The 87,359-nt window shown below is 67.9% G+C and carries 84 protein-coding genes (1 of these 84 only partly in view); 41 read left to right on the forward strand and 43 right to left on the reverse strand.

What is annotated here, in order from left to right:
• Window positions 1-1,421 carry the 5' portion of a bifunctional acetate--CoA ligase family protein/GNAT family N-acetyltransferase gene (locus NJ1_RS29150; RefSeq protein ID WP_067700542.1) on the reverse strand. The gene continues 1,258 nt to the left of window position 1, outside the view, so 1,421 of the gene's 2,679 nt are visible here — the first part of the coding sequence; its start codon is at window positions 1,419-1,421; its stop codon lies beyond the left edge, outside the window.
• Between the two features lie 34 nt (window positions 1,422-1,455).
• Complete coding sequence (locus NJ1_RS29155) at window positions 1,456-2,694, reverse strand: acetoin utilization protein AcuC (RefSeq protein WP_067700274.1); 1,239 nt, start codon at window positions 2,692-2,694, stop codon at window positions 1,456-1,458.
• A 205-nt stretch (window positions 2,695-2,899) separates the two neighbouring features.
• On the opposite strand from NJ1_RS29155, the gene NJ1_RS29160 reads away from it, so the two are divergent.
• Together NJ1_RS29160 and galE are read left to right on the forward strand one after the other, a co-directional pair.
• Window positions 2,900-3,586 (forward strand): iron-dependent transcriptional repressor DtxR, encoded by a 687-nt coding sequence (locus NJ1_RS29160; RefSeq protein ID WP_067700277.1) that lies wholly within the window; start codon window positions 2,900-2,902, stop codon window positions 3,584-3,586.
• 3 nt (window positions 3,587-3,589) lie between these two features.
• Entirely contained in the window at window positions 3,590-4,570 is a 981-nt protein-coding gene (galE, locus tag NJ1_RS29165) for a UDP-glucose 4-epimerase GalE (protein WP_067700279.1), read from the forward strand.
• A 217-nt stretch (window positions 4,571-4,787) separates the two neighbouring features.
• On the opposite strand, the gene NJ1_RS29170 is transcribed toward galE, so the two are convergent.
• Together NJ1_RS29170 and NJ1_RS29175 are read right to left on the reverse strand one after the other, a co-directional pair.
• Entirely contained in the window at window positions 4,788-6,182 is a 1,395-nt protein-coding gene (locus NJ1_RS29170; RefSeq protein ID WP_084478965.1) for a DUF4192 domain-containing protein, read from the reverse strand.
• A gap of 278 nt (window positions 6,183-6,460) precedes the next feature.
• The gene (locus NJ1_RS29175) at window positions 6,461-6,868 is read right to left on the reverse strand and encodes a VOC family protein (RefSeq protein ID WP_067700282.1); all 408 of its coding nucleotides are present in this window, start codon (window positions 6,866-6,868) and stop codon (window positions 6,461-6,463) included.
• 94 nt (window positions 6,869-6,962) lie between these two features.
• On the opposite strand from NJ1_RS29175, the gene NJ1_RS29180 reads away from it, so the two are divergent.
• Complete coding sequence (locus NJ1_RS29180) at window positions 6,963-7,904, forward strand: helix-turn-helix transcriptional regulator (protein ID WP_067700285.1); 942 nt, start codon at window positions 6,963-6,965, stop codon at window positions 7,902-7,904.
• A 153-nt stretch (window positions 7,905-8,057) separates the two neighbouring features.
• On the forward strand, window positions 8,058-8,564 hold the full coding sequence (locus NJ1_RS40025; RefSeq protein ID WP_067700288.1) for a hypothetical protein: 507 nt from the start codon (window positions 8,058-8,060) through the stop codon (window positions 8,562-8,564).
• 49 nt (window positions 8,565-8,613) lie between these two features.
• Here NJ1_RS40025 and NJ1_RS29190 read toward each other — a convergent pair whose 3' ends face one another.
• Window positions 8,614-9,279 (reverse strand): sensor domain-containing protein, encoded by a 666-nt coding sequence (locus tag NJ1_RS29190; RefSeq protein ID WP_067700291.1) that lies wholly within the window; start codon window positions 9,277-9,279, stop codon window positions 8,614-8,616.
• A gap of 268 nt (window positions 9,280-9,547) precedes the next feature.
• Here NJ1_RS29190 and NJ1_RS29195 point away from each other — a divergent pair, with 268 nt between their 5' ends.
• The 4 genes from NJ1_RS29195 (at window position 9,548) to speD (ending at window position 15,617) form a co-directional block, all read left to right on the forward strand.
• Entirely contained in the window at window positions 9,548-10,501 is a 954-nt protein-coding gene (locus NJ1_RS29195; RefSeq protein WP_067700294.1) for a proteasome assembly chaperone family protein, read from the forward strand.
• A 104-nt stretch (window positions 10,502-10,605) separates the two neighbouring features.
• Window positions 10,606-13,116, forward strand: a complete 2,511-nt coding sequence (locus tag NJ1_RS29200; RefSeq protein ID WP_067700297.1) for a DEAD/DEAH box helicase — start codon at window positions 10,606-10,608, stop codon at window positions 13,114-13,116.
• 174 nt (window positions 13,117-13,290) lie between these two features.
• A complete protein-coding gene (locus tag NJ1_RS29205) occupies window positions 13,291-14,391 on the forward strand; it encodes a type III PLP-dependent enzyme (RefSeq protein WP_067700547.1) in 1,101 nt (366 codons plus the stop codon).
• Window positions 14,392-14,399: 8 nt separating this feature from the next.
• The gene (gene speD, locus NJ1_RS29210) at window positions 14,400-15,617 is read left to right on the forward strand and encodes an adenosylmethionine decarboxylase (protein ID WP_067700300.1); all 1,218 of its coding nucleotides are present in this window, start codon (window positions 14,400-14,402) and stop codon (window positions 15,615-15,617) included.
• Between the two features lie 195 nt (window positions 15,618-15,812).
• Here speD and NJ1_RS29215 read toward each other — a convergent pair whose 3' ends face one another.
• The gene (locus tag NJ1_RS29215) at window positions 15,813-16,817 is read right to left on the reverse strand and encodes a PQQ-dependent sugar dehydrogenase (protein WP_422615794.1); all 1,005 of its coding nucleotides are present in this window, start codon (window positions 16,815-16,817) and stop codon (window positions 15,813-15,815) included.
• A gap of 493 nt (window positions 16,818-17,310) precedes the next feature.
• Here NJ1_RS29215 and NJ1_RS29220 point away from each other — a divergent pair, with 493 nt between their 5' ends.
• Both NJ1_RS29220 and NJ1_RS29225 read left to right on the forward strand, forming a co-directional pair.
• Window positions 17,311-17,598, forward strand: coding sequence for an ArsR/SmtB family transcription factor (locus NJ1_RS29220; RefSeq protein WP_067700303.1), 288 nt, complete (start codon window positions 17,311-17,313; stop codon window positions 17,596-17,598).
• Between the two features lie 3 nt (window positions 17,599-17,601).
• Window positions 17,602-17,991, forward strand: a complete 390-nt coding sequence (locus NJ1_RS29225; protein ID WP_067700306.1) for a VOC family protein — start codon at window positions 17,602-17,604, stop codon at window positions 17,989-17,991.
• A 65-nt stretch (window positions 17,992-18,056) separates the two neighbouring features.
• On the opposite strand, the gene NJ1_RS29230 is transcribed toward NJ1_RS29225, so the two are convergent.
• Window positions 18,057-18,698, reverse strand: a complete 642-nt coding sequence (locus tag NJ1_RS29230) for a hypothetical protein (RefSeq protein ID WP_157574311.1) — start codon at window positions 18,696-18,698, stop codon at window positions 18,057-18,059.
• 47 nt (window positions 18,699-18,745) lie between these two features.
• Window positions 18,746-19,585: a class I SAM-dependent methyltransferase gene (locus NJ1_RS29235; RefSeq protein ID WP_084478968.1), complete on the reverse strand. Its 840-nt coding sequence runs from the start codon at window positions 19,583-19,585 to the stop codon at window positions 18,746-18,748.
• An 86-nt stretch (window positions 19,586-19,671) separates the two neighbouring features.
• Between NJ1_RS29235 and NJ1_RS29240 the strand changes: the two genes are divergently transcribed.
• Window positions 19,672-21,081, forward strand: coding sequence for a TerD family protein (locus NJ1_RS29240; RefSeq protein WP_067700315.1), 1,410 nt, complete (start codon window positions 19,672-19,674; stop codon window positions 21,079-21,081).
• Window positions 21,082-21,098: 17 nt separating this feature from the next.
• On the opposite strand, the gene NJ1_RS29245 is transcribed toward NJ1_RS29240, so the two are convergent.
• Both NJ1_RS29245 and NJ1_RS29250 read right to left on the reverse strand, forming a co-directional pair.
• Window positions 21,099-22,013, reverse strand: a complete 915-nt coding sequence (locus tag NJ1_RS29245; protein WP_067700318.1) for a D-alanyl-D-alanine carboxypeptidase family protein — start codon at window positions 22,011-22,013, stop codon at window positions 21,099-21,101.
• A 55-nt stretch (window positions 22,014-22,068) separates the two neighbouring features.
• Window positions 22,069-22,689, reverse strand: coding sequence for a hypothetical protein (locus tag NJ1_RS29250; RefSeq protein WP_067700321.1), 621 nt, complete (start codon window positions 22,687-22,689; stop codon window positions 22,069-22,071).
• Window positions 22,690-22,737: 48 nt separating this feature from the next.
• On the opposite strand from NJ1_RS29250, the gene NJ1_RS39835 reads away from it, so the two are divergent.
• Complete coding sequence (locus NJ1_RS39835; RefSeq protein WP_169813219.1) at window positions 22,738-22,905, forward strand: hypothetical protein; 168 nt, start codon at window positions 22,738-22,740, stop codon at window positions 22,903-22,905.
• A 93-nt stretch (window positions 22,906-22,998) separates the two neighbouring features.
• Here the strand turns inward: NJ1_RS39835 and NJ1_RS29255 are convergent, their stop codons facing one another.
• Window positions 22,999-24,063: an FAD-dependent monooxygenase gene (locus tag NJ1_RS29255; protein ID WP_067700323.1), complete on the reverse strand. Its 1,065-nt coding sequence runs from the start codon at window positions 24,061-24,063 to the stop codon at window positions 22,999-23,001.
• A gap of 310 nt (window positions 24,064-24,373) precedes the next feature.
• Between NJ1_RS29255 and NJ1_RS29260 the strand changes: the two genes are divergently transcribed.
• Window positions 24,374-25,966 (forward strand): GMC family oxidoreductase, encoded by a 1,593-nt coding sequence (locus NJ1_RS29260; RefSeq protein WP_245717630.1) that lies wholly within the window; start codon window positions 24,374-24,376, stop codon window positions 25,964-25,966.
• 94 nt (window positions 25,967-26,060) lie between these two features.
• Here the strand turns inward: NJ1_RS29260 and NJ1_RS29265 are convergent, their stop codons facing one another.
• Window positions 26,061-27,293, reverse strand: a complete 1,233-nt coding sequence (locus tag NJ1_RS29265; RefSeq protein WP_245717631.1) for a serine hydrolase domain-containing protein — start codon at window positions 27,291-27,293, stop codon at window positions 26,061-26,063.
• Between the two features lie 231 nt (window positions 27,294-27,524).
• On the opposite strand from NJ1_RS29265, the gene NJ1_RS29270 reads away from it, so the two are divergent.
• The 3 genes from NJ1_RS29270 (at window position 27,525) to NJ1_RS29280 (ending at window position 30,567) form a co-directional block, all read left to right on the forward strand.
• Window positions 27,525-28,508 (forward strand): aldo/keto reductase, encoded by a 984-nt coding sequence (locus NJ1_RS29270; RefSeq protein ID WP_067700329.1) that lies wholly within the window; start codon window positions 27,525-27,527, stop codon window positions 28,506-28,508.
• 452 nt (window positions 28,509-28,960) lie between these two features.
• On the forward strand, window positions 28,961-29,932 hold the full coding sequence (locus tag NJ1_RS29275) for a hypothetical protein (protein WP_067700331.1): 972 nt from the start codon (window positions 28,961-28,963) through the stop codon (window positions 29,930-29,932).
• The gene (locus NJ1_RS29280) at window positions 29,929-30,567 is read left to right on the forward strand and encodes a class F sortase (RefSeq protein WP_067700334.1); all 639 of its coding nucleotides are present in this window, start codon (window positions 29,929-29,931) and stop codon (window positions 30,565-30,567) included. The genes NJ1_RS29275 and NJ1_RS29280 overlap by 4 nt, the downstream gene beginning before the upstream one ends.
• 56 nt (window positions 30,568-30,623) lie before the next feature.
• On the opposite strand, the gene NJ1_RS40890 is transcribed toward NJ1_RS29280, so the two are convergent.
• Both NJ1_RS40890 and NJ1_RS29285 read right to left on the reverse strand, forming a co-directional pair.
• Window positions 30,624-30,755, reverse strand: coding sequence for a hypothetical protein (locus NJ1_RS40890; protein WP_281202170.1), 132 nt, complete (start codon window positions 30,753-30,755; stop codon window positions 30,624-30,626).
• Window positions 30,752-31,717, reverse strand: coding sequence for an Lrp/AsnC family transcriptional regulator (locus NJ1_RS29285; protein ID WP_067700338.1), 966 nt, complete (start codon window positions 31,715-31,717; stop codon window positions 30,752-30,754). Before NJ1_RS29285 ends, NJ1_RS40890 begins: the two co-directional genes overlap by 4 nt.
• 87 nt (window positions 31,718-31,804) lie before the next feature.
• On the opposite strand from NJ1_RS29285, the gene NJ1_RS29290 reads away from it, so the two are divergent.
• On the forward strand, window positions 31,805-32,818 hold the full coding sequence (locus tag NJ1_RS29290; protein WP_067700341.1) for a hypothetical protein: 1,014 nt from the start codon (window positions 31,805-31,807) through the stop codon (window positions 32,816-32,818).
• A gap of 195 nt (window positions 32,819-33,013) precedes the next feature.
• On the opposite strand, the gene NJ1_RS29295 is transcribed toward NJ1_RS29290, so the two are convergent.
• The 3 genes from NJ1_RS29295 to NJ1_RS29305 form a co-directional block, all read right to left on the reverse strand.
• Window positions 33,014-33,493: a gamma-glutamylcyclotransferase family protein gene (locus tag NJ1_RS29295; RefSeq protein ID WP_218025283.1), complete on the reverse strand. Its 480-nt coding sequence runs from the start codon at window positions 33,491-33,493 to the stop codon at window positions 33,014-33,016.
• Complete coding sequence (locus NJ1_RS29300) at window positions 33,490-34,266, reverse strand: MBL fold metallo-hydrolase (RefSeq protein ID WP_067700344.1); 777 nt, start codon at window positions 34,264-34,266, stop codon at window positions 33,490-33,492. Before NJ1_RS29300 ends, NJ1_RS29295 begins: the two co-directional genes overlap by 4 nt.
• A 120-nt stretch (window positions 34,267-34,386) precedes the next feature.
• Entirely contained in the window at window positions 34,387-35,313 is a 927-nt protein-coding gene (locus NJ1_RS29305) for a hydrogen peroxide-inducible genes activator (RefSeq protein WP_067700347.1), read from the reverse strand.
• Window positions 35,314-35,421: 108 nt separating this feature from the next.
• On the opposite strand from NJ1_RS29305, the gene NJ1_RS29310 reads away from it, so the two are divergent.
• From NJ1_RS29310 to NJ1_RS29325, 4 genes are all read left to right on the forward strand, one after another.
• Window positions 35,422-36,009 carry a peroxiredoxin gene (locus tag NJ1_RS29310; protein ID WP_067700350.1) on the forward strand — a complete coding sequence of 196 codons (588 nt, stop codon included), beginning with the start codon at window positions 35,422-35,424 and terminating at the stop codon, window positions 36,007-36,009.
• 38 nt (window positions 36,010-36,047) lie between these two features.
• Window positions 36,048-36,587 (forward strand): alkylhydroperoxidase, AhpD family, encoded by a 540-nt coding sequence (ahpD, locus tag NJ1_RS29315; RefSeq protein ID WP_067700354.1) that lies wholly within the window; start codon window positions 36,048-36,050, stop codon window positions 36,585-36,587.
• A 177-nt stretch (window positions 36,588-36,764) separates the two neighbouring features.
• A complete protein-coding gene (locus NJ1_RS29320) occupies window positions 36,765-37,511 on the forward strand; it encodes an HNH endonuclease family protein (RefSeq protein ID WP_067700357.1) in 747 nt (248 codons plus the stop codon).
• A gap of 20 nt (window positions 37,512-37,531) precedes the next feature.
• Window positions 37,532-38,224, forward strand: a complete 693-nt coding sequence (locus NJ1_RS29325) for a PhzF family phenazine biosynthesis protein (RefSeq protein WP_067700360.1) — start codon at window positions 37,532-37,534, stop codon at window positions 38,222-38,224.
• Here the strand turns inward: NJ1_RS29325 and NJ1_RS29330 are convergent.
• The 4 genes from NJ1_RS29330 to NJ1_RS29345 form a co-directional block, all read right to left on the reverse strand.
• The gene (locus tag NJ1_RS29330) at window positions 38,221-39,234 is read right to left on the reverse strand and encodes a M48 family metalloprotease (protein ID WP_067700363.1); all 1,014 of its coding nucleotides are present in this window, start codon (window positions 39,232-39,234) and stop codon (window positions 38,221-38,223) included. The genes NJ1_RS29325 and NJ1_RS29330 overlap by 4 nt on opposite strands.
• A 179-nt stretch (window positions 39,235-39,413) precedes the next feature.
• Window positions 39,414-40,637, reverse strand: coding sequence for an aminotransferase family protein (locus tag NJ1_RS29335; protein WP_067700366.1), 1,224 nt, complete (start codon window positions 40,635-40,637; stop codon window positions 39,414-39,416).
• A 336-nt stretch (window positions 40,638-40,973) separates the two neighbouring features.
• Entirely contained in the window at window positions 40,974-41,840 is an 867-nt protein-coding gene (locus tag NJ1_RS29340; RefSeq protein WP_157574319.1) for a DUF5134 domain-containing protein, read from the reverse strand.
• A 584-nt stretch (window positions 41,841-42,424) separates the two neighbouring features.
• Complete coding sequence (locus NJ1_RS29345) at window positions 42,425-43,414, reverse strand: LacI family DNA-binding transcriptional regulator (protein WP_067700372.1); 990 nt, start codon at window positions 43,412-43,414, stop codon at window positions 42,425-42,427.
• Window positions 43,415-43,562: 148 nt separating this feature from the next.
• On the opposite strand from NJ1_RS29345, the gene NJ1_RS29350 reads away from it, so the two are divergent.
• The 4 genes from NJ1_RS29350 to NJ1_RS29365 all read left to right on the forward strand — a co-directional run bounded on the left by NJ1_RS29350 (window position 43,563) and on the right by NJ1_RS29365 (window position 47,597).
• Window positions 43,563-44,819 carry an MFS transporter gene (locus NJ1_RS29350; RefSeq protein ID WP_067700375.1) on the forward strand — a complete coding sequence of 419 codons (1,257 nt, stop codon included), beginning with the start codon at window positions 43,563-43,565 and terminating at the stop codon, window positions 44,817-44,819.
• Between the two features lie 24 nt (window positions 44,820-44,843).
• Window positions 44,844-45,692: an alpha/beta fold hydrolase gene (locus NJ1_RS29355; RefSeq protein WP_067700378.1), complete on the forward strand. Its 849-nt coding sequence runs from the start codon at window positions 44,844-44,846 to the stop codon at window positions 45,690-45,692.
• 70 nt (window positions 45,693-45,762) lie between these two features.
• Window positions 45,763-47,010, forward strand: coding sequence for a lipase family protein (locus NJ1_RS29360; RefSeq protein WP_067700381.1), 1,248 nt, complete (start codon window positions 45,763-45,765; stop codon window positions 47,008-47,010).
• 131 nt (window positions 47,011-47,141) lie between these two features.
• Complete coding sequence (locus NJ1_RS29365) at window positions 47,142-47,597, forward strand: GNAT family N-acetyltransferase (protein ID WP_067700384.1); 456 nt, start codon at window positions 47,142-47,144, stop codon at window positions 47,595-47,597.
• Between the two features lie 12 nt (window positions 47,598-47,609).
• On the opposite strand, the gene NJ1_RS29370 is transcribed toward NJ1_RS29365, so the two are convergent.
• Window positions 47,610-48,254 (reverse strand): Pr6Pr family membrane protein, encoded by a 645-nt coding sequence (locus NJ1_RS29370; protein ID WP_067700387.1) that lies wholly within the window; start codon window positions 48,252-48,254, stop codon window positions 47,610-47,612.
• Between the two features lie 137 nt (window positions 48,255-48,391).
• Here NJ1_RS29370 and hrpA point away from each other — a divergent pair, with 137 nt between their 5' ends.
• A complete protein-coding gene (gene hrpA, locus NJ1_RS29375) occupies window positions 48,392-52,648 on the forward strand; it encodes an ATP-dependent RNA helicase HrpA (protein ID WP_067700390.1) in 4,257 nt (1,418 codons plus the stop codon).
• 140 nt (window positions 52,649-52,788) lie between these two features.
• Here hrpA and nrdR read toward each other — a convergent pair whose 3' ends face one another.
• From nrdR to NJ1_RS29390, 3 genes are all read right to left on the reverse strand, one after another.
• Window positions 52,789-53,265 (reverse strand): transcriptional regulator NrdR, encoded by a 477-nt coding sequence (gene nrdR / locus NJ1_RS29380; RefSeq protein ID WP_067700394.1) that lies wholly within the window; start codon window positions 53,263-53,265, stop codon window positions 52,789-52,791.
• Window positions 53,266-53,361: 96 nt separating this feature from the next.
• Window positions 53,362-54,570 carry a hypothetical protein gene (locus NJ1_RS29385; RefSeq protein ID WP_245717632.1) on the reverse strand — a complete coding sequence of 403 codons (1,209 nt, stop codon included), beginning with the start codon at window positions 54,568-54,570 and terminating at the stop codon, window positions 53,362-53,364.
• 327 nt (window positions 54,571-54,897) lie between these two features.
• Entirely contained in the window at window positions 54,898-55,329 is a 432-nt protein-coding gene (locus NJ1_RS29390) for a hypothetical protein (protein ID WP_157574321.1), read from the reverse strand.
• Window positions 55,330-55,620: 291 nt separating this feature from the next.
• Between NJ1_RS29390 and lexA the strand changes: the two genes are divergently transcribed.
• A complete protein-coding gene (gene lexA / locus NJ1_RS29395) occupies window positions 55,621-56,310 on the forward strand; it encodes a transcriptional repressor LexA (RefSeq protein ID WP_067700561.1) in 690 nt (229 codons plus the stop codon).
• Between the two features lie 386 nt (window positions 56,311-56,696).
• Here lexA and NJ1_RS29400 read toward each other — a convergent pair whose 3' ends face one another.
• The 5 genes from NJ1_RS29400 to NJ1_RS29420 all read right to left on the reverse strand — a co-directional run bounded on the left by NJ1_RS29400 (window position 56,697) and on the right by NJ1_RS29420 (window position 61,509).
• Complete coding sequence (locus NJ1_RS29400) at window positions 56,697-57,317, reverse strand: hypothetical protein (protein ID WP_067700400.1); 621 nt, start codon at window positions 57,315-57,317, stop codon at window positions 56,697-56,699.
• A 237-nt stretch (window positions 57,318-57,554) separates the two neighbouring features.
• A complete protein-coding gene (locus tag NJ1_RS29405; protein ID WP_422615796.1) occupies window positions 57,555-58,502 on the reverse strand; it encodes an acyl-ACP desaturase in 948 nt (315 codons plus the stop codon).
• 135 nt (window positions 58,503-58,637) lie between these two features.
• Window positions 58,638-59,849, reverse strand: a complete 1,212-nt coding sequence (locus NJ1_RS29410; RefSeq protein WP_084478972.1) for a fatty acid desaturase family protein — start codon at window positions 59,847-59,849, stop codon at window positions 58,638-58,640.
• Between the two features lie 292 nt (window positions 59,850-60,141).
• Complete coding sequence (locus NJ1_RS29415) at window positions 60,142-60,396, reverse strand: hypothetical protein (RefSeq protein WP_157574323.1); 255 nt, start codon at window positions 60,394-60,396, stop codon at window positions 60,142-60,144.
• Between the two features lie 123 nt (window positions 60,397-60,519).
• Entirely contained in the window at window positions 60,520-61,509 is a 990-nt protein-coding gene (locus tag NJ1_RS29420) for an oxidoreductase (protein ID WP_084478973.1), read from the reverse strand.
• 119 nt (window positions 61,510-61,628) lie between these two features.
• Between NJ1_RS29420 and NJ1_RS29425 the strand changes: the two genes are divergently transcribed.
• Both NJ1_RS29425 and NJ1_RS29430 read left to right on the forward strand, forming a co-directional pair.
• Entirely contained in the window at window positions 61,629-62,123 is a 495-nt protein-coding gene (locus tag NJ1_RS29425; protein WP_067700409.1) for a phage holin family protein, read from the forward strand.
• 233 nt (window positions 62,124-62,356) lie between these two features.
• Window positions 62,357-63,616 carry a KasA/KasB family beta-ketoacyl-ACP synthase gene (locus tag NJ1_RS29430; protein ID WP_067700412.1) on the forward strand — a complete coding sequence of 420 codons (1,260 nt, stop codon included), beginning with the start codon at window positions 62,357-62,359 and terminating at the stop codon, window positions 63,614-63,616.
• A gap of 170 nt (window positions 63,617-63,786) precedes the next feature.
• On the opposite strand, the gene NJ1_RS29435 is transcribed toward NJ1_RS29430, so the two are convergent.
• The gene (locus tag NJ1_RS29435; RefSeq protein ID WP_067700415.1) at window positions 63,787-64,716 is read right to left on the reverse strand and encodes an SDR family NAD(P)-dependent oxidoreductase; all 930 of its coding nucleotides are present in this window, start codon (window positions 64,714-64,716) and stop codon (window positions 63,787-63,789) included.
• Between the two features lie 95 nt (window positions 64,717-64,811).
• Here NJ1_RS29435 and NJ1_RS29440 point away from each other — a divergent pair, with 95 nt between their 5' ends.
• Window positions 64,812-65,810, forward strand: coding sequence for an SDR family NAD(P)-dependent oxidoreductase (locus tag NJ1_RS29440; RefSeq protein ID WP_067700418.1), 999 nt, complete (start codon window positions 64,812-64,814; stop codon window positions 65,808-65,810).
• 132 nt (window positions 65,811-65,942) lie between these two features.
• On the opposite strand, the gene NJ1_RS29445 is transcribed toward NJ1_RS29440, so the two are convergent.
• Both NJ1_RS29445 and NJ1_RS29450 read right to left on the reverse strand, forming a co-directional pair.
• On the reverse strand, window positions 65,943-67,280 hold the full coding sequence (locus NJ1_RS29445; protein WP_067700570.1) for an ABC1 kinase family protein: 1,338 nt from the start codon (window positions 67,278-67,280) through the stop codon (window positions 65,943-65,945).
• Between the two features lie 216 nt (window positions 67,281-67,496).
• Window positions 67,497-68,273 (reverse strand): GntR family transcriptional regulator, encoded by a 777-nt coding sequence (locus NJ1_RS29450; RefSeq protein WP_067700421.1) that lies wholly within the window; start codon window positions 68,271-68,273, stop codon window positions 67,497-67,499.
• Between the two features lie 135 nt (window positions 68,274-68,408).
• Here NJ1_RS29450 and NJ1_RS29455 point away from each other — a divergent pair, with 135 nt between their 5' ends.
• Complete coding sequence (locus NJ1_RS29455; protein ID WP_084478974.1) at window positions 68,409-69,929, forward strand: ABC1 kinase family protein; 1,521 nt, start codon at window positions 68,409-68,411, stop codon at window positions 69,927-69,929.
• A gap of 93 nt (window positions 69,930-70,022) precedes the next feature.
• On the opposite strand, the gene thpD is transcribed toward NJ1_RS29455, so the two are convergent.
• The 5 genes from thpD to NJ1_RS29480 form a co-directional block, all read right to left on the reverse strand.
• Window positions 70,023-70,907, reverse strand: coding sequence for an ectoine hydroxylase (gene thpD, locus NJ1_RS29460; RefSeq protein ID WP_067700573.1), 885 nt, complete (start codon window positions 70,905-70,907; stop codon window positions 70,023-70,025).
• 23 nt (window positions 70,908-70,930) lie between these two features.
• Window positions 70,931-71,344, reverse strand: a complete 414-nt coding sequence (locus NJ1_RS29465; RefSeq protein WP_067700575.1) for an ectoine synthase — start codon at window positions 71,342-71,344, stop codon at window positions 70,931-70,933.
• Between the two features lie 2 nt (window positions 71,345-71,346).
• Entirely contained in the window at window positions 71,347-72,621 is a 1,275-nt protein-coding gene (gene ectB / locus NJ1_RS29470) for a diaminobutyrate--2-oxoglutarate transaminase (protein WP_067700578.1), read from the reverse strand.
• Entirely contained in the window at window positions 72,618-73,181 is a 564-nt protein-coding gene (ectA, locus tag NJ1_RS29475) for a diaminobutyrate acetyltransferase (protein WP_084478975.1), read from the reverse strand. Before ectA ends, ectB begins: the two co-directional genes overlap by 4 nt.
• A 107-nt stretch (window positions 73,182-73,288) precedes the next feature.
• Window positions 73,289-74,014, reverse strand: coding sequence for a response regulator transcription factor (locus tag NJ1_RS29480; RefSeq protein WP_067700428.1), 726 nt, complete (start codon window positions 74,012-74,014; stop codon window positions 73,289-73,291).
• Between the two features lie 343 nt (window positions 74,015-74,357).
• Between NJ1_RS29480 and NJ1_RS29485 the strand changes: the two genes are divergently transcribed.
• From NJ1_RS29485 to curA, 4 genes are all read left to right on the forward strand, one after another.
• Window positions 74,358-75,140, forward strand: a complete 783-nt coding sequence (locus NJ1_RS29485; RefSeq protein ID WP_067700431.1) for an RNA polymerase sigma factor SigF — start codon at window positions 74,358-74,360, stop codon at window positions 75,138-75,140.
• A gap of 118 nt (window positions 75,141-75,258) precedes the next feature.
• Window positions 75,259-76,413, forward strand: a complete 1,155-nt coding sequence (locus tag NJ1_RS29490; RefSeq protein WP_067700435.1) for a TDT family transporter — start codon at window positions 75,259-75,261, stop codon at window positions 76,411-76,413.
• A 328-nt stretch (window positions 76,414-76,741) separates the two neighbouring features.
• Complete coding sequence (locus NJ1_RS29495) at window positions 76,742-77,968, forward strand: L,D-transpeptidase (protein ID WP_067700438.1); 1,227 nt, start codon at window positions 76,742-76,744, stop codon at window positions 77,966-77,968.
• A 118-nt stretch (window positions 77,969-78,086) separates the two neighbouring features.
• Complete coding sequence (gene curA / locus NJ1_RS29500; RefSeq protein WP_245717633.1) at window positions 78,087-79,136, forward strand: NADPH-dependent curcumin/dihydrocurcumin reductase; 1,050 nt, start codon at window positions 78,087-78,089, stop codon at window positions 79,134-79,136.
• 10 nt (window positions 79,137-79,146) lie between these two features.
• Here the strand turns inward: curA and NJ1_RS29505 are convergent, their stop codons facing one another.
• Window positions 79,147-79,803: a hypothetical protein gene (locus NJ1_RS29505; protein ID WP_157574325.1), complete on the reverse strand. Its 657-nt coding sequence runs from the start codon at window positions 79,801-79,803 to the stop codon at window positions 79,147-79,149.
• 95 nt (window positions 79,804-79,898) lie between these two features.
• Here NJ1_RS29505 and NJ1_RS29510 point away from each other — a divergent pair, with 95 nt between their 5' ends.
• A complete protein-coding gene (locus NJ1_RS29510; RefSeq protein WP_067700448.1) occupies window positions 79,899-80,297 on the forward strand; it encodes a DoxX family protein in 399 nt (132 codons plus the stop codon).
• Window positions 80,298-80,393: 96 nt separating this feature from the next.
• Here NJ1_RS29510 and NJ1_RS29515 read toward each other — a convergent pair whose 3' ends face one another.
• Window positions 80,394-81,296 (reverse strand): LysR family transcriptional regulator, encoded by a 903-nt coding sequence (locus NJ1_RS29515; RefSeq protein WP_067700451.1) that lies wholly within the window; start codon window positions 81,294-81,296, stop codon window positions 80,394-80,396.
• Window positions 81,297-81,376: 80 nt separating this feature from the next.
• Between NJ1_RS29515 and NJ1_RS29520 the strand changes: the two genes are divergently transcribed.
• Window positions 81,377-82,027, forward strand: a complete 651-nt coding sequence (locus NJ1_RS29520) for an SDR family oxidoreductase (protein ID WP_067700454.1) — start codon at window positions 81,377-81,379, stop codon at window positions 82,025-82,027.
• Window positions 82,028-82,203: 176 nt separating this feature from the next.
• Here NJ1_RS29520 and NJ1_RS29525 read toward each other — a convergent pair whose 3' ends face one another.
• The gene (locus tag NJ1_RS29525) at window positions 82,204-82,692 is read right to left on the reverse strand and encodes a hypothetical protein (RefSeq protein ID WP_245717634.1); all 489 of its coding nucleotides are present in this window, start codon (window positions 82,690-82,692) and stop codon (window positions 82,204-82,206) included.
• 263 nt (window positions 82,693-82,955) lie between these two features.
• On the opposite strand from NJ1_RS29525, the gene NJ1_RS29530 reads away from it, so the two are divergent.
• Window positions 82,956-83,885, forward strand: coding sequence for a serine hydrolase (locus tag NJ1_RS29530; protein ID WP_218025284.1), 930 nt, complete (start codon window positions 82,956-82,958; stop codon window positions 83,883-83,885).
• A gap of 6 nt (window positions 83,886-83,891) precedes the next feature.
• Here the strand turns inward: NJ1_RS29530 and NJ1_RS29535 are convergent, their stop codons facing one another.
• Complete coding sequence (locus NJ1_RS29535; protein WP_084478978.1) at window positions 83,892-84,500, reverse strand: TetR/AcrR family transcriptional regulator; 609 nt, start codon at window positions 84,498-84,500, stop codon at window positions 83,892-83,894.
• A gap of 111 nt (window positions 84,501-84,611) precedes the next feature.
• Here NJ1_RS29535 and NJ1_RS29540 point away from each other — a divergent pair, with 111 nt between their 5' ends.
• Window positions 84,612-85,250 carry a VC0807 family protein gene (locus NJ1_RS29540; protein ID WP_067700474.1) on the forward strand — a complete coding sequence of 213 codons (639 nt, stop codon included), beginning with the start codon at window positions 84,612-84,614 and terminating at the stop codon, window positions 85,248-85,250.
• On the opposite strand, the gene NJ1_RS29545 is transcribed toward NJ1_RS29540, so the two are convergent.
• On the reverse strand, window positions 85,216-85,572 hold the full coding sequence (locus tag NJ1_RS29545) for a nitroreductase/quinone reductase family protein (RefSeq protein ID WP_067700477.1): 357 nt from the start codon (window positions 85,570-85,572) through the stop codon (window positions 85,216-85,218). The two genes, NJ1_RS29540 and NJ1_RS29545, sit on opposite strands and share 35 nt — an antisense overlap.
• 285 nt (window positions 85,573-85,857) lie before the next feature.
• On the opposite strand from NJ1_RS29545, the gene NJ1_RS29550 reads away from it, so the two are divergent.
• Window positions 85,858-86,058: a hypothetical protein gene (locus NJ1_RS29550; protein ID WP_067700480.1), complete on the forward strand. Its 201-nt coding sequence runs from the start codon at window positions 85,858-85,860 to the stop codon at window positions 86,056-86,058.
• A gap of 125 nt (window positions 86,059-86,183) precedes the next feature.
• On the forward strand, window positions 86,184-87,311 hold the full coding sequence (locus NJ1_RS29555) for a bifunctional lysylphosphatidylglycerol flippase/synthetase MprF (protein WP_067700483.1): 1,128 nt from the start codon (window positions 86,184-86,186) through the stop codon (window positions 87,309-87,311).
• The last annotated feature ends 48 nt before the right edge of the window (window positions 87,312-87,359 follow it).

Consider the following 87,359-nt stretch of genomic DNA (forward strand, 5'->3'; position numbering starts at 1 on the left):
TGGATGATGCCCGCCTGCGCGAACAGGTTGCGCACCAGCGAGCGGTCCAGATCCGGTTCGCCCTCCACGCGTGCGCTGTTGCGGCCGCTGTTCACGGCCACAATGGGTTTCGTGCGCGCCACCCGGCGGGCGATGCGGGAGAACTTGCGCGGATTGCCGAAGGTCTCCAGGTACAGCAGCACCACATCGGTGTCGGGATCGTTGTCCCAGTACTGCAGCAGATCGTTGCCCGACACGTCGGCGCGATTACCGGCCGACACGAAGGTGGACAGGCCCAGCTGGCGGGCGGCGGCCTCCCCGAGAATGGCCGCGCCCAAAGGTCCGGACTGACAGAAGAATCCGATCCGCCCGCGCCCCGGCAGCACCGGAGCGAGCGTGGCGTTCAACGCGACCGCCGGATCGGTGTTCGCGATACCCAGCGCGCTCGGCCCGACCACCCGCATACCGTGCGCGCGAGCGGCGTTCACCAGATCGCGTTCGGCGGCGTAGCCGCGCGGGCCGGTCTCGGAGAAGCCGGCCGTCAGCACGACCAGGCCCTTGACGCCCTTGGCCATGCAATCGTCGAGCACGGAGCCGATCTCGGCGGCGGGCACCGCGATCACCGCGAGATCCACCTCGTCCGGGATGTCGCGCACGGTCGGGTAGGCGCGCACGCCGCGCACGGCGGTGCGAGTGCGGTTCACCGGGAACACCGGCCCCTGGTACGCCCCGGACAGCAGATTGGCCAGCACCGCACCGCCGACCCGGCTGGTGGCCGGGGTCGCGCCGATGACGGCCACCGAGCGCGGCGCGAGCAGGTTCCCGACGCTGCGCGCCTCCGAGGCGCGCTCGCGGGAATCACGCACGGACTGCAGCGCTTCGGTCGGGTCGATGGCGAATTCCAGGTGCAGCACCGAGCCGTCACGGCTGCGCTGCACCTGATATCCGGCATCGCGGAACACGGTCACCATGCCGTTGTTCTCCGCCAGCACCTCGGCGACGAAGCTCTCGATGTCGTTCTCCGCCGCCGCGCCGTTGAGGTGCTCGAGCAGAATCGATCCGAGTCCGCGACCCTGATGCTCGTCGGCGACCACGAAGGCCACCTCGGCGGCGCGCGGACCAGGTCGATCGGCCAGGAACTCGTACCGCCCGACCGCGAGGATGTCCTCGCCCAGTTCGATGACCAGCCCGACCCGGTCGACGTAGTCCACGTGGGTGGTGCGGTACAGATCCTTGGGCGTCATGCGCGGGTACGGCCCGAAGTACCTCAGGTAGCGGGTGCGGTCGGAGAGGCGTTCGTGGAACCGCTCGAGTTGTTCGGCATCGTCGGGGGTGATCGGCCGCAGCCGCACCACCCGGCCGTCCGAGGCGAGCACGTCGGCGAACCAGTGTTGCGGTGGCGGAGGCGGATTCAGCGGCGTGCCCGGGGTGTCCGGAGGCAGCGGCGGTGGGGGTACCGGCACGGAATCGCTGGAGTCAGTCACGGGGATCCTCCGGATCCAGGCCGAGCAGGCCGAAAGAGGCCCGGCGGGTTGCCAATACGGATACATCGAGAGCGCGGCGCGCGCGATCGGTGCGGTCGTCACCGGTTTCGCGGCCACCGCCGGGGCCGTCCCACGGGTCGAAGGCGGTGTCCGCGCCGTCGCTCATGGTTTCGGGCACCGCGACCGTGGGCGCGTACGCGCCCACGAGCTCCCGCCAGGCCGCCGGGGTGGGCGTGCTCGGCTCGACGGTGCGGTCCAGCGCGGTGGCCAGCAGATGGGTCCAGGCGCGCGGCACCACCCGGATCAGGCCGTAGCCACCACCGCCGACGGCCAGCCAGCGGCCCTCGGCGTAGCGGTCGGCCAGGTCCCGCATGGCGATGAACGCCGCACGCTGACCGTCCACGCTCAGGTCCAGGTCCGCGAGCGGGTCCTCGCGATGAGTGTCGACGCCGCACTGGCTGATCACGATCTGCGGGCGGAACGCCGCGAGCGCACCAGGCACCACCGCGTGGAAACCGCGCAGCCACAGCGGGTCCCGGGTGCCGGGCATGATCGGCAGGTTGACCGCGGAGCCCTCGCCCGCTCCGGATCCGGTCTCCTCGGGCCACCCGGTGTTGGGCCACAGCGTCGCCGGATGCTGATGAAGCGAGATGGTCAATACCCGCGGGTCACCGTAGAACACCCGCTGCACGCCGTCCCCGTGATGCACGTCCACGTCGAGGTAGGCGATCCGATCGAATCCGTTCTCCAATAGCCACGAAATCGCCACCGCCACATCGTTGTACACGCAGAACCCGGCCGCTGCGGCGGGCATGGCGTGATGCATACCGCCGCCGATGCTGACCGCGCGACGGGTACGACCCGCCGCGATCTCCTGCGCCGCGGCGAGGGTGCCGCCGACGATCACCGACGCCGCCTCGTGCATGTGCGGGAACACCGGGTTGTCGGCGGAGCCCAGCCCGTACGGCGGTGCGTCCGGGGTCGGGCCGAGCGGCGGCCGGGCGTGCTTGACCGCCTCTATGTAGTCGTGGGTGTGCACCCGCAGCAGTTCGGAATCCCCGGCGGCTGCCGGGGTGAGCGATTCGACGCCCTCCAGCAGGCCCAATCCCCGCGCCAGGGCCATGGTGAACTGCAGCCGCACCGGCCGCATCGGGTGCTCGGGCGTCCAGGAGTAGTCCAGGAACCTGTCGGTCCAGACAACGGTTCCGTCTCCGTGCGCTCCGCCAGACATACCTGCCACGCTAGTGCGTCGCGGCGGTTCGTAGGCTGTGGGACACCGCGGGGCTGTCATACCGGTGCGGCTCGGCTGTGACCGGCGAAACTGCCTGGGAACACGCGCCCCGTCCTGGATGTTCCTCCAGCATTCGCGAAATAAGCTGGCGCCCGGTTCAGCCGCCGTGCATGGGTAGAATTCGTGCCGACGAAGGGGTTAACAGGTGAAGGATCTGGTCGACACCACGGAGATGTATCTCCGTACCATCTACGACCTCGAGGAGGAGGGTGTCACGCCCCTGCGTGCTCGCATCGCCGAGCGTCTCGAGCAGAGCGGGCCCACGGTCAGCCAGACGGTCGCGCGGATGGAGCGCGACGGTTTGCTGAGCGTTGCCGGTGATCGCCATCTCGAACTGACCGACAAGGGCCGCGCCATGGCGGTCGCGGTCATGCGCAAGCACCGGCTGGCCGAGCGCCTGCTGGTCGACATCATCGGGCTGGACTGGCAGAACGTGCACGCCGAGGCCTGCCGCTGGGAGCACGTGATGAGCGAGGAGGTCGAGCGCCGCCTGGTCGAGGTGCTCAATCACCCCACCACCTCGCCCTACGGCAATCCGATTCCGGGCCTGGACGAGCTGGGTGTGCAGCCGGACGCGAACGCGGACGAGAAACTGGTGCGCCTGTCGGACATTCCGTCCGGGCAGTCGCAGGCGGTGGTCGTGCGCCGGCTCTCGGAGCACATCCAGACCGATCCGGAGGTGATCAACCAACTGCGTGAGGCCGGTGTCGTGCCGGACGCACGCGTGACGGTGGAGACCAAGCCGGGTGCGGTCATCATCTCGGTACCCGGGCACGGTGGCTACGAACTGTCGGACGAGATGGCCCACGCCGTCCAGGTGAAGCTGGTCTGACACGTGAAACTTCTGGTTACCGGAGGCGCGGGTTACGTCGGCGGCGTCTGCGCACAGGTTCTGCTCGAGGACGGGCACGAGGTCGTCGTCGTCGATGACCTGTCCACCGGCAACGCCGAGGGTGTTCCGGCGGGGGCGAAGTTCGTCGAGGGCGATATCGCGACCGTCGGGGCCGAGCTCATCGCCTCCGAGTCCTTCGACGGCGTACTGCATTTCGCGGCGCAGTCGCTGGTGGGCGAATCGGTGCAGCAGCCGCAGAAGTACTGGCACGGCAACGTGGTCAAGACGCTGACGCTGCTCGAGGCGATCCGCGCCGCGGGGACACCGCGCCTGGTGTTCTCCTCCACCGCGGCCGTCTACGGCGAACCCGAGCAGGTGCCGATCGTCGAGACCGCCCCCAAGCAGCCGACGAATCCCTATGGCGCGTCCAAGCTCTCGATCGACTACGCCATCACCTCGTACGCGGCGGCGTACGGACTGGGGGCGACCAGTCTGCGGTACTTCAATGTGGCGGGCGCGTACGCCGGGCTCGGTGAGAACCGAATGGTGGAAACGCATCTCATCCCCCTGGTGTTGCAGACGGCGCTGGGCCATCGCCGGTCGATCTCGGTCTTCGGCACGGACTACCCGACGCCGGACGGCACCGCGGTGCGCGATTACATCCACATCCGCGATCTGGCGAACGCGCATCTGCTGGCGCTGGCGCAGTCGCAGCCGGGTCGGCATCGGATCGTCAATCTCGGTAGCGGCACCGGTTTCTCGGTGCGCGAGGTGATCTCGGCCTGCCGGCGGGTCACCGGTCTGCCGATCGAGTCGGTGGACGAACCTCGCCGCGCGGGCGACCCGGCCGTGCTCATCGCGTCGAGCGAGCGTGCCGTCACCGAACTCGGCTGGCGGCCCGAGCACACCGATCTCGACGAGATCGTCTCCGATGCCTGGGATTTCCTGCGCTCGCTCGGCGATCGCGCGCACAGCGCACGCTGACACCCTCGCGGGGCTCGCCACTGCCCGCGCGGACTGAAACCGGTACCCGGGTATCGCGCTCATTCCGGCTCCGATCGTCTCCGACGCTGCTCCGGTCCACATCGGGGCAGCGTCGGCTGCTTTCGCTCGGGGGCCGAGGAGTTCCGCGGCCACGCCGGCGTCATGCCGTAGCGCGTCGAGCGGCAGCGCGGCAGACCGTATCGCGGTGTCCGCTCACTCATTTCGGCTCCGATTCCAGGTCGATGCCCAGGTCGGTCGCGGTCATCCGACCGGATTCGCCCAGGCGGCTCAGGCGCTGTGGGCGCATGCCGGTCTGTAAGCCGATATCCAGCAGCACGGCCATGCGGTGCTCGGGATCGGATGTCAGGGCGGCCTCGAGCGCGACACCTGCGAACGGACCGTCGCCGCGGGTGTACGCGCAATAGCCCAGCAGCGCTGCCGCTTCGGCTCGATCCGGATCCGGCAGCGCCCTGGTGAGTTGGAGCCAGAGCGCTTCGGCGGCATCGGCGTGTGTACCAGGCGCCAAGGCGAACATGACATCGCGCACGCAGGGATCACGCAGGGCGACAGCGATGTCCGCGAGGTCGAGCGGATCCAATCGCGCGCCCTCTCGGACCTGCGTGATCTGCCGCAGCACATTGCGCAGTGTCACCCGGGTGTAGGAATCGGGCTCGCCCCGGCGCACCGCCTGCGCGAGGTGTGTCGCCGCCGCGGTGGTCGCCACCTCCAGTGCCGCGGTCACCGCCGCGCGCAATGCCTCGTCCACCGCGATCGCCTCGGTCAGTTCGGCCCGTGACGCGCGCAGCGGCCTGCCGTCCAGCACGTGCCGCAGCGTCACCATCGAACTGCTCGGATCCGGTTGCACCCCATGCCGGATCGGCCCGGTGAGACTCCACCACTCCAGCTCCGGCCCGATCGCACGCACCGCCCACGCGCCCGCGAGCGGCACCGCGTCGACCTCGAGGCGATGTTCGAGCGCCGCGAGAAGATCTCGATGCCGCCGGGCCCGCACGCCCCGATGCTGTGAGGTCGGCGCGGTGGCGCGGTCGTCCACGATCAATGCCAGTGCGGCGGTCGCGTGCTGGCGCAGGCAGATTCCCGCGACCCGATCGATCAGCGCGCCGGTGGCCGAACGCCCCGGATTGTCGAGATCCATGCGCGCCACCACATCCACCGACGCGGGCGCCGGCCCGCCCCCGGCTCGCAACACCGTCACCACCAGCGACCGCGCGGGCATGAACCCCAGCATGGCGGGGACCGCCGCGATGAAATCCCCGGGATCCCGGAGATGGGACTCGTGCCCGCCGGGCGGGTCGCTCCCGGCGGTATCGGCGCTCGTCTCGAACCCCGTGCCCGAGAAATCGCCCTCGAGGGTGACCGAACGGTCCCCCTCGACCGGGCCCGGGTCGTCGCCCTCGGCGATGGCCGAGGCGAATTCGGTTGCCGCCATCGACCACTCGGCATCGCACGGGCTCGCGGCGGGGCCGTCCGCCGGATCGGCGATACCCGCGGTACCGGTGCGGGGGACGCGGGGCATGCGCGGAGAGGCGGTGTCGGGAGGTTCGGCCACGTCGTGCGGATCGGGTGGGATGGGTTCCGTGGGGTTCGTCATGACACGAGCGTGCGCTGATCCACTCCGCCACCATCGGCCTCCACCTGGGGTTTTCGCCGCCCTGTGGAGACTCCGGCGTGCCGTGGACAGTTCGGCGTGGCGCGGAGTCGGTCTCACCCGAACCTGTCGGTGCCCGCTGTTACCGTGCGCCCGAATCGAACCCGCCGATCGCTCTGCGGCCACCGCCGCGGCGCGACGCGATCGGCCACTCGTCGCCACCTGGCAGCGCGCCGGGCGTGCGCTGTCCGCGCACGCCCCGAATGCCCTGCCGGGCACGGCTACTCGGCCCGGAACGTGCCGAGAATCTCCAGATAGTGCGGGTTGGACATGATGCCGAGCACGTTGCCGAACGGATCCACCACCGCGGCGGTGACGAATCCGGTCCCCTGGCCACGCTCGGTGATCGGCTCGTATTCCTTCGCCCCCATCGACAGCAGCCGGTCGAAGGTGGCCGCGATGTCATCGACGTGCCAGTTCACGATCTGCCCGCCCGGCTGATCCGGCGTGGTCCGCGCGAACTTCCGATTGATCAGGCCGAGTTCGTGCTGGTAGTCGCCGATCCGGAATTCGTAGTACCCGCCCGGCACCGTGAAATACGGCTGCACGCCGAGCAATTGGGCGTACCAGTCCTTGGCGGCCTCCAGATCGTCGGCGAAATACGTGACGGTGGCCATTCCTCGCAACATTCGGTGTCTCCTTCGTCGTTCTCGATCGGTATGAATCCATCATCCAACCCAAAGTGCTCACCGAATGAGCACTTTTACGGGCACAATTCCCCTCATGCGAGCCGATCGATTGGTGGCGACCCTGCTGTACATGCAGACGCGAGGACGAGTGACCGCCGCCGAGGTGGCGACCGAACTCGAGATTTCGGTGGCGACCGCCCGGCGCGATCTTCAGGCGCTGTCCACGGCCGGAATCCCCGTCTACCCGCAGCCGGGCCGAGGTGGCGGATGGTCGCTGGTGGGCGGCGCGCGGACCGATCTGAGCGGCCTGACCGGCCCGGAAGCACAGGCCCTTTTCCTGCTGCTCGGCCCGATGGCCACGGCCACCCCCGCCACCCGCTCGGCGCTGCGCAAGCTCCTGCGCGCCCTGCCGCAGTCCTTCCGCACCGAGGCCGAGGCCGCGGCGGGCGCGATCGTGGTCGATCCCGCCCGCTGGGGTGAGCGCGACGAGCGGCCGCCCGCCGTGGTGACCGAACTGCAGCAGGCGGTCGTACGCCGCCGCAAGGTCGCCTTCCACTACGACCGCGCGGGCACGCGCACCCATCGCGTCGTGGATCCGTGGGGCCTGGTCGACAAGGACGGCATCTGGTACCTCGTCGCGGGCACCGACCGTGGTCAGCGCACTTTTCGGGTGGATCGAATCGCCGACACCGAACTCCTGGACGACGCCTCGCACCGCCCGGACGATTTCGACCTCTCGACCGCCTGGTCCGAGGTGGTCGAGGAGGTCGAGCGCCACCGTTCCACCCTCGAGGCAGCGGTGCTGGTGCCCGACCGCCTGCTCCCGGTCCTGCGCCATCAACAGGGCCGGCACTGCGTCGTGGACGGTCCCGCCGATGACGGCCGGACCCGCGTGCGCATCACCGCCCCGACCCCGCTGATGATCGCTCAGCAACTGGCCGGCTGGGGCACCGCGCTCGAGGTCCTGCGGCCGCAGTCCGTCCGCGACGAGCTCGCCCGCCTGGGCGCCGAACTTCTCGCTCGCTATCAGAACTGACACCGGCAAACCCTTGAATATTAACCGATAACGTTTCACATTCATGTGCAAATCGAATAACGTTGCAGCACTTTCAATTTCGCCATTTCTCGGGTTCACACGCTGCTACAGTCCGCCCCGGCGCCCCCTTCACGCGCCGGAAGGAATTACGCAATGACAAGAAACCTCTTCACAACCGGCGCGACCCTGGCGCTCACGGCCCTGGCCGCATCCCTCTCGGTCACCGGCACGGCCTCGGCGGACATCGACGACGTCATGGTCACCGGCCCCACCGACAACAGCCAGTGCGATATCGACACCGGCTGCCTGATCCGCACCACCCTGGTCGGCGCCAACAAGCTCGCGCCCGTCGAATTCCTCGTCGACGGCACGGTGATCGGCTCGGCGACCCCGACCCCGGTCCCCTTCAGCACCAACGCACAGGCCTCGTTCGCCTGGCATCCGCCGGAATACCGCTCGTACACGGTGGGAATCCGCCAGAGCGGTTCACTCTCGACCATCCTCTACAACGTCCACAAGCCGGGCACCTGCGCCTGGCTGCCCTCCGGGTCGGGCACCGGTTCGGCCGGAACGGGTTCGTTCGGAAGCGGCTCGGCCGGAACAGGTTCCGCGGGCACCGGGTCGTCCAACACCGGCTCCGGCGGTACCGGCTCCTGCTGATCGAGCCCAGGGGAGCCGAATACAGGCAGGGGTCGGCTCCCTCGCCCGATCAGCCCTTGCGGACCTTGGTGACCGCGGTGGTGAAGAGGCTGTCCAGCGCCTCGGTATCGGAGCGGGTGTCGGTGAACGTCATGTAGGTGACATTGATTCGGATGTCGCCGACCTGCCCGAGCAGCGTCTGCATGGTGCGGGCCTGAGTCGGGGATTCGGAGCGGACCACGCGGCGCAGGGCGAGAGCGTCGTCCACGTCCAGGGGCGGGGGCGGATCCAGTTCCGTGGTGACGGTGGCCGTCGTGCCCGAGTGCGTGACCTTGACGGTTCCGCACTGCTGCAATTGATTTCGCAGTGTGGCCAGGGGCTGGTCCACCCGGGTGAGTTCCACGGTGAGGGTGGCACGGGTGGTGTCGTCGGTGCCGACCGAGACGACCGGGCCCGCGGTGGGCGCGGTCGGGCCGCAGGTGCTCGGATCGATCTGCGCGTCGGGCAGTACCCCGTCGAGATCGGCGGCCGCCTGGCCGGCCACGTCCGGGGGCAGCGCGACCGCGGCATAGCGCGAGGGAAACTGCGACGGGTCCGGCAGCAATGCGGCCAGACCGGCGTCGCTGCGCGTGGTGCCGGCCGGATTGCGCGAGGGGTTCGGGTGACCCGATACCGTGGTTCCACAGGCCGCGAGCACGCAGCCCAGGACCGCGACCCCCACGGCGCGTAAGGGCATGCGGTACAAGCCACGAGCGGGCGCGCGGAAGTGCCCCGGTGCACGCACAGGGGACGTTCGCGGACCCGGAGAATCCGGCACGGTCACCGCGTCCACTATGCCGAATTTCTGCTGTTCACACGGAATGCCACGCCGCGTGGCGAGCCGTCGGGAATGCGTGTCACGGTTCGGCGTGTTGCAAGAGCGGTGCGGGCAGTGCACGGTCGGCAAGCGCATGAGGGACAATGAGGATGGTCGCGCAAGTGGGCCACGCAGGAAGGAGCACGCGATGGACTACGAGTCGCGCATGTACGAACTCGAGTTTCCGGCTCCGCAGCTGTCGTCCGTAGACGGTGCGGGACCGGTCCTGGTGCACGGTCTGGAAGGCTTCACCGACGCGGGTCATGCCGTGCGTCTGGCCACCACGCACCTGCGGGAGAGCCTCGAATCCGAACTGGTCGCCTCGTTCGATATGGACGAGTTGCTCGACTATCGGTCACGTCGGCCCCTCATGATGTTCAAGACCGATCACTTCTCCGATTACACCGAGCCCGAGCTGAACCTGTGGGCGCTCAAGGACACCGCGGGCACCCCGTTCCTGCTGCTCTCGGGCCTGGAACCGGATCTGCGCTGGGAGAAGTTCGCCACCGCGGTGCGGCTGCTGTCCGAACAGCTGGGCGTACGGCGGACCATCGGCCTGAGCGCCATTCCCATGGCCATCCCGCACACCCGTCCGCTTGGCGTCACCGCGCACGCGAGCGACAGCGACCTGATCGGCGAGCATCAGCGCTGGCCGGGCGAGCTGCAGGTGCCGGGAAGCGCGTCCTCGCTGCTGGAATACCGGATGGCTCAGCACGGTCACGAGTCGGTCGGTTTCTCGGTCCACGTCCCGCACTACCTGACGCAGACCGCGTACCCCGAGGCCGCGCAGACGCTGCTGGAGAACGTGGCCGAGAACGCCGGGCTGGAACTTCCGCTCGCCGCGCTCACCGACGCCGCCGCGCGCACCCGGGAACAGGTGAACGAGCACATCGCCGGCAACTCCGAGGTGGAGACCGTCGTGCAGGCCCTCGAGCGTCAGTACGACAGCTTCGTCACCGCCCAGGAACGCCAGTCCAGTCTGCTGGCGAGCGAGAGCGAACTTCCCACCGGTGACGAACTGGGCGCGGAGTTCGAGCGTTTCCTGGCCGAACAGGCCGGCCTCGGCGACGAAGGCGGCGAAGAGGGCGGGTCGCTGCGCTAGCGGTTCGCCGGGCGGGGCGCGGGGCGAGGTGTTCGCCACCCGCTCGGGTGCCTCCGGCCCGCCGCTACCGGCTACCGATCGGCGGACCGGTAACGTTGGGCGTCGTGCAGCTGTCCGAATTGGTTCCCGATCAAGCCGTTTCCGACGTGGACCCGGACTGGCTCTACGAGACGTTCGCCGAATGGGCCGAGGGTGAGGGGTTATCCCTCTATCCCGCGCAGGAGGAGGCCCTGCTCGAACTGGTGACGGGCGCGAACGTCATCCTCAACACCCCGACCGGCTCGGGTAAGTCGCTGGTCGCGATCGGCGCGCACTTCGCGGCCTTGAACAAGGGCGAGCGCAGCTACTACACCGCACCCATCAAGGCCCTGGTGAGCGAGAAGTTCTTCGCCCTGTGCGAGATCTTCGGCGCGGACCGGGTGGGCATGGTGACCGGTGACGCCGCGGTGAACCCGAACGCGCCGATCATCTGCGCGACCGCCGAGATCCTGGCGAACCTGGCACTGCGCGAGGGCGCGGACGCGAATGTCGGGCAGGTCATCATGGACGAGTTCCACTACTACGCCGACCCCGATCGCGGCTGGGCCTGGCAGACGCCGCTGATCGAGCTGCCGAACGCGCAGTTCCTGCTCATGTCGGCCACTCTCGGCGAGGTCGACTTCTTCGCCGAGGATCTGAGCACGCGCACCGGCCGTCATACCGCCGTCGTGTCGGGCGCCGAACGTCCTGTGCCGCTGAGCTTTTCGTACGTCCGCACGCCGATCGTGGAGACGCTCGAGGATCTGGTCACCACCAGCCTCGCGCCGGTGTACGTCGTGCACTTCACCCAGGCCTCGGCCATGGAACGCGCGCAGGCGCTGATGAGCGTCAACATGTCCTCCAAGGCAGAGAAGGACGCGATCGCCGCGGCCATCGGCGAGTTCCGCTTCGCCACCGGCTTCGGCAAGACCCTCTCGAAGTTCATCCGGCACGGGGTGGGCGTGCATCACGCGGGCATGCTGCCCAAGTACCGGCGACTGGTCGAGAAGCTCGCGCAGGACGGACTGCTCAAAGTGGTCTGCGGTACGGACACTTTGGGTGTCGGCATCAATGTGCCCATCCGCACGGTGCTGCTGACCGGCCTCACCAAGTACGACGGTGTGCGCACCCGCCGCCTCAATGCCCGTGAGTTCCACCAGATTTCGGGCCGCGCGGGCCGCGCGGGCTTCGACACCATGGGCACGGTGGTCGTGCAGGCGCCCGAACACGAGGTGGAGAACGCCCGCCTGATCGCCAAGGCCGGCGACGATCCCAAGAAGCTCAAGAAGGTCGTGAAGCGCAAGCCCCCCGAGGGTTTCGTCTCCTGGTCCGAGGAGACCTTCGAACGGCTGGTCGGGGCCTCGCCGGAGCCGATGCAGTCGCGCTTCAACGTGACCAACTCCATGCTGCTCAATGTGATTGCGCGCAAGGGCAATTGCTTCGATGCCATGCGACATCTGCTGGAGGAGAACCACGAACCGCGCGCGGCGCAGCGCCGGCACATCCTCAAGGCGATCCGCCTGTATCGCGCGCTGCGCGACGCGGGTGTGGTGCAGCAACTGGACGAACCCGACCAGTACGGACGCCGAGCCCGGCTCATGGTGGATCTGCAGCGCGACTTCGCGCTGGATCAGCCGCTCTCCCCGTTCGCGCTGGCCGCGTTCGAACTGCTCGACAAGGAGTCGCTCACCTACACCGTCGATGTCATCTCGCTCATCGAGTCCACGCTCGAGGACCCGCGCCAGCTGCTCATGGCCCAGCAGCACAAGGCGCGCGGTGTCGCGGTCGCGCAGATGAAGGCCGACGGCATCGAGTACGAGGAGCGGATGGAGCTCCTGGAAGAGGTCACCTGGCCCAAGCCCCTCGCCGAGGAGTTGATCCTGCCCGCCTACGAGACCTACAAGGCCGGGCATCCCTGGGTGTCGGAGTTCGAACCCTCCCCCAAGGCCGTGGTCCGGGAGATGGTCGAGCGCTCGATGACCTTCGCCGAACTGGTGTCGGTGTACGAGCTGGCGCGGTCGGAGGGCGTGGTGCTGCGCTATCTGGCCGACGCGTATCGCGCGCTGCGCCGCACGGTGCCCGAGCAGGCCCGCACCGAGGAACTCGACGACATCACCGAATGGCTGGGCGAGTTGATCCGCCAGGTCGACTCCAGCCTGCTCGACGAATGGGAGCAGCTCACCAATCCGGGCGCGGAGTCCGACACCGAGCAGGTCGCCTTCGGCGCGGAGACGGTCCGGCCGATCTCGGCCAACGAGCGCGCCTTCCGAGTACTGGTGCGCAATGCCATGTTCCGCCGGGTGGAGCTGGCGGCGCTGCACCGCTGGGCGGCGCTCGAGGAGCTGGGCGACGAGCTGGACTGGGAAGCCGAGTTCGAGCCGTTCTACGCCGAGTACGACGCGATCGGGACCGGCCCGAATGCGCGCGGCCCGAAGCTGTTCCAGGTGCGGCAGGGACCCGAGTTCTGGCACGTGCGCCAGGTTCTGGACGATCCCGACGGCGATCACGGCTGGTCGTTGAATGCCGTAGTGGACCTCGCGGAATCGGACGCCGCGGGGGAAGTGGTATTCGACGAGGTCAGCGTTACCGCAGGCTGACCTGCGGGCTCGGAGATCCGGACATGTCACCCATTGTTGGTGTAGGGGTGATGTAACCGAGCACACGCTGGTTCGTTTTCCGAGGCCAACCGCTGCTATTCTCGCGCACTGTTGCCCAAAATCCGTCGCTGGGCCCGGACCGAGAAGAGTTCCCTTAGATTGACCGATCGAAACCTGCCCGAGTCGCCCTGTCTGGTCATCGACCTGGACCGGGTCCGCGCGAACTACCGCGCGCTGCAAGCCGCACTCCCCGCGGCGCGAATTCGCTTCGCCGTCAAGGCGAGTCCGCTACCTTCGATCATCCGGCTACTGAACGACGAGGGCGCGGAATTCGACGTCGCCTCCGTCGGTGAGATCGAACTCTGCCTGGCGCAGGGCGTCGATCCGGCCGTGATGTGCTACGGCAATCCGATCAAGAAATCCGCCCACATCGCCGCCGCCTATGCGGCCGGAGTGCGCCGATTCGCCTTCGACACCGAGGAGGATGTCGAGCGGATCGCCCAGCATGCTCCGGGTTCGGAGGTGGAGTGCCGGTTCCTGGCCTCGGCTCCGGCGTCGCAGACGCCGTTCGGCGCGAAGTTCGGCTGTGCGCCCGGTGAGGCCGTGCACCTACTCGTGCGGGCCCGGGATCTGGGCCTGCGGATCGTCGGACCGTACTTCCACGTGGGGTCGCAGCAACTGGATCCGATCGCATGGCAGATCGGGATCGAGCAGGCCGCCGCCATCGCGGAAGCGTTGGCAGTCAAGGACATTTCGGTCAAAGCGGTGAATATCGGTGGGGGACTGCCGATTTCGTACGCCGATCCGGCGCCCGGCGTGAGTGAGCTGGGCGCGGTGATCGCCGACGCCGCCGCCCGCCTGCTGCCGGAGCACACCGAGATCGTCGTGGAACCCGGTCGCGCCCTGGTGGGCAACAGCGGAGTGATCCACGCCGAGGTGGTCAATGTTCGCCAGGCGCCCGACGGGCGACGCTGGGTATACCTCGACATCGGCCGCTACAACGGCATGGCCGAGACCGAGAACGAGTACATCGCGTACCGATTCCAGACCGATCGCGACAGCGATCCCCGGGATGAGGCCGTGGTCGCCGGTCCGACCTGCGACGGAGACGATGTACTCTATCAACGCACGCGCGTCCTACTTCCGACCACGTTGCGAGCCGGTGATCCCATTCGGATCCTCGAAACCGGCGCCTATACGGCGAGCTATTCGTCGGTGTCCTTCAACGGTTTTCCGCCTTTGACTGTTCATGTCATCGGCGCTGAGCGAGAGTGAGTTTAGCCATGACGGCAGAATTCACCGGCTGGCACGTGCTGGCCGAGTTCGGTGGAGTCGACGCAGCCCTCTGCGACGACCTCGAACGACTCGAAGCCGCACTTCGAAAATCGCTGGTCGCCGCGGGGGTGACGATTTGCGATGTCGTGCGCAAGCAGTTCGAGCCGCAGGGTGTCACCATCCTGGCCCTACTGGCCGAATCGCACGCCTCGATTCACACCTACCCCGAGTCGGGCGACATCTTCGTCGACGTGTTCACCTGCGGCAGCATCGGCGCCGGGGCCACCAAGGCCGTGGAGCTGCTGCAGCAGGAGCTGGCGCCGAAGTCGGTCAATATGGAGGTCATCCAGCGCGGCCACGCCTCGCGCCGGATCCACGAGCCGGTCGGCGAAGGCCTGACCCGCGTCTGGAACATGACCGACGTCATCGTCGACACCAACACCCCGTTCCAGCACATGGTGATCGCGGAGACCGAGCAGGGCCGGTCCCTGTTCTCCGACGACGATCGCCAGTCCACCGAGTTCTCGCAGCTCACCTACCACGAGGCCATGCTGGTCCCGGGGTACGCGCTGGCCGAGAAGCTCGAGAAGGTGCTGATCATCGGTTCCGGTGAGGGCGTCGCCTCGCAGATGTCGGCCGCGGCGGGCGCCACGCTCGTCGACCACGTCGACATCGACCAGCTCGAGGTGGAGCTGTGCGCCGAGCACCTCCCCTACGGCTACTCCACCGCGGATCTGGCCGAGGCGGTCGCACAGACCGGCCCGATCAAGATGCACTACGCGGACGGCTGGGACTTCCTGGCCAATGCCGAGGCCACGGGCGTGCGCTACGACATGATCTGTATCGACCTTCCGGACGAGCGGGTCGAGGACGCGCAGCACAATCGCCTGTACGAGGACGACTTCCTCCAGCGCTGCAAGGCGATTCTGGCCGAGGGCGGCGTGCTGGCCGCACAGGCCGGCTGTCAGACCATGTGGCGCAACGAGACCCTGAAGCGGTCGTGGACCCGGTTCCACAACCTGTTCGAGACGGTCGTGCCGTACGTGAGCGACGAGCACGAGTGGACCTTCATCTTCGGCACGCCGAAGGCCATCGAGGATCCGGTCGCCAAGATGACCGCCACCCTCTCGACCCTGCCCTACAAGGCCGAGACCATCGACGAGCGGGCCCTGGTCCGCGGCGCGATCGAGCCGCACGCCCTGCGCGTCGGCGCGACCGTCGGGTGAGTCTCACCCACGGCCGATAGCTTCATCGCACCCGCCCCCGCACGGTTCGACCGTGCGGGGGCGGGTGCGGTCATGGGCACGATCGCCGGGGCTGAATGCGCGGGAGCGCCGACTGGGCGGGTCACCGCGAGGAGCGAAGAGATCGCTCGGCTTCGTCCATAGGTCGGTGAGTCCATCGGTCGGTGGGTCCACCGGTCAGCGAGCCGGGAACCGGACAATGCGATCGTCGCCGGTGCGGATGTCACCGCGGCCGTCGGTATTCGAGGTGGTCACCCACAGCGCGCCGTCCGGGGCGACGGCAACCGTGCGCAGTCGGCCGAGACCGGTCACCGCCGCCGAGGGTGCACCGAGCGACCCGTCGCGAAGGGGAACGGTCCACAGCCTCTCGCCGCGCAGGGCCGCCACGTACAGCGTGTCTGCGGTGATCGCGATTCCCGAAGGCGAGGCGTCCGAGGGCGCCCAGGTGAGCAGCGGGTCGGTGAAGCGTCCGTCGCGCGTGTCCGCGACGCCCTCCACCTCCGGCCACCCGTAGTCGCGGCCCGGTTCGATCCGATTGATCTCGTCGAAGGTGTTCTGTCCGAATTCGGCGGCGAACAGGCGACCCGCCGAATCCCACGCCAGCCCTTGCACATTGCGATGACCGAGGCTGTACACCGGCGAGCCGGGTGTCGGATTGCCCGGTGCCGGTTGACCTTCGGGCGTCAACCGTAGGATCTTGCCGTTCGGACTCGCCGGATCCTGTGCGGCCGTGCGGATACCGGCATCACCCGTCCCGGCGTACAGCATGCCGTCGGGCCCGAACGCGATCCGCCCGCCATTGTGGTTGCCGGCCTTGGCGATGCCCGAGAACACCACCTCCGGCGGTCCGTCGAGCCGGAATCGCACGATCCGATTGTCTTCGGCCGCAGTGAAATACGCGTAGATATAGCCGTTGTCGCGGTACGAGGGCGAGACGGCGAGCCCGAGCAGCCCGCCCTCCCCCGCCGCGGAGACCCCCGGCACCTGATACACCCGCTCGGCATCGGCTCCCGGTGTCACACGCAGAACCGCGCCGGAATCGCGCTCGGCCACCAGCGCACCACCGTCCGGCAGAAACGCCACACCCCACGGCACGTCGATCCCGTGCACCAGATCCTGTCCGGCGGCGAGATCGATCACCCCGGACGGCGAACTCGGCGCGGCGGACGTCGCGACCGCCACCGGCTCCTCGGAACGCGCCGGCTCCCGATCCGAACACGCCGACAACGCACCGGCCGCGAGAGCGGCGACGGCGAGTACCGCTCCAGAATGTCTGGCGCGCCAACCGATGTGACGTCGCGCCCCGGCCGAACGACTCCGTATGACGCTCATACCCCCATCTTGCCCCGAACCTCTCCGAACTGGGCCCGCTCACATATGCAGCAGATCCACCAGTCGGATCTACCCGAGGACTCACGCCGCCCCGAGGCCCGAGTGCACTGTTCGGTCCCCGGCAACCGATCCGTATCGCGCACCGGGGCGCCTACCTCGGAGCCGACGGTTCGGACTGCCTCGGCGTGCGGCCGTGCCGATCTCCGCACACCACCGATCCTCGCATCATTCGGGCGCACTCATCGGCCAGAGCGGGTCGCACGCCGAGCGCCGCCGCGGCATACCCGCGCCCTTGGGGAGGCTGGACGTGACAGGCAAGTGATTACTTGCCTATAGTCAGGGCGTGGGCGACGGGACCGACTCGAGCGAGGTGTTCAAGGCGCTGGCCGAGAGCACTCGGCGGGTGATTCTGGACGAGCTCGCCGAGCGGGACGGACAGACCCTGTTCGAATTGTGCGGCAGGTTGACGATGCGGCACGGGATGTCCTCGTCACGACAGGCGATCTCCCAGCATCTGGAGGTGCTGGCCGCCGCCGGGCTGGTGCACACGCGCCGGGACGGCCGGTACAAGTTCCACTATCTGAATCGGGAACCGTTGCGAAAACTCACCGATCGCTGGCTGAAGGAGTAGGACATGCGTATCACCGTGACCAGTGTGTTCGTCGATGATCAAGCGAAGGCGCTGCGGTTTTACACCGAAGTGCTCGGCTTCGAGAAGAAGACCGACGTGCCGACCGGCGAGTACCGGTGGCTCACCGTCGTCTCGCCGCAGTCACCCGACGGCGTCGAGCTGCTGCTGGAGCCGGACGCGCATCCCGCGGCCGGACCGTTCAAGCAGGCATTGGTGGAGGATGGAATTCCGTTCACCCAGTTCGCCGTCGACGACGTGCACGCGGAGTACGAGCGGCTGCGGGGCCTGGGGGTGCGATTCACCCAGCCGCCGGTGGATCACGGCCCCGTCACCACGGCGGTGCTGGACGACACCTGCGGCAATCTCATTCAGATCGCCCAGTTCGCGAGCTGATCGCATCCGATCGCGGTCCCGCAGAGTCGATTCTCCTCGCGCGTGCGAGGGAATCGGCTCGGCACTCAGCTCTCGTCCGCGAGGATCGCCTGATCGAAGAACAGTGGGTCGAGCGCGAATTCGCGGTAGTCGACGCGCCCGCCGGTGTCCGGGTTCTCCTCGATCGCCGAGAGACGGCCGACCAGGTCGAAGAACCGGGCCTCGACCGTACGCAGATCCTCGATCACGCCGGACAGCTCGACATCTCGGGAGAACGCGGCCCCTGCCGATCCGACCGAGAGCGTCGAGAGCCAGCCGTCCCAGGACGGTTCCCGCAGTGCGCCACTGGTTTCGGCCCAGAACAGCACGGTGGCGGGGCCGGGTTCGGAGCTGAGCCGCCCGGCCGCGGTGAACAGCAACAGCCCGGTATAGAAGTCAGCCTCGCAGAATCCGAACTGCATGAGATACGCCTCGAGCGCGCCCTCGCGGTATACGCAGATCAAGAAACTGCGATCCCCGTATTCGACAGCACCGGAGAAGTACTCGCGTGGCGTGGTGCCGATGTCGGCGTGCTGCCAGTCGGCCGGTTTGCCGTCCCAGTACCACCCGTCGAACACGGCGTCCGGATTGGTGATCGCACTCGGATCCGGGGCCGGAGTATCGAGCCACTGCTCGAACTCACTGCGGCTCATTCGAATTCGAGTGGCCAGCATGAAGCTGTCCGACACGGTTCTGCTCCTCATCACGCTCGCGACGGCGACGGTTCCCCGCGATACTAGAGCCTCGCGTGCACGAAGTGCGATCCGGAAGTCGTTGAACGAGCGCCGGTTTCGACACCGTAGGCGGTCAGCAGCTCCGGCGCGGATCGGTCCTGGATCTCGGTGAAGCCCAGCGGCCGCAGGATCGCGCGGATTTCCTCGGCGGTGTGGTAGCTCAACCACGGCTCCCCCGCCGAGGCCACCCGATTCGCCCGCGCCCGAAGCTCGTGCTCCGGCACGCCGGTCGTCGCCTCGGCCGGGTAGCGATAGTCGAACACCACCTCCGCCGTCTGGCCCTGCTCGGCGATGTAGCGGAGCGTCTTGTCCACGGACGGACCGGTGAGATACATCAGGACCCCCAGCCACACGAACAGCGCACCCCGGGCGCGGTCGAGCCCCGCGTCGGCCAATCCGTCCGCCAGCGTGGACTTTTCGAAGTCCACCGGCGCGAAGGTGAGAGTCTCCGGTATCTCGATACCGGTCTCCGTGAGCCGCTTGCGCTTCCACTCCTGGGTTTCGGGATGGTCGACCTCGAAGTAGCGCACGTCCGCGCGAGTGTTGCGATAGGCGCTGGTGTCCAGGCCCGCGCCGAGGATCACCACCTGCCGGATCCCGCGATCGAGCGCCGCCGCGATGACGTCGTCGGCGAGGCGACTGCGCGCCGCGATCAGCAGACGTCGCTCCCGCACCACGGCCGGATCGAGCCCCTGATCGAATTCGTTCGCCCGCATCGCCTCCGCGCCGACGATCCGTGCGGCGAACGGATCGGTGAACACTCTCGGCTCGTCCGCACTCTGATGTACCGCCCGTGCCCGCGCGACGGCCATCGCTGTTCTACTCGGCTGCCCTGCCTGCATGCCGCCAGCGTATCGACGCGACGCGAGCACGCCCAGGGTTGCCTGGTGTGCGAGCGCCTGATTCGTATAGGTTGGCTGCCGTGGGGATGACCAAAGGTTCCAACGTTCCGGTTCCGGCCAGTGTGGTTCGGATCGAGCTCGGATGGCAGGCAGGACCGGACGCGGATGCGTCCGCGCTGTTGCTCGTCGGCGGAAAGGTCCGCTCCGACAGCGACTTCGTGTTCTACAACCAGCCCGGGCATCCGTCCGGCGCGGTGCGGTACGAGGGTAAGCAGCAGGGTCCCACCGTGCTCGATGCCCTATCGGTGAATTTCGCGCAGGTCGAACCGCAGATCGAGACGATCGTGATCGCGGCCTCCACCTCCGGCGGCACGTTCCGTCAGTTCCAGGGCTTGTTCGTGCGGGTGCTGGATGCCGCGAACGGCGCGGAGATCGCGCGCTTCGACAGCGCCGACGCCAGCACCGAGACCGCGTTCGTGCTCGGCGAGCTGTATCGGCGGCAGGGCAGCTGGAAGTTCCGTGCGGTCGGCCAGGGGTACGACTCGGGTCTGGCCGGACTGGCGACCGATTTCGGTATCTCGGTCGACGACGAGCCCGCCCCCGCGCAGCAGTACGCGCCGCCGGTATCTCCGCCCCAGCAGCAGTACGCGCCGCCCCCACAGCAGCAGTACGCACCTCCGCCGCAGCAGCAATATGCACCGCCCCCTCCGCCGCAGCAGTACGCACCGCCGCCCCCTCAGCAGCAGTACGCACCTCCGCCGCAGCAGCAGTACGCACCTCCGCCTCCGCCGCAGCAGCCGTATCCCGCTCCCCTGCAACAGCAGTACGCCCCGCCCCCGCAGCAGCAGTTCGCGCCGCCCGCGGCCCCGGTCAGTCTGACCAAGATCTCCCTGACCAAGGAAGCCCCGACCGTCTCGCTGACGAAGTCCGGCGCGACCGGCGGCACCATGCGGTTCAACCTGAACTGGACCAGTGACAAGGGCGGTGGTCTGTTCGGTCGCAAGCGCACCGTCGATCTCGACCTGTGCTGCTTCTACGAATTGACCAACGGCTCGATCGGTTCCGTGCGCGCCCTGGACCGCCGGTTCGGCGATCTGCAGAACCCGCCGTTCATCCGCCTCGATCAGGACGACCGCACCGGCGCCAGCGTCAACGGTGAAAACCTGGACATCAACCTGGATTTCACCAAGTTCTTCCGCCGCATCCTGATCTTCACCTCGATCTACGAAGGCGCGCAGGATTTCCGGGGCGTCCAGGCGACCGCGACCCTGCACCCGCTGAACAGCCCGCCGATCGAGATGACGCTCAACGGCTGCACCGACGATTCCCGGGACGCGGTGCTGGCGGTCATCGAGAACATCAACGGCGAGTTGGTGGTTCGCCGCGAGTGCACCTTCATCCGCCCGCCGGCGGGCCGGCCCGGCGCGGGCATCGCCGAGATCGTCCGCCTCTACAACTGGCAGTTCGACATTCGCGCCGGGCGCGGTAAGGACTGACGGGTCCCCGCTCGTCCCTACCCGATCGGCAGCGCGCTGAAGATCGGGTCGTAGGCCCAGTTCAGCATTCGCTCGGCGTCTTCCTTGGCGGCCATGCCGCTGCCGGGTGAGCTGTGCAGGACCACACCGATCAGCGGAATGCCCGCGCGGACTGTTTCGAACAGCAGGCAGGCGCCGGCGGCGTCGGTCGATCCGGTCTTGATGCCGAGCGTGCCGGGATACGCGCGCAGCAGGTGATTCGTCGTCTCCCAGACGTGTTCGCGATTCGCCGGGCCCGCGGGCAGGTGATAGGTGTGCGTTCCGGCGATCTCACGGAACACCGGCGAACTCATCGCGCGCAGACCGAGGGCGATCAGGTCCGCGGGCGTGGAGTAGGTGGAGTAGTCGGTGGGGACGGGAAGTCCGCTGGGATCGGTGAAATTGGTTGCGCCCAAGCCAAGTTGGCGTGCGGAGTCGTTCATCCGGCCGATGAATCCGTCCTGGCCCGGCCCGTAGGCCTCGGCGATCGTGTAGGCGGCGTCGCAGCCCGAGGGCAGCAGCAGGGCGTACAGCAGCTGACGGGTGGTGAGCACCTCGCCGGCTGCGAGATCCGCGGTGCTGCCGTCGTTGCGGACGCAGTACGAGACGGCCTCCGACGGCACGGTGACTGCGCGTTCGAGGTCGTTCGCGGTGATCGCGATCAACGCCGTCATCACCTTGGCGATGCTGGCGATCGGAAGCGGGGTGTTCGCTTCCCGCGACCACAGCAGGGTGCCGGTGACCCCGTCCGCCAGCGCCGCGCCCGGGGCGCGGACCCCGTCGGGTTCGGCATCGAGCCAGGGCAACTGGATCTGAGGGGCGCTCGCGGCGGGAGTAGCCGCGACGCCCTGACACGCCATGATCACCATCGCACCGACGACGACGGTCCGGCCCCATCGGGCATATGTCCGCATGGCGGTATTCTGCCTCCGGAACCTCCCTACCAGCGGTATTGACCGACCCGGTGCGTCAGGACGCGGGTACCTTCACCGCGATCTCGCCGCCGAGGTCGTACCCGTCGGCCAGTCGCAGATTGTCGCCACTCCAGAACCGGCCCGGGTCGTACCAATTCGGCCGCCGCTCCGGAAGCAACCCCATGGCCTGATAGGTCAGGGCGACGACCTCGGCGCAGTACGCGTTCTCCAGATTGGCGTCGGTGTCGCGCGAGCGCTTCTTCGGCAGCGGCACCCGGCCGCGCAGCCAACGCCCCGCCAGCGCACTGGTCGAGGGAAACGGCATGCCGTCCAGCCGCGCCACCATGCGCAGCGCGGCATCCTCCATCTCGCGAGTGACCGGCAGATTCAGCTGGCGGACCCACGCCTGCTGCCCGTAGTCGTTGGCCCAGCGCATGACCGCGGCCCGCATATCGTGCAACTGGGCACCGCGATGATTGTTGCCCGACCAGACATCCGGCAGCGATCGCCCCAACTCCGCATGCCAGATCAGCGGAGGCAGATCATCGATGACCACCGCCATTCCGACGTGATTGACCGGGCTGTTCGTCAGCCCCCGAATCGCGCGATCGGCCCCCGAATGTCCCCGGAACAGCCACAGATCACCCGTCCGGGTGAACTCCACCGCTTCATCCATACCGATACTCGACAGCGCATCACCAGGCACGGCGACTAGCCTATGCGTATGCGCTGGTGGAAGGTACTCGGTTTGGCAGGAGCAGCAGGCGTAGCCGCGACCGGAGTGGTCGTGATCCGTTCCGAACGCCAACGCCGCGCCTATACCCCCGATCAGGTCAGAGACCGCCTACACGCCCGCCTCACCGAACCCCCCACCCCCGAACCCGACAACTGATCCCCAGTCGAACACGTGCCCCCGCAACGCTTTCCGGTGCGGGGGCACCTCTGACCGATCGGATACCGAGACGATCGCCGGCCCGATCCACCCTCAGGTGGAGGCGGGGCGGCCGGTGCTCTGACGGATGAGACGCTGTGCGCGTTCACGATCGGCGCGCAATCGGGCGCGGCGGTGGATCATCGCCTCGGCGGGTGACTCGCCGCGGGTGATGGCCTGATACACCGCGTGCGCGTCTTCGAGAGCGTCTCGGGCGCCGACGCCGGCCGCCGGGGTGATGGCGTGATCGGCGTCGCCGATCAAGAGGATCGAAGGGTTCGGTGGGGTGGCGTTGTCGAGGGGGAGGCTGCGAGCGTTGGAGACATGCACCGAATCGGTTCGAGCCAGCAGGGTTTCCAGCAGGGACGTGTTGGACGGCGTGGCGGCCTGAATCTCCCCGGCCCATTCACCGACCGGACGCACTCCAAGGTCGTCGCTGGGCAGCGGGTCGCGGGGCAGGCGCAGAAACCACAGCGCCGCGGAGTCCCCGCTCCAGATGTGCCCGAAAGTGGAACCCTTGCCCCGCGATGTGATTTCGTCGTAGAAGTGCAATACCTCTGAGGGAGAATGTAATTCGACCGGCACCGTCGTCATGCCGTAGACGACCACGTCGCCCGAGTACACCGGGACCCTGCCGGGTTCGAGATGGGCGCGGACCACGGAGTCGATGCCATCGGCCGCGATGATCAACTCATCGACGACGGCCACGACCGGGTGGTCGTCGACATGCAGGGTGGCCACTCCCGATTCGACTTCGAGCCCGGCGATGCGGGCGCCGTGACGGGCATCGACGCCGGACTCGGCCAGGAACTCGCGCAGGACCGCGATCAGGTTGGCGCGCAACCAGACTCGGTGCCCGCTATTCGGGCGGGAGGAGTTCACCCCGGCGCTGTTCGTGTAATCCATACCGAGAGTCGAACGGGAGGCGGCATTCAACGCGTCCGCGTTCACACCCAGTCCGGTGAGCGCATCGTGACCGCGATCGTCCATGAACAGGAATGCACCGCCGGCACTCCCGGTGTGTTGCTGCTCGTACAGGGTGACCTTGTCACCTGTGCGGGCCAGCGCTCCCGCCAGAGCAGTACCGGCGATACCTCCGCCGAGAATTGTCGTCGCCACGAACGTCCTCCCATGTTGTGCTCGATCGCGCACAGCCATCGGAACCAATGGACCGTCTCCCCCACACCGCGAGGACTGGAATCGATACCGGCGCAAGAACCTGTACAACAGCCTGCCGCTACCACCGTACGGTGCGCCGCAACCCCTATGCGCGGGTACGACTATCGCTCGTTCCCGAGAACACTTCAGGTCGAGTCTTGCCGGATACTGAAAACGGGGGTCGCGCACGGACTCTTTCGAGTAGTTTCGCAACACGTTCCAGTTTTGCCGACGACTCGTGGCGGGGCTGGGTGGGGAGAAGGATTTGATCGTGGCGGATTACATCATCGTCGGCTCCGGGAGCGCCGGGGCCATCATCGCTCGGCGCTTGGCCGATACCGGGACCGAGGTCACGCTGATCGAGGCGGGACGGCGGGACAACACCCGGCTGGTGCGTAAGCCCGGGATGATCGGGCCGCTGCACAGCGTTCCGCAATTGAAGAAGAAGATCGACTGGGGGCATTACACGGTCGAGCAGAAACACGCACTGGGCCGCACCATTCCGCAGACGCACGGGAAGGTGGTCGGCGGATCGAGCTCGGTGAACGGCATGGTGTTCGTGCGCGGAAACCGGCAGAACTTCGATGATTGGGCCGCGGAAGGCAATTCGGGGTGGGCGTACGACGAGGTGCTGCCCAGCTTCAAGAAGTTCGAGTCGTTCGAGGACGGCGCCGATCGATTCCGTGGGGACTCCGGGCCGATCAAGGTGATCCGATCGCGTGATCTGACGCCCGCCTCCGAGTCCTTCATCCAGGCGCTGACCGAAACCACCGGCGCGGCACGCAATCCCGACTACAACGGGGCCGAGCAGGAAGGCGTGTCGCTCTTCCAGCAGAGCAACAGCAACGGATTGCGCTCGAGTACGTCGGTCGGATATCTCGATGATCGGCCGAAAAACCTGACCGTGCTGGCGAATACGCATGTGCTGCGTGTCGTGATCGAGAACGGCCGCGCCACGGGCGTGGAGTGCCGAACCGAGCGCGGCACCGAAATACTGCGCGCCGAACGCGAAGTGATCGTCAGCGCGGGCACATTCGGCTCCGCGCAGCTGCTCATGCTCTCGGGCATCGGCCCGGCCGATCATCTACGCGCCTTCGACATCGACGTCGTCGCCGATCTCCCCGTCGGCGACAACCTGCACGATCACCTGTTCGTCCCGATGAGCTTCGCGATGCCGACCGCCGTGAACCGTTCCGCGCCGGGATATTTCGCACGCGCCCTGCTCCGGGAGTCGTTGCGCAACAACAGCACCTGGCTCGCACGCAGCGTGTTCGAGGTCGTCGCGTTCCTACGCACCCCGCACGCGGCGGGCATTCCCGACCTGCAACTGCACGTGCTGCCGTGGGGGTACCCCGGCCCCAATCAGGATGCCCCGATCCGCCACACCCCCGATCCGCGCCGGTCGCTGACCATCCTGGTGACCATGATCTACCCGCAGAGCCGCGGCACCCTGCGACTGACCTCCTCCGACCCCACCGCGGCGCCCGCCATCGACCCCGATTACCTGGCCGAGCAGCGGGACCTGGACACCCTCGCGTACGGAATGGAGCTGACCCGAGAGATCATGGCCGCCAAGTCGATCGGCGATCTGGTGGACGCGGAGATCTCCCCCGGCCCGCAGTACCCGGGCCGCACGGAACTGGCCGCCGAGATCCCGAACCGGGCGACCACCGTCTACCACCCCGTCGGCACCTGCCGCATGGGCGTGGACGAGCGCGCGGTCGTCGATCCGATGCTGCGGGTGCGCGGCGTGGAAGGTCTCCGAGTCGCCGACGCGTCGATCATGCCCAGCATCGTCGGCGGCAACACCAATGCCGCCACCATGATGATCGGCGAACACGCGGCCTCGATCATCCTGGGCTGAAACGACTTCGGGAAATCACGCGCTCCTGAGCGACGGGGCCGGTCGACTGTCCGGTGCGATCGTGGCCGTGAAACGCACCGCGGGGCGCCGCGTCTCAGCGAGTCGGCGACGGCCCGGTCTCGGGTCGAGCGGGGTCGTGGCCGGGGAGCGCGTTCGCACCGTAGAAGGTGGGGAGCATGCCCTTGACCAGCACCAGGGCCGAGCCCTCCCCCGAGGGCACAGTCGCCAGATTGGTCGCCACGACGATGGTCAGGCCGGAGTCGGGATCCGAGCCCATGAAGGTCATGAAGCCGGGCATCTGGCCGTCGTGACCCAGCAGGTGCTCGCCGAATCGGACGATGCCGAGGCCGTATCCGGCCATGGCCGGGTTGGCCGGATCGATCGGCTGGATGCTGTCGATCCGGGTCTGCTGCATCCTCGCGTCGAGCAGGCCGCCGTCGGCGAGGGCCTTCACGTAGGTGGCCATATCACCGACGGTGGAGATCATCGCGCCGGCCGTCCAGGTCCAGGACGGGCTGGCGGTGGTCTGATCGGCCGGTTTCAGGGTTCCTGCCAGCGCCGCTGCCTGCTGGTCCGGCGGGAGGGCGAACGTGTCGATCGTGGACACGTTGGTGCCGAACGCGTAGCCCTGCGGATGCGGGTCCGGGATCGAGGAATCCGTTGCCGCGGGGAACGAGGTGTTCCTCAGCCCGAGCCGATCGAAGACGTCCCGCCGGAAGCTGTCGCCGACCGGCTCGCCCGTGACCTTCTCGATGACCAGCCCGAGCAGAATGGTGTTGGTGTTCGAGTATTCGAACCGCTCCCCCGGCGCGAAATTCACCGGATGCGCGAACGCGATGTCCAGCAACTGCCGGGTCGTCCACACCCGCGTCGGATCGTTGTCGAGGTCGGCGTTGAACTGTTCGTCGAAGGTGTAGCTGTAGAGACCGCTGCGCATCTCCGCGAGCTGGGCCAGGGTGATCCGATCACCGTTCGGCACATCCGGCACGTACTTGCCGATCGGATCGTCCAGCGCGAGTTTGCCCGCCTGCGCCAACTGCATGAGCACGGTGACGGTCACGGTCTTGGTGTTGCTGCCGAACCGGAAATGGTCCTCCGCGGTGATGGGCGTGTCCGTGCCGAGCCGCCCGGTGCCGAAAGTCGCGGTCCAATCCCCCTCCTTCGGAGACTTGACCAGCACCACCGCCCCCGGAATGACGTTGTCCTTCATCAATTCATCGATGACGGGCCGCAGTGTCGCGGCATACGCGGGCTCGGTCGATTCTTGAGAATCGCTGGACGATCCGCATCCCACCGCGACCGTCAACACCACGGTCGCGACGACCACCCCTACACCCCGCCGGTATCCCATAATTCTCCGTCCGGGTCCACTGGCACGTGGTTACGAAGTGTTAGCCAGAATAAACCCGTACCGATCGGTCTCGAAGGGAAACGACGGTCCCGCTCGACGCACGCTCGAATCGCGGTTGACTTGGAGTGGGCTCCAGGTCGTAGCGTCGGTAGTTGTGAGCGAGGCTCACGAGAGAAGCCATCGGCGTCACCAAGGAGGACATCCCGCATGATCGCAACCAGGAAACTCGGCGAATTGACCGTCGGCGCACAGGGGCTCGGACTGATGGGGATGAGTCAGGCGTACGGGGTGCGCGACAACGACGACGAGTCGATCGCCACCATTCATCGGGCCCTGGATCTGGGCGTCACACTGCTGGATACCGCCAATGTGTACGGGCCGGAGACCAACGAGCGACTGCTGGGGCGAGCCATCGCGGATCGGCGCGACCAGGTCGTGCTGGCGACCAAGTTCGGGATCGTCTGGGGCGAGGGCGGTGGGCTGGGAGCGCGCGGCGACGCCGAGTACGTGCGGCGCTCCGCCGACGAGTCGCTGGCGCGACTGGGCGTGGACCACATCGACCTGTACTACCAGCACCGCGTGGACCCCACCGTTCCGATCGAGGAGACCTGGGGTGCGCTCTCGGAGTTGGTCACCGCCGGAAAGGTGCGCCACCTGGGCATTTCCGAGGCGAACGCGGAGACGATCCGCCGGGCGCACGCGGTGCATCCGATCACGGCGCTGCAGAGCGAATGGTCGCTGTGGACCCGCGATATCGAGGCCGAGGTGCTGCCGACCTGTCGCGAGCTGAGCATCGGCATCGTGCCGTTCTCGCCGCTGGGTCGCGGATTCCTCACCGGGGCAATCACTTCCACTGCCGATCTGCCCGCGGACGACATGCGTCGCCGCCTCCCCCGCTTCGCGGACGGCAATATCGACGCCAACCTCGGGGTCGTCGCGGCGCTGCGCGCCATCGCGGAGGAAAAGGGCGTCACCGCAGCACAATTGGCGCTCGCGTGGGTACAGAGTCGCGGCGATGACGTGGTGCCCATCCCGGGCACCAAGCGCCGCACCTATCTCGAGCAGAATGTCGCTGCCCTGGATGTCACGCTCACCCCGGAGGATCTGGCGCGAATCGAGGCCGCCGCCCCGGTGGCGTCGATCGCCGGAGCGCGCTACCCGGAGAACATGGCCCGCGTGGCCGCCAAGTAGGAACGAATCGACTCGGGCGCGCGGCACTCCCGAACGCCCGAGTTCGGCACCGTAAATTGTTCCCTCGCAGCATGATCGGCGCGTATCGCGTTCCACCGCCGCTGAAACGTCTGCCCACCGGGTAGTTCTCGCCCACCCAGAATTCCCCTTCGGCCGGACGCTCCCGGCCACTGCCCCCCACACGCCGGTGTCCTTCGCGTCGCAGTCCCGTGAGCGGGACCGCCTCGCCTTCCGGTGCGCCCGCACGGAAGCCTCGGACCGTGCCGACCCGGAAACGACAAACCCTTCGAATGTGACGGCCACCCGAGGGTGTCGAATTCCGCCGCAAACATCGCCGGGAATCCGAAATCCGCCGATTCCCGGCGATCGTGGTGACATCGAAGAGCTCCTGATCGAAGACTGTGCAGGTCCGATCGAACCCACCGTGAACACCGGATGGAAGGAGACAGACCATGCGCCACAACCCGGAGGCTCGCACCGCGCACCGGACGATCGCCGGAATCACCGCCGCCACCGCGCTCACATTTCTCGGCGCACCCGCGGCCATGGCGGACCCGATCCCGATCCCGGAGATCGGTACCGGATCGACCGGGGTGGGCGATGGGCTGGGAACCGGTTCCGCGTCCGCCTCGGCAGGTCTCACCGACTCGGGAAGCGCGCTCGTGGCCGAGCCGCTCGGAGTGGGCAGCGCCGGTGTGGGTGGTGAGCTCGGCAGCGCCGCCGCAGGCAGCTCGGACGGTGTGGCCACACTCGAACTGGGCAGCGCCGAAGCCGCCGAAGCGCCCGGAAGTGCGGTCAGCGGAAGCGGTCTCGGCAGCGCCGCGGTTGGCAGCGCAGCGAGCGAGAGCGCCGAGTCCGGCAGTGCGCTCGGTCTGGGCAGCGCCGCAGCGGCCGGGAGCGTCGAGACCGGCAGCGCCCTGGGTCTGGGCAGCGCGGCGGCGGGCAGCGCGGCGGCCGGGAGCGCAGCAGCGGGCAGCGCGGCCGGAAGTGCCGCACTGGGCAGTGCCGCCGGGGGAGCTCTGGGGCTCGGCCTCGGGCAGCTCGCTCCCCCGCCGTCTCCAGATCCCGGGCCCGTGCCCGGACCCGAGTCTGGGCGGCCCGATCCGCGATCCGGATCCCCTGCGCAGCAACACCCTTCGCGTCCGCAGCCGCCGCAGCACGCCCCGGCCCATCCCGGCACGATTCTCACACCGGCTGCCGCGCCCGGGCCGAAGGCCGGCGGTCCCGAAACACTGGACTCGAACGGACCTCGCTCGACCATCCCCCGCGGCTACCCGGAAACCGGCGCCGGCGGTCGCTGGTTCCAGACCGACCGCACGATACTCGGTATCTTCGCGCTGATCTCGTTCCTGGCGGCCGGGTTCGGCGCCTACACCACAGCGAGTCCGGCACGGCGACAACGGAACTCGAACGCACCGCGATGAGCGCCGGCACCCGCCTGTTCCGGCCGACGCTGGCCGCGATGACGCTGACCCTGACGATCGGCCTCTGGGGCACGGCCGAACGAGCCGGACCGGAGCCTCCACCCGAAACCGGCGACACCCGCATCGATATCGAACCGACCCGTGCGCAACCGCTTTCGCGTTCCGTCCCGGTGCATCTGGACGTTCCGGCAATCGATTTGTCCACTCCGATGGACCGTCTCGGCACGAACGCCGACGGCACCGTCGCCGAGCCCGGCCGATTCGACGAACCGTACTGGTACTCTCCCGGCCCGGCGCCGGGCGAACTCGGCTCCTCGGTCATTCTCGGCCACGTCGACTCCACGACGGGACCAGCGGTGTTCTTCCGACTCGGCGCCGTTCGGGCCGGTGCTCGGATCGATGTGACGAGAGCCGACGGCAGCGTCGCCCGATTCGTCGTCACTCGCACCGCGACGGTCGAGAAGGGTGCCTTTCCGTCCGACGAGGTCTACCGGTCGCACGGGGACAGCGAACTGCGGCTGATCACCTGCGCGGGCGTCTTCGACAGGGAGCAGCGCCGCTATCTCTCGAATCTCATCGTCACCGCGGTGCTCGAGTCTCCGGCAACGGCTTCGGAGTCGGTCGAAAACCATTGATAAACAAGGAGATACCTTCATGTTCACGAGCAAGCGACCGGCACCGGCGGCGATACTCACACGACAGGCGGCAACGGCGCACCCTGCGTGGTTCCGGCACCGGGGCAGGTCGTCACCATGACCCCGCGCGCCATCGTGACCACCTCGGGCGCAACGCGGTTCAGCATCCCGATCTGGTCGCGACTCACGCGGCGTACCTACGCTGCTTGAGAATGCGGACCACCGGCGCGCTCTCGTAGCGGGTGACACCCGCGAGCGACCCGATCACACCGGACAAGTAGTCGTACAATGCCCGATCATCCGGAACGACCACGCTCGCAATAAGATTCGTCGCACCGGTGGTCGCCGAGACCGACGAAATCTCGCGATGTCCGGCCAACTCCTTACCGATGTCGTCGAGCCGCGCCGGTTCGACATCGAGCCACAGGCCCGCCCGGGTGCACAGCCCGAACATCCGCCAGTCGAGCTCGATTCCGAAATTGAGGACCCCGCATTCGCGCAGTTCTCCCACCCGGCGTCGCACCGTACTCGGCGAACTGCCGCACTCCTTGGCCAGCCGCTCGAAGTCCATGCGGCCATCGATGATCAATTGCGCACGCAGGCGGTGGTCGAAGGAGCTGAGCGGCACCCGGCCGGTAGGTGCCGGCACCCCCGCCCGCAGCGCCGTGATCTGATCGGCGCTCAACGGACCGTGCTTGGCGATGAAACTGATCTCCTCGATGGCGAAGGCATGCAGCAGGCGTTGCGCGGTGATGCTCTCGACCCGGGGCGTGTGCGGCAGTTTGGTCATCATCAGCGCCGTGCTCTTCTCGTCCGTGTCGTTCTGCGCCGCGCAGGTCACCTCGGTGCCGCCGGAAATCAACGTCACCCAGGTCGTGTCGGGTCGGCGAGCCAGGGCATCGGCGATCGGTATCGACGCACCCGGCCCGCAACCGATTCGGAGGAACCACACGGATTGGCCGAGCATTTCCATATGGCTGTGGGCGATCACCCGTAGGGCGCCCTCGGCCCGCATTCGCTCGTATCGGCGCGCGACCGTCTTGTCCGACGCTCCGAGCACGGCCCCGATCAGGCTGAACGACGCCCGGCCGTCGACGAACAGCGCGTGCGCGATCTGACGATCCAGTTCGTCGAATCGGTCCGACTCCATGGCCGCAGCATACCGACGGCAACTCTTCACTCGGCGCCACCACGAATCAAGAAATCCTCAGCCGTACCGACACCAGGAGCAATCGATATGTTCAAGAAATCCCCGAGCGCGCTGTTCGTGACGGCGGCAGCCGCCGCCCTCCTCACCGGACCGATCGCGGCGGCGCATGCCGGCCCGGTCGGTCCGGTGAATCCGCCGACCGACTGGGGTTCCTGCGACGCGACGTACGACATCGACGGTGACGCACACAATGTCACCTGCGTGAAGATCACCAACACCACGACGCAAACCCTCACCAAGACGAGTGATCCGCTGGATCACGGGAACTGGTGGTCCGCACCGCCCGAAACGATCGCACCCGGTGCGACGGTGTACATGAGCGCGGACGCGGAACGGATGTCGCTGTTCGGCGTAGAAGGCGAGGTGAGCTACCGGACGCCGGACGGTGGAACGGTGAAGGGCACCTTCGAGAACCCGTACAACCATCACTCCGCGCCGACCGCGGATATCTCCGTCCCGAGCGGATTCGAAGGAAAGAAGTCAGCCGGACGGCCCAAATCCGATTGGGCGAATATCGAGTTCGATATCAGCGAACCCAGGGGCGGATACGTGCGCAACAGTTCCGGCGGCATCCTGAAATCCGGTGACAGCATGACGTTCCGCGATATCACCGACCGTGGCGGATATCTGACAAGTCGGAAAATCGATGGTCTTCCGCTCTCGAACGACTACGAGATGAGTTCGTGGGACACCGCGAACCTGCGGCCCTATACGTCCGGATCGACATACGAGATCACCCTGGTCGAGGGCCGGGCCGGAACACCCATCCGGTTCGGCGACCCCGTCTATATCCGGGATCCCGACCACGGATATTGGGCGTGGAACGAGAACGCGGAGTTGCTGAGCCCCGCTCCCGCGATCGACCTCTCCCAGGCGCGGGACCCGTTCAGTTTCCATGCGACCGACGACAGCGGCACGACCGTCACACTGACCGACAACACGGGCTCGCGACCCGATGGACCCATCTGCTACAACGTCACGGGGTCGGACCCCCTCGGAGTCGAGTGTTCCGCTCCGGATACCTTCCAACTCGACTCGTAGCGACCGCACCCTTGGCTGCCCGATCGGTGAGATTCGTTTATTGCGAACGTGATTCGCGTTCGGCGATCTTGCCGATCGGGCTCCGCGGCGGGATATCGACGAGGGCCTGTGTCGAATCTGGGCGAGAGTCACCGTCGAACCGGCAAGGCCGTGGTGTTCCCGCAGTCACGGTCCCCCGCGCCGGTGCGCTCCGTGTCATACGGCTCCGCTCGGCAGGAACAAGCCCCGCCGCCACGCACGAGTTCTCCCGAGGTAGTCCGGCAGATTCTCGATGGCGAAACGCTCGGGCGACCACTGTTCGAGTGCGACCGGATCGAGCCAGGTATAGGTCCAGGCGTAGAGCTCCCGCTCGCCCGCGTGCACGCAGACCGGCTGCAGATCGTATTCGTCGTCCTCGAACGCATCCAGGATTTCCCACTCGGCGGAGGTGAGGCCGTGCAGCAGAAAGCCTTGCGCCACAGCGCCGGTCGCGATCACCAGTCCCGGGTAGACCCGACCGGGCAGTGCGGCCGCGCGCCTGCCGGGCAGCTGTGCGGGTTCGAGTTCCGGTGTGCGCCCGATCAATTCGTTCAGGACCTCGGGGAATCGCAGTGTGCCGTAGACGAACAGCGGATCGCCCGCGTGTGGCGAACGCGGGCGCGCCCAGCGGCGCGGGACCCGTTCCCCGATGCTCACCGCCCGGCCAATCGCGCGAACACCGCCGCATCGTGCGAGTTGATGATCGTGAGCTCATGGCTGTGCGCCCGATTCAACTCACGTAGTCGCCGCTGGTTCTCCCGATGGGCGTCGCCCACGATGGCTCCGGACTCGAACAGCTTGACGAAGAACGGGGTCTTGGGCTGCTCCGGATCGATCGAGCTCTCGGTCAGGAAGGCGTCACCGGCGTGCAGCAGCCAGCCGCGCCCACTGTCCACCGCGACGCCGACGTGGCCGCGGGTATGCCCGGCCAGCGGGACCACCAGGATCTCCGGCGGCAGTCCGGGCAGATCACGCACGGTGGTGAAGCCGAACCAGTCCTCGCCGCCCTCCACCTCGTTGACCATCCATTTGGGCCCGTGCTCCCACTGCTGTGCGCGATAGCGCAGCCGCTCGGAGAAGGTGGGGGTGGCGGTGGCGGCCCGGAATTCGGGGCCGTGCACGTGCACCGTCGCCTCGGGGAAGTCGGACAGGCCGCCGGAGTGGTCGAGATCGAGATGCGTGAGGATGATGTGCCGCACGTCGCGCGGGTCGTAGCCCAGCGCCTGAATCTGCCGCACCGCCGTCTGGGACTCCCGCAACTTGGCGCCCAGCACGAATCGGCTCACGCCCAGCATCTTTCCCGGGTCGCGCACGCAGCCGAGACCGTATCCGGTGTCGACGAGAACGAGTGAATCCCGGGTCTCGATGAGCAAGCAGTGGTCGACCAGGCCGAAAGCCATGGTGCCGCAGTTCAGATGGTGAATCCGCATCGCCCGAGCGTCCCAGAGGGTTCCTGGCCACGCAACCGCGCAGGTGCGGGAGTGACGGCGCTTGCATTCTCGGCGATGTTCCGCCCGGAGGGATATGTCACCGCAGGCCCTAACGAGTCATCACCGTGGAGTCGAGGGACTCTGCGGCCGCTGCGCGCGAATGATTGCCGCCAGATGCTCGTAGTCCTCGGTGCGCGCAGTGGAGGCGCGGAATGCCAGCCCGAGGGTGCGTCCGGGCGCCGGTGCGGCGAAGTGCGCGATATCCAGTGTGCCGCGCGATGTTTCGGCGGCGACCGCCATCTCGGGAATCAGCGTCACACCGAGATCGCCTGCCACACACTGCACTACGGTCGCGAGCGAGGCGGCGCGAGTGTCCCCCACCGCGCCCGGATGCGCGTCGTGCGACCGGCACAGATCCAGGGTCTGATCCCGCAGGCAGTGCCCCTCGTCGAGCAGCAGCAGCGGCACCGCGTCCAGATCCTTCGGCCGCAGATCCTCCCGCCCGGCGAATTCGTGCCCGCGCGGCACCACCACCACGAATTCCTCGGTGTAGAGCGGAATCTCCACCAGCCCGGACGCGTCGGCCGGCAGGGCCATCAGCGCCACGTCCAGCACTCCCGAGCGCAGCCCGTCCAGCAGCCGCGAGGTCTGATCCTCGATCACGTGCGGTACCAACGCGGGGAGCTCGCGGCGCAATTCGGGCAGCAGCGCGGGCAGCACATAGGGCGCGACCGTCGGGATGATGCCCATGCGCAGGGTGCCGCCCAGCCCGGAACCGGCCGCGGACGCGACAAAACGGTCAGCCGCCTCGAGCGTCGCCATGGCTTGCGGCAGTAGCCGATTGCCCGCGGGCGTGACCAGCACCCGTCGCGTGCTGCGCTCGATCAGCTGCAGCCCGAGTCCGTTTTCCAGTGATGCCAGTGCCTGCGATAACGTGGGTTGGCTCACGTTCAACCGCGCTGCGGCGGTCCCGAAATGGCGATATTCGGCGATGGCTACGAACGCACGCAGCTGCGACAGGGTTGGCTGATAAGTTTGATCAGTCACGCCTATCAGTATAGTGCGACCGATCACCTTTACCTTTTATCCAGGTATGGGACAAGATCGTTTGCGGAGTCACGACACGATCGATTCGACTACGAAAGAGGAGCAAGCATGGCCCTGCTGACCATCGGCGACCAGTTCCCCGCCTACAACCTCAAGGCTGTCATCGGCGGTGATCTGTCCAAGGTGAACGCTCAGCAGCCCGACGATTACTTCACCCAGATCTCGAGCGACGACTACGCGGGCAAGTGGCGCATCGTGTTCTTCTGGCCGAAGGACTTCACCTTCGTGTGCCCGACCGAGATCGCCGCCTTCGGAAAGCTGAACGAGGAGTTCGCCGATCGCGACGCGCAGGTGCTGGGCGCCTCGGTCGACAACGAGTTCGTGCACTTCCAGTGGCGTGCCCAGCACGAGGAGCTCAAGACCCTCCCGTTCCCGATGCTGAGCGACCTCAAGCGTGAACTGGCCACGGCCACCGGCGTTCTCAATGCCGACGGCGTCGCGGACCGTGCCACCTTCATCGTGGATCCCAACAACGAGGTCCAGTTCGTCTCCGTGACAGCCGGTTCCGTCGGCCGCAACGTCGACGAGGTGCTGCGCGTGCTCGACGCCCTGCAGTCCGACGAGCTCTGCGCGTGCAACTGGAAGAAGGGCGACCCGACGATCAACGCCGGCGAGCTGCTGACCGCCTCCGTCTGACAAGTCCGCCAAGGGAATTCGCTCTAGGAGTACACGCTGTGACCATCGAGAACCTGAAGAACTCGCTTCCCGAGTACGCCAAGGATCTGAAGCTCAACCTCTCCTCGATCGCGCGCACCACCGTGCTGAACGAGCAGCAGTTGTGGGGCACCCTGCTGGCATCCGCTGCTGCCGGCAGGTCCGCCACCACGCTGCGTGAGATCGCCGCCGAGGCCGCCGACAACCTGTCGGCGGAGGCGTACAACGCCGCACTCGGCGCGGCGTCGATCATGGGCATGAACAATGTGTTCTACCGGGGCAAGGCCTTCCTGGGTGGTCGCTACGACGACCTGCGGGCCGGTCTGCGCATGCAGATCATCGGCACGCCGGGCGTGGACAAGGCCGACTTCGAGCTGTGGTCGTTCGCGGTCTCCTCGATCAACGGTTGCGCGCACTGCCTGGAGGCGCACGAGCACACCCTGCGCGAGGCCGGCGTCTCGCGTGAGGTGATCTTCGAATCGCTGCGTGTGGCCGCGATCGTGGCGGGCGTGGCCCAGGCCGTGGAGTCCACCGAGATTCTGGCCGGCGCAACGGTCTGAGTCCCGGAATCCGCCGCGTGCGGATGAACTCGAAGGGGTCGTGCACCTGACCAGGTGCACGACCCTTTTCGCCGTTTCCGGTGGCATCGATATCGCTTGCCGACTGTTAGCTGCAACCGGGTCACCGGTTGGCAACGATGACCGTTTCGTCCGTAATTCGCCCTTAGAATCCCCCGCATGCCCAAGCGACCGCGGACGACCGCCCGGCGGCGGTGGCGCAGATTCTCCTCCACAGCCGTGGTGTTGATCGCCGTGGGGGCCGCCGCGATCGCCCTGTGGCTCAATCGGGCGGAACCTACCGATTCCAGGCCTGTGGCCGCCGATCCCACCGGCACCAGGCTGCCCGATATAGCGGGTGCGCGCGCGGACCTCGAGCGACTGACCGTCGCCTGGAATCGCAATTGGGAATCCTACGAACGCGATGCCTTCGGCCCCGGCTGGTCCGGACGCGGCGGCGAGGCCGCGCTCGCGGACGGATGCACCGCGCGCGAGACGGTCATGAAGCGAGATCTGACGGAAACCCGCCTGGCCGAGAGCAATTCGTGCATGGTGCTCTCGGGGACGCTGAACGATCCGTATGCCGGTGAACGGTTGTCGTACGACCGGTTCAAGGCCTCCGATATCGAGATCGACCATGTGGTCGCCCTCGGTGACGCCTGGCGTTCGGGAGCCTCGCAGTGGAGTGCGCAGCAGCGTCAGCGGTTCGCCAACGACATCGGCAATCTGCTGGCCGTGCAGAAGCAGGCCAACCAGGACAAGGGCTCGAAAACCCCGGACCAGTGGAAGCCGCGCGAGGCGTTCCGATGCGACTACGCGCGCCGCTGGGTCGCGGTCAAGGCCCGCTGGGACCTCACCGTGCAGCCCACCGAGAAGAGCGCGCTGCAGGACATGCTCGCCACATGCGGGCCTCCCGTCGTTCGGTAACCATGGGTAAGCTCGTCCCAATGGGCACTCCCGAAAGTGATGGCACACAGATCGAGGTCGTCCGCGTGTTCACCGACGCGGCCGGCCGGTACGGCAATCTCCTGGGCATCGCCCGTGCGCAAGACGTGGTCGCGGTCGATCATCAGGCTCTGGCCGCGCGCATCGGCTACAGCGAGACCGTGGTGGTCGACACCCCGGCCGAGGACCGCGCCGCCATGCGCATCTACACCCCCACCGTGGAACTGCCGTTCGCCGGTCACCCCTCCGTCGGCACGGCCTGGTGGCTCGCCATGCAGGGCCAGCCGATCAAGGTGCTCGATGTCGCGGCCGGCCCGGTCGACGTCACCCTCACTGACGGCCTGACCTGGATTCGCGCCCGGTCCGAATGGGCGCCCAAGTTCACCTTCCACGAGTTCGGCAGCGCCGAGGAGATGGCCACCCTCGATCCCGCCGACTTCGCCGAGGGCGCACACTATCTCTGGCACTGGAGCGACGAGGCCCGCAGCTCCGTCCGAACCCGAATGTTCGCCCCCTCCATGGGAATTCCCGAAGACGAGGCCACCGGCGCCGCCGCCGTGGCCCTCACCGCCAACCTGCGCCGCGGCCTGAAAATCGTGCAGGGCAAAGGTTCTCAGATCTTCACCGAATGGGACTCCGACGGCTGGGTCCGCCTGGGCGGGCGCGTGGTAGCCGACCACCCGGTAGTGATCTAGCACCCAGCGGCATCACGGGCGCGGATCCGGGAGTCCACGACGCGGATTCGCTTCTCGATGAGCGGGTGGGTGCCGAGCAACGCCTCCATGCTCAGGACGACCTTCGCTTCCATCGGCCCGGTGAATCCCCACCTTTCCATCCGCTCAGCGTCCTCGTCACCGGCTCGCACGAGGCAGGTTCGGAGACCGGGACCGAATCCGAGATCGACGCTGACCCGATCCGCCCGATATTCGTCGTGGTGATGCAGTAGCAGCCGGATCACCCCCTGAACGACCAGCAGGATCCCGAACACGATCGACCACTCGAGCCCGATCGACCACATCACACAGACGGCAACACCGGCCGCCGTGATCAATGCGAGGTAGCGCCCGGCGATCCACTCGATCCGGCTCGGTTCGTGGCGCACCGCGTATTTCAGGTACCACGTCCTCCACCGGCGCGGCAGCCGTATGACCGTCATCAAGGGGCGGGAGTACCAGGTGAGGAGCTCGAGCCATCGCGATGCCGCCGATGTGAGATGGTGACCGAGCTCGTGACCGAGTACACCCTGCAACTCCGCCCGGGTGAGCTGCGCGAGCGCCGCGCTCGACACGACGATCGCAGAGCGCCCCACGACAGCCGTGGCACGAATGTCGCGATCGTGCTGAACCCACATCGTGTACTTCGTGGCGCGAACTCCGGCGGCCGAAGCCACTTCTCGCCACGCCTGGAACAGCTTTCGAGTGCCGGTGGTGGTGCCCCGGTACACCCGGGTCGCGCCGTTGATCTCCAGCAGCGCCGTGGGCCTCGTCCACCACAGTCCCGACAGCAGCCATGCGGCGACCAGAACGATCTCGAGCCCGCACCCGATCATTGCGCCGATCCGATAGAGCACCAGCCCTGGCAAGGTGGCCGCCGGGAGCGAGCAGAGCGCGGTCGCCAGGGCATGCCCACGACCTGTGATCCGCAGTGCGCGGCGGTAGCGGCGGCGATCGCGGAAGTTCGAGGATTCCAGCCGGAGTGGAGTCATGAGCGGCGCCCGAGAACGAGAAGTGGTGAATCTCCAAGGTACGCACCGGGGGTGGCGAGGTCGCGCCCCCAATTCTCACGGTATGCGGAAAGCCCGAGGGCCCGCGGACCGATCGAACGGTCCGCGGGCCCTCGAGTCCGGCCGGCCGGTTGCGCTCCGGCTCGGTCACTGGCGTTCGGTCAGCCCAGCGCCTTCGCGAAGCGCTCGGCCATCTCCGCCACCTGTGCCTCGGTGATGACGAAGGTCGGGGAGATCTGCAGGGCGCCCGCACCGGCCGCGCGGGTCGAGACACCGTGTGCACGGAGGGTTTTGACCATGCCGAGGGCTTCGGCGGGGTCGGCGAGCTGGATGGCGGCGACCGCGCCCAGGCCGCTGCGGACCTCGGAGACTCGGGCGTGATCGGCGAGCGGGGCGAAGTGCTCGTGCAGCAGCGCTTCCAGGTTCTTGCTGGCCTCGAGCAGGTTCTCGCGCTCGATGATGTCGAGGTTGGCGACGGCCGCCGCCGCCGCTGCCGCGTGGCCGCCGTAGGTGTAGCCGTGCCGCCACCACACGCCGCCGGAGAAGAACGGCTCGGCGATGCGCGGGGCGACGAAGACCGCGCCCATCGGGACGTAGCCCGACGTGAGGCCCTTGGCGGTGGTCATGATGTCCGGCTCGAGGTCGAAACGTGAAGAGGCGAACCAGGATCCGCCGATGCGGCCGAAACCGGTGACGACCTCGTCCGCGACGAACAGGATGTCGTTGTCGCGGCAGATCCGGCGGACCTCGGTGAGGTAGCCCTCGGGCGGCAGATACACGCCGCCCGCGCCGATGATGGGCTCGGCGAAGAACGCCGCGATCCGCTCCGCGCCGACCTCTTCGATCAGGGCGGTCAGCGATTTGGCCTGATCCCACTCGATGGTGCGGGCGTCGGGCATGAACTCGCCGTAGCCCTCACGGTTCGGCGCGAGGCCCGAGAGCGCGGTGCCCGCGACGTGCATACCGTGGTAGGCCTTCTGACGGCCCACCACGATGGTCTTGTCCGGACGGCCCACCTCGTGCCAGTAGCGGCGCGCCAGCTTGGCGGCGGTGTCGATGCCGTCGGAGCCACCCGAGGTGAAGAAGATCTTGCTGCCCGGCACCGGCGCGATGGCGGCGAGCCGCTCGGCCAGATCACGCAGTACCGGCGAGGCCAGGTCGCCGAAGTTCGAGTAGTGCGCGAGGTCGGTCAGCTGTTTGGCGACCGCATCGGCGATCTCGCGCCGGCCGTGCCCGACGTTGGTGAACCACAACCCGGCCGTCGCGTCCAGGTACTGATTCCCGGCCTCGTCCCAGATATAGGCGCCGTCACCGCGCGCCACCACGAATGCTCCATCGCGCTCCACCGCGCCCATATCGGCGAAGCCATGCCACAGCGAACCCATCAAGCACCTCCATCACACCGAGACCGGCCGCCCATCCGGGCAAAGCCGAAAAATCACCTGACCATCGAACCACCACGAAGCTGAACAGCTCGAACGACCCCCCGATCCCGGCGAGTTGCCGTCTCCATCACCAGGCACGCAACCCGCGCCCGACCGAGTCGCGTCCGGCCAAAATCAGCGGTCGCTCCGGCTCCGGCGACGCCGCCGGAATGACAGTCGCCGTCCCGCATTCGCGGATCCCCCGGGCCTCGACATGATCGCCTTCACCCCACACCGGCAACCGGCGCAGATATGCCCGCCACCGCATCGACGGCCGCGCACAGGTATCGCCCTACCTCATCCGACAGCGGCAGCCACCAGCATGAAGGCCGTTCCGAGGTCCATCACCAGATGGGGCACCACGGCGACCGAGCCGACTCCGACCGGATGGGGGAACACGTGCCGCAACATCCGCCGTACGGCGGGCACCGCCATGATCACCGCATCCGCCACGAACAACCCCGCCAAAGCCGCCATCACCCCGGGCGCCGGCCCGCCACCGTGCATGCCCGCCATCTCCTGCGTCCCCATATGCCCACTCATCGCGTACAACATCGCCAATGCCGCGAGCACGTGGTAGCCGAATGCCACGACACCCTCCCCCGGCATCGGCGCTCCCGCTCGGCTCACGGCATCACGCGCGGTCCGGTCGCCTCGCACACCGATTCCGATGCCGCGTGGAGTCCGGTCTGTCCTCGCGACCGTGCCGCCGTCACCTCGACGCGCACCGGCGTTGTCTCCGAACACGCTCCGCCACTGCATAATTCGCCCCACCAGCAATGCCACGTAGGCCACGGTCATCGCGGTGAGCACCCCGCGCACCGCGCGAGCATCCACCTGGGCCGGAAACACCAGCATGGCCAGCATCACCAGGCACATCACCAGATGAGCCGCATCGGACTCCCGATCGGCCACCCACCCCCGATGCACCGACACCAGCTCCCGCCCACCGGTCACTCCCGCTCCCACCGCCATGGACCGCACCGCGGTACCCGGCCCCGCCATCGCCCCCAGAGCTCTCTCCCCCACCCCACCCACCGGCCGCGCCCCGATCACCACCGCCCGCGCTCCCCCGAGCCGCACCAGCACGATCCCCGCCGCCACCACGAACGCCGCCACGGCCCCCCACCGCAATGCCCCGTACTCCAGCACGAATGTCACCACACCCCACCACCTCTCAGCGGCCCACAGCGTTCCTCCTCCATGCTCGCACCAACCCCGCCCCCACTACACCGCAACCGAGATCACAACCCCGCAAGATCCAGTCCCGCACCGAATCTCCAGACACGCGGGCTCGACCCGGCAACAGATCGCACGACTCTCGCCCATGCCGGACGTTCCCGCGCCGCCCGGCACAGCCATGCCCCGCCCGGCAATCTCGAGGCCGGCGGATTCGTGCTTCGCGCAGCAACCTTGGTCGCAGACCGCTGACTCCTCGGCTCCGATGCGATCCACCGGGAGCAGACACCCTGGGCCGTCGCGACTCCGCAACCATGGCTCGCGGGCGGTACGTCGATGGTGTTGCGGCGCATCGCCATGAGACTCGACGCCTGGGACGAGATCGACGCCGAAGCCCGCGCGATCACAGTTCAGCGCGTAGGCGCACATTCAACCGAGCAGGGTGGCGGTTTTCCTTGTCGATGGTGTGCGTGTGCCCACTCGGAGGAATCGACGACCGCACACGGCACCCGAACTCTGCGCATATCGCCGCTGCACAGCGCTCGCGAGCGGCTCTGCGGCGTTTCGGCTCACCGGGTGGATTCCCGGGCGATCAGGGTCCAGACCGGCCGCTGAGGCGCTCCGACTCGCGGTGCTGTGACGGATCCTGCGAGCTCGAGGATTCGCGCGGCGAGAGTGCGCGCCGGAACGTCGAGGTCGATGGCGATGGTGGACAGGGGCGGATCGGTGAGCGAGGCGGCGAGAATATCGTCGACGCCGATGATCGCCATCGAGCCGGGCACCGCGATGTCCCCGGACCGGCAGGCGGCCAGAACGGCAAGGGCCGCAAGGTCGTTGAACGCGGCGATCGCGGTGACCGCGGCCGCGCTCCAGGCGTGGAGGGCGGCTCGCGCGCCGTCCTCGCGATACCGCACCGTCGCGACCGCGGGCGCGGGCAGCCCGTGTGCGCGGCAGACCTCCCGGACCCCTTCGAGTCGCGGCGCGCAGAAGGCGCGTTCACGCGGATCCTCGACCGCGGCGAATCCGATTCGCGCGTGCCCGCGTTCGATCAGGTGCAGGGCCTGCATGCGTCCCACATCGTGTTGGTCGAGCCCAGCCGCTCGCACGAACTCGGACTCGAACACGTTGTCCAGCAGGGCGATTCCGGTAGCGCGGAGGGACCGCACATCAGCGGACGACAGCGCGCCGAAGGCGAGCACGACCGCGGGTTGAACGTGCTGCCACAGCTGCGCGAGCGGCCGGGCGGTGTCGTCGCCGTGCATGAAGACGCAGGCGTAGCCGGATTCGCCGAGCACGTGACTCAGGGTGATCTTGAATTCCTCCATCGCCTGCGCGACCGGAAAATCGGGCAGCACGCACAGCACCACATTGCTGCGCCCGCTACGCAGCGAACGAGCGGCGGCCGAGGGTACGTAGCCGAGCCGGCTCGCGGCCGCCAGCACGGCGTCGCGCGTCTCGGCGGGGATGCTCTGGTCACTGCGGGCGTTGAGCACGAAACTCACCGTCGTCTGCGACACCCCCGCCTCGCGTGCGACGTCCTTGCTCGTGACCCTGGCCATCTCACTCCCCACGCTCGTGTTCGGACGAGTCTATTGCGCCGCTGAGAGCTCGCGGCTAACCTCCACTAATACGTATTAGTGACTGGGGTCACGATCCCCGGATCGCGGCGATCACGCGATCCGCTCGTTCGTCAATCGAGGGAAAACCATGCTCGACGCGCAGGTTCCGGCCACACACGCTCGCTCCGACGGGCTCGGCCGACTGCTCACCCTTCTGCTCCCGGCGACCACGGCGCTGTGCGCGGTCTTCAACGGGATCCAGCAGATCCTGCTCCCGGCACAGGTCGAGGCACTCGATCCCGGATCCAAGGTCGCCACGCTCGCGGTGATGACCACGCTGGCCGCGATCTCCTCGATGCTGGCCCTGCCCATCGGCGGCGCGATATCCGATCGCACCGCATCGCGGCTGGGCCGGCGCTCCCCCTGGCTGCTGCTGATGTCCGCGCTCTCGATGCTCCTGCTGCTCGGCATGGGCTCGAGCACCACGATTCTCACCCTGACCATCGGATACGTGATCGTCTGGTTCACGGCGAACTTCCATCAGGGCGCGCTCACGGCGGTCCTGCCCGATCGGGTGCCGGTGGAGCGCCGCGGACTCGCCTCCTCGGTGATCGGTCTGGGCACCCCCGTGGGAATCCTGTTCGGCGTGAACGTGGCCAGCCGCACCGAACAGGTCTGGGGCTACGCGATTCTCGGACTCGGGCTGTTGTGCACCACCGTCGCGCTGGTCTTCGGCGCACGAGAAGCACCCTCCACCAACGCATTCCATCGCAGGGCACCGGCGGCCCGCACCGCGGATTCCGTGCGCGCGTTCTTCCAGGCGTTCGGCAGCAGGGACTTCCGGCTCGCCTTCCTGAGCAGGGCCACCCTGTCCCTGGCCTATTTCACCGTCAGCGGCTACCTGTTCTACGCGCTCCAGGACCACATCGGCACCGCGAACCTCCCACGCGGTGACGTCGCGATCGCGGTGAGCACGCTGTCCACGATCTCGGTGCTGACCTGGACCGCGGTCGCCGTGTTCGCCGGATGGCTCGCGGACCGGTTGGATCGGCGCAAATTGTTCGTCGGCATCAGTTCCGCCGGACTCGGCGCATCGATGCTCGTGCCGATCGTGAGCCCGACCTGGACCGGCATGCTCGTCTACGCGTTCCTGTCCGGGGCCTTCATCGGCAGCTACTTCGCCGTCGATCTCGCCGTCATGTCACTCGTATTGCCGGACAAGAACAATCAGGGCCGCGACTTCGCGATTCTGACCGTCGCCACCGGCCTGCCGCAGATCCTGTCCTCGGCGCTGGCCGGGGCCTTGATCGCCTGGTTCGGCGGCTATGTCGCCCTCTTCGTCTTCGGCGCGGTGTGCGCGTTCGCCGCCGGGCTCGTCATCATGCGGATCCGCTCGATCCGCTGACCCTCCACACGGAAAGGCAGTCCTATGCCGTACATCAGCACACCCGCCGGAGTGCGCCTGTACTACGACGCCCTCGGCGACCCCGACGGGCCGCCACTGGTGCTCGTGCAGGGCATGGGCGCACAGCTGCTGGGGTGGCAGCCGGGATTGTGCGCGCGGATCGCGGAACTCGGCTTCCGCGTCGTGCGCTTCGACAATCGCGACGTCGGGCTCTCCCAGAAGTTCCCCGAGGGCGGATACCAGCTCGCGGACATGGCCGACGACCTGGCCGGACTGCTGACCCGGCTCGGCATCGAATCCGCACACATCGTGGGGCAGTCGATGGGCGGCATGATCGCTCAGGAGCTGGTGCGCACCCGGCCCGATCTGGTGCGGACACTGGCTCTGCTCTATACCGCGCCGATCAGCCGCGACGCCCTGGGCGCGAAGGAGGCGAACACGGTGATCCAGGAGCGTTTCGCACTGCCGCGCGCCCGCGATCGCGACGAGGCGATCGAGCTCTACGTGCTGAACGAGGCCCCGTGCGCCTCGCCGGCCTATCCTCGCGACCTCGAATGGCTGCGAGAACTCGGCGGCCTGATGTACGACCGCGATTACGACCCGGACGGCGCGGTGCGGCACCTGGCGGCGGTCACGGCGTCCCCCGATCACACCGAGGCGTTGCGGGACATAGCGATTCCCACCACCATCCTGCACGGCGACGGCGATCGACTGATCGACTCCCGGTTCGCCCGGGTGCTGCACGACGCGATCCCCGGGTCCACGCTCACGGTGTTCCCCGGCATGGGCCACGAACTGCCGCGAGCCCTGTGGCCGGACATCGTCACCGCGATCGGTGACAACGCCGCGCTGACATCCCCACCGGGGCAGTGACACTCGTCCTCCCCCGTCCCACCCGGCACGACCGCACCGTCGCCGCCCTGCCATCGAACGGAATTCGTCCATGAACACCCGAAACCAGCACCACGCCTTCGTGCTTCGCGGACTGTGCGCCGCGGCGATGGCCGCCACCCTCGCGACCGGCAACCCGGCGCTCGCCGCACCCGCGGACACCACGGTCGCCACTCCCGACCTGGACCCCTTCTACGCGACGCCACCCGACCTCGACTCCTACCCCGACGGCGCGATCCTGCGATCCCGGGAATCGGCGCTGTTCGGCCTCCCGCTGCCGATCTCGGTGTGGCAGATCCAGTACAGGTCCAGCGATGCGCGCGGCGCGGCGACCACCGGCGTCACCACGGTGCTGGTCCCCGGCCTGCCGTGGACCGGAGCGGGCGCGCGTCCGGTGGTGAGCTATCAGATGGCCGAGGACGGCCTCGGAGTGCAGTGCGCCTCCTCGTACATGCTGCGGTCGGGCTACCAACCCGGCGCGCAGAACGATCAGACCAGCGAGGGCCCGCTGACCGCGCTACTGCTGCAACGCAATTGGGCGGTGGTCGTCTCGGATTACGAAGGGCCGCAGGAACGATTCCTCGATCGCGCGCAGGAGGCGCACAGCGCGCTGGACGGTATCCGTGCCGCATTGGCCTTCGCACCGGCGGGACTCGCGGCCGATTCCCCGGTCGCCGCGTTCGGCTATTCCGGCGGCGCGTTCGCCACGGTGTCGATGATGGAGATCCAGCCCGGGTACGCACCGGAACTGAACGTCACCGGTTTCGCCGCGGGCGGTATTCCGGCCGATCTCGTCGCGGGCATCCGGCACGACAACGGGACCGCCAACGCGGGCCTGGCCGTCTTCGCCACCGCGGCCCTGGACCGTCTGCGGCCGGACCTGAACATCGTGGATCACTTCGACGATGCCGGGCGGGCGGCGATCACGACGGCCGGCAACCAGTGCGTACAGCAGACCGTGGCCGACACCGCGTACCTTCGCCTGACCGACACCACCGGCTCCACCGACCCGGGCACCGTCCCGGCGCTCGTTATCGCAGCGGCACAGCAGAATCCGGGCCAGGCGGTCCCGACCGCACCGATGTACGCCTGGCACAGCACACTCGACGACGCACTGCCCATCGACGCCACCGACAGCCTCGTCGACCGATACTGTGCGGCCGGTGCGTCGGTCACCTACCACCGCACGGACGTCCCCCAGCACGCCCCGGCCGCCGTCGCCGAGCTGCCCGCCGTGCTGGACTATCTGGGTGAACGGCTCGCCGGAGCTCCGATTCACCCGGGGTGCCGCACCTTCTGATCCATATCGGCACCGTCTCGTCCATATCGGCACCGTCTCGCGCCGGTGGGCAACCGTCACTCCGAACTGATCGCGCACACCGCGCACAGGCGGCCCGCCGAACGACCGGACGGTATCGATAGCCTGGGCGCATGCGCATTGTCGTCGAGGATCTGACCGGGGCCGAGGTGATCGAACTGCTGCGCGAGCACGTGGCCGAGATGCTGGACAACTCCCCCGAGGACAGCATGCACGCGCTGGATCTCGACGGTATGCGCAAGCCCGAGGTCACCTGCTGGTCGGTCTGGGACGGCACGGAACTGGCGGGCTTCGGGGCGCTGAAGGAGCTCGATCCCACCCACGGCGAGATCAAGTCCATGCGCACGGTCGCGGCACGGCAGGGACGCGGGGCGGCCGCGCTGCTGCTGGGGCACATCATCGAGCAGGCGCGCGAGCGCGGGTATCGGCGGCTGAGTCTGGAGACCGGTGCGTCCGAGTTCTACGCGCCCGCGGTCCGGCTCTACGCACGACACGGCTTCACCCATCGCGGGCCTTTCGCCGACTACACCGAGGACCCGCACAGCGTCTTCATGACCAGGGAACTCTGACGCGCGAGCGGACTAGCTTGCCGGAGAACGACTCTCACCGCGCCCGATCAGGCGCGGTACCGCGCCGCTCATCGCCGCCACCAGCGCGGCCAGCAGCGCGAAGAGCGCGAACATCACGATCAGCCCGATGGTGAGCTTGCCGTACCCCTGATTTCGGGGGTCGATGAACGGGTACGGATACCAATCCACGATCGGCCCGCGGATCAGCGTGTACACGCCGTATACGAACGGGAACACCAGCCAACCGCCGATCAGCCGAGCCGAGAGCCGGAGGCCCGAGGCGATCAGCAACCAGTCGGCGACGATGACGATCGGAATCAGCCGGTGCAGCACGATATTGATCCACCGGTCCGTGAGCATGACGTCCACATCGGCCAGCAGCACCGCGTAGACGATGCCGGTGATCAGCAGGTAGAGCGTGGCCGCGCCGCGCAGCGCCTGCCAGCCCCGGCCGGCCGGATCTCGCAGGCCCCCGACCAGCAGCACGATCACGCCGAGAATGTTCGCCTCGATGGTGAAGTAACTGAAGAAATTGGTCATCGAGTAGTACGGATCGTCGATGCTGCGGATCGGGATCCATACCAGCGCGACGATGGCGAGCACCGCGAACGCGATGCGTAGTCCACGAATCCACCATGGCGTTCCAGCGCTGCTCATGCCCAGATGGTCGCACGACCTGCGCCCGAAACGGGGACGATACGCCGATACAGCACACATCCGGCAAGCCCTCGGGAACGCGCCGCACGACCGCGCCGCGCGCGGTGGGCAATGACTTCGCTACGCTTGACGGTGCAATGACCAGGACCGCCGCTACCGTTCGCGAGCTTCGCACCCGCCTGGCCGAGCTGTCGATTCGTGACGAATACCGCCTGCGTCGCCGACTCGACAAGGCCCGCGGCGAAGACCTCACCGCCCTCGAAGCCGAGATCGACACCGCGTCTCGCCGCGTCGACGCCCGGCGCGCCGCCGTACCCGCGATCCGGTACCCCGAACAACTGCCGGTCTCCGCGCGCCGCGACGATATCGCCGCGGCCATCGCCGAGAACCAGGTCGTGATCGTCGCGGGCGAGACCGGCTCAGGCAAGACCACCCAGCTGCCCAAGATCTGCCTGGAACTGGGACGCGGTATTCGCGGCACCATCGGCCACACCCAGCCGCGGCGACTGGCCGCGCGCACGGTGGCCGAGCGCATCGCCGAGGAACTGGGCACCGAACTGGGCGATGTGGTCGGCTATACGGTCCGCTTCACCGACCACGCCTCCGATCGCACCCTGGTCAAGTTGATGACCGACGGCATCCTGCTCGCGGAGATCCAGCGCGATCGACTGTTGCGCCGATACGACACGATCATCATCGACGAGGCGCACGAGCGCAGCCTCAACATCGACTTCCTGATGGGGTACCTCAAGCAGCTGCTGCCCAAGCGGCCGGACCTCAAGCTCATCATCACCTCCGCGACCATCGATCCGGAGCTCTTCGCTCGGCACTTCAGTGACGAGAAGGGCGCGCCCGCACCGATTGTCGAGGTGTCCGGGCGTTCGTTCCCGGTGGAGCTGCGCTATCGGCCGCTGTCGCTCGAGGTCCCGCAGGCCTCCGACGATCCCGACGACGAGGACACCCGGATCGTCGACCGCGATCCCACCGACGCCATCGGCGACGCGGTGCGCGAACTCCAGCAGGAGGGCGACGGGGACATCCTGGTGTTCCTGTCCGGCGAACGCGAGATCCGCGACACCGCCGACGCGCTGCGGGATCTGAAACTGCCGCGCACCGAGATCCTGCCGCTGTACGCGCGACTGTCGGTGGCCGAACAGCATCGGGTGTTCTCCGCGCACACCGGCCGCCGGGTCGTGCTGGCCACCAACGTCGCCGAGACCTCCCTGACCGTGCCGGGCATCCGCTATGTGATCGATCCGGGCACCGCGCGCATCTCGCGGTACTCCATGCGCACCAAGGTGCAGCGTCTGCCGATCGAGCCCGTCTCGCAGGCTTCGGCGCGCCAGCGCTCGGGCCGCTGTGGCCGGGTGGCCGACGGCATCGCCATCCGGCTGTACTCCGAGGACGATTTCGAGTCCCGGCCGCAATTCACCGAACCGGAGATCCTGCGCACGAATCTCGCGGCGGTCATTCTGCAGATGACCGCGCTGGGGCTCGGCAACATCGAGAGCTTCCCGTTCGTGGAGGCGCCGGACAACCGGGCCATTCGCGACGGCATCGCGCTGCTCGAGGAACTCGGGGCACTGGCCCGGCGCGGCGAGGCGCAGCCGGACCGCGAAATCCCCGACGCCGGACTGACTCTCACGCCCATCGGCCGAGAGATGGCGCAGATCCCGGTGGATCCGCGCATGGCCCGCATGCTGGTGGAGGCCAACCGCACCGGATGCCTGCCCGAGGTGCTGATCATCGTCGCGGCGCTCTCGATCCAGGACGTGCGCGAGCGACCGGTGGAATTCCAGCAGGCGGCCGATACCAAGCACGCCCGCTTCATCGTCGAGGGCTCGGACTTCCTGGCGTTCCTGCGACTGTGGGAGTACCTCGGGGATCAGCGCAAAGCATTGTCCTCCAACCAGTTCCGCAGACTGTGCCGCGATGAATTCCTGCACTACCTGCGCATTCGCGAATGGCAGGACCTACACGGTCAGCTGCGCACCATCACGCGGGGGTTGGGCTGGACCGGCGGCAACGAGCAGTCCGACGGACGCCGGGGCGACGACGACACTGGCGGTGCGACGGAATCGGGCGGCGAGCGCGAGGCCGGGGGCGGACGCGGACGGCGTCGGCGGGGTTCCGGCAGGAACTCGACCGGGGCCGGGCACGAGGCCGCCGACTCCCGGGCGAACGGATCCGGGGCCGACGGCGGCGGTGACCGGAATTCGCGCTCGGGTCAGCGCGAACGACCCAGCACACCCGAACCCGGCGGGGGCCGAGGCGGACTTTCCGCGCTGACCGCGAAACTCGCCGAGGCGGACGAGTCGCTGCCGTGGGACGTGAGGTCGATCCATCAGGCGCTGCTGGCCGGCATGCTCTCGCATATCGGTGTGCGAGAAGCGGAGTCGCGGGAGTTCCTGGGCGCGCGCAATGCGAAGTTCATGGTCTTCCCCGGGTCCTCGCTGGCCAAGAAACCGCCGCGCTGGGTGATGGCCGCCGAACTGGTGGAGACCTCCCGGCTGTGGGGGCGGATGGTCGCGCGGGTCGAACCCGAATGGGCCGAGCAGCTGGCCGGGGATCTGGTCAAGCGCACCTATTCCGAACCGCACTGGTCCGCCAAACGTGGTGCGGCACTCGCCTACGAGCGGGTCACGCTGTACGGCATTCCGCTGGTCACCCAACGCCGAGTGGACTTCGGACGAATCGATCCGGAGCTGTCGCGCGAGCTGTTCCTGCGCCATGCGCTGGTGCAGGGCGAATGGCAGACGCGGCACGAGTTCTTCGCGCGCAATCGCGAACTGCTCGAGGACGTGGCCGATCTCGAACATCGGGCCCGGCGGCGCGACATCCTGGTCGACGACGAGGTGCTTTTCGAGTTCTACGACAAGCGCGTCCCGGCCGACGTGGTGTCGGTGCGGCACTTCGATTCCTGGTGGCGCAAGGCGCAGCGCAAGGATCCCGAGCTGCTCGACTTCACCGCGTCCACCATCGTGAACGAGGATGCGGCGCTGCTGGATCCGACCGCGTACCCCGACAGCTGGCGACAGGGCGAGCTGAGTTTTCCGCTCACCTACCAATTCGAGCCGGGTAATGCCGATGACGGTGTCACCGTGCACATTCCGGTGGCTCAGCTGGCGCACGTGCGGGCGGTCGGCTTCGACTGGCTGGTGCCCGGCATGCGCGAGGAGCTGGCCGGGGCGTTGATCAAGACCCTGCCGAAGCAGTTGCGGCGCATGGTCGTTCCGGCCCCCGACTTCGCGAAGGCCGCGCTGGCGCAGTTGACGCCGCGCGCCGAACCGCTGCGCACCGGTCTGTCCCGGGAGCTGACCCGATTGGGCTCGGTCACCATCAACGGCAACGATATGGACCCGGCGGCGCTGCCGGATCATCTGCGCATGACCTATGCGGTGACCGACGGCGCGGGCGCCATCGTCGACCGCGACAAGAGTCTGGCCGCGCTGAAAACCCGGCTCTCGGCGCAGGTGTCGAAGTCGGTGGCGCGCGCGACCGCCGCCTCCGAACGCGCACCGGCGGCGGTGTGGACCTCCGAATCGCTCGGCACGCTCGAGCCCACCGTGCGCCGGCAGGTCGGCGGTCAGACGATCACCGGTTATCCCGCACTGGTTTCCGAGGGCGGGGGCGTCGCGGTCCGCGTGCTCAGCTCTCCCGGTGAGCAGGCCGCGGCCATGCGGACGGGCACCCGCGCGCTGCTGTTGAACGCGCTGCCCACCTCCGCGCGCGCCGTCACTGCGGGACTGCCACCCGCGGATCGCCTTGCGCTGAGCCAGAATCCGTACGGCTCGCTGGACGGGCTGCTCGAGGACTGCCGCGCGAGCGCCGCCGACGAGTTGATCGCCGCGGCGGGCGGACCCGTACGCACCCCGGAGCAGTTCAAGGCGCTCGTGGAGAAGGTCCGGCCGAAGTTCTCCGACACCGTCGTTCGTATCGTGCGCTCGGTGGTCCCGGTTCTGGCCGAGGCACACCGGGTGCGGGCCGCACTGGCCGACACCCGCGATCGCGACGCCGCCGAGGATGTCACCCACCAGCTCGACGAGCTGGTGTTCCGGGGCTTCGTCTCCGAATGGGGCAGCGTCCGGCTCCGGGAGGTGCCGCGCTATCTCGAGGGCGCCCGGCTGCGGCTGGAGGCGCTGCCCGCCGCCGCGAACCGCGACCGGCAGGGCATGATCGAGCTCGATCGCGTGCACGCGGTGTACGAACGACTGCTCGCCTCGCTACCGGAGGGCCGCAAGCACGGCCGCGATATCACCGAAATCTGGTGGATGATCGAGGAATTGCGTGTCAGCCTCTTCGCCCAGCAGCTCGGTACGCCGTATCCGGTGTCCGCCAAGCGCATCGAGAAGGCGATCGACATCGCGCGCAAGCCGCCCGCCCAGAAGCGCTGAGCGCCAGCCACATTCGGGCCCGCCGCTCGCTCACCCGAAGTCGCCGGACGCCAGCGCACATCGGGACACGGAGTTCACCCGAAAACACCGCCCCGCAACCGAGTACGGGTGCGGGGCGGGGCTCTCGGTGACGGCGCCGATCAGTCGGCGGCGACGCCTACCGCATGCTCCTCGCGGTGCTTGCGCAGTTCGGCGATCTCTCGCTCGAAATCCTCGGCGGAGCTGAAGGATCGGTACACCGAGGCGAAACGCAGGTAGGCCACCTCGTCCAGGTCGCGCAGCGGGCCGAGAATGGCCAGCCCGACCTCGTGGCTGGGCACCTCCGGCGCGCCCTTGGCGCGCACCGCGTCCTCCACCTGCTGCGCGAGCAGGTTGAGCGCATCGGAGTCGACCTCGCGGCCCTGGCAGGCGCGGCTCACACCGCGAATGACCTTCTCGCGGCTGAACGGCTCGGTGACCCCGCTGCGTTTGACCACCGACAGGATCGCCGTTTCGACCGTCGTGAACCGTCGCCCACACTCGGGACAGGCACGCCGCCTTCTGATGGCGGTGCCTTCCTCGGCCTCACGGGAGTCGACCACCCGAGAATCAGGGTGACGACAGTACGGGCAATGCATCCGGGATCCTTCGTCGATTCCTGGGGTCCACAGCAACCTCGAGGATACCCGGACGGACGCGGTCATTGTGCGCCCGCCCGGTTCATCGGCCGTAAATCAGCTAGTCAGCTGCCATTGCGCGGTCAGATCGGCGAGCAGATCCGGCAGCCGCGCCAGCATTCGGCCCTGCGCCAGTTTCGCCGAGAACGGTTCGGCGAGAACAGGTCTCGCGACCGCCTGGTCGGCCGAGAGCTCCAGGTAGCGGGGCAGCAGGTCATTGGTGATGTAGTGCCAGCGGGTATCGCGATCAGCCCAGTTGAAGTTCGGGAGTGGCGCGCGCAGGGAGAGGGAGCCCACGCTGATCGTGACGGGCGCGAACACGCCCGGCGCACGGACGCCCGGAACGGCCGCCTTACCCGCGATGGTGCTGACATAGGTCATCACCCGGCCCATGACCCCGCGCCCCTGGGAGGTGACGTCCCACTGGTCGGCGATGATCTGATTCTGCTCCCGGTCGGTCATGCGCAGGGCGGCGTCGGCGAGGCCCTCGGGGGTGCCCTCGGCGATCTCCCGCCACGCGGTGACGGCGTTCAGATCCAGCACGCCGGCTCGGTACATCTCCTCGACACCGGCGAGTCCTTCGGCCGCGAACGCCTCGTGCATGGGCACCTGGTCGATGAAGATGTGCTTCTGCATGATCATCAGCCGCGTCTGGAACCAGGTCAGGTCCGCGGCGGTGAGCCGCTCCCCCTCGGTGCCCAGCAGCCGGAGGTCGGTGGGCAGCAGGTTCAGCAGTTCGGGGGGCGTGCCGCGCAGCAGGTCCGCGACGGCGCTGCCGAGCTGATGGATGCCCGGCACCGAGATGATCGAGGCCACATCGCCCATATCGAAGAAGCCCGAGGCGAACGATCCGCCCGCCAGCCCGGCCAGGCCCAGCCAGTAGTAGTCGGGATGGGCGTTGTTCAGCCGCAGATAGTTCACGTAGACCTGGACGAAGGTGGCGGAATTGGCCGGCACGCCGCGTTCGGGCTCCCATGCCGCCAGGTCGATACCGGCATTGGAGGTCGCGACGCTCAGCCAGTACTGGTGCAGGAGGGTGGCGTAGCGCTGTGGCGCCACGCCCGCCGCGCGCGCCTGGTCCAGGGCCGTGCGAAGTTCCGCGGGATCCAGTGGCAGGGCGGGATCGAGGCCGCCGCCCCCGGAGCCGTCGCCATTGGTCGACGGCAGATCGAGATACGCGGTGTACGCGCCCTCGGCGTGCGCCGCCGGTGCGGACATCGACCCCAGCATCAGGCAGAGCAGGATTCCCGCCAGCCGAATGACCACCGATACCCGTCGTGATCCACCACTCCTGTGCCCACCACTCCTGTGCCCACCGCTGCTGTGCCCACGCCGGCTGTGCCCACCGCTGCCCCGACCGCCACTGCCCCGTCCGCCACTGTTGCCCTGCGTCATTCGGTCCCCTGTTACGACGCGCGCCGGTCCACCAGGGGCCGGCGCGACTGTTGCCTCTGTCACATCAGGGGGCACGCTAGCAACGCGTTTCAGTTTTCAATCAACATTTACGGCCGCACCTTCGGCCGTGCGCCATCGCGCGAATCTCACCCGGGTCGAACCGGTTATACCGGGGCAAACGCCCCAGCCTCGCTCCGGCTAACGCGCGGGAGCGGGCACCAGCTGGACCACCGGGGTGGTCGCGGTGCCGACATCACCGGCGCGCAGTTGTGCCAGGCCGAGCAGGCCCGTGACCGCCAGCGCGCTCACGAGGGCGGCCACGGCGAGCGAGGCGAAGCCGACCTGGGCGCGCTGCACCCGGCTGAGCGGATGCATGCCGCGCGCGCGGACGATGGCGGGCCGGTCGATGATCCGGCCCAGCAGCGCCCGTTCGTGCTCGCGGACCACCGGACGCACGCGCGCGCGGCAGGGACGGTGGCCCGCGTCGAGATGCCACGACACACCGGAGACACGCTCGGGAGCACGACCCGAGCGCAGTTCCCGCGGGATGCTGTCGAAGCCGAGATCGCTTCCGGGCGTGGCTGATTCATCACGTGTGATGGCGTCGAATTCGCTGACCACAGTGCGCATCGAACAAACCTCCATGCTGAGAGACCGGTTGACTCTGGACGTGTGACTCGCTCATGTGTTCGAAGAACTGATGTTCGAATTTCTACCACGCCGGACCGACAATGTCAGCTATCCACGCGACATGCGTCGAACAGATGTTTGATCACCGGCCGTGCGCGGTCTACAGTCGAGGCACTGGTTCCGAAGGAACGAATTCCGGTGAGACACAGCAGTGAACGGAGGACGGCGGCGGTGAGCGAACACGGCGGCGCAGACGGTGACAACGGACCTGTCGGTCTCGCCGGAGACGGCATCGAAACATCCGGCAACGGCACGGATCTCACGGTCCGGCAGCGCAAAGTACTGGACGTCATCCGGTCCTCGGTGAGTGACCGTGGCTATCCGCCCAGCATCCGCGAGATCGGTGATGCCGTCGGGCTGACCTCCACTTCCTCGGTTGCACACCAACTACGCGCCCTGGAGCGTAAGGGGTACCTGCGCCGCGACCCGAATCGTCCGCGCGCCGTGGATGTTCGAGGCCTGGACGAGACGGCGTTGCGCGCCACGGACGGCGTGTCGAAGCTACGCGCGGTACGCACCGAGGCGGACGACTCCGGTCAGCACCCGACCCCCACCTACGTTCCGGTCCTGGGCCGGATTGCGGCCGGTGGCCCGATACTGGCCGAACAGGCCGTGGAGGACGTGTTCCCGCTGCCGCGCGAGCTGGTCGGCGAGGGCTCGCTGTTCCTGCTGAAGGTCGTGGGTCAATCCATGATCGACGCGGCCATCTGTGATGGCGACTGGGTCGTGGTGCGCCAGCAGAACGTCGCCGACAACGGAGACATCGTGGCCGCCATGATCGAGGGCGAGGCCACCGTGAAGACGTTCAAGCGCACCGGTTCCCAGGTGTGGCTGATGCCGCACAACCCCCTGTTCGAGCCGATTCCGGGTAACGACGCCCAGATTCTCGGCAAGGTCGTCACGGTCATCCGCAAGATCTGACCGTGCCCGCGCTGACGTGACCCGGCGGCCGCCCGCAGACCGGCCGCCGGGTCACGACAGTCGCATTCGGCCTTACCGTCTCCGGGCAGCCTCAGCCCGAGCGCACGAATCGGTGTGCCGACCCCGGCGAGCCGAGTTCCACGAATCCGATCCGGACCTCACGGTCCTCCCACGCGAGTCGATCAGCGCCGAGATCGGCGTGGCGATTCTCGGCGGCGAGTGAACATGGCGGGGTGCCGGGCGGACGCGGATCAGCCGGTGCCCGATGCGGGGAGGTCGGCCGCATCGCATTCGACGATTCCGCGGCGGAACCGATCGGCGAGGCGGGACTACCCCGGTTCGTCAGCGGCGCTTCACGATCGGGCACCGAGCCGTACGCCCAGTGATCAGGGAAGTTGCCGGCCGGTGTCCGGTTCGGAGTCGGGGTCCGGCGGGGGCGGGACGCGCGCGATCAGAGTGGTGACGGGTTCGGGGTCGGCGGACGGGGCCGGGATGACCTCCGTGGTGGCGGCGATCGGCGGGGCCGTTTCCACCGGCGGGGCCGCCGGGGCCGGATCGAGACCGACGCCGCGATAGAAACCGAGCATTTCGTACTGGCCGCCGATCGAGAGGGCCGCCGAGTTCTTGTCGTGCGCGATGAACCCCTGATTCGCACCGATCACCCGGCGCAGAGATTCCAGCCAGCGATGATCGAGAACGCGGCAATCCGCCCACGGAAAGTATTCCAGGCCGGTGCGAAGGAAGAAGCGATCGCCGATCCGCGCTTGACGCAGCAGGTCGAGCAACCAGGCATCGATACGAGTGGGCTGGGCATTGCGGTAGATCCGGGAATGCGGTGCGACACTGCCGCTCGCGAATTCACCGAAAGCGCTCAGCAACTCCACCGGAAACTCATCGACCCGGACGAAACCGACGACATCGAGTCCCTGGAGCTGCTCCGGAAGTTGTGCGGCCAATCGGCGCTCGTCATGCAGTTTGAACTTCCGATTGATGTTCTCGGTGCGCATTTGTCTCCGTTTTCCAGCCACTCCTCTCGAAAACCCTAGCATGAACCCAACCGTTTCAGATCATGTCGATCAGACGTCCAAGTGGACTCTCAGGCACCGTCCGCAATGAACCCGCAACTCATAGTTCCGCTGCTGATCGATACCGTTATGTGTCACCCCCATTCACGTTCGACGGGGCCCGCACGGAGTGCCGAGACCTGCATGACCGCGACCTGCGACACCGAATCATGTTTCCGATCAGACGGATTCGCGTTCGCGCCGAGCGGCGTCTCGAGCCAGCGCACGATCTCGCTGCTCCTCGAAACGCACCACATCGGTTCGCAGTTTCTCCAGGAAGGTGCCGAGTTCGTCGAGAACTTCCGCTCCGCGCGGGCTGAAATCATTTCGTTCGAAAATGTTCCATTTGCGAAGCACCGGCTCGATCACCTCTTCCAGATGCTGCCGCAGATCGTAGATACCGTGCTTGGCAAGCAACACGCTGTTGCGCCGGAAGTCGGGCATGCCGGCGCCGGGCATCGTGAAGTTGCGGATCACCGCGGAGATGGCCGCGAGCGCGTCGTCCGGAACCAGATCCAGTGCCGCGCCACAGATATTGCGATAGAAGACCATGTGCAGGTTCTCGTCCGTCGCGATGCGGGTGAGCATGCGGTCGGCGATCGGGTCGTCGCAGACCCGGCCGGTATTGCGGTGCGAGACGCGCGTGGCCAGTTCCTGGAAGGTCACATACGCGACGCCGGGCAGGACGCTGTGGTCACCGGTGCCGTTCGGATTGTCGACGCCCTGCTCCATACAGATCATCCGGGCTCGCTCGAGTGCGACCGGATCGACGCCGCGGGTGACCACCAGATAGTCGCGAATGGCGATGCCGTGCCGATTCTCCTCCGCGGTCCAGCGATCCACCCAGGTGCGCCAGGTGCCGTCCCGGGAAAAGGCATCGGAGATGAGGCGATGATAGGAGGGGAGGTTGTCCTCGGTGAGAAGATTGGTGATCATCGCGGCGCGCGCGACCTCACCGAGCCTGGATTCCCCGGGGGCCCAATCGGTTCCGCCCATCGCGGCGAAATTGCGCCCTTCGTCCCAGGGCACGTAGTCGTGCGGATGCCATTCCTTGGCCATGGACAGATGGCGGTCGAGATTCTGCTCGGCTACCGGTTCCAATTCACGAAGCAATTGCACGGGAGTCATGGATTTCGCCACGGTTACGTCCTGCCTTCGATATCGACGGCTCGACCCTCCAACGCGAGCGTACCCGGATATCCGGTGAATCGCTGTGCCGCCGAGGGCCGACGACGGTCCGGCAGACGACCCGCCTCGTGCGATCTAGCCCGTGCGGCGCACGAGAACGACGGGCGTCTCGGTGGAGGTCGTCCAACTGGGCGGCAGCGCCAGTTTGCAGAGTTTGCCCCAGACGCTGCCGACCTGCTTCAGGAATCCGCCTGTGTTGTAGGGCAATCCGTGCTCACGGCAGAGTTGCTCGACCTCCGGAGCCATCTCCGGATATCGATGCGCGGGCAGATCCGGGAACAGGTGGTGTTCGATCTGATGCGAGAGGTTGCCGGTCATGATGTGGAACAGCGGGCTGCCGGTGATGTTGGCCGAGCCGAGCATCTGGCGCACGTACCATTCGCCGCGCGTCTCCTGCGCGGTGTCCTCTCGCGTGAAAGTCTGCACACCGCTGGGGAAATGGCCGCAGTAGATGACCAGAAACGCCCAGATGTTCCGGACCGTGCCCGCGGTGATGTTGCCCGCCAGCGTGGACAGGAACAGCGGTCCCGTCAGTGCCGGGAAGAGCACGTAGTCCTTGATCGACTGACGACTCGCCTTGCGCCACATACCGAGGAGCAGTCGCGGGATATCGGACAGCGTCTGTTCACCCTCACCCCGGAGAATCCGCTCCCATTCCAGATCGTGCGCCATGATGGTCCACTCGAAACCGAACATCAGGGCGAAGGCGTACAGCGGATTTCCCAGATTGAACGGGCTCCACGGCTGCGCCTCGTCGACCCGCAGCACCTCGTAGCCGATATCACGGTCCTCGCCGAGGATATTGGTGAAGACGTGGTGCCGGAAGTTGTGCGAGTGGATCCACTGATCGGCGGGACAGACGTTGTCCCACTCGAAGGTTCGCGAGTTCAGGCCGGGTTCACGCATCCAGTCGTACTGGCCGTGCATGACATTGTGGCCGATCTCCATATTGTCCAGAATCTTGGACAGGCTCAGCGCGGTCACGCCCGCCAGCCAGAACGGCGGCAGGAAGCCCAGGTACATCAGCGCGCGTCCGGATACCTCGAATCCCCTCTGCGCCTTGAGGATTCGATAGATGTACTCACGGTCCTCACTCCCGAGCCGGGCCAGGACGCGGGCGCGCAGGGCATCGAGCTGCAGCCCCAGCGCCTCGATCTGCTCGGCGGTCAGGGTCACGGGCCCGGGGGTCACGGGTTCAGGGGTCACGGGTTCAGGGGGCACGGGCGCGGCGGCCTGCGCGGGGTGGGTGGCTTGGCTCGGCGGCGCGTGCGGCGAATCGACGGTCATGATCGTCCTTCGGATTCGTATCGGTCGACCGGGATCCTCGTCGATCACACCGGTCCGCTTGGAGTCGTCAGTGCCCCAAGGAAAGTGCACTCTTTGAGTGAACACTTGTACACCCGACAGTGTCACTAGAACACGTTCGCCGTCAACCCCCGAGCACGTGCCGCGGTGACGGCATCGGACGGCACGGGACGGCGAAGACCGAAGGCCGGTGACAGGCGGCGGGACGATCGCCGCGAAATCGGCCGTAGTGCCGGACCCGGCCCGGACTCCCCCGAGAGTCCGGGTCCCGGGATCAGTTGGGCGTGCAGACGATGGTGGCGAACTTGGCGGTACCCCGCCATTCGGTCTGCGCGACGCCCGCGGCCTGGCGCTTGCCCTTCTTCGCCTCGACCGTCACCGCGGGCAGCTGTTCGCCCGCCCAGGTCTGCGCGGTGCAGGTGTAGGTGGGCAGGCCCGCCTGCGCGGGGGCGACGACCCCCGCCACACCGAAGACCGGCGCGAGGGCGAATACGGCGACGGGCACGATAATCGACAACCTACGGCTCACAATTTCTCCTCATGCGAAATCGGGGCGACCAGCGAATCAGTGGCCAGATTCTCGCACGTGCGGGGACCGCGCGCCCGGCACACCGGCGAACCACCCGCGCCGGGCACGGCAGTCCGCGGCTCGTCAATCCGGCGTACCGGCGCCCCAGTCGTACTCGATTCCGGTGAGTTTCTCACTCATGCGCCACAGCGCGCGAGCCTGAATCCGGCTGTAGGCCAAAGGATTACGGAGGGTCCGGCGCGGATACCCGAAGGACTCGAACGCGGGGCCGAGGTAGGCGTTGCCCGGCAGGGACGGCATGGTCGCGGCGTAGAGCTGCGGAAGAGCACCCATGCGGTCGGGCTGAGCCATCGAGACCAGCAGTCGCTGCTGCAGTGCGGCGAGCCTGGCACCCGCGCCCTTCTCGCCGCCGGCGTCGTAGAGATGGGTGGCGGAGAGTCCGGGGTGCGCGGCCACCGCGGTGAGGGTGGACCCGGCCGCCCGGGCGCGACGATCCAGTTCCGCGGTGAACAGCAGATTGGCCAGCTTGGACTGGCTGTAGGCGAGCCAGCGCACGTACAGCACGCGCCAGTTCGGGTCGGCCCAGTTGATCATTCCGCCCCACGCCGCGATGGAGGACACCGTCACCACCCGGGGCGCGGGGGCGCGCAGCAACGCGGGCAGCAACAGTCCGGTGAAGGCGTAATGGCCCAGATGATTCGTGCCGAACTGGGCGTCGAAACCCTGACTGGTGCGAATGTGCTTGGGCAGCGCCATGACTCCGGCGTTGTTCACCAGGATGTCGATCGGGCTCTCGCGCACGTCCAGATGATCGGCGGCGCGGCGGACCGAGGTCAGATCGGCCAGATCCAGCGGCACCACTTCGGGTTTGGGGCCGGTGGCGGCCTCGGTCACCTGCTCCAGTGCCGCCGCCGCCTTGACCTCGTTGCGGCAGGCCATCAGCACCTGCGCACCCCGGGCGGCCAGGGCTTCGGCGGTGCGCAGACCCAGTCCGCTGTTCGCACCGGTGACCACGGCGGTCTTACCGGTCAGGTCGGGAATGTCCGCCGCCGTCCAGCGGCGCGGGAGGAAAGGAATGGATGCCACGGCCCGATCGGACTGCACCTCGGCCATACCGGTCACGCTCCTCTGTGTAGATTTACCGTCTGAGACAATCTACCCCGCAGTGCTACGATGCGACAGTTCGCGCGGCGTACGGACATGCGCGACGACGTCGACAGAGGGGGCCACACATGGCGAGCTACCGATCCAGCTATGGCACAGCAGCCGAGGAACCGGGCTCCCCCGATAACCTCGGCGGCGTCGAGGAGGCAGCCCGGCTCCTGCTCTCCGAGCTGATCACCTACCTGGCCCCGAGGGTGCGGCGCGCCCGGAAATTCCTGATCACCGAGCTGATTCGGGTGTCGATCGCCGTAGCGGCGCTGGCGTTCGCGCTCGTCGCGGGTGTCTACGGCACGATCTACTTCTTCGCCTTCCTCACCGAGTTGTTCACCCGGTGGATGCCGCACTGGGCGGCGCTCGGCGCCGTCGCCGCGATCATGCTGGTGCCCGCCGCCGGCGCCGCGGTGCTCGGTCTCTGGCAGATCTATCGGATGCGCACCGTGCGCGCCGCCACCGGCGCGGCCGCCCAGGCGAGCGCGGTGGTTCGAGACTTCGCCCGTCAGGATCCGCACGCCGCCAAGGGTTTCCGAGCCGAGCGCCACCGCCGGGAGCCCGTCCGGGGATAGCAGGAACCGCACTCTCCCGCCGTTCTGTCTGGGACGATCATGGGCGGGTGCGGACCCGCAGCTGTCGACGCGCTGGGCCGCGACGTTCGTGCGCCCGGTCGCGGCATTCGGCCCCAGCGGGCCGGTCAGGAAGTATCCGGAGTTCGCCGCACCCGACGCCGGTATTGCGATTAGCCTCCTCGGAACCGCGATTTCGTTGCAGTACTTGCCGATTGGTTGCGAAGGATCCAGCAGTGCAGACGCTCGAGAATTTCTCCACCCGTAACGGCGGCTTCCGGAACGTAGTGGTCACGGCGGTGGAGATGACCACCTCGATCGCTCCGGACACCGAGGGGACCTGGCAGGGACTGCTCGCGGGAGCCAGCGGAATCCGGACGCTGACCGACCCGGATATCGTGCGGCTCGGCCTGCCGGTCACCATCGGCGGCAAACTGGTGCGGGATCCGACCGAGGATCTGGATCGAGTGCGCAAGCGGCGAATGTCCTATGTGCAGCAGATGGCCTTCGCCATGGGAAAGCGGCTGTGGGACAACGCCGGACGGCCCGAGGTGGATCAGGATCGGCTCGGTGTGTGCATCGGCACCGGGCTCGGCGGTGCGGACGCCATCGTCGAGGCCAACGACGCGCTGCGCGAGCACGGCTATCGCAAGGTGTCCCCCTTCGCGGTCCCGATGAGCATGCCCAACGGCGTGTCCGGTGTGGTGGGCCTCGAGATCGGCGCCCGCGCGAGCATCGTCACGCCGGTCTCCGCGTGTGCCTCCGGATGCGAGGCGCTGGTGCACGCCTGGCGCGCGATCATCCTGGGCGAGGCCGACATGATCGTGGCCGGCGGCGTCGAGGGTTACATCAATCCCGTTGCCATTGCCGGGTTCTCGATGGCGCGGGCGCTGAGCACCCGCTCGGACGCGCCCGAGCGGGCGTCGCGGCCGTTCGACCGGGATCGTGACGGCTTCGTCTTCGGTGAGTCCGCCGCACTGCTGCTGATCGAGTCCGAGGAGCACGCCCGGGCCCGGGGCGCGAAACCGCTGGCCCGACTATTGGGCGCGGGACTGACCGCCGACGGCTACCACTTGGTCGCCCCGGATCCGGACGGCACCGGCTGCGCGCGGGCCATGCGGCGCGCGCTCGAGACCGCCGGGGTCACGCCGACCGAGGTGGATCACGTCAACGCGCACGCGACCGGCACCACCATGGGAGATCTGGCCGAGGCCAAGGGCATTGCCGCGGCGGTCGGCACACACCCGTCGGTGTACGCGCCCAAATCAGCGCTCGGGCATTCGGTGGGGGCGGTCGGCGCGCTCGAGGCCGTGCTGTCGGTGCTGACCCTGCGCGATCAGGTCGTCCCGGCGACGCTGAACCTCGAGCATCCGGACCCCGCGATCGAGTTGGACGTGGTGCACACCGAGCCGCGGCGCACCGAAGTCCGCTTCGCACTGAACAATTCGTTCGGCTTCGGCGGGCACAATGCCGCGGTGCTGTTCGGGAGATACTGAGCTGTTCGGGAGACCGGGCCGGTCGCTGTTCGCGCCACCCCGACGCGCTGTGTCGTGCGGGACGGCACCGACCCACGCCCTGTCCCCCTCCGCACGGTCCTGACCGCGCGGTAGCCCCGCACGACACTGTCCGGACCCACCGGTCCGCGGCGCGGTGCGAGACCCGTCCCTCACCTTTCGAACCGCGTCATCCGCTCGGCCAGGTACTCGTCGATCCGTCGCAGGGCGGCGGGACGGGTCAGGCGGGCACGCAGCCCGGTCAGCCTGTCCGCCTGCAGGACTCGTGCGGCCAGGCGGGCACCGCCGGGCGAGATCCGGGTGGCGAGAAACAGTGCCCGCGCCTCGACCGGCGTGGGCACCACCGCCGGATTGCGCCCCGCCACCCGGACGATGGTGCGCGCGATGATCTCGGGGCTGTGCGCGACACGGCTGTGCGCGACACGGCGCCGGCCCGGCGCGGACACGCTCGGGGTCCGGGCAGCCGCGTCCGCGTCGTCACCGTCGGCGTCACGTTCCTCGTAGATGCCCGTGTGCACCAGGGACGGACAGACCGCCGTGACCCCCACCCCGGTGCCCGCGAACTCCAATCTCATTCCCTCCGTGAGCATCTGGGCCGCCGCCTCGGTGGTGCAGTACAGCGTGCTGAGCGGTATCGGCGCGAAGGCCGCCACGGAGGTCACATTGATGATCCGCCCGCCCCGGCCGGACTCCACCATCTGCTGCCCGAAATACCTCGACCCGTACACCAGACCCCACACGTTGACGCCCATGAGCCGTTCCCAGTCCTCGAGCGTGTGGTCGAGAAACGCTCCGGACGTGGTGTATCCGGCGTTGTTGACCAGCACCCGGGGCGTGCCGAACTCCGCGGCCACGTCCTCGGCGAAGGTCTCCATGGCCGCCGGATCCGCGACGTCCACCGCGTACGGCGTGGCCGTGCCGCCGAACGCCTCGATGGTCTCCGCGGTCCGCACCGCACGTCGTTTGTCCAGATCCGCAGCGATGACGACGGCTCGTTCGCGCGCGAAGCGCTCGGCCACCGCCCGGCCGATGCCGCCTCCGGCACCGGTGACGACGACAACCTCGTTCTCGAAGCCGGTCATGAGGTCCCCTGTTCCACGGCCGCGACACCAGATCCTGCCCGGTACTGTCCCAGACACAGTACACTCCGAACTCCAGCCGGAGGAGCAGACGACAGATGCCGAAACCATCTCGACCGCAACGATTTCGACCGCGGATCGCCGTGGTCACCGGAGCCGGCAGTGGCATCGGCCGCGGCTCGGCCAAGGCGCTCGCGGCGCGCGGAGCGGAGGTGATCGTCGCCGACATCAACTTCGCGACCGCGAAAGACACTGTCGCACAGATTCGTTCGGCAGGCGGTTCGGCGACGCCCTATGCGGTTGATGTGGCCGATCCGCTGTCGATGGAGGCGTTCGCCCACTACGTGCGCACCTGCCACGGGGTGCCCGATGTGGTGGTCAACAATGCCGGAATCGTGGTCGGCGGACCGTTCTTCGACATCCGACCGGCCGACCTGCACCGAATCATCGATGTGAACCTGACGGCGGTCGTGCACGGCTCCCAGCTCTTCGCCGCCCAGATGGCCGAGCGCGGACAGGGCGGGCAACTGGTCAACGTCTCCTCCATCGCGGCGTTCAACGCGATCCGGCTCGGCACCCCCTACAGCGTCACTTCCGCGGCGGTGAAGCATTTCAGCCAGACGTTGCGGGTCGAACTCGCGCCGCGGGGCATCGGCGTCACGGTGATCTGCCCCGGGCTGATCGCGACGAATCTGGCCGCCACCGCCGTGCTCGCCACGCTGAGCCCCGAGCAGGTCGCCATCACCCGGCAGATCGTCGTGAAAGCCATGACGCTGCTCGGCATGCATCCGGATCGAGCGGGCCACAAGATCGTCGAGGCCGCCGCCGCGAACCGGGCGATGTTGGCGCTGCGCACCGAATCGTGGCTGGCCCACCTCCTGACTCGCGCGTTCCCGGGTCTCACCCGGGCCCTGATGCGCGTCGTCAGCGGCCCGGAGGTGGAGCGAGCGGTCCGGTTCGTCATCGACCATCCCACCGTGCTCGGCGTGGCCCGGGAGGCGGCCGAACTCATGCCACAAAGGCCCGGTCTGCAAACCTATTGGGAACCACCGGAATACGATGATCCGCCAGTACCACCCACACCGATGAGGAGATGAGCACGATGGGCGAACGCCCAACCGACGCCGAACCACCCACCCCCCGGAACCTGCTGATCCTGGCATTCCTCGCACTCACGATCGTCGGCGCACTGGTCACCGCCGCCATGGTGGTCGGCGGCTGACCCGAACTCAGGCGGCTTCGCCCGCCTCCGAATAACCGGGCAACCAGCGTTCCACCAGAGCCAGGAACGGCCCGTGCGCATCGAGCTGCGCACACACGCCGATGACGCCTGCCAGCACGCGCCCCAGCATGACCAGATCGGGGAGCTCCGGGGGTGTCCGCACGGCCATGGTGTTGTGCACGGACATGTTCTTCACATCCGTTGCGCGCAGCACGTGCTCCTGCAGCATCCGCCGGCTGATGTGCAGGTGCTCGCCGTCGAATTCGGCGACGATCGGCGCCACCATGTTCCGGATCGGGTCCAGGTCGAGTTCCTGCCCGGGCCGCACGAAACCGTTGTCGCGCAGGGCCGCCAGCAGGGCGTCGTAGTCCTGGCGCATGCCGAGCCGGGCCAGCTCCCCCACGATCGGCGGCAACCCGTCCGGCACGGCGATCGTCGCGCCGAAATCGATGATGCCCAGGCGACCGTCCTCGAGCAGTTGATAGTTGCCCGGATGCGGATCGCAATGCAGATAACCGACTCGCGCGGGTGAACCGAGTCCGAACTCCGCCAGCAGCATGCCGGCCCGATCACGCTGGGCCACGGTGCCTTCGGCGATGATCCGCGAGAGCGGCGTCGCCTCCATCCATTCGGTGATCAGCACCTTCGGCGAACTCGCGATCACCCTGGGCACGAAGAAGTTCGGATCATCCGCGTACGCCTTGGCGAAGCGCCGCTGATGATCGGCCTCGAGCCGGTAGTCGAGCTCGTCGGCGGTGCGATCGACGAACTCCTCGATCAGCTCCTTCACGTTCACGCCCGGCATGAACACCCCGAAGGTGCCCGAAAGCATCCGCAGCAGTTTCAGATCCGACATCAGTGCCACGTCCGCGCCCGGGTATTGGATCTTCACCGCGACCCGGCGGCCGTCCTTCCACACCGCCCGATGCACCTGGCCGATACTGGCGGCGGCGATCGGCGTGTCCTGGAAACTCGCGAACCGTTCCCGCCAGCGGGTGCCGAGCTGCTCGTCCAGCACCCGCCGGGCCTGCGCGATCGGCATCGGCGGCGCCTGATTCTGCAAGCGCGAGAGCGCGTCCCGGTAGCGGTCCGCGAAGCGTGGCGGCACCGCCGCCTCGGCGACGCTGAGCGCCTGGCCGAGTTTCATGGCCCCGCCCTTGAGTTCGCCCAGGACCCGGAACACCTCATCGGCGGCCTTGTCCACCAGCGCCTCGTCGATGGCACCGCGATCGGCGCCGGTCATGATCGCCTTGCCGGTGGCGGTCATCCGACGCGCCATGATGCCCATCGGGAGGGCGGCGATCTTCGCCGACCGGGCCAGGCCGGTACGCCTCTTGCCTGCCATGAGTGCCTCGATTCCGTATCGCCGCCGAGCGCCCTCGGCGTCCACCGGCGGCGCGGTGTGGCGCGAGGATGATGTGAACCGTGCCCCAGGGCACGATCCGAACCCTAGACCGTCTGAGACAGGTGGTCAAACCTGTTGCACCGCAGCACTTTAGACACGTCGACAACCGGCATGACAAATCCCGGGCCGAGGCCCGGGGATCGGATTCGAGAGGGATCAGGCGGTGACCGCGTGCTCCCGTTCGAGCCCGTCGGAATCGACGCCGACCAGCTCGTCGAAGCGCGCGACCACTTTCTCGTGGTAGAGCGTGAACAGATCCTCGAACAGCGATACCTGCGCATCCGTCGGCCCGGCCTCGGACTCCCACACCGCCAGCAGCGCACGCCACACCAGCACGTGCATGTCCCCCGAGGCCGCGAAGTACGCCTCGACCGCCTCGGGCACCTCGAACAGCATCTCCCCCAACGAATTCAGCACCGCGCGCTGCATGGTGAGCCCCAGATCGGTGAGCAGCGTGCGCACCAGATCGACCTCGACGCCGAGCATCCGCGCCCGATCGGGACGATCGGCGCGAGCCAGCGCCTCCAATTCGTCGACCGCCGCGTGCAGCACCGCCGGATCACCGATCCGCCCGGCCTCGGTGTAGCTCAGAAGGGCCTCGAGCACGACGGCGCGCTCGGTCGCGACGATTCCGCGGAACATCTCCGCGGCCGCCTCCGGTGCGTGCATCGACAGCCGGAAGAGCCGCCGGTACACGTCCAATCCACCGGTGCCGCGCACATCGCGCACGGCGAAACCGCGGCCTCTATGCGCGTCGACGAAGCCGTAGGACTCCAGGCGGCCCAGCACCAATTGCGCAGTGGCCCGGTTCATCTCGAATTCCTCGGCGACCTGGCGAACGGACGGCATCAGGTCACCGGGCGCGTAGTCCCCGGACGCGACACGACGAGCGAGCTCGTCGGCAACATCGGCGACAACCGTCTGGGCACCCATCCTGTCACCTTTCGACAACTATGCGACACGTCCCAGACAGTTTAGGCTCTCGTATGCCAAACTGCACGTGCGCGCCACGGTGAGCCTCATGTGGGATCAGGCACAGCGCGCGCCGCGCACACAACGAGGTGAGCTATGGCTATTCGGCGGATCGGTACCCGTTCCGGGGGAACCAGCGGCACGCCGCAGAGTGGAATTCGCGGCACGCCGCGGGCCGGAATTCGCGGCACGCCGCAGAGCGGAACCGGCGGCACGCCGCCGGTGAGAGCCGCGGTCCGCACTGCGAAAATGGCGTCCATCCCGGTCGCCTATGCCGGGCGGCAGGCCGCCGGAGCAGGTAAACGGGCGCTGGGCAGATCCGCGGCGGACGTCGATCTGGAGATCCAGATGCGCACCGCCCAGCACATCTTCGAGGTGCTCGGCGAACTCAAGGGGTGCGCGACCAAATTCGGGCAGCTGCTCTCGATCTACGAGCTCGCGCTGCCGGAGGAACTGTCCCGGCCGTACCGCACCGCACTCAATCAGCTCCAGGATTCGGCGCCGGCCATGATGCCCGCGACCGTGCGCGAGGCCATGGCCGAGGCGATGGGCGCGAGCTGGCAGTGGCACTTCCGGGAGTTCGACGATCGCCGGGCCGCGGCGGCCTCCATCGGTCAGGTGCACCGGGCGCGCTGGCGGGACGGCAGGCAGGCCGCGGTCAAGGTGATGTACCCGGGCGCGCACGCCGCCGTGCGCAACGACCTGGAACAACTGCGACGAGTCTCGGTGCTGGCCACCGTCTTCGTGCCCGGCGCCGACGTGCCCGCGGTGATCGAGGCCGTCTGCACCTGCGTCACCGAGGAACTCGACTATCAGGCCGAGGCCGCGCACCAGCGCCGCTTCGCCGAGGAATACGCCGATGATCCCGACTTCGTGGTGCCGGGGGTGATCATGCAGCGCGGGGACGTGATCGTCTCGGAGTGGCTCGACGGCACACCGGTGCCGCGGATCATGGAGTCGGGCGCTCCCGAGGAACGCAGCCGGGTGGGCATGCTGATCCTGCGGTTCATGCTCTCGTCCTGGGTGCGCACCGGACTGCTGTACTGCGATCCGCACCCCGGAAATTTTCGCGTGCTGCCGGACGGGCGGATCGGCGTCGTGGATTTCGGTGCGTGCGTGCCGTGGCCGCCCGCCGGATTCGAGGATCTGGTCACCGACGTCATGGACGCGGCCCTCAACGGCGACCTGACCGATATCGACACGGCGCTGCGGCGCCAGGGCTTCGTGGAGCCCGGTCGCGCCTACGACGTGGAACCGATCGCCGAGGGCATCGCCGTGGTCTGCGAACCGCTGGCGCAGCCGGAGTTTCATTTCACCGAGGCCTGGCTCGGCGGGCGGGTGCGTTCGGTGCTGTCACCGCACCTGACCAACGCGCACCGGCAGATGACCATGCCCGCCTACGTGACTCCGTTCGCCCGGGCGCTGTTGACCGGACTCGGGACCGTCTGCCAACTGGGTGCGCAAGGGCGGGTTCGCGACGAGTTCGCCCGCTGGTCGCCACAACTGGCCGCGGTCTTCCAACGCGCCGACGACCGGCGCGATCGGCCGACCGATCTGGCGAACGCGCGCCGCAGGCGCGATGCCCGGTCCGGCCGCAAGATCTCCGTGGTCAGTTGAGTCGAAATCGTCCAGGGCCGTTCGCATTTCACGAACACTCGGGGTCGGCGCTCGGGTTGCACCCGTGCGAGCGCCGATCCCGGGCACTCGTGATCACAGCAGCGGGGTGAAGTCCCGGCTCGCGATGTAGTCCGGACGGGCCTCGGTGCCCGAGTACGGATCGACCAGGGCGTTCTCGACGCTGTTGAACACCAGGAAGATGTTCGAGCGCGGGAACGGGGTGATGTTGCCGGCCGAACCGTGCATGATGTTCGAGTCGAAGATCAGAGCCGACCCGGCCTTCCCGGTGAACTGGGTGATGCCGTATTTTCCGGCCAGTTCGGCGATGTCCTGCTGGGTCGGCACACCGATTTCCTGCTCCCGCAACGAATCTCGGTAGTGCTCGGCGGGAGTCTCGCCCTGACACGGCACGAAGGTGCGGTGCGATCCAGGCATGATCATGAGACTGCCGTTGTAGGCGTAGTTGTCGGTCAGCGCGATCGACAGGCTCACCGCGCGCGGGGCGGGCATGCCGTCCTCGGCGTGCCAGGTCTCGAAGTCCGAGTGCCAGTAGAAGCCCGTGCCCTGGAACCCCGGCATCAGGTTGACGCGGCTCTGATGCAGGTACACATCCGAGCCGAGCACCTGCCGAGCCAGGCCCGCGACCCTGCTCTCGCGCACCAGATCCGCAATCATGCTGCTGAGGCGGTGCACCTCGAAGACCGAGCGGACCCGGTTCGAGGAGCGTTCGACGATCACGCGCTCGTCCAGCAGCAGATCAGGATCGCCTGTCATGCGGTTGATTTCGGCGACCAGATCCGACACCTCGTACGGGTCGAGCAGGTCCTCGACGATGGCGTAGCCCTCGGCGTCGAAGCTGGCCAGCGCGGGGGTGTCGATCTCACCCCACACGGTCGGGTCGCCGCGATCCTCGTGCGGAGTCCGCACCATGGTGCGGGTCCGGTACCGGTCGATTCGAGTGTTGTCGGCCAACGACATTCGATTCACTCCTGCCTTGCGCTTTATTCTGTGGAGACACCTGCGGTCACGGGAACCGAGATCACGGGATACACCCCGTTCTCGTCATGAACCTCCTGCCCGGTGACCGGCGGATTGAACACGCACATCATGCGCATCCGGGTCCGGGCGTGCAGGCGGTGCCGCTCGTTGCCGTCGAGCAGATACATCGAGCCGGGACCGAGCTCGTACACGACGCCGTTGTCGAGGTCGTTCAGCGTGCCCTCGCCCTCGACGAGCCAGACCGCCTCGATGTGATTGCGATAGTGGAATTCGTGGACGCTCTCGGCGTCGATGGTGGTCTCGTGGAAGGAGAATCCGACGCCGTCACCACCGAGCACGATGCGCTTGCTGCGCCAGCCCGGGCCCGCGACGTCGCGGTCGGTGTCGGTGATTTCCGATGTGGTGCGCACGATCATGGTCAGCACCCCCGTCCGGCGCAGACGGAGTCCATGGATCCGGACAGGATCTCCAACCCGTGGTCCAGCTCCGCGTTCGTGATCGTCAGTGGCGGAAGCAGTTTCACCACCTCGTCCTCGGGACCGGCGGTCTCGAGCAGCAGGCCGCGTTCGAACGCGGTCTTGCAGACCTTGGCCGCCAGCGAGGCGTCGTCGAAGACCAGACCCTGCACCAGACCCCTTCCGCGCGTGGACATTCCGTCGAAATTCGATGCGATCGTGGTGAGCGCGCTCTGGACGCGATCGCCCTTCTCCAGGGTCGCCGCCTCCAGCGTGAAGTCGGACCAGTAGTGCTCGAGCGCCACCCGTGCGGTGACGAAGGACGGGTTGTTGCCGCGGAAGGTGCCGTTGTGCTCACCCGGAGCCCACACGTCGAGCTCGGGCTTGAACAGCACCAGGGCCATGGGCAGGCCGTATCCGCCGATGGACTTGGACAGCGTCACGATATCGGGGGTGATGCCCGCGACCTCGAAGGAGAAGAACGGGCCGGTGCGACCGCACCCCATCTGCACGTCGTCGACGATCAGCAGGATCTCGCGCGCGGCGCACAGGTCCGAGAGCTGCCGGAGCCACTGCGCGCTCGCGAGGTTCACCCCGCCTTCGCCCTGCACGGTCTCCACGATCACCGCGGCCGGGCGGTCCAGGCCCGAGGACGTGTCGTCCAGCACCCGCTCCATCCAGCGGAACGAATCGTCATCGTCGTCCGAGAGGTACCCGTCGTAGGGCATGGAGGTGGCGTGCTGCAGCGGCACACCCGCACCGGCGCGCTTGGCGGCGTTGCCGGTGACCGACAGCGCGCCCAGGGTCATACCGTGAAAAGCGTTGGTGAAGTTCAGGATCTCGGTGCGCCCGGTCACCTTGCGGGCCAGCTTGAGCGCCGCCTCGACGGCGTTGGCTCCGGTCGGCCCGGGGAACTGCACCTTGTAGTCCAGCCCGCGCGGGGCGAACAACTTGGTGCGCAGGGTCTCGAGCAGATCGCGCTTGGCCGTGGTGGACATGTCCAGGCCGTGGGTGATGCCGTCGCTCGCGATGTAGTCCAGCAGCGCCTGCTTGAGCACCGGATTGTTGTGGCCGTAGTTGAGTGCGCCGGCTCCCGCGAAGAAGTCCAGGTACTCCCGGCCGCTCTCGTCCTGCAACCAGGAGCCCGAGGCAGTGGTGAAGACCGTGGGCCAGGACCTGCAGTAGCCGCGGACGTTCGATTCGGTTTCCGCGAATACCGTCATATCGGGCATGTTCATCGCCATTCCTCCTGAGTGGTGACTGGTGCGATGCGGTACAGATCTTCGGGCTGGTGCCCATCGGGCTGGTGCCCATCGGGAAAATGGCCTGCGGTGAACAGCGCGGTCCGGGTCATCCCGGCCCCCCTGCGTCGAGCCAGCGACGCGAACATGGCGATCGATGCCGGATTGTCCGGCGAGATCGTGGTCTCCAGTCGCGAAATGCCTTGCACCGTAGCGTTGTCCAGCAGGGCGTCGAGCATGCCCACGCCCAGGCCGCGGCCGCGGTACTGGTGGTCCACCGCGACCTGCCACACGAACAGGGTGTTCGGATCGGCGGGCCTGGTGTAACCGATGACGAAACCGGCTAGCTCACCGTCGATTTCGGCAACGATCGAGGTACCGGGGAAGTCCCGGCACCACAGCAGGTAGGCGTAGCTGGAGTTGGCGTCCAGGACCTTGGAGTCCTCGGCGATGCGCCAGATGTCCGCACCGTCCGAGAGGACGGGAGACCGGTAAACGGTTGGCTCGGCCAGGATTTGCTGCGTAATCGCGTCAAGTTTGCTGATTGAAGTCTGCATGACTCACTCAGACTGCCCAGCGAACTTTGAGGTCTACCTGTCGATCCCATTACGATCTCATGACGATCGAGTTACGAGTGCCACGAATCACATTGGCGCACATGTGATCAACGTCGCATGTCGAGGCGATATCCGAGCCCGCGCACGGTAACCACGATCCGGGGGTCGGAGGGATCGGATTCGATCTTGGTTCGGAGCCTTCGGACATGGACGTCGACGATCCGCTCGTCGCCGAAGAAGCCTTCGTCCCACGCGCGCTCGAGCAACGCCGTGCGACTGAGCACGCGGCCCGGATTCGCCGCCAGCTCGCACAGCAGCCGGAACTCGGTGATGGTCAGATGCACCGGTTCGTCGCCACGCCGCACCACCCCGCCGTCCGGCGAAAGCACCAGCGGCTCAGGATGTTCGGCGTCCAGAATGATCTCCGCGGGCGGCTCGGCCACCGGATCCTCCGGCAGCGCGCCCAGCCTCGGCCGGCGGCGCAGCGCCCGCATGCGCGCGCTGATCTCCTTCATGGCGAACGGCCTGGTGACGAAATCGTCCGCACCCGATTCCAGGGCGGCAACCACATCATGGGTGTCGGCGCTGTCGCTGACCACGAGGATCGGCACCTCGTGATCGCGGCGGACCTCGCGGATACAGGTGAACGCGTCCATCTCACCGAGCATCAGATCGACGATCATGACATCCGGAGCTCCGTGGATTCGCAGGTGCTCGAGCGCCACCTCGGCATCGGCCGCCTCGGAGACCTCGTAACCTTCTTCTTCCATCGCGGCCCGCAACTCGCTGCGGACCACGTCGTCATCCTCGACGATCATCAGGCTCGCACTCATCACAACCCATACCCTCACCACACACGGACGCCAAGTCAGGCCGTCCGGCAGCGATCGCTATCGCCACCGTTACCGTGTTCGACAGTTTGGAATACCCGCAGGTCGGTTTGCCAAACGTTCCGCCGGTGAGGGGGCGGTTCCGAGACCCGCGGGCGATATCGAGGTTCGGACCGGGTCACAGGTTTGGATCGAGCCACAGTGGGTAAACAACTCGAAGGTTGAAACTACAGCCCAGCCGGTCCGACGCCTAGCTATGACGATCCGGGCAGTAGGACAACCGATTTCGCCCGTGCCGCGGTACACCACGCGGAAATCCGGGCATCCCTCTTCGGGAGGTTCGCACATGTCGGCAAAATCCTTGTCCGACAACGGCTACGAGAACATCGAACCGCTGTTGCACGAACTCGCCATTGCCGTGGAATCCGATGATCCACAACGAGAAGCGTTGCGCGAGAGGATTATCGAGCGTTGCCTGCCACTGGCCGACCACATCGCCCGCAAGTTCTCCGGACGCGGTGAATCGTTCGACGATCTCCAGCAGGTGGCCAGGGTCGGATTGGTGCAGGCCGTCGACCGCTTCGACGTGTCGCACGGCGCGCCCTTCCTGGCCTTCGCCGTGCCGACCGTCATGGGCGAGGTGCGCCGGCATTTCCGCGACTTCACCTGGGCGGTCCGGGTGCCTCGCCGGGTCAAGGAGACCCAGCTGCGACTCGGTGGCACCATCGAAACCCTCGCGCAGCGACTCGGCCGCATGCCCCGCGCCAGCGAGATCGCCGCGGAACTGGAAGTGGACCTGGTCGAGATCACCCAGGCGCTGATCGCCGCCAACGCCTATCAGTCGTCCTCGCTGGACGCGGTGCTGGACGACGGGGAGAACACCCCGATCCCGCTGCTCTCGGCGCTCGGCCGCACCGAACCCAGTTATGAGCTGCTGGAACAGAGCCTGGCCGTGGGTCCGCACCTGGCCGATCTACCGGAACGCGAACGCCGGGTGCTCACCATGCGCTTCTTCGAATCCCGGACGCAGAAGCAGATCGCCGAGGATCTCGGCATCTCCCAGATGCACGTCTCGCGCATTCTGACCAAGACCCTGACCAAGCTGCGCGAGGCGGCTCTGGCGGACTGAGCGCCTGGGCCGATGGCGGATCGCGAGGTCACGGCTCGGTCCGGTCATAGAACCGTTCTATGCACCCATCGACTCACCGCCGCTACCCGGCCGCGGTGAGGTGGCCGAGGCTGGACCTATGACCACAGCGACCTTCCGCCCCGCCGCCGAGAGCACCCTGTCGCGCACCGTGGCCGGAACGTCCGCGACCTCCCGTGCCCTCGCCTCGGGCTCCGAGCCGCTGCGCCATCTGGCCCCCAACTGGTTCGCGGTGGTCATGGGCACCGGCATCATCGCCAACGCGGCCGCCACTCTGCCCACCCAGTTCCCCGGACTGCGCGGCGCCGCCACCGTCGTCTGGGCGCTGGCCGCGCTGCTGCTGATCGCGCTGGCCGCGGTATGGATCGCGCACTGGCGGCGCTACCCGGATGCCGCCCACGCGCACGGCTCGAATCCCACCATGATGCTCTTCTACGGCGCTCCCCCGATGGCGCTGCTCACCGTCGGCGCGGGCACCCTGCTGCTGGGCCGGGACCTCATCGGACTGCGCGCCGCGCTGACCGTGGACTGGGTGCTGTGGTCTGCGGGCACTGCGCTCGGACTGCTGACCGCGGCGGGAATCCCCTATCGGATGATCACCCGGCATCGCTTCGACGCCGATTCCGCGTTCGGCGGCTGGCTCATGCCCGTCGTGCCGCCCATGGTCTCGGCCGCCACCGGCGCGCTGCTGATTCCGCACACCCCCGCCGGACAGGCCCGGATGACCCTGATGTTCGCCTGCCTGGCCATGTTCGGGCTCAGCCTGATCGCCGCGTTCATCACCATCACCTTGATCTGGTCGCGACTGCTGCACCACGGGCTGCCCGCGGCCGGCATGGTGGCCACCGTCTGGTTGGTCCTCGGTCCGCTCGGGCAGTCCGTGACCGCGGCCGGGCAGCTGGCCCAGGTGGCGCCCACCGCGCTGCCCGGACGCGATGCCGCCGGGCTGGATGTGTTCGCCCTGATCTTCGGCGTCCCCACCTGGGGCTTCGCCATGCTGTGGCTGGCGCTGGCGATCGCGGTGACCGCACACGCCCGCACCGAGATGCGCTTCAACATGACCTGGTGGGGATTCACCTTCCCGCTCGGCACCTGCGTCACCGCGAGCACCGTGCTGTACGCGCACACCGGGGCCGTGCTGTTCGCGGTCACCGCCGTCGCGCTGTTCGCGCTGCTGGTCGTGGCGTGGATGCTGGTCGCGGGACGGACCGTCCACGGAATCCTGGGCGGCGAGCTGCTGTCCCCTGCGGCCTGAGATTCGCCTGTACCCGAAGCTGCGGCTGGAGCGTGCCGATGAGGGGGTGGCACGCTCCAGCTTTCGAGCACGTCACCGAGGTGACGCTCGCGCCGAGGTGGTCGCTCGACGCAAGTTCATGAGTGGATATTCACGGCGATTATCTACTATCTACGTCCGTAGATAGTAGATGCGCATCCTGGCCCGCGCAAGATCGTCGGCGTGGCGTCTCGCGCGCCCCGACTCGAGCTGCGAAAAGATCACGATCAACAGGTAATCTACTAGGCTGAGCAGTAACAAGATGCTGTGCTGCAGTGCGGCGCACGGCGATTACCGGGAGGGAGGGCCTATGCAACCCCACCGTTTTCGATCCATCGCCGCCACGAGTTGGCTGATGGCGCTGATCGCCGTACTGGTCGCATGCTCCTCGTCCCCGGCGTCGAACCCGATGCCCGGCGGCACTCCCGCCCCCGCGCCCCCGGCCATCACCGTGACTCCTCAGCAGGGCTCCGAGCGCGTCGATCCGTCCGCGCCCGTCGAGGTCAGCACCAGCACCGGCATTCTGTCCGCGGTCACCATGACCAACGAGGACGGCCGGGTCATCGAGGGCACGCTCACTCCGGACAAGGCGACCTGGAAGCCGAACGAACAACTCGGATACGGCCACACCTACACGATCAAGGCCGAGGGGATGGCCGTCACCGGAACCACCGGACCGGTCACCGCCACCTTCTCCACCACCGCCCCGAGCAATCAGACCAAGGTCTACCTGAACACCACCGGCGGGCAGTCGCTCGAGGACGGCGGCACCTACGGCGTCGGCACGGTCATCGTCGCCCACTTCGACGAGGCCATCGGGGACCGGGCGGCCGCCGAGAAGCGCATGGTCGTCACCGCCGAGCCCAAGGTCGACGGCGCCTGGTACTGGATGGATGACCAGAACGCGCACTGGCGGCCCGAGCACTATTGGGCGCCGGGCACCAAGGTGACCGTCGCGGCGAAACTCTACGGACTCGAGGTCGGCCCCGGCCTGTTCGGCCAGGAGGACAGCCGGACCTCGTTCACCATCGGCGCGGCGCACGTGTCGATCGCCGACGACAACACCCACATGGTCGACGTCTTCGAGAACGGCAACCTGATCCGCAGCATGCCCACCTCCATGGGCCGCGGCGGCAGCGAAACCATTGGGGGAAAGACGATTTCGTTCTGGACCCAACCCGGCGTCTACACCGTGATGGACAAGGCGAATCCGGTGATCATGGACTCCTCCACCTACGGCCTGCCGATCAATTCCCGGCTCGGGTACAAGGAGGCGATCGGCTGGGCCACCCGGATCAGCAGCGACGGAATCTATTTGCACGCACTGGATTCCACCATCTGGGCCCAGGGCAGCAGCGACGTCTCGCACGGCTGCCTGAACCTCAGCTCGGACAACGCGCGCTGGTTCTTCGACTACTCCGTCTCCGGCGACGTGGTCGAGGTGCGCAATACCGGCGGCGCACCGCTCGAGGTATGGCAGAACGGCGACTGGGGTCTGCCGTGGGATCAGTGGACCGCCGGTAGCGCGCTGCGCTGAACTCACCTCGCGCGCTGCGCTGAGTTCACCCAGCGCGCTGCGCTGATCTCACCGCTGAGCGGGACGACCGCCGCCGAACCGGACATCGCGCGCGGGGCGGCGACCGACAATGGGCACAATGGGGACCGTCACCCATCGAAAGGTCGTACCGCCGATGAAGACCACCCGCATCGTGCTCGCCTCGCGCCCGACAGGTAGGCCGGAGCCCGCGAACTTCCGCACCGAAACGGTCGAACTGGATCCGCCGAAACCCGGCCAGGCCCTGCTCCAGACCCTGTATCTCTCCCTCGATCCGTACATGCGGGGCCGCATGAGCGACGCGCCCTCCTACGCACCGCCCGTCGAGATCGACGAGACCATGTGCGGCGCGACCGTGTCCCGGGTCCTGGAATCCACGGATCCGGCGCTGCGACCGGGCGATATCGTGCTCGGCTACGGCGGCTGGCAGACCCACTCGGTCGAATACGTCAGCTACCTGCGCGCCCTCGACCCCGCCGCGGCCCCGATCACCACCGCGCTGGGCGTGCTGGGAATGCCCGGCTTCACCGCGTACTCCGGGCTGCTCACCATCGGCCGCCCGCAGCCCGGTGAAACCGTCGTGGTCGCCGCGGCCACCGGACCGGTCGGCGCGACGGTCGGGCAGATCGCGAAGATTCAGGGTGCCCGCGCGGTCGGCATCGCCGGCGGCCCGGAGAAGGTTGCCCTGCTGCGCGATCGCTTCGGCTTCGACGCCGCGCTGGACCACCGCGCCCCCGATTTCGCGGATCAGCTGGCCGCCGCCACCCCCGACGGCATCGACGTCTATTTCGAGAACGTCGGCGGTCCGGTCTTCGACGCGGTCCTGCCGCGTCTCAACAAATTCGCGCGAATCCCGGTGTGCGGCTTGGTCGCCAACTACAACGACACCGAACTCCCGCCCGGCCCCGACCGCCTCTCGCTGCTCATGTCGAATGTTCTGCGCAAGAGCCTCACCCTGCGCGGTTTCATCCAAACCGAGTTCCTCGATCAGGCCGGCGACTTCTATCCCGCTGCCACGCAGTGGCTGGCCGACGGACGCCTGAAGTACCTCGAGGACGTCGTCGACGGTCTCGACAACGCGGTCCCGGCCTTTCAGGGGCTGCTGACCGGGAAGAACCTGGGCAAGCTGGTGATCAAGGTCGCCGAGTGACGCGCGGCCGCTATCGCATGGCCGCCGTGTAGGGACGCAGGCCGAGGGTGATGTCCACGCAGACGCCGAGCAGGACGTCACGCTCGGTCCGATCCAGCGCGCGATGTGGGGACAGGCGCGTGCCGAGCACGGGAACCGCGAGGGCGCTCCCGGCCTCACCCCACCAGAGGTAGGTGTCGTAGAGGTCGTTCGCGACGCGGGCGAGAGACCAGCCGGCCGCGGTGCGAACCACATCCAGATGCGCGACCGCCGCGCCCATGCGGTCCAGGACCAGGATTCGGAACAGCGCCGCGGACATCGGTTCGTCCGGATCGGGCACGAAGTGGAAAAGCGTTCCGGCCGTGGCGCTTACGGCGGTGGAGGTCCGCGCGCGGGAGATGGTGCCGATGGCGGCGCCGTCGCCGCGGCGCACCACTGTCGGTGCGGTGGTCTTGGATTCGACCCAGACGATCGAGCCGTCGGCGTACCGGATCCGATGCTTGCCGGTGCCGCCGTTCCGCACGCCGAGGGCGATGGCGCTCCTGGCCACCGGGCCGTTGCCCGCACCCCGGACGGCGACCGCGAGCGGATCGCCCGGACCGGTGCGGAAGATGATCCGCAAGGCGTGCGAGGTCGTGTACTCGACCCGGCCCTCGATCATGGTCGAGCCGATTCGCGGGCCTGACATCCAACGATCCTAGGCCCGGGCCCGCACAGGCACAGCCGCTTTCGGCGACCCCGCGGGCACCACCGCGTGTCCTGTATGCCCGCTATGCTGCCGCAATGACAGACGAGCTATCGCTTTCTCGCACACGGCGCGATCCGGCCAAGATCCTGGCGGTGTTCCTGTTCGGCGCGGGCACCATGCACTTCCTGACTCCCAAGCCATTCGACGCGATGATTCCGCCCGCGCTTCCGGGCTCGCCCCGCACCTACACGCAGGTGTCGGGCGCCGCGGAGATCGCGGTGGCCGGGCTGCTCATCGCCCCCGGGACCCGGCGGCTCGGCGGCCGGCTGGCCGCCCTGCTGTTCCTGGTGGTCTGGCCCGGCAATTTCCAGATGGCCTATGACTGGGGCCGCAGCGCCAAGCCGCTGCCCGTCAAAATCGGTGTGTTCGCGCGTCTTCCGATGCAGCTGCCGATGATCGCGGCCGCCCGCCGGGTCTACCGACACGGCCGCTGACCGTCGATTCGGGTGCGCTCCTGGACGTCCGCGCGGGGCCGACCGGCGGATGTGGTTGCCGCATCGGCGGCACGGCATCCTTCACCGCCCACGGGATCAGGCCGGTGCGGCATGCACCGCGGCGGGTATCGGGACGCCGCGCCTGAGCACGTCGGCGACGAAGGGCCGCACGAGCACGTCGCTCGGGGTGCCGATCAGGCAGAGAAGATCGCGTTGCACGCGCGGCCGCATGCGGCGCAGCGTGCCTCGAAAGCCCGTGCCCAGCGCGGTGGTCGGCACCAGAGCGACCCCGACGCCCGCGGCCGCGAGTTGCGCCGCCGTGCTCGCCTGCCGGGTCCGCATACCCACGGACGGCACCATGCCGTACCGGGCCGCCTCGGCGTCCAGCCATCCGGCGAGCCCGTGGTCGGGGTGGTAGTGGACCAGGGGCTCGCTCGTGAGCTGATCGAAACTCACCGACTTGTGTTCCGCCAGAACATGTCCCGGCGGGAGCACCGCCACGATCTCCTCGACCCCGATCACCGCCTCCGCGCCGGTCCATCGAGTCGGTCGCGGCCCGATCGCCACATCGGCCACGCCCGAATCCAGCAGTCGCACCAGCTCGTCCGCGCTCGTGGTCTCGGTGAGAGTCAAGCGCACCAGGGGATTTCGCCGCAGCCAGGTGCGCAGGACGGGCGCGAGCAATCCGGCGGTCATGCTCTCCGCGCAGGCCACCCGCAGCTGACCGCCCGCACCGTGCGCCACCGCACGTCCCGCGCCCACCACCCGCTCGGCCGCGGCCAGCGCCGCCCGCGCATCGGCCTCGATGGTCCGCCCGACCGCGGTGGCCCGCACGCCGCGCGGCAGCCGTTCCACCACCGGTGCCCCGATCTCCCTCTCCAGCGCCGCGAGCTGATGCGACAGCGCCGGCTGTGACAGGTGCAGCGCGGCCGCGGCATCGGTGATCGATCCGGCGTCCAGCACCGCGACCAGACATTCGAGGGCTCGCAACGTAGGCATTCGTGAATTCTATGGATCACCTCGAAAACATTCGCATCGCGACGGGATGATTCACCCGCGGCGAGAGCGCTGATACCGGTATGACGACACTCCGGAACAAGACCCTTCTCATCATCGGCGCCGGCTCCGGCATCGCGCAGCGGATCGCCGTTGACGCCGAAGCGCAAGGGGCGCATGTCGTTTCGACGAGCAGGCCCGAGGTTGACCTCACCGACGAGAAATCCCTTCGAGCCCTGGCCGAACGCGTCGGCGAGATCGACTACCTGATCTGCCTGGCCGCCGATCACGCCAACGGGCCGGTCACCGAACTCGAGCGCGATGCCATCCATCGCGCCTTCGACGCCAAGGTGATCGGGCCGATCCTGCTCGCCAAGCATCTGAGGTTCCGTCCCGGCGGCGCGATCCTGCTGTTCTCCGGCGTGGCCGCCTGGCGTCCGGCCCCGGGCCGCACGGTCATGGCGGCCACCAACGCCGCGGCCGCCGCGCTCGCCGAAGCCTTGGCGGTGGAGCTCGCGCCGCTGCGAGTGACCGCGCTGTCGCCCGGAATCATCGACTCCGGAGTGTGGGACGGTCCGGCGAAGGAAGGTTTCTTCGAGTCCGTGGCGGCCCGAAACCCCGCTCGCCGCATCGGGACTCCCGCCGACATCTCGGCCGCGGCGCTGTCTGTGCTGACCAACCCGTTCATCACCGGCACCACCGTCCATGTGGACGGCGGGGGCAGGCTCGCCTGACGCGGCGATCCACCCGACGGCAACACGAGAACCGAGGTGATGGCGTGGCTGCCATCACCTCGGTCGTCTTCGCACGATCCGATCCTGTTTACGCCATCACCACGACCGCCACACCGACTGTGCTCGGGTCGGGGCTCAGGGAATCGGCAGGGTTGCGGTCTTGTCGCGTGGCGGAATCAGGCGAGAGCGAACGACAGCATCTGCGACGCGCCGCCCGCGTCCCGAGACCAGGAATACCCGAACCAGACGCCGGGGGTGACCTCCCGGATCTCGTCGTACACCCACGGCAGCGGGGACGGCGCGTAGTCCAGCGCCCAGGTGGGCTGCCCGTCCATGATCGCCGGCGCGGTGTAGACGTCGGCGCGAATGCCTTCCACACCCGCGGGAGTCAAGCGATTCATGAGGAAGCCGCCGTCCGGGCCGGTGTAGAAGGTCTTGCCGATCCAGAACGCGGGCGCGATCGCCTTCGTATCGGGCGGGCTCGTCACCCAGCCGTCGTGGACGCCCATCGGTACCGCTCCGCGCGAGGCGTCACGGAAAATGCTCTCCAGTTGCCCGGGCGCACAACGGAAGCGAAGCGAGTCCACCGTCGCGGCCCGGTTGCCGGGATACAGCACGCAGCCGGCACCGTAGTCGGCATCGGCGTGAGCGACGGTCGATGCCATTGGACCGAGGATGAGAACTGCACCTATGCCACCCAGAGCCAGGGATCGGCCCAGGGTATTTCGGATGATTTCGCGGTTCTTCGTCATCGTTGTCTCCACCGGGTTATGTACCCGACCCATCAGCGATGCTAGTTCGCTATCAGTTAGCCAGACCAGGCTTGACGCCTAAATGAGACCAACCGTTCGGTATAGAGCGGACGGTTGACAGCGAACTGACAGCCGGGAGTCGGAAACCCTCCCAGGTTCACGTCGATAAATAGGTCATGACCTCGATACCGGCTCGACCGCGGCGGTTCCGGTGGTTGCTGATCGCCGCGGGCTGCCTCGCCACCCTCGTCACCACCGCGGCGGCGGTCGCCCCGCAGGCGCTGGCCACGCCCCACGAACAGATCGCCGTCGCGCGGCAGCCGACCATCGCACCGGTGCCGCCGGTCACCGCCGCGCCGACGAGCGCTCAGGCATCGGCGACGGCGCTGGGCCGGCGGATCGAGGCGGCCATCGAGGCGCTCTCCCCCGGCACCACCGTGGGCATCGACGTCGTGGACACCCGCACCGGCAGCACTCTCGCCGGGCTCGATACCGATCAGCAGTTCTACACCGCCTCGGTGGTGAAACTGCTCATCGCCATCGACGATCTGGAAAGCCAAGGAACACAACCTGATTCAGATGCCACCAACCGGATCAGCGAGATGCTCTCGGCCAGCGACGACGACATCGCCGACCAACTCTGGGACGCCGACGGCGGGGACGCCATCGTCACCCGCATGGCGGACCTCATCGGACTGACCGACACCGCGCCGCCACTGGATCCGGCCCAGTGGGGTGAGACGCTGATGTCGCCGCGCGATGTGGTCAAGGTCTTCGGCTACATCACCACCACGCTGCCCGAGCCGGACAGAGACCTGGTCATGAACGCATTGAGCGGGGCGACCCGGATCTCCGCGGACGGCACCGACCAGTACTTCGGCATTCCGGACGGGCTCGGCGGCGACGCCTGGGCGATCAAACAGGGCTGGATGGCGCTGGACAGCTCGACCACCCTGGACACCACCGGCCTGGTCGGCGCCGACCCGAACATGCCGCTGCGCTACGCGGTGGTCATCCTGACCACACAGCCGGCCGATACCAGCTGGGACACAGGCGTTTCCGCGCTCACCGCCGGAGTTGCGTTGCTGCACACCGTCATCTCATGAGGGCGGCTATCTCATGAGCGCGCTGTCCCGGCCGATCCAGCGGCGCACCCAGCCGCGTGCGATACGGCGCGCTCGTTCCGGCGACACCCGCTCGGGCTCGGTCAGCACAGCGATCGAGAGCCCATCCAGCAGGGCGAGCAATTCCGCCGCGCCGTCCCGGGATTCGTCCACGCGGGCCTGATTCGCCTTGCCGAGCGCCAGACACAGCACATCCTCGGTGTCCTGCCACTGCTCTCGGTGCAGCGCCGCGATCAGGGGATCGTGCGCGGCCCGGGCCACCAGCGCGAGCCACATTCGGGAGAGCCGGTGATCGGGGGCCGGCGTCAGCAATAGTTCGGTGAGCCCGATCAATCGCTCATCGGGAGGCAGATCGACGACCCCCGACTGATGAAACCGCGCGATCGCCTGATCCCGCACGTGATACCAGGCCGCACCGAGCAGATCGGTCTTGGTCGCGAAGTAGTACTGCACGGTCCCGATCGACACGCCTGCCCGCGCGGCCAGATCGCGAATGCTGACGCCCTCGATGCCGTTCTCGGCAATGGCGTCGGCCAGCCGATCCAGCAGTTGCGTCCGCCGATCCGCGCCCGCAGCGGTGGTTCGCCCCTCGCCCATCACCGCACCCCTCTCTCATACGTTCGTATAAAAATGTCTTGCGTTGCCCGATAAATCAACCATACACTCGTATGAATTACAGGTTCGAACACCTACCACGGTCAGGTCGACATGACTTCCACACCCCGCAATCGGTCCCGGATCCTCTGGCTGGCCTGCGATCTCGGCGTCTCCCCCGCCACCTTCTTCCTGGCCCAGGCCGCCGGGGTCGGAGTGGTTCACGCTCTCGAGATCGCCACCGTCGTGGCCGTGATCTGGGTGGGCGTCACCGCGATTCGCACCCGCACCCTCGACGCCCTCGCCCTGACGATGGTCCTGACCTACGCGGTCATGCTCGCCATCGCAGCCGCCACCCGAGACCCCCGCCTGCTACTGCTGCGCGACCCCACGGTCAGCGCACTGGCCGGTCTGCTCTTCCTGGCCAGCGCCCCCACCCGGCTCCCCGCCACCGCCGAACTGGCGCGCCGCCTGCACGGCACGCCCCCGACGCCGGAGCACATCCCCTCGCATCGCGTGCAGAGCCTGGTGTGGGGCACCGCGCTGACCGCCGAGTCCGCCGCCAGGTCGGCACTGGTGTTTTCGATGCCGATCCCGGTGACCGCCGCGGTCTCACCGCTGCTGGAATTGGCCGTGATCGCGATCCTGGTGGCCTGGACCTGGCGCTACCGCCGTCGGCACCCCGCGCGCGTCACACCGGACGCGGACTCCGCACCCGTCAGTTCGATTCGTCCAGGCGTACCTTCACGCTGACCCGGCCCCGCTCGTCACGGCGCGAGGTGGCATGTCCGGTTCGCTCGATCCCGTCGAGCCGCAGGCTGATCGGACCGCCCTCGCCGAGAAAGTTCTTCCACCACGACTTCTTGTCCGGCATGGCGACGCCGATCAGAATCGCCTCGCCCGAGCGCCGATAGTTCACCGGCGTGGTGAACGTCTTGCCCGAGCGCCGCCCGACATAGGTGATCACGGTGAACCCGCGCCCCATGATCCCGCCGAGCACGCTCGATTCGGTCAATGCGACCACTCCGGAATTGAGACCCCGGACGATCGGTCCCGCCAACCCTGCGAATGCCATGAATCCTCCTGCTAGCCGAACAACCCCCGTCGTGAGCCTAACGACATTCCTCGAGAACGCCCGACCCGCAATGTTCAACGCTTGTTCCGATCACCGACCGATGCGCGCCCACCGGCGATAGCACCATGCATCGGTGTTGTCGGAGCTGTCCCTGATTTCCGGACCCGCGCCCTGGCTGGTGTCCCGGACCCGTCCGGCGACCCCGAACCCACGCTGGGCGATCGACGCCGCACCCTCGACGCCGCATTCGACTGTGACGCAACGGCATTCGACCGGGTCAGCCCGATGGCACTGATGCGGACGCGGCGGTATCCATCCTCCGCCGGGAGCTTCGTCACCGGCGCGGAGGAGACGAGCGGCGTCGTCGCCCAGCGCGGCGCGGCCGCAGCGGCCCGGGCCCCGGGAATGGACATCCGCATTCGCGAGCTGCCCGGCGGCCACTCCTGGCAGGTGTGGTCCGCCGGACTCCGCACCGAACTGGAGTGACTCTCGAGCCGCCTCGGCCTCGTGCGGTGACCCGGCCCCGGATATCGGAGCCAACCCGCCCACGAGTGACCCCGATCACATACGATCTGAAAGCTTTTCTTTTCACTGATGCTAGGAGTTCGGCGTTGCCCGCTTCCGTCACCACCCAGCTCGACCCCCGCTCGCTCGGTGCCGAACGGAATCCGGGACTGCCGACCCTCGTTCGGCCGCTGCGGAACATCTGTCCCGACAGCCGGGTGCGCGCGCTGCTGAGCGGTCACGGGACGAGCAGCATGTCCTGGATGACCACCTGGCCCGGCAATCGGTACTGGTTCGATCACGACGCCACGGGGTTCGTCGCGTTCCGGGTCGTCGGCCGGGTCGCGATCAGCACCGGTGAGCCCGTGGGCCCGGATCCGGCGCGCACGCTGGCCGGTTTCGTCGCGCACTGCGACGAGATGCGGTGGACCCCGTGCCTGTACGCCGTCGGCGCGGATTCCCGGGCATTGCTGGCCGCGGCCGGGTGGACCTGCCTGCAGATCGCCGAGGACGCGGTCATTCCGCTCGAATCGCTGACCTTCACCGGCAAGGCGCATCAAGATGCGCGCACGGCCCTCAATCGCGCCCGCGCGGCCGGGGTCACGGCACGGTGGATCGACTACCGCACCGCCTCGGCCGGGATCACCGCGCAGATCGAATTGGTCTGTGCGCGATGGCTGGCCGACAAGGGTCTGCCCGAACTCGGCTTCACCCTCGGCAATGTCGCCTCGCTCGCCGATCCGCGAGTGCGCTGCCTGATCGCGATCGACGCGGCCGATCGAGTGCACGCGGTGACCTCGTGGCTGCCGGTACACAGAGACGGGGCGGTCGTCGGCTGGACCCTGGACCTGCAACGCCGGCTGCCGGACGGCTTCGGACCGGTGATGGATTTCCTGATCGCCTCCGCCCTGCTGACCCTGCAGGCCGAGGGCGCGGAATTCGTGAGCCTGTCCGGAGTTCCGCTCGCCCGTCACTGCGACGTCGAGGCTCGCCACCCGTGGTTCGAGCGCGGCCTGGATTTCGCCGCGCGAGCGCTGGAACCGCTCTACGGGTTCGCCAGTCTGGCCGCGTACAAGCGCAAGTTCCGCCCGTCCTACGCACCGCTGTACGCCTGTTTCCCGAGGCGCCGGCACGCCGCCCGGGTGTCCGCCGCGGTCACGCGCGCCTATCTGCCTTCTCCCCGTGGGCAATTGGCGATCGCCGCTGCCCAAGCCCTCGCGGGCCGGACGTCGTGACGGCGTGGCTCGCCTCGCTGTCGCTCGTCGACGGGCCGCTGCCGTGGA

The sequence above is a fragment of the Nocardia jejuensis NBRC 103114 genome, assembly GCF_001613145.1.
Taxonomy (GTDB): Bacteria; Actinomycetota; Actinomycetes; order Mycobacteriales; family Mycobacteriaceae; genus Nocardia; species Nocardia jejuensis.

Bases quoted from the DNA above. Each gene is read 5' to 3' on its own strand.
- NJ1_RS29245 (WP_067700318.1), bottom strand. From the start codon at position 22,013: ATGCGGACATATGCCCGATGGGGCCGGACCGTCGTCGTCGGTGCGATG.
- NJ1_RS29155 (WP_067700274.1), bottom strand. From the start codon at position 2,694: ATGTCTGGCGGAGCGCACGGAGACGGAACCGTTGTCTGGACCGACAGG.
- NJ1_RS29455 (WP_084478974.1), top strand. From the start codon at position 68,409: ATGGCTATTCGGCGGATCGGTACCCGTTCCGGGGGAACCAGCGGCACG.
- NJ1_RS29240 (WP_067700315.1), top strand. From the start codon at position 19,672: ATGACCAAAGGTTCCAACGTTCCGGTTCCGGCCAGTGTGGTTCGGATC.
- NJ1_RS29360 (WP_067700381.1), top strand. From the start codon at position 45,763: ATGAACACCCGAAACCAGCACCACGCCTTCGTGCTTCGCGGACTGTGC.
- NJ1_RS29180 (WP_067700285.1), top strand. From the start codon at position 6,963: ATGCGAGCCGATCGATTGGTGGCGACCCTGCTGTACATGCAGACGCGA.
- NJ1_RS29290 (WP_067700341.1), top strand. From the start codon at position 31,805: ATGTTCAAGAAATCCCCGAGCGCGCTGTTCGTGACGGCGGCAGCCGCC.
- NJ1_RS29325 (WP_067700360.1), top strand. From the start codon at position 37,532: ATGGGCACTCCCGAAAGTGATGGCACACAGATCGAGGTCGTCCGCGTG.
- NJ1_RS29490 (WP_067700435.1), top strand. From the start codon at position 75,259: ATGACCACAGCGACCTTCCGCCCCGCCGCCGAGAGCACCCTGTCGCGC.
- NJ1_RS29225 (WP_067700306.1), top strand. From the start codon at position 17,602: ATGCGTATCACCGTGACCAGTGTGTTCGTCGATGATCAAGCGAAGGCG.
- curA (WP_245717633.1), top strand. From the start codon at position 78,087: ATGGGGACCGTCACCCATCGAAAGGTCGTACCGCCGATGAAGACCACC.
- NJ1_RS29410 (WP_084478972.1), bottom strand. From the start codon at position 59,849: ATGACCGTCGATTCGCCGCACGCGCCGCCGAGCCAAGCCACCCACCCC.
- NJ1_RS29550 (WP_067700480.1), top strand. From the start codon at position 85,858: ATGGCACTGATGCGGACGCGGCGGTATCCATCCTCCGCCGGGAGCTTC.
- NJ1_RS29270 (WP_067700329.1), top strand. From the start codon at position 27,525: ATGATCGCAACCAGGAAACTCGGCGAATTGACCGTCGGCGCACAGGGG.
- NJ1_RS29190 (WP_067700291.1), bottom strand. From the start codon at position 9,279: ATGCCCTTACGCGCCGTGGGGGTCGCGGTCCTGGGCTGCGTGCTCGCG.
- NJ1_RS29370 (WP_067700387.1), bottom strand. From the start codon at position 48,254: ATGAGCAGCGCTGGAACGCCATGGTGGATTCGTGGACTACGCATCGCG.
- NJ1_RS29285 (WP_067700338.1), bottom strand. From the start codon at position 31,717: ATGGAGTCGGACCGATTCGACGAACTGGATCGTCAGATCGCGCACGCG.
- NJ1_RS39835 (WP_169813219.1), top strand. From the start codon at position 22,738: ATGCGCTGGTGGAAGGTACTCGGTTTGGCAGGAGCAGCAGGCGTAGCC.
- NJ1_RS29440 (WP_067700418.1), top strand. From the start codon at position 64,812: ATGCCGAAACCATCTCGACCGCAACGATTTCGACCGCGGATCGCCGTG.
- NJ1_RS29545 (WP_067700477.1), bottom strand. From the start codon at position 85,572: ATGGCATTCGCAGGGTTGGCGGGACCGATCGTCCGGGGTCTCAATTCC.
- NJ1_RS29235 (WP_084478968.1), bottom strand. From the start codon at position 19,585: ATGCAGGCAGGGCAGCCGAGTAGAACAGCGATGGCCGTCGCGCGGGCA.
- NJ1_RS40025 (WP_067700288.1), top strand. From the start codon at position 8,058: ATGACAAGAAACCTCTTCACAACCGGCGCGACCCTGGCGCTCACGGCC.
- NJ1_RS29195 (WP_067700294.1), top strand. From the start codon at position 9,548: ATGGACTACGAGTCGCGCATGTACGAACTCGAGTTTCCGGCTCCGCAG.
- NJ1_RS29435 (WP_067700415.1), bottom strand. From the start codon at position 64,716: ATGACCGGCTTCGAGAACGAGGTTGTCGTCGTCACCGGTGCCGGAGGC.
- NJ1_RS29355 (WP_067700378.1), top strand. From the start codon at position 44,844: ATGCCGTACATCAGCACACCCGCCGGAGTGCGCCTGTACTACGACGCC.
- NJ1_RS29535 (WP_084478978.1), bottom strand. From the start codon at position 84,500: ATGGGCGAGGGGCGAACCACCGCTGCGGGCGCGGATCGGCGGACGCAA.
- speD (WP_067700300.1), top strand. From the start codon at position 14,400: ATGACGGCAGAATTCACCGGCTGGCACGTGCTGGCCGAGTTCGGTGGA.
- NJ1_RS29170 (WP_084478965.1), bottom strand. From the start codon at position 6,182: ATGACGAACCCCACGGAACCCATCCCACCCGATCCGCACGACGTGGCC.
- NJ1_RS29480 (WP_067700428.1), bottom strand. From the start codon at position 74,014: ATGAGTGCGAGCCTGATGATCGTCGAGGATGACGACGTGGTCCGCAGC.
- ectB (WP_067700578.1), bottom strand. From the start codon at position 72,621: ATGAACATGCCCGATATGACGGTATTCGCGGAAACCGAATCGAACGTC.
- NJ1_RS29405 (WP_422615796.1), bottom strand. From the start codon at position 58,502: ATGACTCCCGTGCAATTGCTTCGTGAATTGGAACCGGTAGCCGAGCAG.
- ectA (WP_084478975.1), bottom strand. From the start codon at position 73,181: ATGCAGACTTCAATCAGCAAACTTGACGCGATTACGCAGCAAATCCTG.
- NJ1_RS29175 (WP_067700282.1), bottom strand. From the start codon at position 6,868: ATGTTGCGAGGAATGGCCACCGTCACGTATTTCGCCGACGATCTGGAG.
- thpD (WP_067700573.1), bottom strand. From the start codon at position 70,907: ATGTCGTTGGCCGACAACACTCGAATCGACCGGTACCGGACCCGCACC.
- NJ1_RS29450 (WP_067700421.1), bottom strand. From the start codon at position 68,273: ATGGGTGCCCAGACGGTTGTCGCCGATGTTGCCGACGAGCTCGCTCGT.
- NJ1_RS29510 (WP_067700448.1), top strand. From the start codon at position 79,899: ATGACAGACGAGCTATCGCTTTCTCGCACACGGCGCGATCCGGCCAAG.
- NJ1_RS29365 (WP_067700384.1), top strand. From the start codon at position 47,142: ATGCGCATTGTCGTCGAGGATCTGACCGGGGCCGAGGTGATCGAACTG.
- NJ1_RS29330 (WP_067700363.1), bottom strand. From the start codon at position 39,234: ATGACTCCACTCCGGCTGGAATCCTCGAACTTCCGCGATCGCCGCCGC.
- NJ1_RS29530 (WP_218025284.1), top strand. From the start codon at position 82,956: ATGACCTCGATACCGGCTCGACCGCGGCGGTTCCGGTGGTTGCTGATC.
- NJ1_RS29345 (WP_067700372.1), bottom strand. From the start codon at position 43,414: ATGGCCAGGGTCACGAGCAAGGACGTCGCACGCGAGGCGGGGGTGTCG.
- NJ1_RS29520 (WP_067700454.1), top strand. From the start codon at position 81,377: ATGACGACACTCCGGAACAAGACCCTTCTCATCATCGGCGCCGGCTCC.
- NJ1_RS29445 (WP_067700570.1), bottom strand. From the start codon at position 67,280: ATGGCAGGCAAGAGGCGTACCGGCCTGGCCCGGTCGGCGAAGATCGCC.
- NJ1_RS29310 (WP_067700350.1), top strand. From the start codon at position 35,422: ATGGCCCTGCTGACCATCGGCGACCAGTTCCCCGCCTACAACCTCAAG.
- NJ1_RS29320 (WP_067700357.1), top strand. From the start codon at position 36,765: ATGCCCAAGCGACCGCGGACGACCGCCCGGCGGCGGTGGCGCAGATTC.
- NJ1_RS29250 (WP_067700321.1), bottom strand. From the start codon at position 22,689: ATGGATGAAGCGGTGGAGTTCACCCGGACGGGTGATCTGTGGCTGTTC.
- nrdR (WP_067700394.1), bottom strand. From the start codon at position 53,265: ATGCATTGCCCGTACTGTCGTCACCCTGATTCTCGGGTGGTCGACTCC.
- NJ1_RS29300 (WP_067700344.1), bottom strand. From the start codon at position 34,266: ATGCGGATTCACCATCTGAACTGCGGCACCATGGCTTTCGGCCTGGTC.
- NJ1_RS29335 (WP_067700366.1), bottom strand. From the start codon at position 40,637: ATGGGTTCGCTGTGGCATGGCTTCGCCGATATGGGCGCGGTGGAGCGC.
- NJ1_RS29525 (WP_245717634.1), bottom strand. From the start codon at position 82,692: ATGGCATCGACCGTCGCTCACGCCGATGCCGACTACGGTGCCGGCTGC.
- NJ1_RS29390 (WP_157574321.1), bottom strand. From the start codon at position 55,329: ATGCGCACTGTGGTCAGCGAATTCGACGCCATCACACGTGATGAATCA.
- NJ1_RS29540 (WP_067700474.1), top strand. From the start codon at position 84,612: ATGACTTCCACACCCCGCAATCGGTCCCGGATCCTCTGGCTGGCCTGC.
- NJ1_RS29400 (WP_067700400.1), bottom strand. From the start codon at position 57,317: ATGCGCACCGAGAACATCAATCGGAAGTTCAAACTGCATGACGAGCGC.
- NJ1_RS29505 (WP_157574325.1), bottom strand. From the start codon at position 79,803: ATGTCAGGCCCGCGAATCGGCTCGACCATGATCGAGGGCCGGGTCGAG.
- NJ1_RS29465 (WP_067700575.1), bottom strand. From the start codon at position 71,344: ATGATCGTGCGCACCACATCGGAAATCACCGACACCGACCGCGACGTC.
- hrpA (WP_067700390.1), top strand. From the start codon at position 48,392: ATGACCAGGACCGCCGCTACCGTTCGCGAGCTTCGCACCCGCCTGGCC.
- NJ1_RS29350 (WP_067700375.1), top strand. From the start codon at position 43,563: ATGCTCGACGCGCAGGTTCCGGCCACACACGCTCGCTCCGACGGGCTC.
- NJ1_RS29280 (WP_067700334.1), top strand. From the start codon at position 29,929: ATGAGCGCCGGCACCCGCCTGTTCCGGCCGACGCTGGCCGCGATGACG.
- NJ1_RS29425 (WP_067700409.1), top strand. From the start codon at position 61,629: ATGGCGAGCTACCGATCCAGCTATGGCACAGCAGCCGAGGAACCGGGC.
- NJ1_RS29275 (WP_067700331.1), top strand. From the start codon at position 28,961: ATGCGCCACAACCCGGAGGCTCGCACCGCGCACCGGACGATCGCCGGA.
- NJ1_RS29485 (WP_067700431.1), top strand. From the start codon at position 74,358: ATGTCGGCAAAATCCTTGTCCGACAACGGCTACGAGAACATCGAACCG.
- NJ1_RS29495 (WP_067700438.1), top strand. From the start codon at position 76,742: ATGCAACCCCACCGTTTTCGATCCATCGCCGCCACGAGTTGGCTGATG.
- NJ1_RS29420 (WP_084478973.1), bottom strand. From the start codon at position 61,509: ATGGCCGAGGTGCAGTCCGATCGGGCCGTGGCATCCATTCCTTTCCTC.
- NJ1_RS29515 (WP_067700451.1), bottom strand. From the start codon at position 81,296: ATGCCTACGTTGCGAGCCCTCGAATGTCTGGTCGCGGTGCTGGACGCC.